Annotated in this window: 97 protein-coding genes, 2 rRNA genes, 1 pseudogene and 1 riboswitch (1 of these 101 running past the window's edge); of the genes and pseudogenes, 39 read left to right on the top strand and 61 right to left on the bottom strand. The window is 70.3% G+C overall.

Going from position 1 to position 115343, the window contains the following annotated elements:
* Positions 1 to 213, bottom strand: partial view of a nucleotide exchange factor GrpE gene (locus tag QSK17_RS07965; protein ID WP_285703868.1) — the 5' end (the start) only. Its footprint begins 432 nt before the window's first position; only the first 213 of its 645 coding nucleotides appear in the window; it begins with the start codon at positions 211 to 213; its stop codon lies beyond the left edge, outside the window.
* A gap of 2 nt (positions 214 to 215) precedes the next feature.
* Positions 216 to 2102, bottom strand: a complete 1887-nt coding sequence (gene dnaK, locus QSK17_RS07960) for a molecular chaperone DnaK (RefSeq protein WP_285703867.1) — start codon at positions 2100 to 2102, stop codon at positions 216 to 218.
* Positions 2103 to 2381: 279 nt separating this feature from the next.
* On the opposite strand from dnaK, the gene QSK17_RS07955 reads away from it, so the two are divergent.
* On the top strand, positions 2382 to 4613 hold the full coding sequence (locus QSK17_RS07955; RefSeq protein ID WP_285703866.1) for a helix-turn-helix transcriptional regulator: 2232 nt from the start codon (positions 2382 to 2384) through the stop codon (positions 4611 to 4613).
* Positions 4614 to 4686: 73 nt separating this feature from the next.
* On the opposite strand, the gene QSK17_RS07950 is transcribed toward QSK17_RS07955, so the two are convergent.
* The gene (locus QSK17_RS07950) at positions 4687 to 5433 is read right to left on the bottom strand and encodes a DUF72 domain-containing protein (RefSeq protein ID WP_285703865.1); all 747 of its coding nucleotides are present in this window, start codon (positions 5431 to 5433) and stop codon (positions 4687 to 4689) included.
* A gap of 106 nt (positions 5434 to 5539) precedes the next feature.
* Here QSK17_RS07950 and QSK17_RS07945 point away from each other — a divergent pair, with 106 nt between their 5' ends.
* Positions 5540 to 6085, top strand: a complete 546-nt coding sequence (locus QSK17_RS07945; RefSeq protein WP_285703864.1) for a type 1 glutamine amidotransferase domain-containing protein — start codon at positions 5540 to 5542, stop codon at positions 6083 to 6085.
* Positions 6086 to 6129: 44 nt separating this feature from the next.
* On the opposite strand, the gene QSK17_RS07940 is transcribed toward QSK17_RS07945, so the two are convergent.
* On the bottom strand, positions 6130 to 6396 hold the full coding sequence (locus QSK17_RS07940; RefSeq protein ID WP_285703863.1) for a MarR family winged helix-turn-helix transcriptional regulator: 267 nt from the start codon (positions 6394 to 6396) through the stop codon (positions 6130 to 6132).
* Here QSK17_RS07940 and QSK17_RS36095 point away from each other — a divergent pair.
* Positions 6386 to 6598, top strand: a pseudogene (locus tag QSK17_RS36095) (SgcJ/EcaC family oxidoreductase); the annotation flags it as partial. The gene QSK17_RS07940 and the pseudogene QSK17_RS36095 overlap by 11 nt on opposite strands.
* A 102-nt stretch (positions 6599 to 6700) precedes the next feature.
* Here QSK17_RS36095 and QSK17_RS07935 read toward each other — a convergent pair.
* Entirely contained in the window at positions 6701 to 7885 is a 1185-nt protein-coding gene (locus QSK17_RS07935; protein ID WP_285703862.1) for an RNA-guided endonuclease InsQ/TnpB family protein, read from the bottom strand.
* 261 nt (positions 7886 to 8146) lie between these two features.
* Between QSK17_RS07935 and QSK17_RS07930 the strand changes: the two genes are divergently transcribed.
* Positions 8147 to 9061 carry a sugar kinase gene (locus QSK17_RS07930; protein WP_285703861.1) on the top strand — a complete coding sequence of 305 codons (915 nt, stop codon included), beginning with the start codon at positions 8147 to 8149 and terminating at the stop codon, positions 9059 to 9061.
* Between the two features lie 30 nt (positions 9062 to 9091).
* On the opposite strand, the gene QSK17_RS07925 is transcribed toward QSK17_RS07930, so the two are convergent.
* Positions 9092 to 11668 carry a GcvT family protein gene (locus tag QSK17_RS07925; RefSeq protein WP_285703860.1) on the bottom strand — a complete coding sequence of 859 codons (2577 nt, stop codon included), beginning with the start codon at positions 11666 to 11668 and terminating at the stop codon, positions 9092 to 9094.
* A gap of 109 nt (positions 11669 to 11777) precedes the next feature.
* Between QSK17_RS07925 and QSK17_RS07920 the strand changes: the two genes are divergently transcribed.
* Positions 11778 to 12698: a phosphotransferase gene (locus tag QSK17_RS07920; RefSeq protein ID WP_285703859.1), complete on the top strand. Its 921-nt coding sequence runs from the start codon at positions 11778 to 11780 to the stop codon at positions 12696 to 12698.
* Positions 12699 to 12708: 10 nt separating this feature from the next.
* A complete protein-coding gene (locus QSK17_RS07915; RefSeq protein ID WP_285703858.1) occupies positions 12709 to 14256 on the top strand; it encodes an amino acid permease in 1548 nt (515 codons plus the stop codon).
* 199 nt (positions 14257 to 14455) lie between these two features.
* Here the strand turns inward: QSK17_RS07915 and QSK17_RS07910 are convergent, their stop codons facing one another.
* Positions 14456 to 15328, bottom strand: a complete 873-nt coding sequence (locus tag QSK17_RS07910; protein ID WP_285703857.1) for a sigma-70 family RNA polymerase sigma factor — start codon at positions 15326 to 15328, stop codon at positions 14456 to 14458.
* A 142-nt stretch (positions 15329 to 15470) separates the two neighbouring features.
* Here QSK17_RS07910 and QSK17_RS07905 point away from each other — a divergent pair, with 142 nt between their 5' ends.
* The gene (locus QSK17_RS07905) at positions 15471 to 15926 is read left to right on the top strand and encodes a carboxymuconolactone decarboxylase family protein (protein WP_285703856.1); all 456 of its coding nucleotides are present in this window, start codon (positions 15471 to 15473) and stop codon (positions 15924 to 15926) included.
* A gap of 77 nt (positions 15927 to 16003) precedes the next feature.
* Here the strand turns inward: QSK17_RS07905 and QSK17_RS07900 are convergent, their stop codons facing one another.
* Together QSK17_RS07900 and QSK17_RS07895 are read right to left on the bottom strand one after the other, a co-directional pair.
* Complete coding sequence (locus QSK17_RS07900) at positions 16004 to 16687, bottom strand: pentapeptide repeat-containing protein (RefSeq protein WP_285703855.1); 684 nt, start codon at positions 16685 to 16687, stop codon at positions 16004 to 16006.
* A gap of 55 nt (positions 16688 to 16742) precedes the next feature.
* Complete coding sequence (locus tag QSK17_RS07895) at positions 16743 to 17960, bottom strand: MFS transporter (protein ID WP_285703854.1); 1218 nt, start codon at positions 17958 to 17960, stop codon at positions 16743 to 16745.
* A 400-nt stretch (positions 17961 to 18360) separates the two neighbouring features.
* Here QSK17_RS07895 and QSK17_RS07890 point away from each other — a divergent pair, with 400 nt between their 5' ends.
* A complete protein-coding gene (locus QSK17_RS07890) occupies positions 18361 to 21678 on the top strand; it encodes an AfsR/SARP family transcriptional regulator (protein WP_285703853.1) in 3318 nt (1105 codons plus the stop codon).
* Between the two features lie 15 nt (positions 21679 to 21693).
* Here QSK17_RS07890 and QSK17_RS07885 read toward each other — a convergent pair whose 3' ends face one another.
* The 12 genes from QSK17_RS07885 to QSK17_RS07830 form a co-directional block, all read right to left on the bottom strand.
* Entirely contained in the window at positions 21694 to 21873 is a 180-nt protein-coding gene (locus QSK17_RS07885) for a hypothetical protein (RefSeq protein ID WP_285703852.1), read from the bottom strand.
* A gap of 80 nt (positions 21874 to 21953) precedes the next feature.
* Positions 21954 to 22637 carry a YoaK family protein gene (locus tag QSK17_RS07880; RefSeq protein ID WP_285703851.1) on the bottom strand — a complete coding sequence of 228 codons (684 nt, stop codon included), beginning with the start codon at positions 22635 to 22637 and terminating at the stop codon, positions 21954 to 21956.
* Between the two features lie 135 nt (positions 22638 to 22772).
* The gene (locus tag QSK17_RS07875; RefSeq protein WP_285703850.1) at positions 22773 to 23357 is read right to left on the bottom strand and encodes a GTP-binding protein; all 585 of its coding nucleotides are present in this window, start codon (positions 23355 to 23357) and stop codon (positions 22773 to 22775) included.
* Positions 23338 to 23715 (bottom strand): DUF742 domain-containing protein, encoded by a 378-nt coding sequence (locus tag QSK17_RS07870; RefSeq protein WP_285703849.1) that lies wholly within the window; start codon positions 23713 to 23715, stop codon positions 23338 to 23340. Before QSK17_RS07870 ends, QSK17_RS07875 begins: the two co-directional genes overlap by 20 nt.
* 2 nt (positions 23716 to 23717) lie before the next feature.
* Positions 23718 to 24149 carry a roadblock/LC7 domain-containing protein gene (locus tag QSK17_RS07865; protein ID WP_285703847.1) on the bottom strand — a complete coding sequence of 144 codons (432 nt, stop codon included), beginning with the start codon at positions 24147 to 24149 and terminating at the stop codon, positions 23718 to 23720.
* A gap of 49 nt (positions 24150 to 24198) precedes the next feature.
* On the bottom strand, positions 24199 to 26592 hold the full coding sequence (locus QSK17_RS07860) for a sensor histidine kinase (protein WP_285704162.1): 2394 nt from the start codon (positions 26590 to 26592) through the stop codon (positions 24199 to 24201).
* A 268-nt stretch (positions 26593 to 26860) separates the two neighbouring features.
* Positions 26861 to 28495 carry a prenyltransferase/squalene oxidase repeat-containing protein gene (locus QSK17_RS07855; protein WP_285703846.1) on the bottom strand — a complete coding sequence of 545 codons (1635 nt, stop codon included), beginning with the start codon at positions 28493 to 28495 and terminating at the stop codon, positions 26861 to 26863.
* Positions 28492 to 29427, bottom strand: coding sequence for a terpene synthase family protein (locus QSK17_RS07850; protein WP_285703845.1), 936 nt, complete (start codon positions 29425 to 29427; stop codon positions 28492 to 28494). The genes QSK17_RS07855 and QSK17_RS07850 overlap by 4 nt, the downstream gene beginning before the upstream one ends.
* 8 nt (positions 29428 to 29435) lie before the next feature.
* A complete protein-coding gene (locus tag QSK17_RS07845; protein ID WP_285703844.1) occupies positions 29436 to 30791 on the bottom strand; it encodes a cytochrome P450 in 1356 nt (451 codons plus the stop codon).
* A gap of 809 nt (positions 30792 to 31600) precedes the next feature.
* Positions 31601 to 32998 (bottom strand): RDD family protein, encoded by a 1398-nt coding sequence (locus QSK17_RS07840; RefSeq protein WP_285703843.1) that lies wholly within the window; start codon positions 32996 to 32998, stop codon positions 31601 to 31603.
* Between the two features lie 248 nt (positions 32999 to 33246).
* A complete protein-coding gene (locus QSK17_RS07835; RefSeq protein ID WP_285703842.1) occupies positions 33247 to 34719 on the bottom strand; it encodes an AAA family ATPase in 1473 nt (490 codons plus the stop codon).
* Positions 34720 to 34727: 8 nt separating this feature from the next.
* The gene (locus QSK17_RS07830; protein WP_285704161.1) at positions 34728 to 35522 is read right to left on the bottom strand and encodes a phosphotransferase; all 795 of its coding nucleotides are present in this window, start codon (positions 35520 to 35522) and stop codon (positions 34728 to 34730) included.
* An 83-nt stretch (positions 35523 to 35605) separates the two neighbouring features.
* Here QSK17_RS07830 and QSK17_RS07825 point away from each other — a divergent pair, with 83 nt between their 5' ends.
* The gene (locus QSK17_RS07825) at positions 35606 to 35821 is read left to right on the top strand and encodes an EF-hand domain-containing protein (RefSeq protein ID WP_285703841.1); all 216 of its coding nucleotides are present in this window, start codon (positions 35606 to 35608) and stop codon (positions 35819 to 35821) included.
* Positions 35822 to 35828: 7 nt separating this feature from the next.
* Here QSK17_RS07825 and QSK17_RS07820 read toward each other — a convergent pair whose 3' ends face one another.
* The gene (locus tag QSK17_RS07820; protein ID WP_285703840.1) at positions 35829 to 36995 is read right to left on the bottom strand and encodes an NAD(P)/FAD-dependent oxidoreductase; all 1167 of its coding nucleotides are present in this window, start codon (positions 36993 to 36995) and stop codon (positions 35829 to 35831) included.
* Positions 36996 to 37078: 83 nt separating this feature from the next.
* On the opposite strand from QSK17_RS07820, the gene QSK17_RS07815 reads away from it, so the two are divergent.
* The 6 genes from QSK17_RS07815 to QSK17_RS07790 all read left to right on the top strand — a co-directional run bounded on the left by QSK17_RS07815 (position 37079) and on the right by QSK17_RS07790 (position 43457).
* Positions 37079 to 37768 (top strand): helix-turn-helix domain-containing protein, encoded by a 690-nt coding sequence (locus tag QSK17_RS07815; RefSeq protein ID WP_285703839.1) that lies wholly within the window; start codon positions 37079 to 37081, stop codon positions 37766 to 37768.
* A gap of 296 nt (positions 37769 to 38064) precedes the next feature.
* Positions 38065 to 39237: a homogentisate 1,2-dioxygenase gene (locus QSK17_RS07810; protein WP_285703838.1), complete on the top strand. Its 1173-nt coding sequence runs from the start codon at positions 38065 to 38067 to the stop codon at positions 39235 to 39237.
* An 80-nt stretch (positions 39238 to 39317) separates the two neighbouring features.
* Positions 39318 to 40544, top strand: a complete 1227-nt coding sequence (gene fahA, locus QSK17_RS07805; protein ID WP_285703837.1) for a fumarylacetoacetase — start codon at positions 39318 to 39320, stop codon at positions 40542 to 40544.
* Between the two features lie 26 nt (positions 40545 to 40570).
* Positions 40571 to 41842, top strand: coding sequence for a L,D-transpeptidase (locus QSK17_RS07800; protein WP_285703836.1), 1272 nt, complete (start codon positions 40571 to 40573; stop codon positions 41840 to 41842).
* Positions 41843 to 41928: 86 nt separating this feature from the next.
* A complete protein-coding gene (locus QSK17_RS07795; RefSeq protein WP_285703834.1) occupies positions 41929 to 42360 on the top strand; it encodes an NfeD family protein in 432 nt (143 codons plus the stop codon).
* 2 nt (positions 42361 to 42362) lie between these two features.
* Entirely contained in the window at positions 42363 to 43457 is a 1095-nt protein-coding gene (locus QSK17_RS07790) for an SPFH domain-containing protein (protein WP_285703832.1), read from the top strand.
* 76 nt (positions 43458 to 43533) lie between these two features.
* Here QSK17_RS07790 and QSK17_RS07785 read toward each other — a convergent pair whose 3' ends face one another.
* The 8 genes from QSK17_RS07785 to QSK17_RS07750 form a co-directional block, all read right to left on the bottom strand.
* Positions 43534 to 45216, bottom strand: a complete 1683-nt coding sequence (locus QSK17_RS07785; protein ID WP_285703829.1) for a GTPase — start codon at positions 45214 to 45216, stop codon at positions 43534 to 43536.
* On the bottom strand, positions 45213 to 46985 hold the full coding sequence (locus QSK17_RS07780) for a GTPase family protein (RefSeq protein WP_285703828.1): 1773 nt from the start codon (positions 46983 to 46985) through the stop codon (positions 45213 to 45215). The genes QSK17_RS07785 and QSK17_RS07780 overlap by 4 nt, the downstream gene beginning before the upstream one ends.
* Positions 46986 to 47599: 614 nt before the next feature.
* Positions 47600 to 49102: a sensor histidine kinase gene (locus QSK17_RS07775; protein ID WP_285703827.1), complete on the bottom strand. Its 1503-nt coding sequence runs from the start codon at positions 49100 to 49102 to the stop codon at positions 47600 to 47602.
* Complete coding sequence (locus QSK17_RS07770; RefSeq protein WP_285703825.1) at positions 49077 to 49766, bottom strand: response regulator transcription factor; 690 nt, start codon at positions 49764 to 49766, stop codon at positions 49077 to 49079. The genes QSK17_RS07775 and QSK17_RS07770 overlap by 26 nt, the downstream gene beginning before the upstream one ends.
* 74 nt (positions 49767 to 49840) lie before the next feature.
* On the bottom strand, positions 49841 to 50500 hold the full coding sequence (locus tag QSK17_RS07765; RefSeq protein ID WP_285703823.1) for a hypothetical protein: 660 nt from the start codon (positions 50498 to 50500) through the stop codon (positions 49841 to 49843).
* 42 nt (positions 50501 to 50542) lie between these two features.
* On the bottom strand, positions 50543 to 51796 hold the full coding sequence (locus QSK17_RS07760; RefSeq protein WP_285703821.1) for an ABC transporter permease: 1254 nt from the start codon (positions 51794 to 51796) through the stop codon (positions 50543 to 50545).
* Entirely contained in the window at positions 51793 to 52575 is a 783-nt protein-coding gene (locus QSK17_RS07755) for an ABC transporter ATP-binding protein (RefSeq protein ID WP_285703819.1), read from the bottom strand. Before QSK17_RS07755 ends, QSK17_RS07760 begins: the two co-directional genes overlap by 4 nt.
* Entirely contained in the window at positions 52572 to 53780 is a 1209-nt protein-coding gene (locus tag QSK17_RS07750; RefSeq protein WP_285703818.1) for an efflux RND transporter periplasmic adaptor subunit, read from the bottom strand. Before QSK17_RS07750 ends, QSK17_RS07755 begins: the two co-directional genes overlap by 4 nt.
* A 327-nt stretch (positions 53781 to 54107) precedes the next feature.
* On the opposite strand from QSK17_RS07750, the gene QSK17_RS07745 reads away from it, so the two are divergent.
* Complete coding sequence (locus QSK17_RS07745; RefSeq protein WP_285703816.1) at positions 54108 to 56147, top strand: efflux RND transporter periplasmic adaptor subunit; 2040 nt, start codon at positions 54108 to 54110, stop codon at positions 56145 to 56147.
* Between the two features lie 12 nt (positions 56148 to 56159).
* On the opposite strand, the gene QSK17_RS07740 is transcribed toward QSK17_RS07745, so the two are convergent.
* The 3 genes from QSK17_RS07740 to lhgD form a co-directional block, all read right to left on the bottom strand.
* Positions 56160 to 57674, bottom strand: a complete 1515-nt coding sequence (locus QSK17_RS07740; protein ID WP_285703815.1) for a sensor histidine kinase — start codon at positions 57672 to 57674, stop codon at positions 56160 to 56162.
* Positions 57671 to 58384, bottom strand: coding sequence for a response regulator transcription factor (locus tag QSK17_RS07735; protein WP_285703814.1), 714 nt, complete (start codon positions 58382 to 58384; stop codon positions 57671 to 57673). Before QSK17_RS07735 ends, QSK17_RS07740 begins: the two co-directional genes overlap by 4 nt.
* A 69-nt stretch (positions 58385 to 58453) precedes the next feature.
* Entirely contained in the window at positions 58454 to 59635 is a 1182-nt protein-coding gene (gene lhgD, locus QSK17_RS07730) for an L-2-hydroxyglutarate dehydrogenase (protein ID WP_285703813.1), read from the bottom strand.
* Positions 59636 to 59730: 95 nt separating this feature from the next.
* Here lhgD and QSK17_RS07725 point away from each other — a divergent pair, with 95 nt between their 5' ends.
* Entirely contained in the window at positions 59731 to 60105 is a 375-nt protein-coding gene (locus QSK17_RS07725; RefSeq protein WP_502889171.1) for a hypothetical protein, read from the top strand.
* A 145-nt stretch (positions 60106 to 60250) separates the two neighbouring features.
* On the opposite strand, the gene QSK17_RS07720 is transcribed toward QSK17_RS07725, so the two are convergent.
* Positions 60251 to 61318 carry a hypothetical protein gene (locus tag QSK17_RS07720; RefSeq protein WP_285703808.1) on the bottom strand — a complete coding sequence of 356 codons (1068 nt, stop codon included), beginning with the start codon at positions 61316 to 61318 and terminating at the stop codon, positions 60251 to 60253.
* Between the two features lie 435 nt (positions 61319 to 61753).
* Here QSK17_RS07720 and QSK17_RS07715 point away from each other — a divergent pair, with 435 nt between their 5' ends.
* On the top strand, positions 61754 to 62722 hold the full coding sequence (locus QSK17_RS07715; protein WP_285703807.1) for an aldo/keto reductase: 969 nt from the start codon (positions 61754 to 61756) through the stop codon (positions 62720 to 62722).
* Between the two features lie 94 nt (positions 62723 to 62816).
* Here the strand turns inward: QSK17_RS07715 and QSK17_RS07710 are convergent, their stop codons facing one another.
* The 4 genes from QSK17_RS07710 to QSK17_RS07695 form a co-directional block, all read right to left on the bottom strand.
* Entirely contained in the window at positions 62817 to 63455 is a 639-nt protein-coding gene (locus QSK17_RS07710; RefSeq protein WP_285703806.1) for a 2'-5' RNA ligase family protein, read from the bottom strand.
* A 53-nt stretch (positions 63456 to 63508) separates the two neighbouring features.
* A complete protein-coding gene (locus QSK17_RS07705) occupies positions 63509 to 64780 on the bottom strand; it encodes an MFS transporter (RefSeq protein ID WP_285703805.1) in 1272 nt (423 codons plus the stop codon).
* 62 nt (positions 64781 to 64842) lie between these two features.
* The gene (locus QSK17_RS07700) at positions 64843 to 65304 is read right to left on the bottom strand and encodes a MarR family winged helix-turn-helix transcriptional regulator (protein WP_285703803.1); all 462 of its coding nucleotides are present in this window, start codon (positions 65302 to 65304) and stop codon (positions 64843 to 64845) included.
* Positions 65305 to 65453: 149 nt separating this feature from the next.
* A complete protein-coding gene (locus tag QSK17_RS07695) occupies positions 65454 to 66926 on the bottom strand; it encodes an NCS2 family permease (RefSeq protein WP_285704160.1) in 1473 nt (490 codons plus the stop codon).
* Between the two features lie 330 nt (positions 66927 to 67256).
* Between QSK17_RS07695 and QSK17_RS07690 the strand changes: the two genes are divergently transcribed.
* Positions 67257 to 67469 (top strand): DUF2530 domain-containing protein, encoded by a 213-nt coding sequence (locus tag QSK17_RS07690; protein WP_285703801.1) that lies wholly within the window; start codon positions 67257 to 67259, stop codon positions 67467 to 67469.
* A gap of 24 nt (positions 67470 to 67493) precedes the next feature.
* Here QSK17_RS07690 and QSK17_RS07685 read toward each other — a convergent pair whose 3' ends face one another.
* The gene (locus QSK17_RS07685; RefSeq protein ID WP_285703800.1) at positions 67494 to 70601 is read right to left on the bottom strand and encodes a sacsin N-terminal ATP-binding-like domain-containing protein; all 3108 of its coding nucleotides are present in this window, start codon (positions 70599 to 70601) and stop codon (positions 67494 to 67496) included.
* 217 nt (positions 70602 to 70818) lie between these two features.
* Positions 70819 to 71685, bottom strand: a complete 867-nt coding sequence (locus QSK17_RS07680; RefSeq protein WP_285703799.1) for a DUF3027 domain-containing protein — start codon at positions 71683 to 71685, stop codon at positions 70819 to 70821.
* Between the two features lie 87 nt (positions 71686 to 71772).
* On the opposite strand from QSK17_RS07680, the gene QSK17_RS07675 reads away from it, so the two are divergent.
* Positions 71773 to 73485 carry an MFS transporter gene (locus QSK17_RS07675; RefSeq protein WP_285703797.1) on the top strand — a complete coding sequence of 571 codons (1713 nt, stop codon included), beginning with the start codon at positions 71773 to 71775 and terminating at the stop codon, positions 73483 to 73485.
* A 53-nt stretch (positions 73486 to 73538) separates the two neighbouring features.
* Here the strand turns inward: QSK17_RS07675 and QSK17_RS07670 are convergent, their stop codons facing one another.
* Both QSK17_RS07670 and QSK17_RS07665 read right to left on the bottom strand, forming a co-directional pair.
* Positions 73539 to 73937: a cold-shock protein gene (locus QSK17_RS07670; RefSeq protein ID WP_285703795.1), complete on the bottom strand. Its 399-nt coding sequence runs from the start codon at positions 73935 to 73937 to the stop codon at positions 73539 to 73541.
* An 88-nt stretch (positions 73938 to 74025) separates the two neighbouring features.
* Positions 74026 to 74637: an HAD family hydrolase gene (locus QSK17_RS07665; RefSeq protein ID WP_285703793.1), complete on the bottom strand. Its 612-nt coding sequence runs from the start codon at positions 74635 to 74637 to the stop codon at positions 74026 to 74028.
* A gap of 162 nt (positions 74638 to 74799) precedes the next feature.
* Between QSK17_RS07665 and QSK17_RS07660 the strand changes: the two genes are divergently transcribed.
* The 4 genes from QSK17_RS07660 to QSK17_RS07645 all read left to right on the top strand — a co-directional run bounded on the left by QSK17_RS07660 (position 74800) and on the right by QSK17_RS07645 (position 82384).
* Positions 74800 to 77310: a helicase-associated domain-containing protein gene (locus QSK17_RS07660; protein ID WP_285703791.1), complete on the top strand. Its 2511-nt coding sequence runs from the start codon at positions 74800 to 74802 to the stop codon at positions 77308 to 77310.
* Positions 77311 to 77512: 202 nt separating this feature from the next.
* Positions 77513 to 78025: a hypothetical protein gene (locus tag QSK17_RS07655; RefSeq protein WP_285703788.1), complete on the top strand. Its 513-nt coding sequence runs from the start codon at positions 77513 to 77515 to the stop codon at positions 78023 to 78025.
* Positions 78026 to 78092: 67 nt separating this feature from the next.
* Positions 78093 to 79757 (top strand): DNA repair helicase XPB, encoded by a 1665-nt coding sequence (locus QSK17_RS07650; protein ID WP_285703786.1) that lies wholly within the window; start codon positions 78093 to 78095, stop codon positions 79755 to 79757.
* Positions 79758 to 80362: 605 nt separating this feature from the next.
* Complete coding sequence (locus tag QSK17_RS07645) at positions 80363 to 82384, top strand: HelD family protein (RefSeq protein WP_285703784.1); 2022 nt, start codon at positions 80363 to 80365, stop codon at positions 82382 to 82384.
* A 118-nt stretch (positions 82385 to 82502) separates the two neighbouring features.
* Here QSK17_RS07645 and QSK17_RS07640 read toward each other — a convergent pair whose 3' ends face one another.
* Complete coding sequence (locus tag QSK17_RS07640) at positions 82503 to 82712, bottom strand: hypothetical protein (RefSeq protein ID WP_285703782.1); 210 nt, start codon at positions 82710 to 82712, stop codon at positions 82503 to 82505.
* Between the two features lie 29 nt (positions 82713 to 82741).
* On the opposite strand from QSK17_RS07640, the gene QSK17_RS07635 reads away from it, so the two are divergent.
* Positions 82742 to 83683 carry a DUF4190 domain-containing protein gene (locus tag QSK17_RS07635; RefSeq protein WP_285703780.1) on the top strand — a complete coding sequence of 314 codons (942 nt, stop codon included), beginning with the start codon at positions 82742 to 82744 and terminating at the stop codon, positions 83681 to 83683.
* Positions 83684 to 83764: 81 nt separating this feature from the next.
* Here the strand turns inward: QSK17_RS07635 and groL are convergent, their stop codons facing one another.
* The 5 genes from groL to QSK17_RS07610 all read right to left on the bottom strand — a co-directional run bounded on the left by groL (position 83765) and on the right by QSK17_RS07610 (position 88795).
* On the bottom strand, positions 83765 to 85390 hold the full coding sequence (gene groL, locus QSK17_RS07630) for a chaperonin GroEL (protein WP_285703778.1): 1626 nt from the start codon (positions 85388 to 85390) through the stop codon (positions 83765 to 83767).
* Positions 85391 to 85793: 403 nt separating this feature from the next.
* A complete protein-coding gene (locus tag QSK17_RS07625) occupies positions 85794 to 85997 on the bottom strand; it encodes a cold-shock protein (protein ID WP_285703776.1) in 204 nt (67 codons plus the stop codon).
* Positions 85998 to 86359: 362 nt separating this feature from the next.
* Entirely contained in the window at positions 86360 to 86635 is a 276-nt protein-coding gene (locus tag QSK17_RS07620) for a MoaD/ThiS family protein (RefSeq protein WP_285703774.1), read from the bottom strand.
* Between the two features lie 38 nt (positions 86636 to 86673).
* The gene (gene thrC / locus QSK17_RS07615) at positions 86674 to 87936 is read right to left on the bottom strand and encodes a threonine synthase (protein ID WP_285703773.1); all 1263 of its coding nucleotides are present in this window, start codon (positions 87934 to 87936) and stop codon (positions 86674 to 86676) included.
* 14 nt (positions 87937 to 87950) lie between these two features.
* A riboswitch (SAM riboswitch) is annotated at positions 87951 to 88097 on the bottom strand.
* Between the two features lie 146 nt (positions 88098 to 88243).
* Positions 88244 to 88795 (bottom strand): RNA polymerase sigma factor, encoded by a 552-nt coding sequence (locus tag QSK17_RS07610; protein WP_285703771.1) that lies wholly within the window; start codon positions 88793 to 88795, stop codon positions 88244 to 88246.
* Positions 88796 to 88911: 116 nt separating this feature from the next.
* Here QSK17_RS07610 and QSK17_RS07605 point away from each other — a divergent pair, with 116 nt between their 5' ends.
* Positions 88912 to 90339, top strand: a complete 1428-nt coding sequence (locus tag QSK17_RS07605) for an alpha,alpha-trehalose-phosphate synthase (UDP-forming) (protein WP_285703768.1) — start codon at positions 88912 to 88914, stop codon at positions 90337 to 90339.
* A gap of 76 nt (positions 90340 to 90415) precedes the next feature.
* Positions 90416 to 91705, top strand: a complete 1290-nt coding sequence (locus QSK17_RS07600; protein WP_285703766.1) for an MFS transporter — start codon at positions 90416 to 90418, stop codon at positions 91703 to 91705.
* Here the strand turns inward: QSK17_RS07600 and QSK17_RS07595 are convergent.
* The 3 genes from QSK17_RS07595 to QSK17_RS07585 all read right to left on the bottom strand — a co-directional run bounded on the left by QSK17_RS07595 (position 91683) and on the right by QSK17_RS07585 (position 93615).
* Positions 91683 to 92288 carry a hypothetical protein gene (locus QSK17_RS07595; RefSeq protein WP_285703764.1) on the bottom strand — a complete coding sequence of 202 codons (606 nt, stop codon included), beginning with the start codon at positions 92286 to 92288 and terminating at the stop codon, positions 91683 to 91685. The genes QSK17_RS07600 and QSK17_RS07595 overlap by 23 nt on opposite strands.
* A 144-nt stretch (positions 92289 to 92432) precedes the next feature.
* The gene (gene otsB / locus QSK17_RS07590; protein WP_285703762.1) at positions 92433 to 93269 is read right to left on the bottom strand and encodes a trehalose-phosphatase; all 837 of its coding nucleotides are present in this window, start codon (positions 93267 to 93269) and stop codon (positions 92433 to 92435) included.
* Between the two features lie 37 nt (positions 93270 to 93306).
* Complete coding sequence (locus tag QSK17_RS07585) at positions 93307 to 93615, bottom strand: DUF3263 domain-containing protein (RefSeq protein WP_285703761.1); 309 nt, start codon at positions 93613 to 93615, stop codon at positions 93307 to 93309.
* A 94-nt stretch (positions 93616 to 93709) separates the two neighbouring features.
* On the opposite strand from QSK17_RS07585, the gene QSK17_RS07580 reads away from it, so the two are divergent.
* Positions 93710 to 94531: an SAM hydrolase/SAM-dependent halogenase family protein gene (locus QSK17_RS07580; RefSeq protein ID WP_285703760.1), complete on the top strand. Its 822-nt coding sequence runs from the start codon at positions 93710 to 93712 to the stop codon at positions 94529 to 94531.
* 110 nt (positions 94532 to 94641) lie between these two features.
* A complete protein-coding gene (locus tag QSK17_RS07575) occupies positions 94642 to 95685 on the top strand; it encodes a S8 family serine peptidase (protein WP_285703759.1) in 1044 nt (347 codons plus the stop codon).
* 17 nt (positions 95686 to 95702) lie between these two features.
* On the opposite strand, the gene QSK17_RS07570 is transcribed toward QSK17_RS07575, so the two are convergent.
* The 5 genes from QSK17_RS07570 to QSK17_RS07550 form a co-directional block, all read right to left on the bottom strand.
* Positions 95703 to 96722 (bottom strand): ABC transporter ATP-binding protein, encoded by a 1020-nt coding sequence (locus QSK17_RS07570; RefSeq protein WP_285703758.1) that lies wholly within the window; start codon positions 96720 to 96722, stop codon positions 95703 to 95705.
* Entirely contained in the window at positions 96706 to 97737 is a 1032-nt protein-coding gene (locus QSK17_RS07565; RefSeq protein WP_285703757.1) for an ABC transporter ATP-binding protein, read from the bottom strand. Before QSK17_RS07565 ends, QSK17_RS07570 begins: the two co-directional genes overlap by 17 nt.
* Before the next feature lie 12 nt (positions 97738 to 97749).
* Entirely contained in the window at positions 97750 to 98637 is an 888-nt protein-coding gene (locus QSK17_RS07560) for an ABC transporter permease (RefSeq protein ID WP_285703755.1), read from the bottom strand.
* Complete coding sequence (locus tag QSK17_RS07555; protein ID WP_285703754.1) at positions 98630 to 99556, bottom strand: ABC transporter permease; 927 nt, start codon at positions 99554 to 99556, stop codon at positions 98630 to 98632. The genes QSK17_RS07560 and QSK17_RS07555 overlap by 8 nt, the downstream gene beginning before the upstream one ends.
* A 199-nt stretch (positions 99557 to 99755) precedes the next feature.
* On the bottom strand, positions 99756 to 101444 hold the full coding sequence (locus QSK17_RS07550) for a peptide ABC transporter substrate-binding protein (RefSeq protein ID WP_285703752.1): 1689 nt from the start codon (positions 101442 to 101444) through the stop codon (positions 99756 to 99758).
* A gap of 473 nt (positions 101445 to 101917) precedes the next feature.
* Here QSK17_RS07550 and QSK17_RS07545 point away from each other — a divergent pair, with 473 nt between their 5' ends.
* The 4 genes from QSK17_RS07545 to QSK17_RS07530 all read left to right on the top strand — a co-directional run bounded on the left by QSK17_RS07545 (position 101918) and on the right by QSK17_RS07530 (position 104475).
* Positions 101918 to 102823, top strand: coding sequence for an ABC transporter permease (locus tag QSK17_RS07545; RefSeq protein WP_285703750.1), 906 nt, complete (start codon positions 101918 to 101920; stop codon positions 102821 to 102823).
* A gap of 13 nt (positions 102824 to 102836) precedes the next feature.
* Positions 102837 to 103634 (top strand): ABC transporter ATP-binding protein, encoded by a 798-nt coding sequence (locus QSK17_RS07540; RefSeq protein ID WP_285704159.1) that lies wholly within the window; start codon positions 102837 to 102839, stop codon positions 103632 to 103634.
* A gap of 78 nt (positions 103635 to 103712) precedes the next feature.
* Positions 103713 to 104249 (top strand): YbhB/YbcL family Raf kinase inhibitor-like protein, encoded by a 537-nt coding sequence (locus QSK17_RS07535; protein WP_285703748.1) that lies wholly within the window; start codon positions 103713 to 103715, stop codon positions 104247 to 104249.
* A 64-nt stretch (positions 104250 to 104313) separates the two neighbouring features.
* A complete protein-coding gene (locus tag QSK17_RS07530) occupies positions 104314 to 104475 on the top strand; it encodes a hypothetical protein (RefSeq protein ID WP_285703746.1) in 162 nt (53 codons plus the stop codon).
* Between the two features lie 157 nt (positions 104476 to 104632).
* Here QSK17_RS07530 and QSK17_RS07525 read toward each other — a convergent pair whose 3' ends face one another.
* Positions 104633 to 105673 (bottom strand): hypothetical protein, encoded by a 1041-nt coding sequence (locus tag QSK17_RS07525; RefSeq protein ID WP_285703745.1) that lies wholly within the window; start codon positions 105671 to 105673, stop codon positions 104633 to 104635.
* Between the two features lie 375 nt (positions 105674 to 106048).
* Positions 106049 to 107368 carry a KamA family radical SAM protein gene (locus QSK17_RS07520; protein ID WP_285703743.1) on the bottom strand — a complete coding sequence of 440 codons (1320 nt, stop codon included), beginning with the start codon at positions 107366 to 107368 and terminating at the stop codon, positions 106049 to 106051.
* Between the two features lie 190 nt (positions 107369 to 107558).
* Between QSK17_RS07520 and QSK17_RS07515 the strand changes: the two genes are divergently transcribed.
* The 4 genes from QSK17_RS07515 (at position 107559) to QSK17_RS07500 (ending at position 112567) form a co-directional block, all read left to right on the top strand.
* Entirely contained in the window at positions 107559 to 108149 is a 591-nt protein-coding gene (locus tag QSK17_RS07515) for a DUF1707 SHOCT-like domain-containing protein (RefSeq protein ID WP_285703741.1), read from the top strand.
* 74 nt (positions 108150 to 108223) lie between these two features.
* Positions 108224 to 109270, top strand: a complete 1047-nt coding sequence (plsX, locus tag QSK17_RS07510; RefSeq protein ID WP_285704158.1) for a phosphate acyltransferase PlsX — start codon at positions 108224 to 108226, stop codon at positions 109268 to 109270.
* A 53-nt stretch (positions 109271 to 109323) separates the two neighbouring features.
* Positions 109324 to 111045, top strand: a complete 1722-nt coding sequence (gene argS, locus QSK17_RS07505) for an arginine--tRNA ligase (protein WP_285703740.1) — start codon at positions 109324 to 109326, stop codon at positions 111043 to 111045.
* Positions 111046 to 111253: 208 nt separating this feature from the next.
* A complete protein-coding gene (locus QSK17_RS07500) occupies positions 111254 to 112567 on the top strand; it encodes a hypothetical protein (protein ID WP_285704157.1) in 1314 nt (437 codons plus the stop codon).
* Between the two features lie 126 nt (positions 112568 to 112693).
* Here the strand turns inward: QSK17_RS07500 and QSK17_RS07495 are convergent, their stop codons facing one another.
* Positions 112694 to 113074: a cell division protein SepF gene (locus QSK17_RS07495; protein ID WP_285703739.1), complete on the bottom strand. Its 381-nt coding sequence runs from the start codon at positions 113072 to 113074 to the stop codon at positions 112694 to 112696.
* Between the two features lie 166 nt (positions 113075 to 113240).
* Between QSK17_RS07495 and QSK17_RS07490 the strand changes: the two genes are divergently transcribed.
* Both QSK17_RS07490 and QSK17_RS07485 read left to right on the top strand, forming a co-directional pair.
* On the top strand, positions 113241 to 114032 hold the full coding sequence (locus QSK17_RS07490) for a PhzF family phenazine biosynthesis protein (RefSeq protein ID WP_285703738.1): 792 nt from the start codon (positions 113241 to 113243) through the stop codon (positions 114030 to 114032).
* A 155-nt stretch (positions 114033 to 114187) separates the two neighbouring features.
* Positions 114188 to 114631 carry a winged helix-turn-helix transcriptional regulator gene (locus QSK17_RS07485; RefSeq protein ID WP_285703737.1) on the top strand — a complete coding sequence of 148 codons (444 nt, stop codon included), beginning with the start codon at positions 114188 to 114190 and terminating at the stop codon, positions 114629 to 114631.
* Between the two features lie 418 nt (positions 114632 to 115049).
* Here QSK17_RS07485 and rrf read toward each other — a convergent pair.
* Positions 115050 to 115166: ribosomal RNA gene (gene rrf / locus QSK17_RS07480) — 5S ribosomal RNA — on the bottom strand.
* A 91-nt stretch (positions 115167 to 115257) separates the two neighbouring features.
* Positions 115258 to 115343 (bottom strand): 23S ribosomal RNA (locus QSK17_RS07475); the annotation flags it as partial.

The following is a 115343-nucleotide window of genomic DNA, read 5'->3' as shown; positions in this document are numbered from 1 at the left end:
GCGCTGCCGCTCCGTGTCCCTGGCCATCCGGCGGCGTACGGTGTCCAGCTCGGCGACGGCGCGCAACCACCGGCCCTCCAGCTCGGCCACCATCTCGTCGGTCTCGCTCCGGCCCCGCTCCTCGTGGCGCGCCTCGGCCCTGGCCTCGGCGGCCGGGGGCTCCCCTCGTGTCTCGTCGGGGCCGCCGGCGCGGCCCTGCTCGCGCTCGCTCATAGTCAGTCCGACGTGGTGAACTCGGCGTCGATGACGTCGTCCCCGCCTCCGCCGCCCGCACCAGGCGGAGGGCCCTCACCCTGGGCGCCCGGCCCGGCGGCGGACGCGCCGAGGCCGTGGTAGACCTGCTGCAGCTCGGCGGTGAGGGAGCGCAGCCGGTCGAGCGGCACCTCCTCCTTGATCGCCTGCCGGGCGTCCACGACCAGCGTCTCGGCCCGCGCCTTCTCGTGTACGGGCACCGCCTGGCCGAGCTCGTTCACGCGGCGCTCGACGGCGTAGGCGACGGTGTCCAGCTCGTTGCGCGCGTCGACCAGCTCGCGGAGCCTGGCGTCCTCGCCACGGTGCCGGTCGGCGTCCGCGACCATCCGGTCGACCTCGGACCTGTCCAGGTTGGAGCTCTCGCTGATCGTGATGCGCTGCTCCGCGCCGGTGTCCTTGTCCCTGGCGCCCACGTTGAGAATGCCGTTCGCGTCGATGTCGAAGGTGACCTCGATCTGCGGCGCGCCACGCTGCGCGGGCCGGATGCTCTCCAGGCGGAAGCGGCCGAGGGCGCGGTTGTCCGCGGCCCGCTCGCGCTCGCCCTGGAGCACGACCACATCCACCGCGCTCTGGTTGTCCTCCGCCGTGCTGAACGTCTCCGTCCGGCGGGCGGGGATCGTCGTGTTCCGCTCGATGACCTTGGTCATCACACCGCCGAGGGTCTCGACGCCCAGCGACAGCGGGGTGACGTCGAGCAGCAGGACGTCCTTCACCTCTCCCTTGATGATCGCCGCCTGGGTGGCCGCGCCGACGGCGACGACCTCATCCGGGTTGACGGTCATGTTGGGGTCCTTGCCCCCGGTCATCCGGCGTACCAGGTTCTGCACGGCGGGCATGCGGGTCGCGCCGCCGACGAGGATGACCTCGTCGATGTCGTCGGGGGTGAGCTTGGCGTCGGCCATCGCCTGCTCCACCGGCTTGGTGCAGCGCTCCACCAGGTCGGCCGTGATCTGCTCGAAGGTCGAGCGCATCAGCGTCGTGTTCAGGTGCTTGGGGCCGTTGGCGTCGGCGGTGATGAACGGCAGGCTCACCGTCGTCTGGGTGACCGACGACAGCTCCACCTTGGCCTTCTCCGCCGCCTCGAACAGCCGCTGAAGCGCCTGCGGGTCCCGCCTGAGGTCGATGCCCTCCTGCCGCTGGAACTCGTCGGCCAGATGGTCGACGATCCTGCGGTCGAAGTCGTCGCCGCCGAGGTGGGTGTCCCCGGAGGTGGAGCGGACCTCCAGCACGCCCTCGCCGATGTCCAGGATGCTGACGTCGAAGGTGCCGCCGCCCAGGTCGAAGACGAGGACGGTCTCGTTCTCCTTCCTGTCCAGCCCGTACGCCAGGGCGGCCGCGGTCGGCTCGTTGATGATCCGCAGTACCTCGATTCCGGCGATCTTTCCGGCGTCCTTGGTGGCCTGCCGCTGGGCGTCGTTGAAGTACGCGGGCACCGTGATGACGGCTTCGGTGATCTTCTCGCCGAGGAACCTCCCGGCATCCGCGACGAGCTTCCTGAGCACGAGAGCGGAGATCTCCTCGGGGGCGTACTGCTTGTCGCGCACCTGGAAGCGCACCGCGCCTCCGGGCCCCTCGACCACGTCGAAGGACACCGCGTGCATCTCGGTGGTGACCTCGTCGTACCGGCGCCCGATGAAGCGCTTGGAGGAGTAGATCGTTCCCTTCGGGTTCAGGATCGCCTGCCGCCGGGCGAGCTGACCGACGAGCCGTTCCCCCTGATCCGTGAACGCGACGACCGAGGGGGTCGTCCGCGATCCCTCCGCGTTGGGGATCACCGACGGCTGTCCGCCTTCCATCGCGGCGATCACGGAGTTCGTGGTGCCCAGATCGATGCCGACTGCCTTCCCCATAGGGCGCTCCCTCATCCACCTGTACGGACCGTCCGGCCGATCCGTCATGCGCGTCCGACTTCGTCCCGGCTTCATCCGGCTTTACTACCCGGCTGTACGGGGCCGCACATGCGGCATCGCGCCGGCGACGGCGGCGTCACGTGGGCGGGCCCTTCTTTTGAGGGTCGCCTGTGGCCCGCCGGGCCACACCGTCAAATCGTGTAGTCGTCCCGGATACGGGTAGCCGTCACATCAACTGACCAGGTATTTCGCGGCATGACATCTTTCGGGGGACATGCGATGCGGGCATGCGAACTGGCCGCCGTCGCCGGGCTGCTGGAAAGGGCAGGAGCCGGCGAGGGCGGCACCCTGCTGATCGACGGCGAGCCGGGGACCGGCAAGACGACACTGCTCTCCCGGGCAGCCGAGCAGGCGGCCACACAGGGATTCTCCCTGGCCGCGGGCGCCGCCGAGGAGCTCGACCGGCTCATCCCGCTGAACCCGCTCCTGACCGCGTTCGACGACCTGCCCGCCGAGAGCGACCCCGCCGCCGAGTGGCTGGAGGCGCGGCTGGAACGCCTCCGGATCCACATGGAGAAGCGGATGGTCACCGGACCGCTGCTCGTCACGCTGGACGATCTCCATTGGGCGGATCCGGCCACGCTCATGGCGGTGCGCACCCTGCACTGCCGGTTGGCGCACCGGCCGCTGGCCTGGATGCTCACCCGCTCGACCGATGGCCCGGACCACGAGACCGAGCGCCTGTTCGACGTCCTCGAACGGCAGGGCTCGGGCAGGATCGCCCTCAGCCCGCTGCCGGACGACGCCGTCGCCCGGATCGTGGCCGACCTGCTGCACGCCCGCCCGGAACCCGGCCTGCTCGCCTTCGCCTCCGGCGCGGGCGGCAACCCGTACCTGCTGGTCGAGCTCGTCAACGGGCTGCGCGACGAGGGCGTGATCGAGATCACGGGCGGAGATGCCCGGCTGCTGTCCCCCGTGCTTCCGCGACGCGTCCGGGTCCTCGTACGGCACCGCCTGGACCGGCTGGGCCGCGAGGCCCGCCACCTGGTGGAGGCGGCCGCCGTGCTCGGGCGGTCGTTCTCCCCCGACGACGTGGCCGAACTGCTCGGCGCGTCCCCCGCGACGCTGCTCCCCGCGATGGAGGAGGCGCTGGCGGCCGGCCTGCTGGTGGCGGCCGGGGACGATCTCGCCTTCCGGCACGAACTCGTCTGGCGGGCCGTCCTCGCCGGCCTGCCCCGGCCGCTGCGGCTGGCCCTCCGCCACCAGGCCGAACGTCACCAGGCTGCTCGCCTCTCACCCCTCGACCACGGGCACTTCGACCGCGGATACGTCGACCACGGGGACCTCGACGATCCGGTCTGGACGGACGCCGACCGGGTGCACGGCCAGGCCGTTCTGCGCGCCCGTGCGGCGCTCGCGTCGGGACGGCTCGACGAGGCGGGCACCCACGCGGAAGCGTCCCTTGGCGCCGATGACAGCCCGGCGCACGTGCGCGACGGCCCGGTGACCGGACTCATCGGCTCACTCGCCTCATCCGTGCTGGTCGCGGTCGCGCTGCGGCGCGGCGATCTGCGCGCGGCGCTCGCGCATGCCCCGGCCCGGCCTTCCGGCCGCCCGTCCACGCGCGCGCGTCCCGCCGCCGACCTCATCCGCGCCATGGCCGCGGGGCAGGTGATCGAGGCGGGCGAAGGGGCGGAACGCGCGATGGAACACCTGCTCCGGGATCAGGTCTACTCCGGGCTCGCGCGGCGTCCCTGGGTGCTCGCCGTGGAACCGGCCTGCGCCGCCTGGCTGGTCCGCCTGGCGCTCCGCACAGGGGACCGCGAACGGGCCGAACTCGTCGTGGCCGCGCTGGACCGGCTGTCGGAGGACCGGCCGCGCGAGGACCGGCCGTGCGAAGGCCGACCGTGCGAGGACCGACCGCGCGAGGACCCACCGACCGGAGACCGGCTGCTTGGCGAACTGCTGTGTGGAGACCCGCCGACCGCTGATCGTCCCGGCCTTTTCGTCGCCGTGTCCGCGCACGTGCGCGGGCTGCTCGACGACGATCCGCGCGCGCTCGCGCTGGCGGCGGACCGGGCGGCCGATCCCTGGTCGCGCGCGTCGGCGGAGGAGGACCTCGGCATGCTGCTCTGCCGTACCGGCGACCGGACGGCCGGGGTCGAGCGCCTGAACCGCGCCCTCGCCGGATACGAGGAGTCGGCCGCCGTGCGGGACGGCGCCCGGGTCCGCCGCCGGTTGCGCCAGGAAGGCGTTCGCCGCAGACACTGGACCTACGCCGACCGGCCGGTCGCCGGGTGGGACAGTCTCACCGACACCGAGCGCACGGTGTCCCTGCTGGTCGCCCAGGGGTGGACGAACCGCAAGGTCGCCGAGCAGATGTTCATCAGCGTGCATACGGTGGCGTTCCACCTGCGGCAGATCTTCCGGAAGCTGGACATCCGTTCCCGGGTGGAACTCACCCGGCTGACCGTGGAACACGCCGCCGGACATCCGTCCGCCTCATCCTGACCCCGCGCTGGACCCCACCGTGCTGACCCGCGTGCTGACCCCCCGTGTTGAACCACACCGGGGGCAGCTCGCCTCAGTCCGGGATGCCCGTACGGCTGACGCGGTGGCCGGCGTCGCGGGCGAGTTCGGCGAACCGCAACGCGTTGCGCACGGCGGCGCCACCGAGATCGTTGTTGAAGTAGACGTAGGCGTCCGGGACGTCCCCCAGCCGGTCGAGCCACGTGCGCAACGCCCGGTCACCGTACGAGGGAAGCGGCCGGGCCTGGCCCTCGTGGAGCCTGAGGTAGGCCCATCGGGCGGTCCGCCACAGCGGGCTCATCGGGCGGCCCCGGCTGTCGGCCCAGCAGAGGGCGGCATCGAACTCGCCCAACGTCTCGCGCACCGCCTCCGTCCACCACGAGGTGTGCCGGAACTCCACCGCCACCCGTATGGCCTTGGGAAACCGGGCCAGGCAGTGGCGGAGCCGCTCGCAGTCCACCGACATCGTGGGCGGGAGCTGCAACAGGATCGGACCGAGCTTGGAACCGAGACCGTCTGCCACGTCGAGCAACCGCTGGACCGGCTCCTCGGGGTCCTTCAGCCGCTTGATGTGGGTGAGGAAGCGGCTGGCCTTGACCGCCATGACGAAATCGCCGGGAGTGCGCTCGCGCCACGACTCGAAGGTCTCGTGTGACGGGAGCCGGTAGAAGGCGTTGTTGTTCTCCACCGTGGCGAACGCCTCGCCGTATTTTTCGAGCCAGAGCCGCTGCGGCACTCCGGAGTAGAGCTGGTCGCGCCAGTCGGCGTACTGCCAGCCGGAGGTGCCGACGAACAGGGGCATTCCGGTCCTCTACCCACGTTCTCGCATAGATCCCCGGTCGCTGGGCAGGTCGGTCGCTTATCGAGGAAGTCGCAGGTGAAACGCAGCTGAAACCCAAGGAGCGGACATGATCCAAGGAAAGACGATCGCCTTCCTCGTCGCCCCTGAGGGCGTCGAGCAGGTCGAGCTGACCGAGCCGTGGAAGGCCGTGCAGCAGGCGGGCGGCAACCCTCGGCTGATCTCCACCGATCCGGGCACGGTCCAGGCCTTCCACCACCTGGACAAGGCGGAGTCGTTCCCGGTCGATTCGACGCTCGACCAGGTCTCCGCCTCCCAGTTCGACGGGCTGATCCTGCCCGGCGGGGTCGCCAACCCCGACATCCTCCGCACCGAGCCGAAGGCCGTCCAGTTCACGAAGGCGTTCTTCGACGCGGGCAAGCCTGTGGCCGCGATCTGCCACGGGCCGTGGACGCTGATCGAGGCCGACGCGGTGCGGGGCCGTACAGTGACCTCGTGGCCCAGCCTCCAGACCGACCTGCGCAACGCGGGGGCGAACTGGGTGGACCAGGAGGTCGTGGTCGACTCCGACGGGCCGAACACGCTGGTCACCAGCCGCAAGCCGGATGATCTCAAGGCATTCTGCCAGGCCGCCGTCGACGCCTTCGCCGCCTGAACTCCACGGGCGGCTCGCCCGCGTCGACGACCCCGCGGTAACAGTCAGGCGTCGGACGCGCGGAGTGCGGCGGCCGCCTCCTGGTAGGCGACCGCCGCGCGGGCGAAGTAGTCGAAGAGCGTTTCGAGCTGGTCGGGGGAATAGCTCTGCAGGATCTCGCCGAGCTTGCGCCGGGCGGGGGCCATGACCTCGTCCAGCCCGGCGGGCTTGCCGATCAACTCGACGATCACTTTCCGGCGGTCGTCGGGTGACGGGAGCCGGCGTACGTAACCGGCTCGCTCCAGCCGGTCGATCAGGCGGGTGGACGTCACCTTCGTCGGCACCATCTACCAGGGAGCCGACGAGATCGGCGCCGCTCATCAGGTGCTGTTCGACAGCTTCCTCAAGGGCACCCGGCTGGCCATGGAGATCGTCGACATCCGCTTCTACGGCCCCGACACCGCGGTGGCGGTGACCCGCGGCGACACGTACAAGAGCAAGCCGAAGAAGCTGGGCAAGGTCCAGACCTACACGATCGTCCGCGACACCGACGGGAGGTGGCGGATCGCCGCCATCCAGAAGACCAAGCGGCAGAGCCTCGTGACTCCTCCGCTCCCTGAAGGGAGCGGCTTCTCGCTAAGCCGCTTCCGCAGCGTCGCGAAGGACAAGCCCTGCCCTGAGGATGTTGACAGCCGCGTTCACGTCGGCATGCGCGGTATGCCCACACGCCATACAGATGAACTCGGCCTGGGTGACGCGGTTCTCCTTCGCGCAGTGCCCGCAGCGGGCGCACGTGCGAGAAGTGTTGGCGGGGTTCACCGCGATCAGCTCTCGACCGGCGCTTTCAGCCTTGTGCGCGAGGACCGTCAGGAACACCCCCCAACCCGCGCCCAAGATGCTCCGGTTCAACCCGGACTTTTGTGCGACATTCCGACCAGGGGCTTGGATCGTGCCGGCGGCCGAGCGGGTCATGTTCGCGATCCGCAGATCCTCATGCACGATCACGCCGTAGTCACGGACCAACGCGAGCGCGGCCTTGTGCGCGCCATCCAGGCGCTGGCGGCGGACCTTCGCATGCACCACCGCGACACGGGCCACGGCCTTGCGCCGCCGCTTGGAGCCCCGCTTCTTGCGGGCGAGATCCCGCTGTGCCGCCGCAAGACGTCCGGCGGACGCCTGCAGGTGGCGCGGGTTGGCCAGGTGTTCCCCGTCGCTGGTCGTGACCAGCGACGCAACGCCCACATCCAGCCCGACGACCGCACCGGTCGCAGGCAGAGCTTGCGCGGGCACGTCATCGCAGGACAGGATCACGTACCAGCGGTTGCCTTCCCGCTTGATACCGATCGTCTTCACCCTGCCGAGCACAGGGCGGTGCTGATGCACACGGACATGCCCGACCCCTTGAAGGCGGACGAACGTCGCGGTGGGGTGCTCCGGTTGAGAGTCCCACCGGCAGCCGTCACCGTCCTTCGGCCACTCCACAGTGTCGAACCAGCCCCGCCCCTTGAAGCGGGGGAACCCCGGCTTCTGCCCGGCCTTGACGCGGCGGAAGAACGCGGAGAACGCCTTCTCCAACCGGCGGAGCGTGGCCTGCTGGGAGGAGAACGACCACCGGACCTGCCCGGCGGGGTCATCGGAGCGGATGTGCTTCAACTCCCCGGACTGGTCACCGTAGCGCACGGCCACCCCCGCCTTCCGGTAGGCGGAACGGCGGTGCTCCAACGCCGCGTTGTACAACACCCGGTGATCTTCCAAGCACTGCGCGAGCGTGGCGGCCTGCTTGCCGGTGGGGCGCAGCAGGAACTTGTACGACCTACGCACCCCCACCTCCCACGTTCAGTAACGAGATCACCACGCTATCGGCAGCCACCGACAAAATCCGAAGGGAGGGAGCGCGGATTCCCCCGCCGGCTGAAGCAGGCAGTCCCCTCCGCGCGGATCTGATGGAGGCGATCTCCTTCAAGTTCCAGCCCACCAGCCGGCCCAGGGCACGTTCTTGATCGGCCTGTCGCTTCCCGCGACGGAGCCGCCTCTGCCATGCTTTGCCGCATCGATCGCGATCGATCGCGGAGAAAGACACACATGACTGCTTCTTCCGGCAATCAACTGCCGGCCGCCGGATCCGAGGTCTTCACCCTCGGAGAGGTTCTGGGCGTCGTGTCGGCCGACCGGCTCCGGCACGACGGCACCGCCCGGCTCGACATGGAGGGCCCCGAGCTGACCGTTGCGGTCGGGCTGGCCAGGCTCGGGCATTCCGTCGGCTGGCTGGGCCGGGTCAGCTCCGACGAGCTGGGCGCCCGTGCCCTGACGACGCTGCGCGGGGAGGGGGTGGACGTCTCCGCCGTCCGGGTCGACGAGACGGCCGCAACCGGCCTGGTCGTACGGCAGCGCCGGATCGGGCGCTCGATGCACGCCGTCTACTACCGGGCGGGCTCGGCCGGATCGCGGCTGTCCACCGGCGACGTCCCGGCGGACGCCGTACAGTCGGCGCGGATCCTGCACGTCACCGGCATCACGCTCGCGTTGAGCGCGTCGTCCTGGAGCGCGGTCCACCACGCGGTCAAGCTGGCGAGGGACGCGGGGGTCCTGATCTCCGTGGACGTCGACCACCGGCCGCACCTCTGGGAGAGCGTGGACGAGGCGCGGCAGGGGTTGACCGAGCTGGCCGCGTCCGCCGACGTGCTGTTCGCGAACCAGGACGAGCTGGGTTTCGTCGAGTCGGTGATCGGCTCCGTCCCCGAACTGATCGTCACGCGAGGGTCCAAGGGGGCGAGCGCCACCGTGGAGGGACTCCGCTACGACACGCAGGCGGCCCCGGTCACCGCGGTGGACGCGACCGAGGTCGGCGGCGCGTTCGTGGCGGGATACCTGAGCGCGCTGCTCAACGGCCTCCATCCCGCGGATCGGCTCAAGCGCGGCATCTCCGTGGCCGCGTTCGCCGTGGCCGGGCCGAGCACCTGGCAGGGCCTGCCCACCCGCGCCGAACTGCCGCCGTGACCGCCGTGACCCCTCCTGGGCGGGGCCGCGTCAGGCGTCCTGCCAGGGGGTGGCCCGGACGCGGGCGTTGCCCGGGTCGTAGGGCGGTTCCGGGGTGATCCGGGCGCCGGTCCAGCCGCCGTTCAGGCCGACCTCGACCCGTCCCTCCGTGCCAGCCGGCAGGTACGCGTAGGCGATCGAGAGCCCGACGCGGTAGCCGTACCCGCCGCTGGTGACGCGGGAGACCGGCGCCCCGTCCACCCGGACCGGCTCGCCGCCGAGGCACACCTCGCGCGGGTCGTCGACGATCAGGCAGCGCAACGCCTGCCGGGGCTCGGGCAGTGTGGCCCGCGTCTTCTCACGTACGGCGAAGCCGAGCCCGGCCTCCAGCGGGGTCGTCTCGGGCGTGATGTCGAGGCCCCAGACCCGGTAGCCCTTCTCCAGCCGCAGCGCGTCGAGGGCGCGGTACCCCGCGGGCAGCATGCCGTGCGGCAGCCCGGCGTCCATCAGCGTGTCCCACAGGGTCAGGCCGTACTCGATCGGGCAGTAGAGCTCCCAGCCGAACTCGCCGACGAAGGTCACCCGCTGGGCCAGCACGGGAACGTGGCCGACGCTGATCTCGCGGGCCCGCAGGTAGCCGAAGGTCAGGTCGTCGTCCGTGAGCCCGCTCAGGATGTCGTACGCCTTCGGACCCCAGAGGCAGTAGCACGCGTACGCCGAGGTCACGTCCCTGATCTCGACCCCGTTTCCGGAGTGGTGGCGGCGCAGCCAGGCGGCGTCGTGGACGCCGAAGGCCGTACCGGTGACCAGGCGGAACCGGTCCCGGGTGAGCCGGGTCACGGTCACGTCGGCCTCGATGCCGCCGCGCTCGTTGAGGAGCTGGGTGTAGACCACCGTGCCGACGGGCCGGTCGATCCGCCCGGCACAGGCGCGTCCGAGCATGGCCGACGCGCTCTCGCCGGAGATTTCGAGCTTCGCGAAGGATGTCTGGTCGAAGAGTCCCGCGCTGTTCTGGGTGGCCAGGCACTCCCGTCCGATCGCGGGCGACCAGATCTTCCCGGCCCATCCGCTCGGCGGCGTCTCCACCCCGGAGCCGCCCTCGGACGCTTCGTCCGGCACACGCTCGGAGGCCGCCCCGGGCTCGCACCCACATGGTTCGTCGGCGTTCGACTCGTACCAGTTGACGCGTTCCCAGCCGGCCTTCTCGCCGAAGGACGCCTTCAGCTCGGCGTGCCGGACCCAGGCGGGCGACCTGCGCAGCGGCCGGGCGGCGGTGCGCTCCTCGCCGGGATAGACGATGTCGTAGTACTTGCTGTACGAGTCGAGCGCCTTGGCGCGCGCCCACCGCGCCGAGCGCGCGTGCCCGCCGAACCGGCGGATGTCCATCCCGAAGACGTCGTATTCCGGCGTGCCGTCGACGATCCATTCGGCCATGACCTTGCCGACGCCGCCCGCGGCGGCCAGGCCGTGCACGCAGAACCCGGCCGCGACCCAGAACCCGCGCGTGGCGGTCTCCCCCAGCAGGAACTCGCCGTCGGGGGTGAACGCCTCCGGCCCGTGCACGACCTTGCGGAACTCGCCCGGATCCGCACCCGGCCCGACGTCGCGCAGAATCGGCAGCCGCCGCACAGCCGATGCCCACGATTCCTGAAATTTCGGCATATCGGGAGCGAAGAGCGTGCGAGGTTCGGCCAGCGGCCGGGCGGTGTCCCAGATCTGCGGAGTCCTGATATATCCCCCGACGAGGATGCCGCCGTCCTCCTCCCGGAAGTACACGATGTTGTCCGGATCGCGGACGGTGGGCGTGTCCGCCGGCACGCCCTTCGGCGCGGTGACGACGTACTGATGCTTGATCGGCACGATCGGCACGTCCACGCCCGCCAGCCGGCCGACCACGCCGGCCGCCGCCCCCGCCGCGTTCACCACCGTCCTGGTCCGCACCACCCACTCGTCCCCCGGCTCGCCGCCCGGCTCCCCGCCTGCCTCGCCGCCCGGCTCGCCGCCCGTCTCGCCGTCCGTCTCGCCGCCGGAGCGGTCGCGCAGCCGTACGGCACGCACCTCGGTACCTCCGGGCCCCTCGGTCACGTCGATGCCGGTGACCTCGACCCCGGTGAGGATCCGTACGCCGAGCCTGCGCGCCCCCTCGGCCAGCGCCCGGCCCAGGCGCGCGGGGTCGAGCCAGCCGTCGCCGGGAAGCCACAGCGCGGCGCGGACGTCGGCGACCTCCAGCAGCGGAAGCCGGTCCAGCGTCCCCGCCCGGTCGAGCACCTCCATGTCGAGCCCGTACGTCTCGGCCGCCGCCGCCTGGCGCAGCAGCTCCTCGTGGCGTTCCGGCGTCGTCGCGAGGCGCAGCCCGCCCACGCCGTTCCAGCCGGGGTCGAGGCCGGTCAGCTCGCGCAGCTCGGGATAGAGCCCCGCGGAGTACATGATCATGCGCGTCTGCGTGACGGTGGACCTGAGCTGGCCGACGAACCCCGCGGAGTGCCACGTGGTGCCCTCCGTCAGGTCGTGCCGCTCGACGAGGATCACGTCCGTCCAGCCGAGCCTGGCCAGATGGTAGGCGACGCTGCACCCCGCCACACCGCCACCGATGACGACCGCCTGCGCTTCCGCTGGAATCCGCGACATCGGCACCTTTCCCGCAGACCTCAGATGTCACACGAGGCTGCTTGATTCCGTAACACCCGACCCGCAGAATCGGATCAATGGTCTGAACGTAGACCAAAAGGAGCCGCCCATGCCAGACCTCATTCGGGACGCGCTGGCGCTCGTCGCGGCCTGGGCCGGCCGGCCGGTCACATACACGACGATCAAGGGCGGGTTCAGCCACCACATCGCGCGCGTGGAGACGGAGGACGGCGACCGCTGGCTGCTGCGCGTGCTGGACCCGTTGATCGCCGAGGTCGGCCTGGGCATCCCCCTTCACCAGGAGATCGCCAACACGCTGTGCGCGGCGTCCACCGGCGTGGGCGCGCAGGTGCTCCACGTCCTGCCCGGCGCGGTCCTCCTGGAGTACATCGACGGCGTCACCCTCGACGCGGCCGCCATCCGCGCGCCCGAGTCGATCACGAAGGTCGCCGCCGCCTGCCGCCGCCTGCACGCCGGGCCGCGGTTCGGCAACACGTTCTCGATCTTCCGGAAGCTCGACGAGCTGCTCGCGGTGTGCCGTACGCACGGGCTGACGCTCCCGGACGGGTTCACGGACCGGCTGCCGGTGGTCGCCGAGATCGAGACCGCGCTCGCCGCCCGGCCACTGCCCGCGGTCCCCTGCCACAACGACCTGCTGCCGCAGAACATGATCGACGTCGGGACGGAGATCCGCATCGTCGACTACCAGCTGTCCGGCGACAACGACCCCTGTTTCGAGCTCGGCGACATCGCGGCCGAGGCGGGCTACGACCCCGACCAGGTCGAACGGCTCACCCGGGCGTACTTCGGCGACGACCGGCACGCCGCACGCGTACGCCTGAACGCGATCATGTCCAATCTCGCCTGGTCGCTGTGGTTCGTCGTGCACCACGGCCTCGTCCGCAACCGCGCGCTGTCCGGCTTCGACCTCGACGCCGAGGCCACCGGCAAGTTCGCCCGGGCCGTACGCGACCTCGACGACCCGAGCTTCGGCCGTCTCATCGACGGCCGGACACCCCCCACCAGTTAGAGGAGGCCACATGGCGCAAGCCCTCGACGACGACTCCCGTCGACTCGCCGAACTCGGCTACAAGCAGGAACTCGCGCGGACGTGGAGCGGGTTCTCCAACTTCGCCATCTCTTTCTCCATCATCTCGATCCTGGCCGGCTGCTTCACGACGTTCAGCCAGGCGTGGAACAACGGCGGGCCGCTCGCGATCTCCGTGGGCTGGCCGCTGATCTCGGCGTTCATCCTGATCATCGGGTTCTGCATGGCGGAGCTGGTCTCGGCCTACCCGACCGCCGGAGGCATCTACTGGTGGGCCGCCAAGCTGGGCAAGCCGATCCACGGCTGGTTCACCGGCTGGCTCAACCTGATCGGCCTGATCGCGGTGACGGCCAGCGTCGACTACGGCTGCGCCACCTTCCTGAACATCACCATCGGCCGTTTCAGCGACAGTTGGGCGCAGGGTGACTCGCTGCGGCAGACGTTCCTGCTGTTCGCCATCGTGTTGGTGCTGCACGCCTTGATCAACATCTTCAGCCACCGCCTGATCTCGATCCTGCAGAACGTCTCGGTGTGGTGGCACGTGTTCGGCGCGGCGGCGGTCGTGCTCATCCTGATCTTCGGGCCGTCGGAGCACCAGAGCGTGGGCTTCCTGTTCGAGCGGTTCAACCATTCGGGATTCGGCTCCGGCGACTCCGGACCCACGTTCTGGTTGTACGTCCTGCCGCTCGGCTTCCTGCTCACGCAGTACACGATCACCGGTTTCGACGCCTGCGCCCACGTCTCCGAGGAGACCCACGGCGCGGCCAGGACCGCGGCCAAGGGCCTCTGGCAGTCGATCTTCTACTCCGCGGTCGGCGGCTGGATCCTGCTGCTGTCGTTCCTGTTCGCGGCCACCGACGTGAACGCCGTGAACAAGGCGGACGGGTTCGTCGGGGCGATCTTCACCTCGTCGTTGTCGTCCACGCTCGCCACGGTGATCTTCGGCATCTCCACGATCGGACAGTTCTTCTGCGGCATGAGTTGCGTGACCTCCATGTCGCGGATGACGTACGCGTTCTCCCGCGACGGCGCCGTCCCCGGCTGGCGGCTCTGGTCGAAGGTGGACCGCAACCGGACCCCGGTCAACGCCATCCTCGGCGGCTGCGCCGTCGCGCTGCTGATCACGCTGCCCGCGCTGTACGCCCCGGAGGGGACGACCACCCCCGTCGCGTTCCTGGCCGTGGTCTCCATCGCGGTGATCGGGCTCTACCTGGCCTTCCTCATCCCGATCTGGCTGCGGCTGCGCGCTGGTGACGCCTTCCAGCCCGGACCGTGGACGCTGGGACGCAAGTACAAGGTCCTCGGCTGGATCTCGGTGATCGAGATCGCGGTGATCTCGGTGTACTTCATCCTGCCGATCACGCCCGCGGGCGTGCCGGGTGACAAGGACTTCGCCTGGACGTCCGTGAACTACGCGCCGATCGCCGTGGGCGCCGTGCTGCTGGGCATCGCCCTGTGGTGGACCCTCTCGGCGCGGAAGTGGTTCACCGGCCCCCGCCGCACCGTCGACGAGTTGGAGGAGCCCAAGCCGGTCGCCTGACCGTCCACAGGCTCCCCCGTACGGTCCACAGCCCTCCGGCGTGGGCCGTACGGGCTGTGGACAATGCGCGGCCGCCCTGTGGATATCCCTGTGGACATATACCCGAGCCCTGTGGACAACGTGGCGGCGCGGGCGTTCGGCTCTGCGCCGGCCCAGGCTCCAGGCCATCGGTCACCAGAACGCCTGCGCCTCTGCACGGTCACGCGACCCACGACGGGACGAGCTGGCCCAGCCGGGCTGGGGCGGTCAGCCCGCTGATCGCGGTGACGACACCGTCCGCGACCGTGAAGGCCAGGACCGTGACCGGTCGTCCGCCTACGGTGATGAGAACGCCCGGGACGCCGTCCACGAGCACCGGATGCGCCAGCGCCTCCGGGCGCGCGAACATCGTCGCCTGGGCGGCGACCTCGCCCGCGCCGCGGACGACGACGGTACCCCCGGGGCCCTGTGCCCGCAGCTCGACCTCGGGCGCGAGCACGGCCAGCAGTCCGGCGACGTCGCCCCTGCCGGCCGCCGCCAAGAACGCGTCGACGACGTCCCGGGCCGCGGCGTTGGCATCCACCGTGGGCGCGCCCAGCCGCAGCCGCCCCCTGGCCCGGCTGGCGAGCATCTTGGTGGCCGCGGTGCTCCGGCCGAGGATGGCCGCGATCGCGTCGAACGGGACCTCGAAGATGTCGTGGAGCACGAACGACACCCGTTCCGCCGGGGTGAGAGCGTCCATGACGACGTACAACGCGAGGCCGACGGAGTCGGCGAGCACGGCCTCCGCCTCGGGATCGGTCCGGGAATCCCCGGCCGCCTCCCGTGCGAGTGCGCCGACGTCGAGCTCGAGCGGCTGCTCGCCCCGCACTCCGCGTCTGCGGAGCGCGTCCAGGCAGATCCGGCTGGTCACCGTGGTGAGCCAGCCGCGCAGGTCCTCGATGTCACCGCGACCGGTCCGCGCAAGCCGTAGCCACGCCTCCTGGATGGCGTCGTCCGCGTCGGCGTGTGAGCCGAGTATGCGGAACGCGATCGCATGGAGATAGGGGCGCTGGTTCTCGAACTCCGCGGCGAGCTCTTCCTCTTCGGTCACGGTTCTCCTCGACGTACGACGGTGTCACTACCAGGACGCGTCACGCGCCGGTGAGGTAACTATCGGCCCGGCGTTACCTCCCGCCGCGGCCGGACGTCGTAGTGCCGTTCACCGATCCGACGACCCGGCCCCTGGAGGAAAGATGACAGCACGCATCCAGAACGCGGCAGGCCAGCCCGACATCACGGCAGGCGTCCAGCACATTTTCAAGGAGGTGTACGCCGGCGGCGTACCGCGCCAGACGCTTGAGCTGGTGCATCTGCGCGCGAGCCAGATCAACGGCTGCAGCGCCTGCGTCCACGCCGGCGCCACGGGCGCGGCCAAGGCCGGTGTCAGCTCCGAGAAGCTGCACACCCTCGCCGCCTGGTACGAGAGCCCGTTCTTCGACGACGCCGAGCGGGCCGCGCTGGCGCTGACCGAGGCCGCGACCCGGCTCTCCGACCGGCCCGGCGCGGTCACCGACGAGATCTGGGCCGAGGCCGCGAAGCACTACGACGAGCGGCAGCTCGGGGCCCTGGTGCTGATGGTGGCGATCACGAACTTCTTCAACCGCATCAACACCACCCTCCGGGTGCCCGCCGGGACCAGTTGGGACTGACGCCGAACCTACGATCTGTCACGTCGGCGGCACCGGCGATCACCCGCATACCCAGGATGCCGGGGCCGCCGACGGGTCTATTCCTCGATGGTGATGCCCATCGCTCCGGCCAGGACGTAGAGCAGGCCCTGGGCGTCCTGGCTCCTGACGATCGCCCCCTTGAGGCTGGTCACGCCGCTGATCCCCACCAGGGTGCAGTCGGTGAAGCGGGCTCCGTCCATCTGGGCCTGGGAGAACTGCGCCCTCGTCAGGTCGCAGCGCTCAAAGCGAACGCCCCGCAGGTCGGCGTTCTGGAAGTCGGCCTCCGGCATCGAGCAGTCCCGGAAGACGGTGCCGGTGAACGTCGAGAACCTGAACCCGGCCAAGTCGCCGCGGCAGGCGTCGAACAGCACGTCCCGGAACGTGCACTCCGTCCAGGCCGTTCCGGTCAAGCGGCTCGACGACACCCGGCCGCGCTGCACGGTCGACATCCTGGCCGCCATGGTCGACAGGTCGCAGCGCTCGAACTCCACATCGACGAAGCCCGCACGGTGCAGCCGGGTACCCGCGAAGCCGGTGTCGACGAGCCGGCATCCATCGAAGTCGGCGATCTCCACATCACGGCTCGACAGGTCGATGCCCGTGAACGCCATCGAGCGGTACGTACGGTCGTCTTCGAGGTCGTGTTCGGGCAACCGCGCGACGGCGAGTGATCTGGGCATCTTGGGCGCGGCCGGTTCCTTCGGCCGCTTCCGCTGAGAACGAGAGTCGGAGGGAGGCATGGGCGGAGCCTACGGCCCCGCACGCTTCGGCGTACGGAAGCGGTGCTGCGGACCGCTACCGGCTCTCTGGTTGGGGCACGGCGGCACGGTCCCGGCGCCAGGCCACCGCGAGAGGGAGGGCGACGATCGTGCCGGCCAGGCCGTACACCGCGATCGCGACCGGCGGGCTGGTGAGGTCGGCCAGGGGGCCGCTGAGCAGCACGCCGATGCCCTGCACCGCGGTGAGCGCCGAGGCGGCCACACCGACCGCCTGGCCGCGCCGTTCCGGCGGGGCGAAGCGGACGAATTCGGCATTGGCGATCACTTGGTAGGCCGACAGGACGCCGGTCAGGAACCAGGCGGCGGCGGAGACCGCTATGCCCGGTTCGAGCGCGCTGACCACGAGTGGCAGGCAGGAGATCACCGCCAGCGGCGCCAGCGCGGGCAACCCGGCCGACAGCCGGTTGACCAGGTACATCCCGACCACGCTGCCGGCGGGGATGGCGCACAGCAGGATGCCGGCCTCGACGGTCCCGCCGCCCAGGGCGGCCGCATACGGTATGGCCAGCCCCTCAGGGGCGATGGAGAAGGTGGCGAGGAGCGCGAACGCGAGCAGACCGCGCAGCCTCCGGTCCCTGACGATCAGGCCGACGCCGGTCGCCATCTCACCGAGTGAGACGACCCGGCCAGTGCGTGAGGCCGGCCGTTCCTTGACGCCCGTCGCCACCACCAGCGCGGCCAGAGCGAAGGAGAAAGCGTTCAGGCCCAGCGCCGCGTGCGGGCCGATGGCCGTGACGATCAGGCCGCCCACCCCGAACCCGACCAGTGTGGTGAGCTGCGAGGTCATCTGAGAGAGCGTGACCCCTGTGACGTACAGCCGTGCGTCGAGCACGTCGGGCGTGGTGGCGATCCGCGCGGTCTTCTCCGGCGCGTCGATCAGCTGGACCGCGAAGAGGAGCACGCACAGGACCGGAAAGGGGACCTGCGGAATGGCCATGATCCCCACCAGCAGCGCTCTGGCCACATCACAGGCGATCATCAGCCGCCGGCGCGGGAACCGGTCGGCGAGGCCGCCGAGGAGCGGTCCGCCGATCAGCGAGGGGACGAACGTCAGCGCATAGGTGAGCGTGGTCACCGTCGCGGACCCGGTCAGCCGGTAGGCGAGTACGGCGAGCGCCACCCGGGCGAGCTGGTCTCCGGCGCGGGAGATCAGGCCGGAGAGCCACAGACTCCGGTACTCCGGCACGGCGAGCACGTCGCGGAACGCCGCGGAGCGCTCCCCTGTCGCGGTCATTCGCCCGTCCTTTCCTGACGGCCGGGTGGCGCGGTGGGGGGCGCCACCCGGCCGGGACTCGAGGTCCGTCGATTCCAGCGCCACCTTGGCGCGATCACCTTTTGGGAAGGTTCACGGTTCCGCCGGCGACACGGGAGCCGAGCGACTCGTCACGCGCAGTCGGATCAAGAAGCGCCCAGTCCGGCGCTTCTACATCCAGATGTAGTCCGGGGCGTGCCAGACGAAGTCCGGGGCGCCCCAGGTGTAGTCCTTGCTCATGCTGATCACTCCTTCGCGATCTCGTTCGCTTCAGGTCACAGCATCGACCAAGGCGGTATACGCGCGGTATAGCCGATCTTGTGGATCCCACTTCGGCCGTATACGTTCGGCATCGACGGCTTCGAAGTGCAGGGAGTCCGCCGTGGAGTTCGGGGTTCTCGGCCCACTCGTCGTACGAAGCGACGGCGAGGCGATGCGCCTGACCGCCGCCAAGCAGCAGACCCTGCTCGCGGCGTTGCTCTGCCACGCCAACGCCCTGGTCTCCCTGGAGCGCCTCATGGAGGCGCTGTGGGAGGAGCCGCCGGCGTCCGCCACGGCGAACCTGCGCCTGTACGTGCACCGGCTGCGCCGCACGCTCCAAGCGCCCCAGCGCATCACCAGCCACGGCTCCGGCTACCTGCTGGCCGTCCATCCCGGCGAACTGGACGCGGACCGGTTCGGCGAGCTCGCCGCCGAGGCGGGACGGGCCCGGGAGTCCGGTGACCTGAACCGCGCGGGCGAGCTGCTCACCGAGGCACTGGCACTGTGGCGGGGGAAGGCGTACGGCGACATCGCCCAGACCCCGCTGATCCGCGAGACGGCGGCCCGCCTGGAAGAGGAACGCCTGCGCGCCGTCGAAGAGCGGGCCGACATCGACCTCGCGCTCGGCCGGCACGCCGAAGTGGTGCCGGAACTGTCGCTGCTGGTGGATGAGCATCCCTATCGGGAGGTCCTGAGCCGCCACCTGATGCTCGCGCTCTACCGGTCCGGCCGGCAGAGCGAGGCGCTGGAGGTCTTCCGCCGGACCCGCGCCCTGCTCATGGAGGAGCTGGGCATCGAACCGGGCCCCGAGCTGCGGCTGCTGCACGAGGCGATGCTGCGTGGCGACGAGGACCTCTGGTCACCGCCGCACCCGTCGCCGCCGCCCGTCCCTCGGGAGCTCCCCGTCGACGTGTACGGATTCACCGGCCGGACGGATGCGATCGGGACGCTCGACAAGGTGCTGGCCGGCGATCACGGGGGCACCGGAGCGCCGGTCGCCCTCACGGTCATCGCCGGGCCCGCCGGCGTCGGCAAGACCGCCCTCGGGGTGCACTGGGCGCAGCGGATCATGCACCGGTTTCCAGACGGGCAGATCTTTCTGAACCTGCGCGGGTATTCCGCGGAGCCGCCGTTGCGTCCGTTGGAGGCGCTCACGGCGCTGCTGCGCGCGCTGGGCACGCCCCCGCAGCGGATGCCGTCCGACACGGCGCAGGCCGCGGCCCTCTACCGTTCGCTCATGGCGGGCCGGCGCATGCTCGTGTTGCTGGACAACGCGGCGTCCGCCGCGCAGGTCCGCCCCCTGGTGCCGGGCGCCCTCGGCTGCCTCGTGGTCGTCACCAGCCGCGACCGCCTCAGTGGGCTGATCGTCCGGGAGGGCGCGCGGCGGATCACGCTCGACGTCCTCACCCCGGCGGAGGCCCGGGAACTGCTCGTCTCGTTCCTCGGTGAGCGCCGGGTCGCGGCGGAGCCGGAGGCCGTGGCGGAGGTCGCCGAGCTGTGCGGGCGGCTGCCGTTGGCGTTGCGAATCGCGGCCGCCCGCCTTGCCGATCGCCCGCTGCGGCGGATCGCCGACTACGCCGCGGAGCTCGCCGAGGGCAACCGGCTGGCCGCGCTGGAGATCGCCGGGGACAGCGGCACAGCCGTACGCGCCGCCCTGGACGAGTCGTACGAGACGCTGGCGCCGGAGGAGCGACGGTTGTTCCGCCTCCTCGGCATCGCGCCTGGCATGGACTTCACGGTGGAGGCGGCAGCCGCCGCCTCGGACCGGAGCACGGAACAGACGGTGCGGCTGCTCGATCGCCTCGCGGCCGCGCATCTCCTTGATGAGCGGGTGGCGGGTCGCTTCGCCTTCCACGACCTCGTCCGGCTGTACGCACAGGCCCAGGCCCACGCGGAGGACAGCGACGATGAGCGGGGCGAGGCCGTCCGGCGGGTGTACCGGTGGTATCTGTCCGGCGCGGACAGCGCGGCCGAGCTGCTCTACTCGCATGTGCTGCGCATGCCTCCCCTTCCAGGGCCCGCCGTACGGTTCGAGGCAGCCCCCGACGCCCGCAGATGGCTGGACGCCGAGTCGGTCAACCTGGTGGTCGCGACAGTGGACGCCGCCGAAGGCGGCGCACCGCGTGAGGCGTGGCATCTGGCCGTGGCGCTGCGCGGCTACTACTGGCTGTCCGGCGATGCGGACGCGGCCATGACCACGGCGGAGGCGGGTCTCGCCGCCGCGCGGGTGTCCCGGGACCTGCGGGGCGAGGCCGGCGCCCGGCTCACCCTCGGTCAGACCCTCATCCGGCTCGGACGGATGGAGGAGGCGTTCGGCCATCTCGATCGGGTCATCGAGCTGACGGACCGGCTCGACTGGCCGGAGTGCCGGGCGTCCGCGCTCACCCTGCTCGGCAACCTGCACCTCGATCGGGGTCGGCTTGAGCGGTCGGCCGGCTGCTACCGCCAAGCACTGAGACTGGACCTGGAACGGGGAGACTTGGCGCGACAGGCGGTGAATCTGGCGAACCTCGCCTTCGTGGCGCTGCATGCGGGAAACCTGGAGCAGGCCGTGGTGGGCTGTGAAGACGTGCTGGCGCGGTACCGCGTGGCCGGTTCGGGTGACGGGCACCCGGCCGTACTCGACACTCTCGGTCACGCCTGCCATCTTCTCGGCAGGTTCGAGGAGTCACTCGGCCATTTTGAGCACGCTCTGGAGATCTACCGAAAGGTCGGGAACACCGTTGAAGAGCCTCTCGTGCTGGCCGCCTGCGCGTCCGTGCACCGTGACGCCGGACGCCGGGAGCAGGCTCTGCGGCAGGCCGAGGCGGCCGTCCACGCCGCGAGCGGTACCGGGGAGCGGACTCAGGCCGGCGTCCTGGCCGTTCTCGGCTCGGTGCACCGGCACCTGGGGCGCCTGCCGTCCGCGCTCCGGCATCTCCAGCGGGCCCAGGCTGCGGCCGACGTCGTCGCCGACCGGTTGCTGGGCACGTGGATCCGGATCGAACTCGCCGCGACCCGCCTCGCGGCAGCCGACGCCGCCGCGGCCACGGCCGATGCGGAGCATGCTCTGGCCCTGGCGAAGGACGCGGGATACCGCGTATGGGAAGGCCGGGCGCTGCTCGCCCTCGCCGAAGCCGACCTCACTCTCGGAAGGGACGAACGCGCCGCGGAACGCGCCGCACTGGCGCTCGCCCTGCACCGCGAGACCGGCCACAGCCTGGGCCAGGGACAGGCTCTGCTGCTGCTGGCCGACGCCACCCACAGGGGCTCGGCTGATTCCTGCCGTAGCGATTCCTGCCGTACCGATTCCTGCCGTACCGATTCCTGCCGTGCCGATTCCTGCCGTGCCGAGGCGGAACGCATCCTCACCGAGATCGGATCCTTCCCGCTCGACCTCTTTGCCGCTGATCAGAGGTCGGCCGGTTCACCCGGTCGAGGTCGCGTGACGGGCCGCTGACGTCCTGCGCCTGGGTCAGGGGCTGATCGCGAGGACGAGCGACCCGAACGGCTCCCCCACCCGGTGGGCGACCACCTTCGCGTGGTGGACGGCGGACAGCACGGCCCCGGCCAGCACCAGCGCGATGGTGACCGCGACGACGGGCGGCAGGACGCGTCCCCACGCGAGCCCGAGCGCCGGAACGACACCATTCACGACGCGTAACATCCTCACCCGGATGTCCAGCCCTCCGGGCCCCGGCTCGCGGGAAGAGCACATAGACCGGACCGCCGCGATCACCCCGCCGCCGCGCCGCGCGGTCCGGTGAACCAGGCGAGTACGACGACCAGCGTGAGCGTGGTCAGGGGGATGGCCGGAAGGAACGCCGGGGCGAAGGAGACGAGCGCCGCCCCGGCGGCGGCCCCGGCGGTGAGGGCGGCCAGGATGACCATGCCGCGCACATCGAACCGCGCGCCTTCCCGGGGCGTGAGCAGGGCGGCCACCACCCCGGTCAGGGTGCCGGTGAGGTACGTCGTGGACAGGGCGGCCCGCCCGCCGAGGCCGCGCATCGCCGCGCTCTGCATGCCCATCCCGAGCGCCGCGAGCGCGAGCAGGACGTGCTCGGCGACGATCCCCGGCCGCTCCCCCGCCAGCTCCCAGCCGACGGCGAAGCATGCGATCACCCCCAGCTCGATCGCCAGGGTGACGGTGACCCGGCCCGGCCAGACCGGCTCGTCCGGCCGGGGCCGGCCCGCGACGTGCGTGCCGAGCGCGGCTCCCATGACGTATCCGACGAGCGCCACGACGGTGTGGAGCGCCGTGTCGAGGGACGCGCTGCTGACGGCGTACCCGGCGACGACCAGGTTTCCGGTCATCACGCTGCTGAAGACCCCGCCGAGCCGGATGTAGCTCGCCGCGTCCACCGCTCCCGTTCCGAAGGTGAGGATGACGGCGAACAGGGCGAGCCGCGGCGTGGTCATGCCGCGTTCCTACCGGCCCGATCCACCCATGTCACGGACGGTGACCGTGTCGGCACGGCTATCGCAGCCGGACCCGGCCCGCGGTCAGCGGGCCGACACCGACACCCGCACCCGCACCGGCACCAACGCCGACACCTACTTGACCGCCGCCGGCCGCCGGGCGTACGCGTGCTCGATCAGGGTGATCAGCACCTCCTTGCCGGACTCGCGTCTGCGCGCGTCGCAGAGCAGCACCGGGACCTCGGGGCCGAGGTTCAGCGCGAGCTTCACCTCGTCCAGCTCGTACTGCCGCGAGCCGTCGAAGCAGTTGACCGCCACGACGAACGGCGTGCCCCGGCGCTCGAAGTAGTCCACGGAGGGGAAGCAGTCCGCGAGCCTGCGGGTGTCCGCGAGCACCACCGCGCCGAGGGCGCCACGCGCGAGCTCGTCCCAGACGAACCAGAACCGCTCCTGGCCGGGCGTGCCGAACAGGTAGAGCATGAACTCGTCACCGATGGTGATGCGGCCGAAGTCCATCGCCACGGTGGTGGTGCTCTTGGCCTCCACGCCGGACAGGTCGTCCACACCCACGCTGCGGTCGGTCAGCGTCTCCTCGGTGCGCAACGGCCGGATCTCCGACACCGCGCCCACCATGGTGGTCTTGCCGACCCCGAAGCCGCCCGCGACCAGCAGCTTGATCGCCTTGGGCAGCTTCGGCTTGTCAGAGCGCCCGGAGGCCATCGAGCACCGCCCTGTAAGTTCTCTCGTCCAACACGTCCATCTCCGGTTGGGGTTGCTGGACGGCGACGAAGCCCTTTTCGAGCAGGTCGCCGAGCAGCACGCGTACGGTCCCGGCAGGCAGGTCCATGTGCGCGGCGATCTCCGCCACGGACAGGGGCCTGCGGCACAGCCTGGCGATAGTGCGGTGTTCGGGGTCGAGGCCGACCTCCGCTCCCGTAGTGGAGCGGATCGTCACCGCGATGGTCACGAGGTCGAACTTGCCCCTCGCGTCGGTGCGCCCGCGCGTCATCACATACGGGCGCACGATCGGCTCGTCGAGCAGCCACTCCTCGTTGAATTCTCCGGGGCTTCGCTCCATGTTCATCGCGTTAACTCACTCCTGGCAGCAGGTTCGGCGGTTCGCGCGGGAGAGGTCAGATACTGGCCGACCCGGACGACGAGCATGGCCATCTCGTACGCCACGAGGCCGACGTCGGCGTCCTGGGCACACAGCACGGCGAGACAGGCGCCGGGGCCGGCCACGCTGACGATGAGGTAGGCCGACTTCATCTCGATGATGGTCTGGCGCACGGTGCCGCCGCCGAACCGCTCGCTGGCGCCGCGGGCGAGACTCTGGAGGCCGGCGGCCACCGCGGACAGGTGCTCGGCGTCCTCGACACTCAGCCCCTTCGACGACGCCATCAGCAAGCCGTCCGTGGACAGGACGATGCCGTGCTCGGCTTCTCTCACCCGCCCGACCAGGTCGTCAAGCAACCAGGCCAGGTCGGCGGAAGCACTGGTCTTCTGCGTCACCGGTAGATCTCCTTTTGCCGGGGTGAACGGCGGTTGGGCGGCTGGGTCGTCACGCCGACGGCCGATCGTCGAAGGGGCCCGTGTCGTCGCCCACCAGCTTCGACGCCTCGGACCTGCCCCGCCGGGTACCGCTCTGGAACGAGCCCATGATCTTGCGGATCTCCTCGGGGGAGCGGTCGTCGTCCTCCTCCTCGAGGGCGTCGGCCGGCGTGCTGACCGGCGCGTCGTCGCGGAGCGACGGGGCGATGCTCGCCTGCGGGACGCGGAACGGCAGGCCGGACGGCGTGAATGACGGCTCGGGCGGCGATCCCTGCGGCTCGCGCGACTCCTGCGCCGACTCCGGCCGCAGGCCGGGGACGGGACCGGTGGCAGGGCCGGGGACGGGTCCGGTGACGGAATCGGTCTCAGGTCCGGTGGCCGACTCCGGAGCTGCGGACGCCGTGGAGTCAGGGATGGTGCGCACCGCCTGGACGGAGGGCTCGCGCCCGCCCACCAGGGCGATCCGCGAGACGGGGAAGGACGCGCCCCCCTGGTCGTCGCGTGCCGTGCCGAATCCGCCTTCGCCGGCCAGCTGCTCGACGGACTTGGGCTCGGACGGGCTCTGCTGGTTCATACTGTCGCCAATCAGCTCGTGCGGAAGCAGGGCGATCGCGGTCGTCCCTCCGTACGGCGAGCTCTTCAGCATCACCCGGATGTCGTGCCGTTCGGCCAGCTTGCTGACCACGTACAGGCCGAGGCGTGCCGTGCTCGACAGGTTGAACTCGGGGGGATCGGCGATCCGCTCGTTGGTCGCCGCCAGGTCCTCCTCGGTCATGCCGAGGCCGCGGTCCTCGATCTCGATGGCGTACCCGTTGGCGACGATCTGCCCGCTCACCTGGACCATCGTGTACGGCGGGGAGAACGACACGGCGTTCTCGACCAGCTCGGCGAGCAGGTGGATGACGTCGCCGACCGCGCGTCCGCTCAGCTCGACGTCTCCCATGGGGAGCACGCTGACCCGGGTGTAGTCCTCGACCTCGGCGAGCGCGCCGCGTACCACGTCGACCATCGGGACCGCGCGCCGCCAGGCGCGGGCGGGGGACGCGCCGGAGAGGACGATGAGGTTCTCCGCGTTGCGTCGCATTCGGGTGGCGAGGTGGTCGACGCGGAACAGGTCCCGCAGTTCGGCCTCGTCGTGCTCGCGCCGCTCCATGACGTCGAGCAGGGTGAGCTGCCGGTGGACGAGCGACTGCGTGCGGCGGGCCAGGCTGAGCAGGATGTCGCGAATGCTCTGCCGCAGCTCGGCCTCTTCGACCGCGGTCCGGATGGCGGTCTCCTGGACGGTGTTGAACGCCTGGCCCACCTGGCCGATGACGTCGTCGCCGAACTGGAGGGGCGGCGCCTCGACGGCGACGTCCACCTTCTCGCCGCGACCGAGCTTGTTCACGACACTGGGCAGCCGTTCGTGGGCGAGTTCGAGCGCCGCGTCGCGGAGCTTCTCCAGTTGCTGGACCAGGGCGCGGGCCGTGGTGATCGACAGGATGATCGAGGCGACGACGGCGAAGAGGCCGAGCAGTCCGGCCAGGACGAGGCGCACGACGACGCCGATCGCCATCGGCGTCGCGCGTTCGACGAGCCGGTCACCACCGTCGAGGATCACCTTCTGGAGGTTCGCGAGGGCGGGCTCGGCCACCGACCGCCACTGCGCGTCGGTGACGGTCAGCGGCCGGTCCACCTGGCGGCTCTGCATCAGCAGGTCTTCCAGGTTGCGCATGGCGGTGACCGCGCGGCTCTTGGTCCACCGCTCGTACGCGGCACGGTCCTCGCCGCTGAGGCCGCTCGCGGTGTGGTCGAGGATGTAGCGCTGCGCGCCGACGAGGGTCGCGTACCGGGCGTGGTCCGCCTCGGTGAACCGTCCCGCCGCGAAGACGCCCGCGAGGAGCGCGTCCTCGCGGGCGAGCATCTCCCGGCCCTGGTTCATCGTGCTGAGCAGGCGACCGTCCTTCGCGATGTCCTCGTCGTCGAGGGTCGCGACCGACTCGTACATCTGGGCGAAGGAGTCCGCGACGTCGTTGTACGCCGACTCGGCCCGCGCACGGGCGAGCTGCCCGCCGTCGATGGCCGAGCGCGTGGCGCTCAACCCGTCGAGCTGCAGGAAGGTGGCGCGGATGCGGTCCTGCAGTGCCTTGCTCGCGGCGAACCTGACGCTGCCGCTGTCGGCGGAGCTCTCGAACTCCGCCCGGGCCTTGTCCGTGCGGGCGCGCTGCTCCTGCAGCTCCTGGCGGGAGTACGCCGAGGAGTTGCCGAGCCGGGCGACGGTTATCCGGCGCTCGCGCTGCAACTCGAGCAGCAGGGGCTCGCTCGGCTCGGCCACGTTGCCGTCGATCGTGGTCGCGCCGAGCAGGTTCACACCCTCCCGCAGCGTCACCCAGGCCGCGAACGCCCACAGCGCGGTGAGCGACACGAGCAAGGCCGTGACCTTGGTCCTTACACGCGAATTGCGGAAGCGCATAGATACCCGTCCAGCAATGTCAGAGAATCCCGCGACATGTTTTCCGGCAATTAACGTAAATGCCACCAATTGATGCCGCAGCAGCGGAGCGGCATAATCGCCGCGCCGCACCCGGGGTACCCTAGCAAAAGGTATTAAATCCCCTCAAGGCGACCATGCATTTATAGACCTAATGTCCGAATATATTTGCATTTGTCGCCTGTTGAGCGGACTGTCAAGATCATAACTGTCCGTACCACTCCATAACAACCGGGTCGGTCTGGGCGAGGTGCAGCGCCGCCAGCACGGCCGCCCGCACGATGGCCTCCGGGAGGTAGAGGTCCTTGTCGTGCCAGAGCGGCGGGTCCTCGCCCTGCCCCCCGGCATCCAGCAGGAAGGCGTAGCCGCGCGCCGCCGCCTCGGTGACCTCCGCCGCCGAGTCCGCCGGGCCCGCCGCCTCCCCGTCGCGCCGGGTGATCAGCAGGATCTGCATGGCGTAGGCCGTCTCCTCCGCCGTGCCCTCCCATCGGCCCCAGGATCCGTCCGGCCGCTGCGTGGACAGCACCCATCGCACGGCCCGCCGTACGGCGTCCGCCGTCTCCTCGCCGCCGAAGTCGCCCAGCGCGAGCGCGCAGCTCGTCGTCGCGTAGTACGGCGAGGCGTGCCAGCGGTCGTCCCAGCTCCCGTCCGGCCGCTGGTGGTCGCGCACCAGCGCCGACAGCTTCCGCAGGTACGGCAGGTAGCGGGCCGCGTCGTCCGGACGTCCGGCCGCGTACTGCCCGAAGGCGTCGAGCACATGGGCGTTGACACTGACCGAGAACCCGTCCTCGCCCGGCCAGGTGCAGAAGTGCGTGTCCATCTCGAACGCCCACAGCCCGGCCGGCTCGCACGGCACGCCCAGCAACGCCAGCGCGTACAACGCGACGGAGGTCGAGTCGGCGTCGGGCGGCAGGCCCGGCCCCGCGGGCGTACCCGTCGGACCGATCGCCGCCCTGAGGTCCCCCAGCATCTCCGGCGGCACGTCGAGGGGGATGCCCGCGCGGGCCAGCCAGCTCAGCACCCAGCCGCGCTCGAACACGGTGATCGGCAGACTGACCGGGACCGGCCCGCCGTGCCGCCGCGCGACCGCCTCCAGGTGCCGCACCGAGCGATCCGTGGTGTCGAGCAGGCCGCGGTCGCCCAGCCACGCGGCGGTGGCGGCCGGTGAGGCGCCGACGGTCCCGATCGGGGTGGGACGGACCGCCGTCGCCCCGCTCGCCGCGTCGCCCGCGACCTCCAGGGCGTGCACCAGCTTCTCCGGCAGGTCGACACCCGAGGCGACCAGCGCCCGGACCTTCGCGAGCCGGTCCGTGCTCATTCCGGGCGGCATATCGAGCCGCCGGCTGCCGGTCTCGATCGCGGCCCCGGGGGTACGGTCCAGCGCGTCGAGGTGCTCGTTGATCGCCACGACCAGGGCCGGAATGATCATGTCCTGTGCCGGCATGTCCGGCAGCGAGTCCGCGGCGCCGAGCCCGCCGTGAAGCGCGCGCAGCCCGCGGTCCGCCGCGCCCGCCACCCCGGCGGCGGTCTCGGGACGCGAGCCCGTGTCACCGCGTAGCAGGGCGGACAGCAGCGCCTCGGTCGCGCTGAGGGTCGGGACCAGCCCATACCCGTCCGGCGCGCCCCAGGTGCCGTCCGGACGCTGTGTCCGGACGAGGAAGTCGACGCGTTCGGCGTGGCCCGCGAGCCAGGGAGCCAGCGTCACCAGACGCCCGGTCTCGTACACCGACGGGGAGGCCTGTCCCCACGGCCGGGCCATCAACCCGGCGATCAACTCGTCGGCGGCGGCGACGACAGCCTCCGCGCTTTCCGGAACAACCAGGTCGCCAATACTCACATCTCGCCCCAATAATCAGCGCCACCGTAGAACCCCGTGTTGAAGCCGACCTGGCATTCCAGGTAGGCGACCGTCCGCGGGCACGCGTCCCGCAGCGGTTCGAGCAGCTCTCCGGCACGGTCCGCGAGTTCTGCCATCCGTTCCGACACCTCGGTACGGCCGACGCCGAGCATCAGCACGTTCACGTCTCCCCAGCCGACGTCCCGCCGGTAGGTGGCGAGATCGTTGAGCAGCCGGAGGTACCGCTGAACCTCCGCGCTGATCACCATGACCTCGTCGAGATGACCCACCGTCCAGGGATCACCGGTGAAGATCCAGTGGGAGACGTTGACGAAGGAGGACCCCGTGCCGTCGGCGTTGGCCAGGTACTCCTCCAGATCCGGCAGGATCCGATCTCCCTCTCCGTCACCGCCGCCGCTCTCGCGGACGTCGTTCCAGCCCCATTCGAGGGCCATGGCGGTGAGCATCCGTTCGAGCTGCGCCCGCCAGACCGGGCCCGCGGTCTCGAAGGCGGGCACGGACGCGAGCTCGTCCCGGATGTCGACGAGGAACCGGGTGAGCGGCGTGGCCGGCTCCGCCGTACCGTCCGCGGCGGCCAGGCAGTCGCGGACGATCAGATCGACGTCCTCCGGGGTCTTCGCCGTCACGTCGATCAGCCAGTCGACGGCGAAGACCCACAACGCCGCGCGATTGACGATCCGCAGCTCGTCAGCCGTCGCCCAGGGAGACCCGAACGCGCCGACGAGGGACAGCGAACTGAAGAAGCCGGGATCGAACGGCTTCCCACCGAACAGATCCTCATAGGACTCCGCGCACTTACGGAGATCACGCCCGGCCGCCGCGGACAGGGCGACGATCCTGCCCATGTCGGCGGCGGCCGCGAACCTGCCCGCGGACACGCTCGTGTCCGCGGTCGTACGTGGGTGGTGCACGTGCATGATCAGGCGCGCTCGACCGGCACGAGGGTCATCTGGACGTTCTGGTTCGGCCGCAGCGACGAGGCCAGCCGGGGGGTGACCTGCGACGCCGAGCGCAGGACCGGCCGGTACTTGCTGAGTATCCCACCGACGAGCAGCAGCGCCTCCAGCATGAACAGGTGCTGCCCGAGGCACTGGTGCGGCCCGCCACCGAAAGGCACGTACGCCCAGCGGTTCCGCCGCTCCTCATGCTCCGGGGCGAAACGCTCCGGGTCGAACTCGAGCGGGCGGTCCCAGAACTCGGGCAGCCGGTGCGTCAGGTAAGGGCTGACCATGACCGTGGAGCCCGCCTTGATCGTCACGCCGCCGATGACGTCGTCCTTCACCGCCATGCGCGGCAGGAGCCAGCCCGCCGGATAGAGCCGGAGCAACTCGCTGAGGAACATCTTCAGGTAGCGCAGCTCGGGCAGGTGCTTCGCGCTGATCGGGTCACCCCCGACCACCCGGTCGATCTCCTCGTAGACCCGCGCCGCGAGGTCGGGGTGCTTGTCGAGGGCCACCCACACCCAGGTGAGCGCGGTCGCGGATGTCTCGGTGGAGGCGCCGTGCATGCTGACGACGTCGTCCCGGATCTTCTTGTCGCCGATCTCCCCGAGCTCCCCGCCGCGCGCGCGGCAGACGATGGAGACGACGTCACGATCATCGTTGTCCTGGTTGCGGATCTCCTTGATCCGGGCGTACGCGACCTCGTTGATCGTCTTCACGGAGCGCTCGAACGCCTTGTCTCCCGGCAGCGGGAAGCCTCCCGGGACGAACGGCAGGACCAGCCGGATCGCCTTGGCGGTGACGGCGGTGTCGTATGCGGGAACGAGCTGGGCGATGTCCTCGCGGGAGATCTTGTCACCGAAGAAGAGCCGGACGATCGTCGGGTGCACGATCTGGGAGATGGCGGTGACCAGGTCGAACGGCTCGCCAGGCCGGATCGTCTCCTCGATCTGCTCGGTGAGGATCTCCGCCATGTTCTCGGTGAGCGAGTCCACGTACTTGGCGGTGAACAGCGGCTGAAGGATCTTGCGACTTTCCTTCCAGGTGTCCCCGTCGGAGAGGATGCCGTCACCGATCAGGGGCTTCAACGGATCCCAGAACATGCCCTCGCGTACGTAGTTCGACCAGTTGGCGCGCAGGACGTGCTGGACGTGGTCGGGATGCGACACCAGGTAGGGCTTGAAGGGACCCATGTTGAGGCGGACGAGTTCGCCGTTCGCCTCTTTCCCTGCCTCCTCGAAGGCCCGGATTGGGTCGCGCGTGTACCGTGTCAGCGAACGGTAGAAGGGAAGCGTCCTGGGCTCGCGAGCCACCTCGGTCACACCGGTTGACATTTCGACTTTCTCCCAGCAGGAATTCATAAGCGCTGCATACAACGCCCACGGTCGCCTCACCGACAAGGTCGGCCCAGGCGCCCCGAGGGCATCGCGTCACGCGCCACCATTGCGCTCGACGTGGGTCGGTACTCGAATAGGCCGCTATGACGCCGCCCAGCCCCGTCCGTACCTCCGCTTTCCCTCGCCCCTCCTGCCGCGTTCCGCTGTGCGATTCCCCCTCGCATCACGGACACCTTGCGCGCAGTATCACATGATCAACTCAACCAAATCAAGGTCAATGACCATGACACTTTTGTGAACTCATGAGCGACATGCAGAGTTCACGGGGATTTGTCCGAATTGCGCCCTCAATCTGGTGGAAGGCGTGCACGGAAGGCCGCGTAGCGTGACCGGCGTGCCCAAGGACGACCAAGCGCGGCGGGCGGCACTGCGGCAGGCGGGATCGCGGCGGGGACAGCGAGGTGTCGAGCGACGTGTGGGGTGGGCACGCCTGGGCATGGGAGGTGCCCGGATACCGGAGGCGTTCAGCTCCGGGCAGCAAAAAGGCCGGACCTCGTGGCCCGGCCTCTTCGAGAGGTGTCGCTCAGTCGCTTGGAGGCGTACTGCTGGTGCTGCTGGACGCTCGGTGCGTCAGGCCGTCGTGGTGATCAGGACAGCGAGTCCCAGAAGGACGACGACGGGGATCATCCACATCACGACCTCGCCGGCGAATTCCTTGTACATCGCAAAGTTCTCCCTCTGGGATATGAAACTGACGTAGCGCCAGCATATTCGGTCGGCGGCGATGCTCGAAGGCCACGTCCCGCTCAGCCGGCGTCTCCTGCGTCCACCATGCCCGTTCCGCCTCTTCCGTACCAGTCCCCTGGTGTTCCCCGAGGTCCATGTCGTACGTCGCCTGATCGTCGTGCGCGGTGGTTCCGGAGCGGTGTGAGACGCGGTGAATGAAAGCCCCGGGTGCGTACGACAGCGGTGCCCGCCGCGAGGTCATGGAGGGCGCGGCCGTCCGAAGCGAGCAACGCCACTACGGCGTCCGCGATCAGAACGACCAACCCGGTCTCGGGCAGCAGTGCGAGGATCGGGAAGACCAGCGCGCGCAGTGCCGCCCGTCTCCCCCGCAGTCCGTGCGGACGCCGGATACCGTCCGGCCCCGCCACCGCACCCGCCCCGGTGGCGCCCGGCAGCGCAGGGCCGCCCGCCACGACCGGTGTGGTCGCTACCGGGTCGGCGCTCGGACCCGCGAGCACGTCCACGACGAGCCTTGTGATCATGGGACCTGCGGGGACGACCCGCAGGCCGAGCAGCCACTGGCCGAGCGTCCGCCCCCGCAGCACATACTGCGACCAGAAATAGAGAAAGCTCGCCAGCATGATCGCGTGCGAGCTCGGCTCGAAGTCGAGCGGCCACGAGGCCACCCGGTTGAGCACCCCGTACTCCAGGCTGGGCCCGGAGACGCCGGGGATCACGGACAGCAACCCTCCAAGAACGGCCCCCAGGATGTGGACGACGATCAGATAGTCGACCAGGAGCGCCACCGACCGCCGCCAGGCCATACCTCTGTGCTCGTACGGCACGGACGCCCCGCGGGCGGGAAGGACGGCGACGGGCGCCATGGACGCGGCGAACATCCCTGGAAAGACGGGGAACTGCGTGCCCGGTCCACTCGACATGCCCGGTCCACTCGACATGCCCGGCCCGCTCGGCGTGGTCACGACCGCGAGCGGGAGCGGCGCTCGCGGCCCGCGTGGCGTGAGCATCGACGCGAGCAACACCAGTAGCGCGGCTGCCAGCCAGGCCGTCTCCGCGCTTCCCCAGGCGTCGGCCACCTCGGCGAACCAGGCCCTGCTGAGCATGGGCACGGGGCCGCACGCTGCGCTGTCGAAATAGCTCCACGTGAGCGGCCGGAGGACCGCCATGAGGGCGAGCACGGTGGCCGCGCGCCGTCCGGGCACCAGCGGATCCCCGGAGCCGCGACCGGCGAGAAAGGCCCCGACGACCAGCAGCGCGGGAACCGCCCACATCTCGGAGGCGTCCAGGATCCTCTCGATGTCCGTCCGGGCCGGTGACAACAGCCCATCCGCCCACCCGGAACCGAACCCCCAGCCCAGGCACAGAGCGCCCGAGACGCTCTCGCCGACCTCGGATTGGAACCGCCACCACTCCCAGGTGGGGTACCCGGCGGCGGCGACCGCCCCCAACCAGGTCACAAGCGCGGCTCGCGCGGCCCATAAGGGGATCTTGACTCCCATAGGGGCGAAACCCTAATGATCACATCAAGGCGGCGGCAACGCCCACGATCATCATGACGAGCGACACGGCGGCGACCACGCTTCCGGCGATCACCGCCGTTCTGCGGCCGCGCCGTACGCCGAGCACGTACAGCACCAGATCACCATGGCCCGCCCCGCTTGTATCCCACCCGGAATCCACTGGCCCCGCGCACGAGGGCTTCGCCTCAAACCTCTCGGTAAAGATCGGCCACGTGGACGAGCCGCACCTCGTCGTCACCCAACGCGAGATCGCGAAGCTCATCAGTGAATCCCGCCGCGCTGAAGAGCATCAGCCGTGTGGCGGAGGCATCGATGTCCGCGCGGCCCTGGAGCACCTCACGGATCCGCCGTAGACGTTCCACATGGCCCAGTCCGACGCGCTCTCCCCACTTCGCCTCACCGATCGCCAGCAGTGGACGCCTGCTCCCCGTCGCGGATCCGGTCACCACCACATCCACCTCGTGGCTCGTGCGACGTGCCGCGTCATTGACGACCCCCCGACCGACATGCGACGGCGAGGCCGCGAAGGTATCGGGAGCCGCGTAGAACTGGGCCCAATCACGACACAGCGCCTCGAAGTGCGGGCCGACGACCCGCCCGCGAAATCTGTCGCCGCTCTCCTCCCACACCCGGGCCGCCTGACCGGCTCGGTCAAGCCGGGACCATTCCGGTCGCATGACCGCGTGGTAGAAGGTCACGAGCGGCTCGGCGATGCAGTACGTCGTGCGTGCCGCCCGGAAGGTGTCCTCCTCGCGTCTGACGAGTCCCGCGTCCTCGAGAACTGTCAGGGGATGTGCGAGGTCCGTCGCCTTACGTCCGATGAAGGACGCGATGCCGCTGCGCGCATTGCTGCCGGCCGCGATGGCAGAGAGCACGGAGTGGTACAAACCCTGGTCCCGAAGGTTCGGCTCCTCTGCCAGCAGGTGACGCGCCTCACGGAAGAGCGGGCTGTCCCTGTCGAGGACGTTCCGTACGATCCACGGCCCGAAATCGCTCAGGCTCTCCGGCCGATCTCCGTGCAGGAACTCAGTGCGGTAAGCAGGGGTTCCTCCCACCACCGAGTGGGTCAGCGCGGCCAGGCGTGGGTCATCGATCTCCCAGAAACGCGCGGCAAGGCGATAGTCGAGGGTGGGAACCACCATTTCCAGTCCCGCTCTGCCTCGCAACGGAGCGTTTCCGGTGAGGAGCCTGCCCATGAAGGACATCGCCGAGCCACACAGCAGCAGCCGCGTACGCGACTGGGTTCGTTCGTTCCGATTGGGCGCGTACGCGCGCTGGATGATCGAGGGCAGCGAGGGCGTCGCCTGGACCAGATACGGAAACTCATCGATGACCACCGGAGTCGGCCGGTCCCGCCCCACCGCGAGCAACCAGTCGACCGCCTGGTACCAGTCGTTGAGTCCGATGGCCGAAGGAAGCCCCAGGTAGTCGGCGAGTTCGGCGCCGAGCCTCGCCAGCGTCTCCGTCTCGGTCGCCTCCGTGGCGGCGAAGTAGAACCCGCCCGCCACCCGGCACAGAGCGTCGAGGAGAAAGGTCTTGCCCTGCCTGCGACGACCGTAGATGACCCCGATGGTCGCTCCTTGGGCAGGATTCCCCACAAAGCGGGCAAGGGAGGCCCACTCGCTGTCCCTGTCGAACATGTGGGCGGGCTTGTCCACGACTCCCCCTAATAGATAACTACAGTTATTATAACTGTAGTTATAGCTTGTGGCGTGGATGCGGGAGGACAGCGCCGGGCACGGCCGTGACAGTGTTCTGGCAGCGGGTTCTGGCAGCGGCGGCCGGATAGCGGCCGCACCAGGAGCAGACGGCGGTCTTCGCACTGGTAGTCGGCGAGGGCTTCGAACATCGCGCGTCGGCCGACGCCGGCGAGTATGGGGTTCTTGACGCGGTAGTAATGCTCGGCCATCAGCCCGAAGCACAGCGCCCAGCCGCGCCCTCGCGCCCACGTCACATCGTCGACATCGGACACCTCACGGAACAGACCGCGGGTCTCGGCCGAGAACAGGGTCCAGGCGACCATCATGTCGCATGCGGGATCGCCGACGCCCAGCCCGCCGAAATCGATGACGGAACTGAGCTTCCCCTCCCGGACCAGCAGGGTTCCCGGCAGCAGGTCACTGTGGATCCAGACGGGTTCGCCGTCCCACTGCGGGAGCCGGAGGACTTCTTCCCACGCCGCGGTCGCGGCATCTCCGTCCACCGTGCCATCCGCGCCCAGGTCGCGGATGGCGGCCCGGACGTCATCGTCACGCGTACTCACGGGCCCGCCACGAAAGGACGCCGGTCCGCCGGTGGCGTCGGCCCGCCGTAGGGCCGCCCCGAAGCGGCCCAACTCGACTGCCGCGTGGTGCCGGCAGAGCGGACCGTGAAGGCCACGGCCAGAGCCGCGTCCATCCTGTGGGCAGCGTGCACGACACCGTCGTGGGCTTCCCGCAAAACGGCACCGATAGTGACTTATCCGGCTATCGTGCTGCTCGCCAACGTGAACCGACAGCCGGGGACGCTCTCGGACGCCGACGAGCCGCCGGGCGAGGAGAAGACATGAGCGAGTACGCGGCGACGTTCGACCTCGTCGACAGCGACGATGACGGCCTGATCTCGGCCGAGGAACTGGTGCGCCTCATGGAGGTGCTCGGCGAGCGGATCACCGTCGAGGGCGCCCAGGGTGTGATCGCCAAGGTCGACACCGACGGTGACGGCCTCATCGACATCGACGAGTTCGGCGCCTGGCTCCAGGGCGGTCGCCCGCTCGCCTGACAGAGCATCACGCACCCAGCAGCGGATCGGTTCCGCCGCTGGTCCGCAGGCCCCGGGACGGCACGCGGTGGTGGAGGCCGAAGCGCGGATCCACCTCCCGCGTGCCGTCGAGGATGTCCGCCACGTACGCGGCCAGAGCCGGCGCGTGCTTGAAGCCGTGCCCGGAGTCGCCGCCGAGCAGCCACATCCCGTCGGACACCTCGGCGATGATCCACTCGGCGTCGCGGGTGAGCGTGTACTGGCAGACCTGGCTGTACAGCACCGGCGCTCCGTATAAGGAGGGGAACCTGCGCCGCAGATAGTCGCGGGCCAGCTCCTCGCTCCCGGGTAGGACACAGCGACTGCCCTCCTGGGGGTCGAACGGCTCCCCCTCGACGTCGCTGGTGACCTTCATCCCGAGCCCGTCGACGTCCCCGTGGCCGTACGCCGATCCCTCGTAGTCGCAGAACGCGGGCAACGGCGGCGTGGACCACGCCGGTGGCACGTCGAAGTGCAGCGTGTCCTGCCGGGTCACCTCCACCTCGACGTCGAACAGCCTGGGCAGCCACCCGCCGCAGGCCCACACGACCCGGTCCGCCCGCGACACCTCGCCGTCGACGACGATCGCCGGCCGCCCGGACCCTCCAGCGTCGCCGTCCGGATCACCTTCCGGGCCGCCGTACGGCAGGGCCCTGGCCCGGACGAGAGTGACCCCGGCCGCGACGGCGAGCCGGGCCATGACCTGGGTGGCGCGGCGAGCCCGGATCAGCCCGGCCTCCGGCTCGTACAGCACGAACGCCAGGTCGTCCCCCTTGAAGTCAGGAAACCGACGTCCCGCTTCGGCCGGGTCGAGGAACTCATGCGGGATGTCGAGATTTTTCATCACCTGGGCGCTGGCGCTCTCCCAGCCGTTCTCCCGCCGGGCGAACCACATGAGCCCGGCCTCCAGGTACAGCTCCTCGCCGGTCCGCTCGCCGAGTTCTCGCCAGGCGTCCCTGGCCTGCCTGGCCATCCGCGCGTACCACTCGTCGGAACCGTGCGCGGCCCGCAGCAGCCGCGTCTCCCCCGCGCTGGCCTGCCGGACATGTCCCGGGACGTACTGCTCGACCAGCGTCACCCGCCAGCCCGCCTCCGCCAGGCGCAGCGCCAGCGACGTCCCCCAGATGCCCGCTCCGACCACGATCGCCGTCTTCACCCGTCCCACGGTGGGCGATTTCCGCCCGGCTCACAAGAGCGGGCCGAACCCGGCGTCCGACCAGAAGTGGTGATAATGCCAGCATGATGGCGGCGGAATCGGCACAGACGCTGGAGCGGGGGCTGCGGCTGCTGCGGCTGCTGGCCGACGGGAACCGGGGGCGCACGCCCACCGAGCTGGCCCAGGAGCTCGGGCTGAGCCGCCCGGTCGTCTACCGGTTGATCACGACACTGCAGAACGAGGGCTTCGCCCGGCGTGACGCGGACGGACGGGTCCATCTGGGCTTCGGAGTGCTCGTGATGGCGCAGGCCGTACAGCCCCTGCTGCGCGCGGCCGCGTTGCCCGCGCTGCGCGCGCTCGCCGAGCAGGTGGGGGCCACGGCGCATCTCACCGTGGCGGAAGGCGACGACGGAGTGGCCGTCGCCGTGGTCGAACCGTCATGGACCGACATGCACCTCGCCTATCGCGAAGGCTCCCGGCACCCGCTCACCCGCGGAGCGGCCGGGCTCGCCATCCTCGCCCTCCGCGAGGAGGCGGCAGGCGCCGTGCGTCCGAGCGATGAGGCGGGGCCGGAGGGGACGGCGCTCCCGCCGTTCCTGGTGACGGAAGGCCAGTTGCAGGAGGGCGCGCGGGGGATCGCCGCGCCGGTCCGGGGGCTTCCGTGGCTGGAGGCGTCGGTGGGGGTCGTCACCTTCGGCCTGCTCGACATCGAGACGGTCGGCCCCCGGGTCGTCGAGGCGGCGCGCGAGCTGGCCCGGGCCCTCGCCCATTGATCGCGCTCCCGTCCTGAAGGCCGGGGTCTCGCCCGTGCCGTTCGCGGGGCGCCCCTCCGCCCGTGCCGTTCGCGGGGCACCTCTCGCCCGTGCCGTTCGCGCGACACCTCGACGGTTTTCCCATTCGCCCGGTCGTGCGCCGGGGGTGCGCTGGCTCCCTCGGCTTCCGGGCCCTGCCCGCAATGACCAGATAAGTCGTCTCTTTGTGCTTCAAAGGGTTTGACATCTACGCGGCAATGGCGGATCGTCGTACGTATAGAGGACACCGACGTCCGCATTCCGTACGCGGAGGGCCAATGCCGTACTACCGTGTCGTGGGCGATGTGCCACGCAAGCGCCATGTCCAGTTCCGTCGTCCGGACGGCGGGCTCTATGCGGAGGAGCTCATGGGCGAGGAGGGCTTCTCGTCCGATTCCTCGCTCCTCTACCACCGTCACCTGCCGACCGCGATCGTGAAGGCGGAGGCCGTCGATCTCGCCGCCCCCGGCCTCACCCCGAACCTGCCCCTCTCCCCCCGGCACTTCCGCACCCCGGATCTCGCCTCCCGCGGTGATCTGGTGACCGGACGGCAGGTGCTCGCGGGCAACTCCGACGTCCGCATCTCGTACGTCGCGACCGACACCGCCAGCGACCTCTACCGCAACTCGATGGGCGACGAGTGCGTCTACATCGCGAGCGGCCGGGCCCGCTTCGAGTCGACATACGGCGTGCTGGAGGCGGCCGAGGGCGACTACGTCGTGATCCCCACGGGCACGATCCACCGCTGGGTGCCGGCGGGCCCGCTCACCGCGCTGGTCGTCGAGGCGGCCGGGCACATCCGCCCGCCCCGGCGCTACCTGTCCGCGTACGGCCAGTTCCTGGAGCACGCGCCGTACTGCGAGCGCGACCTGCGCGCGCCCTCCGAGCCGCTGCTCGTGGACGGCGACGAGGTGCAGGTGCTGGTCCGGACCCGTGGCGGGCTGACCCGGCTGACCTACGCCCACCACCCCTTCGACGTGGTCGGCTGGGACGGCTGCCTCTACCCGTACGCGTTCAACATCCACGACTTCGAGCCCATCGTTAAGCGGACGCACGCGCCGCCGCCGGTGCACCAGACGTTCGAGGGGCCGGGCTTCGTGATCTGCTCGTTCTGCCCCCGGCCGCTGGACTTCCACCCGGACGCGGTGCCGATCCCGTACAACCACCACAACGTGGACTCCGACGAGCTGATGTTCTACGTCGGCGGCGACTACACGGCGCGCCGGGGCTCCGGCATCGACATCGGCTCGATCTCGCTGCACCCGGCCGGGTTCACGCACGGGCCGCAGCCGGGCGCGGTCGAGGCCATCGTCGAGGCCGTACGACAGGGCCACTCGGAGACGAGCGAGATGGCCGTGATGATCGACACGTTCCGCCCGCTGGACCTGGGTTCGGCCGCCCTCGCGTGCGAGGATCCGGCATACGCCTGGACCTGGGCCACCACACGCTGAACGACCTGACAGGGCCACTGACAGGGCCACTGACAGGGCCACTGATAGAGCCACTGATAGGGCCGACGGAGAGGACGACGGTGACGCGAAGCTGGGTGCCGGGAGCGGACGAGTCGCTCTTCGGCCTGGACAACCTGCCCTACGGCGTTTTCTCGCGCCCCGGAGAGGCGCCGCGGGTGGGCGTGCGCGTGGGTGACCACGTGCTCGACCTCGCGCCCGTGCTACACGACGAGGTGTTCGCCGCGCCCAGTCTCAACCCCTTCCTCGCCCGAGGCCGTACGGCATGGCGGGAGACGCGCGCACGTCTGCGGACCCTCCTCGCCGACGAGAACGGACACGCGGGCGCGCGCGGGAGCGCCGCCTCGACCGGCGGGAACCGGGCCGTCGCCGAGCCGCGTCTGATCCCGCTCGACCAGGTCACGATGCACCTGCCGGTCGAGGTGGCCGACTATGTCGACTTCTACGCCTCCCTGGAACACGCGTCCAACCTCGGGCGGATCTTCCGCCCGGACGATGAGCCGTTGAAGCCCAACTGGCGGCATCTGCCGGTCGGCTACCACGGGCGGGCCGGAACGGTCGTCGTCTCGGGGACCCCGATCAGGCGGCCGTGCGGGCAGCGCATGCCGGGGCCGTCGTTCGGCCCTTCGGTCCGGCTCGACATCGAGGCCGAACTGGGCTTCGTGGTCGGCACGCCGACCCGGCTGGGCGAGCGGGCCGGGGCGTTCGAGGACCACGTCTTCGGGGTCACCCTGCTCAACGACTGGAGCGCCCGGGACATCCAGGCATGGGAGTACGTGCCGCTCGGCCCGTTCCTCGGCAAGTCCTTCGCCACCTCGATCTCACCGTGGATCACGCCCCTGGAGGCCCTCGAGGCGGCGCGCGTCCCGGGCCGCGAGCAGGATCCGGCCCCGCTGGACTACCTGCGCAGGAACGCCCCGTGGGGACTCGACCTCACGCTGCGCGTCGACCTGAACGGCGAGACGATCTCGACGCCGTCGTACCGGGACATGTACTGGACCCCCGACCAGATGCTGGCCCACATGACTGCGAACGGCGCGTCGCTCCGCACCGGCGACCTCTTCGCCAGCGGGACGGTCTCCAGCGAAGGCGCCTTCGGCTCGCTCATCGAGATGACCTGGAACGGCGCCGAACCGATCAAGCTGGCCGACGGCACGACGCACGCCTTCCTGGAGGACGGCGACACGGTGACGATCGCCGCGACCGCCCCGGGCGGGATCGGGCTCGGCGAGGTCACCGGGAGGATCATTTCCGCCACGGACAGTACCTATACTGCTACGGAGTGCTAGATCGGCACCGAGGAGGCAGGCAGCGGATGCGCTTCGTGGCGTGGGCGACGACCGTTCTGCTCCTCCTCACCGGCTGCTCCGCCGTGACCGCGCCCGTCGAGGAGCCGACGCGCGTCATGCCCCGCATCACGATGTCCCCGGTCGCCGGCGCGGCCGCGGCCCGGCCGGACAAGGGGCTCGTGGTCAAGGCGCACGACGGCACGCTGACCGCCCTGGCGGCCTACGCGGGTGGCACGGCCGTGCCAGGCACGTTCAACGCCTCCCGCACCGTCTGGCGGTCCGACTGGACGCTGGCCCCCGACACCGAATACGTCGTGAACGCCATAGCGAGCGCCACCGTGGGGGGCGCCCCCGGCGGCGGCACGGCCCAGCTGATGGGCCGGTTCCGCACCCTGCGCCCGCAGCGCCCGATCGACGTCCTCTCCATCACGCCGAACGAGCACGAGACCGTCGGCGTGGGGATGCCGATCATCGTGATGTTCACCCAGCCCGTCCAGGACCGCCGGGCCGTGGAGCGGGCTCTGGAGGTCCGCGCGACGCCGATCGCCACCCCCGCCGCGTACGGCCAGCACGACACCAAGGCGTACACGAAGGCCTACACCGGCCCGGTGGACGGCGCGTGGCACTGGTTCAGCGACAGCCAGGTCGTCTTCCGCACCAGGAAGCTCTGGCCGGCCCGGCAGAACGTCGTCCTCACCGCCCACCTGTCGGGTGTGCGCTCCGCCCCTGGCACGTACGGCACGGCCGACCGCACGGTCTCGTTCGCCGTCGGCCGGCGCATGGTCAGCACGGTCGACACGCGCACCCACCAGATGGTGGTGCGCAGGGACGGCGAGGTCGCGCAACGCATGGCCATCAGCGCCGGCATGGCCACGACCAGGGAGTACACCACGACCAGCGGCGTCCACCTGACGATGGAGAAGGGCGACCCGGTCCGCATGATCTCGCCCGGCCGGCACAAGGGTGATCCCGGATACTACAACGTCATGATCGGGCACGCCGTGCGGATTTCCAACAGCGGCGAATACGTCCACGCCAAGAACAACGTGTGGGCCCAGGGGCGGGCCAACGTGAGCCACGGCTGCGTGAACGCCCGCCCCGACCAGGCGGCCTGGTTTTACGACAGCGCGCTGCGCGGCGATCCGGTCGTCGTCACGGGGACCGACCGCGCGTTGGAGTGGAACAACGGCTGGGGCTACTGGCAGCTTCCCTGGGACGCCTGGATCAAGGGCAGCGCCCTGCGCGCCCCGGAACCGGTCCGGGCCTTCGTCAGCTTGATCCCCACCCTTAAATCCTGAAATATCACGTGTAGCCAATACAGAGTTAATGTAAAAGAAGGAACCCCTACGAAACGGGATCCGTTTATCGCTATGGAGGCGAGGAAATGGACTCGTGGATCATCTGGCTGGTCCTGGCCGCGGGGCTGGGAGTCGCTGAGATCTTCACGCTGACCGCCGCTCTCGGGCTGATCTCCGTCGCGGCGCTGCTCACCGCGGGGGTCGCGGCCATCGGGTTCCCCATCGGCATACAGCTCGTCGTCTTCATCGCCGCCTCGGTCGCCGGGGTCGCCGGAGTCAGGCCGATCGCCCGCCGCCACCTGACCCAGGCGCCTGCCCGGCAGTTCGGCGTGCCCGCGCTCGTCGGGCGGCCCGCGTACGTGACCCAGGAAGTCACCGGGCGGGACGGCCGAGTGCGCATCGGCGGCGAGGAGTGGTCGGCCCGCGCCTATGACGAGACCCTCGTCATCCCCGCGGGTGCCACGGTGGACGTCATCGAGATCGAGGGGGCGACCGCCCTCGTCTATCCACGGGAGTGAGCATGGACCCATCCGTCATCGCGGGAATCATCGTCGCCCTGCTGGTGGTGTTCGTCGTACTGCGATCCGTCCGGATCGTCCCGCAGGCCCGCGCGGGCAACGTGGAGCGGCTCGGCCGGTACAACCGCACGCTCGGGCCCGGCCTGAACTTCGTGATCCCCTTCGTGGACCGGGTACGGCCGCTGATCGACCTGCGTGAGCAGGTGGTCTCGTTCAAGCCGCAGCCGGTGATCACGGAGGACAACCTGGTCGTCGACATCGACACCGTGCTCTACTTCCAGGTCACCGACCCGCGCGCGGCGGCGTACGAGATCGCGAACTTCATCCAGGGCGTGGAGCAGCTCACCGTCACGACGCTGCGCAACGTCGTCGGCGGCATGGACCTGGAGAAGACGCTGACCTCGCGCGACACCATCAACAGCCAGTTGCGCGGCGTGCTCGACGAGGCCACCGGCAAGTGGGGCATCCGGGTGAACCGCGTCGAGATCAAGGCGATCGACCCGCCGAGGACCATCAAGGAGGCGATGGAGAAGCAGATGCGCGCCGAGCGGGACAAGCGCGCCGCCATCCTCACCGCAGAGGGTCTCCGGCAGTCGCAGATCCTCACCGCCGAGGGCGAGAAGCAGAGCGCGATCCTGCGGGCCGAGGGCGAGCGCACGTCCCAGATCCTCAAGGCCGAGGGGCAGGCGCAGGCGATCGACAACGTGTTCCAGGCGGTGCACCGCAACGATCCAGATCCCAAGCTGCTCGCCTACCAGTACCTCCAGGTCCTCCCGCAGCTCGCCAACGGCCAGGGCAACACGTTCTGGGTGATCCCGAGCGAGGTCACCTCGGCGCTGCAGGGCGTCTCCAAGGCGTTCACCGAGGCGCTGCCCCGCTCGGCGGCGACCCGCGACCGCGAGGAGCGGGCGCAGGAACTCGTGGCGGGGACCGAGGCCGTCGCGGAGGCCGAACGCGCCGCCGCAGAGGCGAAGGCCGCGGCCGAGGACAGCGAGATCACCGTCGGTCTTCCCCATCAGATCGAGACGGCCCGGAACCCGCTGCCCGACCCGCTGGACGCCGCCCGCAGGCAGGCCGACCGCGCCACCGACACCTGAGCCGTGCCGGTCGGACCGGCCGTGCCGGCCGGTCCAACCGCGGGCGGCGTTCAGCGTGATGGTTCAGCGTGATGGTTCAGCGTGATCTGGCCAGGGTGACCCGCTCGACGAAACGGCGGTAGCGGTCCAGCTCCCCGCTCACCGGGGCCAGCACCAGCCGCCCGGCCACGTCGACGATGCTCGCGCGCAGGGCGTCGGCGGCTCTGCGCGCCCTGCGCCGCCCGCCCAGCCAGGCGAACACGCGGCACGCGAGCGCGACGGCCAGTCCCGCGGCCGCCCCTCCCAGCAGCAGCACGGTCGGCCACGGCACCTCGCCCACCGACGGCGTGGGCGGTTCAGGCAGCATGAGCGCGGCGACGGCGAGCAGGCTGAGCAGCCAGGCCGCCCCGGCCATCAGCGCGGCGAAGATCAGCCACTGCACCGCTCCCATGGCTCGCCACCAGCGCGGCCGTCGCGACACGCCCAGCGAGGTCCGGGCCACCGCCATGTCGAGGGCGTCCCCCAGTTCGCCCACATGCGAGCGGGCCGCGTGCCGGACGGCCGCCGCCCACGGCTCGGGCACCCCCTGGGCGGCCTCGGCGCCGACCTCACGGATCGCCGTGTCCACCTGCGAACGCTGTACGGCGGTCGCCGCCGGCACCGAGGTCCGTCCCGGCGTCCCGACCACGCCTTCGATGTGGAGCCGGCGGAGCGGGTCGGGGCGCAGCTTCCGCAGCCAGCGCGTCACCGGCCATCCCGTCGCGGCGACCGCCCGGTGCCGGTGCGCCTTCGCCACCGCCTCGACGACCAGCGGCACGGCCGCCGCCACCTCCAGGGCGCCGACCAGCGGCCCGATCAACGACCCGGCCAGCGCCTCCCCCGATCCGACCGGCTCCCGGGGTCCCGGCACGATCCACCCGGCACGGGTTCCGGTTCCGGCGCCGGAACCGATGCCGGTTCCGATGCCGGCGGTGTCGTCACCGCCTCCCGCCAGGGCACCCGCGGCCGCGGCGGCGTCGGCCTCCAGCCGCGACGCCCACGCCGTACGACGGGATACCTGGGCGGACAGCGCCGCACGCAACTCCGGCAGGCCCTCTCCGGTCACCGCGGACACCCCCACCACCCGGACCCTGGACAGGCCGTCGACGGCGAGGAGCGAGCGCAGATCCGTCAGGCACCGGTCGACCGCGCGACGCGGCAACCGGTCGATCTGGTTGAGCACGATCAGCATGACGTCCCGGTGCCGGGCCAGTGGCCGGAGATAGCGCTCGTGGACGGCGGCGTCCGCGTACTTCTGCGGGTCGAGCACCCACACCAGCAGATCCACCACCGCGACCAGGCGATCGACCTCGAGGCGGTGGGTCAGCTCGATCGAGTCGTGGTCCGGCAGGTCGAGCAGGATGAGCCCGGAAAGGCCGCCGCCGTCCACCGAGTGCCGCCGGGGGACGTCGAGCCAGTCGAGGAGCGGCCCCGCCCCGGTGGCGTCCCAGAGCGCGGCCTGGGCCTGCGCGGTCGTGGGCCGGGTCACCCCCACGTCGGCGAGCGACGTCCCCGACAGGACGTTGAACAGCGACGACTTGCCGCTTCCCGTCGCTCCGGCGAGGGCGACGGCGGTGTGGTCGACCGAGAGACCGCTCCGCGTGCCCGCCCGAGCCACCACGCCTCTGGCCTGCTCGATCACCGCCGAGCCGAGCCGTCCCTCGGCCAGGTCCGCCGCCTCGGCGAGGGCGGCGAGCCGGTCGTCCAGCGAGACGCCGGCCCTGCCCAGCCTCAGCTTCACCGCGGATCACCGGAAGGTCCGCTCTCCCCGCGGTCCGGGGTCGGCGCGACCGGGAGCTCCCCCTTCCGCTCCGCTATGGCCCTCGCGGCGACCCGCAGGTTGGCCGAGGTCTCCTCGGCGGGACCGATGCCGTCGAGCAGCGCGGCGAAGCGGGCCAGTTCGTCGTCGAGTACGGCCCGGACGCGCCTGTGCAGATCCGCGCGGGCCTGGTGGGTCAGCGTACGGACCGCCTGGTCGCCGAAGATGGCCTCCAGCAGCTTCTGGCTCACCAGGCTGCTGCCTCCCGCGATGCCGATCTCGATGCCGGTGATGCCCCCGGTTGAGGCGAAGGCGACGAACATCAGCATCAGGCTGAGGGCGTTCACGCCGAAGGAGGCGGTCCTGGCGGCGAAGCGCTTGTTCGCGCCCTCGGTGCGTACGAGTTCGAGCACCTCTCCCTGCCAGGCGCGCACCGCTTCACCGGCCGTGACGCGCAGCTCGGGCGACGCGCGGCCGAGCCGCCCCGCGGCGGCGACGCCCGCGCGTTCGAGCAGGTCGCGCCCGGCGGGCATGGCCAGCCAGGACTCCACCGCACGCTCGGCCGCCCCTTCCGCCGACGAGCGGATCAGCGACTCGACGCCGGTCTCGAGCGCCACCCGGAGCTCCCGATCCGGGGCCGGCCGCCCCCGGACGAACGCGACGATCCGGTCGCGGACGCGGCCGACGCGGGACTCCAGGGCGCGCATCAGGTCGCCGGTGCCGATGAAGTCCTGCCACCGGGCCAGCACCTCCCCTCTGAGCAGCGACCCGTCCCGCATCCCCTCGTCGAAGGCCGACATCGCCGAGTCGTACGACTTCTCGGCGACATCGCGCAGGACCGCGATGCCCTCCCGCTGCCGGTCGGCGTGCTCGGCGAGCACGGGCACCCGGGTGACGAGGCTGTCCAGGGCGCCGGACAGCGTCCGACGTACCACTTCGGCGCGGGACCGCGCGTCGGCGGACAGGGCGGCCAGCCAGTCAGTGATCGGTTGTACGGCCTCAGCGGGCAACCGCGCCTTCTCCGAGGGGAGGACCAGCTCGGGAACGCCGAAGAGGGGCGTCCCGGCCAGCCCGTTCTCCCGGAGCAGGCGTTCCAGGTCCGCGGTGACGGGGGCCATGGCCTCGGTCGGCACCCGTTGCAGGACGATCGCCAGGGCCGTGCTGCGCTCGCGGGCGCTGCGCAGGAAGCTCCACGGGACCTCGTCGGCGTAACGGGCCGCGGTGGTGACGAACAGCCACAGGTCGGCGGCGGCGAGGAGTTGCGCGGCGAGCTCGCGGTTGGCCGTGACGACCGAGTCGATGTCGGGGGCGTCGAGCAGCGCCAGTCCCGGCGAGAGGGCGTCCACCACGGCCACCTTCAGCGTCCCCGGCTCGCCGGGTCCGGGGCCGGTGACCCTGGGGAGACCGGGGAGGACCCGGGCGGACATGAACCACTCCGCGTCCTCGGGCCCGGCCACGAGGGTGGGCGCGAGGGTGGTCGGCCGGAGCACGCCGGGCTCGGTGACGTCAACCTGGGTGATGGAGTTGACCAGGGTCGACTTGCCCGCGCCGGTGGAGCCGCCGACGACCGCCAGCAGGGGCGCGTCGATGGCCGCCATCCGGGGCAGCAGGTAGTCGTCGAGCTGCCCGGTCAGCTCCTTGAGCGCGCGACGATCAGCCGCGACGTCCCCGATCTCCAGAGGGAACAGGTCGTGATCGAGCTGATGTCGCAGCGTCCCGAGGGCTTCAAGCAGCCCGGCACCGCCCGCCATACCCTCGGATCTTCCCGCAGCGACCCCTGCTAAATGCCGAAATACGGGAACTTTCTTACACAAAGCCGTACAAAAGATGATGCATTAGGATTTTACGGTCATTCGCGAACGAGCGTTCCCGCCTGCGGGATCAGCGACCAAGGCCAACTCGCTCTTCACGCCCTGGACCTGCTCCGCGACAACGGTCTTCACAGCCGCAAGTCCGCCATCCACGCCGTCGTGGCCCCCACCGCCCTTCGCTCAACCCGACCGGTCATGGTCCGCATCTCTGCTGAGGACGACCACGTCGCCGGCGATACGGCCACGGCTGAAACCTGCGCCCTTCGGGAACCGCGTGCGGAGCCCCTTGATCCCTCGCCGACGTCCCGTGCACTGCACTGGTTGGGGCCGCAGCGTCCGAGGCAACGCCTGCCCAGGGACGTTGGGCAACAAGGTCATGCTCCTGGCACCACTCGCAAGGAAAGACATTAAAAGGCCGGATTTGATAAGTACAATTAGCTCTTCGAGAGACGTATCAAGTTGCGACTCGCCCGTGCACACAGGAGGTTCGGTGGCAGGTAGGGGCCGCCCAAGCAGCTGATACCTGATCCAGGTGTGGGATACCGCACTTCGGCTCAGCAGGCCGGGAGGCGGACCTGGAAGACCGCCCCGCGGCCGGGCGGGGAGTCGGCGGTGATGGTGCCGCCGTGCGCGTACACGAGAGCGGCGGCGATGGACAGGCCGAGCCCGGTCCCGCCCGTGTCGGCCCGGCTGCGCGCCGGATCCGCCCGGTGGAACCGTTCGAAGACCCGCTCGACGACCTCCTCGCGCAGGCCGGGCCCCTCGTCGGCCACCTCGATCACGACCGTCTCGCCGTTCCCGGAGCCGTCGCCGGGCAGCGTCCCCACCCCGACCTGGAAGGCCGTGCCGGGCGGGGTGTGCCGGAGTGCGTTCTGCACCAGGTTGCCGATCACCTGGCGGATCCGGTGCTCGTCTCCGAGCGCCTTCACCGGCCCGTCGGAGCCGTCCAGCCGGACGAGGTCGATCTCGCGATCCGGGGCCAGCGTCTGCGCGTCCAGCACGGCGCCCGCCGCCAGGCTGAGCACGTCGACTGCCCGCCGCTCCAGCGGGCGCTGCTGGTCCAGCCGGGCGAGCAGCAACAGGTCGTCCACAAGCAGACCCATCCGGGCCGCCTCGTCCTCGATGCGGCGCAGCACCACCGCCGGGTCCTGGGAGCGCTCCTGCCGGTACAGCTCGGCGAACCCGCGGATCGACGTCAGCGGCGTGCGCAGCTCGTGCGACGCGTCGGCCACGAACCGGCGCATCCGCTCCTCGGACCGCCGCGCGTCGTACGCGGACTGGCGCGCCATCGCCTCCGACTTCTCGCGGTCGCGGAACGCCGCCTCGATCTGGGCCAGCATGCCGTTGATCGCCCGGCCCAGCCGTCCGATCTCCGTACGGCGGTGCCGCAGCGGGAGCCGCCGGGACAGGTCGCCGCCCGCGATCGCTTGCGCGGTGCGCTCGATCTCGCCGAGGGGGCGCAGGCTGCGCCGTACAAGCCAGTAGCAGGCCAGGCCGAGCGCGACGATCACGCCGAAGCCGACCCCGGCCACGATGACGATGAGCTGGGAGACGGTCCCGTCGATGTCGGCGAGACTGACCGCGACGACGCGGGTCATGCCGCCCGGCTCGCCGATGGCGACCACGCGCCACTGCCCTCCGGAGCGCGAGGCGGCGGTGAAGAGCGTGCGGCGCATCCGCTCGGTGGCATCGGACGTGATCCGGGGCAGGACGGGCGGATCGACGTTCGGGGGCTCCTGCACGGTCCGTACGGCGTTGCCCTGCGCGTCCAGCAGGACGATGTAGTAGAAACCTGGCTGCCGCTGGGGCCGGGTCCCGCTGGGGGCGGGCGGGATCCGGCCCTGCTCGCCCTGCGGATCGATCCGGGGCCGGGTGAACATCGTCAACTGCCGGTCCACCCGGTCGATCAGGTAGCCGCGCAGCAGTTGCACGGCGAAGCCGCCGGTGAGCGCGATCGCGAGCGTCACCAGCAGCAGCGTGGTTCCCACGAGGCGGAGCCAGAGAGGGGTGCGGGCGAGCCGCCGCTTGACCTCAGCGACGCGGAGCACGGAGGACATAGCCCACGCCGCGAAGCGTGTGGATGAGCTTCGGATCCACCGTGTCGATCTTCCGCCGCAGGTAGGAGACGTAGGACTCCACCACGTTGCGGTCACCGCCGAAGTCGTAGTGCCACACGTGGTCCAGGATCTGGGCCTTCGACAGTACCCGGCCCTGGTTGATCATGAAATAGTGCAGCAGCTTGAACTCGGTGGGCGAGAGCCGTACCTTCCGGCCGCCCCGCCACACCTGGTGCGCCTCCTCGTCCATCTCCAGGTCGGCGACCCGGAGCCGCGCGGAGGGGACGTCGTCGCAACGGGTACGGCGCAGCACGGCGCGGATCCGGGCGAGCATCTCCTCCAGGCTGAACGGCTTGGTCACGTAGTCGTCGCCCAGGGACAGCCCGGCGACCTTGTCCCCGGTCCCGTCCCGCGCGGTCAGGAAGACCACGGGGATCCGCCGCCCCGCCGCCCTCAGCCGGGCGCTGACCGCGAAGCCGTCCATGTCGGGCAGCATCACGTCCAGCACCATCAGGTCCGGCCGTACGCGCTCGGCGAGCTGGACGGCCTCCCGCCCGTCCGAGGCGGTCACCACCTCGAAACCGGCGTATCTCAGGCTCGCGGAGAGCAGTTCCCTGATGTTGGGCTCGTCGTCCACGACGAGCAGGCGTGCCTCCGGTTTCATTTGGTGTTCTCCCTTCGGGGGTCGGTCCGCGTCCCTGCCGCCCTGGTCGGCGGGGGCGCACGGGCCGGCTCTCGTTAGCGGTTCCTGGCGCTCTGGACGAGCGAGGTGGCGTCCACCGCGCCTTCCTCGTCGGTGGGGCCGGTGACGACGACCTGGCCGCCGACCTTGAGATCGGCGAGCTTTCCGGCCTTGGTGACCTGCACCTTCGTGTCGCCGCTGGTCCTCACCGTGACGATGGTGCCGCCCGCGGTCTGGACGTAGACCTTGGCGCCGTCCACGAGCTTGACCGTGCCGACGGTCATGCCGCCGGTCATGCCGCCGGACGCTCCGGCTCTGCCGGGCTGGTCCTGGCCGCCCTGCCCCTGCGGGCCCTGGCCCCGCTGGGAGCCCTGGCCGCCCCCGGGGAAGCCGCCGGGCATGCCGCCGCCGAAGCCGCGGCCCGTGCCGCCGCCGAAGCCCCCGGCGAGTCCGCGCGCGGCGCCGTTCCCCGCCATGGACGCGGCGCCGGACGGGGACGCCGTCCCCCACGCCTTCTGGGCCTGGATGCCGATGAGCACGCCCGCCATGAGCACCACGCCGGCGCCGAGCGCGAGGGTGACCTTCGACATCCCCCGCCTGGCCGGCCGCGCCTCCGGCTCCGCCTCGGGCTCGTCGCCGAACGGCGAGGTGTCCAGCAGCTCCGCCGCCGGCATCTCGGCCTCGGGCTCGTGCGCCCCGGCCTTCGCTCTGCTCATTTCATCTCCTGGTCTGGTGCTCGTCTCGGTCACCGCGCGGGGTCACTCGAAGCGCAGTGCCTCGATCGGGCGCAGCTTCGCGGCGCGGTTGGCGGGATAGCTGCCGAAGAACAGGCCGATGGCGATCGAGACTCCGAGAGCCAGCACGATCGACTGCGGCACGAGAACCGGCTGCACCCCGGCGATCGTGAACTGACTGCCCGCGACGGCCACACCGACCCCGAGCAGGCCGCCGACCAGGCTGAGCAGGGTCGCCTCGATGAGGAACTGGCCGAGGATCGCGCCCCGGGGAGCGCCGATCGCCTTGCGGATGCCGATCTCGCGGGTCCGTTCCGTGACGGTCACGAGCATGATGTTCGTGATGCCGATGCCGCCGACGAGCAGGCTGATCGCCGCCACCGCCGCGAGCAGCACGGTGAACGTTCCGGTCGCCTCGGTCACCGTCTCCTGCAGGCTGGCCTGGTTGAGGATCCGGTAGTCCGCGGTCGCGTTCCCCGTGATGTCGTGCCGCTCGTTGAGGACCGCGGTGATCTCCGCCTCGGCCGCGTCCGTCGCCTCGGCGCTCGTGGCCTGCACGACGATGCTGCCCAGCGAGCCGTACCCGGTCAGGCTCTGCTGTACGGCGGGCAGCGGGGCGACGGCGATGTCGTCGGCGTCCTGGCCGCCGGTCGAGCCCGACTCCTTGAGCACCCCGACGACCGTGAACGCGGCGCCCTGGATGTTGACCTTCTTGCCCACCGGATCGACCTGGCCGAACAGTTCGTCGGCGACCGTCTTCCCGATGACCACGACCTTGCGGACCGCCGTGACGTCCTGGTTCGTGAAGTACGCCCCCGAGGTCACCGGCTTGTTGGTCGCCTCGAAATAGCTCGGATATGTACCGACGACCTGGGAAATGCTGTGGCTCGCCCCTTCGTACGTCGTCGTGGCGGACGAGGAGGTCACGACCGGCGAGACGCTCTTGACGGAGGGCGCGTCACCGGAGGCGGCGATGGCGCGGGCGTCCTCAAGCGTGAGGCCGCGCGCCTGCGTACGCGGGCCGGCCGCGCCGCCGCCGCCACCGCGACCTCCCGCCGGGCCGCCGAACCCGCCCGAGAACGACGCGGAGACGGTGAGCGTGTTCGCGCCCAGGCTCTGGATGCGCTGCTTGATCGCGTCCGACGAACCCTGGCCGACCGCGACGAGCAGGATCACCGCCGCAACCCCGATGAGGATGCCGAGCATCGTCAGGACGCTCCGCATCTTGTTCGCGGTCAGGCCGCGTACGGCGAACCGGCTGATCTCCAGGACGTTCATCGCTCGCTCATCGCTCCCGTCGAGGATCGGTCGTCGATCAGCGGCGGCGGCCCGTCCACCGGCGCCTGCCTGCGGTCGTCGACGATCCGGCCGTCCATCAGCCGGACGACCCGCTTGGCATGCGCGGCCACGTCGTCCTCGTGGGTGATCACGACGATCGTCCTTCCGCTCAGGCTCAGCCGATCGAAGATCGCCAGGATGTCTTTCGTGGACGTGCTGTCCAGAGCGCCGGTCGGCTCGTCGGCCAGCAGCAGCGTCGGTGAGGTGACGAGCGCGCGGGCGACCGCGACGCGCTGCTGCTGGCCGCCGGACAGCTCGTTCGGCTGGTGTCGCACCCGGTCGGACAACCCGACCAGGCCCAGCGCCGCCAGCGCCCGCCTGCGCCGCTCGGCCGCCCGCACGCCGCCGTAGGCGAGCGGAAGCTCGACGTTCGCCAGCGCGCTCATCCGGGGGATCAGGTTGAACGACTGGAAGATGAACCCGATCCGCCGGTTGCGTACGCGAGCCAGCCTGACCTCGTCGAGGGCGCCCACGTCCACGCCACCGAGCAGGTACGTCCCGGCGGTCGGTACGTCCAGGCAGCCGATGATGTTCATCAGAGTGGACTTGCCGGAGCCGGACGCACCCATGATCGCCACATAGTCGCCGGGCTCGACGGTCAGCGAGACGCCGCGCAGGGCGCGCACGGCCGCCTCTCCCTCGCCGTAGACCTTCGTGACGTCGCGGATGAGAAGGACCGGGTCGGCCGCGGTCGCCGTGCCCTCGGCGGTTTCGCTCATCTGCCGGCACCCGATCCGCCGCCGCGCCCGGTCATGCCACCGGGCATCCCACCGCCACCGGGCATTCCACCGCCGCCGGGGAAGCCTCCCTGCATGCGGACCCCGCCTCCGGTGGATCCGCCGGTCCCGCCCGGCGTGACGGCTGGACGGACCACCTGGTCGCCCTCCTCTACGCCGGACTTGATCTCCGTGACGCCGTCGCCCGCGACGCCCACCTCCACGGGCTGGGCGGCCTGCCGCCCATCCCGCAGCACGGTGACGCTCGTACGGCCTCCGGCGGTGGTGATCACCGAGGTCGGCACGGTCAGGACGTTCTCCGCCTTGCCGACCACCACCTGGACCGTGGCCGTCTGGCCCAGCCGTACGCCGTCGGGGATCTCGGTGAGGGTGACGGTCACCGGATACTGCACGACGTTGTTGCTCGTGGCGGCGACCGGGTTGATGATGCTGACCCTGCCCTGGGTGGTCACCCCCGCCAGGGCGTCGAAGGAGATCGTGGCCGCCTGGCCGACCTTCAGCTTGGTGACGTCGGACTCGGTGAAGTTACCGACGATCTGCATCTTCGAAATGTCGATCAGCTCGATCAGTCCAGAGGAGCCCGACGAGCTCCCACCCGACGCGCCGCTCCCGCCGCCGCCCGATGACGCCCCTCCGCCGGAGGGGGCCCCGCCGCCTCCCGACGAGGATCCGGCGCTGTCTCCGACCACACCGTTGATCGCGGTGACCGTGGCGCTGAACGGCGCCGTGAGGACGGTCTCCGCCAGGGCCCGCTTGGCGCTCTTGTAGGAGTTGAGCGCCTTCACGTACTGCGAATAGCTGGAGGCGGTCGCCTGGCTCTCGTTCTGCTCCTTGGCCACGCTGAGGCTCGCGGACGTGGCGGCGAGGTCGTCGCGCTGCGAGGAGCCGTCCAACCGCGCCAGCGCCTGCCCCTTTTTGACCTTCTGGCCCTCTTTGACGCTGATCGAGGAGATGGTCCCGCTGGTACGGAAGTTGAGGGACCCGCTCCGGGCGCTCTCCAGGGAGCCGGAGGCCGAGACCGAGTCGAGGACCGTTCCCCGTCCCACGGTCACGGTCGAGGCACCGGACGCGCTCGCCGGGCCGGTGGGGCCCGCGAGGGAGAGGTAGGCGGCGACCGCGCCACCCGCCACCAGCACCCCGAGGGTGCCGTTCACGATGAGCGCCCTGCGCCTGGTCGACAGCTTCACGGGCCTTCACCTTGCCGGGCCGGGCTTGGGCCAACTTCGGACGAGCCTGAAGCTTTGCTGATAACTCCGCTCATGCGCGCCCGACGTCCGGCGACACGGGTTCCACAGGACAAAATGGGGGATTCCGCTGCGCCGCCCGGAAGCTCCGGTCCTTGCGAAGCCGCTCCGCCGGGCCTTCGCCGCAGTCCTCACTCCCGCCCGCTCCGCTCTTCTGTGGCGATTTGGGCGGATTTCGAGCTCGGGAAACGTCCGGCGCCGAGGCCGTACACAGACAACTCTCAGGCATGACTGAGCCTGGTCCGACCTGGCGCCGACACCATTTTGCGCATGACTGTTCCGCCCAAGGTCCTTCGCACAGGAGGTCTGGTTCTCGCCTGCGCCGTACTCGCCTGCGGCGGCGTCTACCTCCTCGGCGGCGGCGACGACGCCGCCCCCACCGCGAGGATCGAGCTGGTGGCCGCCAGACGCGGCGACGTCACCTCCGTCGTCTCCGCGAGCGGCAACACGGTGGACGCGCACAGCCGCGACCTGTCCTTCGGCGCCTCGGGCATGGTGCGGAAGGTGTACGTGAAGCCCGGCCAGAAGGTACGGACGGGACAGGCCCTCGCCCGGGTGGACGCGACCGAGGCCAAGGAGAACTACCTCGCGGCCCGCGCCGCGCTGTCGGCCGCGTACGAGGCGCTCGACAACGCGGAAAAGGCGGAGAGCTCCTCCACAGACTCCGCCACCTCCACGCCGAATCGGACGGTGCCCCAGCGGTCCACCACTCCCTCCACCGGCCCCACCCCCTCGGCCGCGGCCTCATGCCCGCCCGGGAAGGGCACGTCGGCCTCGCCCCGGCCCTCCGCGGCCGCGCCCTCGGCCTCGGCCTCGGCGGCCGACCCGATCGTGGTGACCCCCGTTCCCGTGGTGACGACGGCGCCGGTGCCGATCTCGACGACCACCTCGCGTCCGACGCCCATCTCCACGACGACGTCGAAGCCGTCGCCGATCGCCACGACCACGATCACCACCACGTCCGAGCCCGTACGCGACGCCGTACGGCGCTCCGCCGAAAGAGGCGGGACGTCCGCGTCCCGAAGCGGGGACGGATCGGCCAAGGCAGCGACGTCCGAGGCCGAATCGGCCAAGACCGGCACGTCCGGGCGCTCCGAAGCACGGCGGCCCGCACGGGGGACGCATCCGGAGCCGACGGCCTCAGGGTCCGAGCCCACCCCCAAACCGTCCCAGGCGCCTCAGCCTGAGCCGAGCCAGGCACCCGAGCCGGTCCCCACGGTTACCGTCACCCAGACGGTCGTCGTCACCGAGCGGGTGACCGTCAGGGAAACGGTGACGATCACCCAGGGCATCATCGAGACCATCGTCAAGATGCTCACCGTCGGCGGGAACCCGGCCGGCGACACTTCGGGCGGCATCCTGGGCGGCGGCTCCGCGGCGGCGACCGACGCCGGGAACTCGTCCGCGACGGCGGGCCCGGCCGCGAACTGCGCGACCGGCACCGGGACGTCCACCACCGGCACGAAGTCCACCGCCGGCCGCGCCACCGCCTCGAACGACTCCGGCGGCGGCACCTCCAAGGGCGGCGGCTCGGCCAAGGGCGGCTCCGGAGGCGCGTCCTCGGGCGGCGCGGGTGGCTCCGTCGGCGAGGGTCGCAACGGAGGCGGTCCCTCCGGCGGCACGGCTGTGTCGGTGGAGCAGGCCGAGGCCGACGTCGCCACCGCCAAGCGCGAACTGTCGGGCGCCAAGGAGGCGCTGGCCGGAGTGACCATCAAGGCCCCGTCCAGGGGAACGGTCATGAGCGTCGGCGGAAAGGCCGGGGACACGGCGAACGCGGGCGCCGCGTTCATCACCCTCGGCAACCTCGACGAGCTCCAGGTGAACGCGCTGTTCACCGAGTCCGACGTCGGCAAGCTCAAGGTCGGCCAGCGAGCCACGGTGACCATGGACACCCACGCCGGGCAGGAGTTCGCCGGGACCATCACCCACATCGACATCACCGCGACGACGGCCAACCAGCTCGTCCGGTACGGCGTACGCGTCGCCCTGTCCAGCGCACCGAAGAACCTGCTCGCCGGCCAGACGGCGTACGTTTCGGTAACGACCGGCGCGGCCGAGAACGCGGTCTACGTCCCCGCACGTGCGGTGGAGACCGGACCGGGCGGGACGGCGACGGTGACCGTACGGGTCGGCGACGAGGACGTCCGCCGCCAGGTGCGTACCGGTGTCGAAGGGGACCAGTACGTCCAGATCGTCGAGGGTCTCGGCGAGGGCGACGAGGTGGTCGTACCGGACGGCACGGCGGGCGCGGGCACCTTCCCCGACGGAAGCTTCCCCGGTCTGTCCCCCACGCCGCCCCCCTCCCCCTGACCGCCAGGCCTTTTACTCGGTGCGGGTCGCCTGAGAAGCGGGTGAGATCTCCTCGGCCGGGTCCGGTTCCTCCTCCCGGGCGTCCTCGGGGGTGAGGACCTCGGGGGTGAGCGGGAGCACGACGCGGAAGGCCGCGCCCGCACCGGGCGCCGTCTCCACGGTCACGCCGCCGCCGTGCGCGCGGACGATCGCCGAGACGATGGACAGCCCGAGGCCGCTCCCCCCGGCCGCCCGCATGGCCGCGTCGTCCTTGCGCGCCCGGGACAGGTCGGCCCGATAGAAGCGCTCGAAGACGCGTTCCGCCTGCTCGGCCGTCATGCCGGGGCCTTTGTCCGCGATCTCGACGACGGCACGCTCGCCGGCCGTCCCGACGCGTACGGTCACCGGCGTGCCCGGGGGCGTGTGGGTCATGGCGTTGGTCATCAGGTTGCCGACGACCTGGCGCAGCCGTACCTCGTCACCTTCGACGATCAGGGCGATGTCGGACTCGACCAGGAGGGAGACGTCCCGGTCCGGCGCCAGGATCCGCGCGTCGTAGACGGCGTCGGCGGCGATGGCGAGCAGGTCCACCGGGTGCTCCTGGAGCGGGCGCTGCTGGTCCAGCCGGGCGAGGAGCAGCAGATCGTCCACGAGCAGGCCCATCCGGGCGGCCTCGTCCTCGATCCGGCGCATCAGGCGGCCGGCGTCGTTGCCCGGCACCCTCCGATGGAACTCGGCGAACCCCCGGATCGAGGTGAGGGGCGTGCGCAGTTCGTGGGACGCGTCCGCCACGAACCGGCGCATCCGCTCCTCCGACTCGCGCGCGGCGGCCTCCGACGACGCCTTCGCCTGGAACGCCGCCTCGATCTGGGACAGCATGCCGTTGAGCGAGCGGGACAGCCGCCCCACCTCGGTACGCGGATGGCGGTCGGGCACGCGGCTGCTGAGGTCACCGTCGGCGATGGCCTCCGCGGTCCGCTCGATCTCGGCCAGCGGGCGCAGGCTCCGCCGTACGGTGACGACGCCGACCACGGCGAGCACGGCCATGACGAGGCCGCTTCCGAGCAGCTCTATGAGCGCGAGCCGGGTGGTGATCTGCCGGACCGAGGCGAGGTCGACGGCGACGAGCGCGCTGCCGGCGTCCTCTTCCCGTACGACACGCACCCGCCACATGCCGTCCCCCGACTTGGCCGGGACGGTCTGCGGCGACTCGATGTCGTGCGAGGGCGAGCGCGGCTCGGGGGCGTTCTCGACGGACATCCCGGCCTGCGTGGTGATCAGGACGCCGTCCAGGTCGTAGACCGCGACATAGCCGTCGGGCGGGGGGCGCAGCCTGATGTATTCCAGGGGCCTGCGCTTCAGCTGCCTGTCGACGTCCTGCGCGACCGTGTCGATCTGCGTGTCGACCCTGTCGACGAGGTAGCCGTTGAGCATCGAGACGCTGCCCACGCCGATGACGGCGAGGGCGACGGCGACCAGCGCCAGCATCGCGGCGATCAGCTTGATCCGCAGCGGTGTGCGGTCCGACCGCCTCCCCGCCCCGGTCACACGGCGCCGGACGGGGGCGTCCGCATGACGTATCCGACGCCCCTGAGCGTGTGGATGAGCCGGGGATGGGAGTTGTCGACCTTGCGGCGGAGCACCGACACGTACGACTCGACGATGCCCGCGTCACCGCGGAAGTCGTAGTCCCACACGTGGTCGAGGATCTGCGCCTTGGACAGCACCCGCCCGGCGTTCGCCATGAAATACCGCAGCAGCTTGAACTCGGTCGGGGACAGCGGGATCGCCGAACCGCCGCGCCACACCTCGTGGGTCTCCTCGTCCAACTCGATGTCGGCGAAGGTGAGCCGGGGCGGCGGCGCCATCGGGTCGCCCGTCGTACGGCGGAGCACGGCGCGGATGCGGGCGATGACCTCTTCGAGGCTGAACGGCTTGGTCACGTAGTCGTCACCGCCCAGGGTGAGTCCACGGATCTTGTCCTCGGTGGCGTCCCGAGCGGTGAGGAAGACGACAGGCGTGTGCGCCCCGCCACTTCGCAAGCGGCGGACGATGTCGAATCCATCCATGTCGGGCAACATCACGTCAAGGACGATCAGGTCGGGCCGATGGCGCTGGGCCGCCGCGACCGCCTCGCCGCCGCTGGAGGCGGTGGTGACCTCGAATCCCGCGAACCGCAGGCTGGCCGCCAGCAGCTCCAGGATGTTGGGCTCGTCCTCAACGATCAGCAACCGGGCTTCTGGGAATTCGCTCACCATGACATATTGGCCGAATTTGACCGAATTTCCTTAAGGCAACGTGAAGATGACGTTCGGACTATATGAGGTTCAGCTTAAAGGCACCGTTAAGACGACATGTCGGGCGATGGCGAGGCTCGCCGTCGCCGCGGGTGACGGCGCGTTCCTGACCAGCACGATCCGCCCGCGGACGTCGATCGCGAAGTCGTCGAGCAACCGCCCGTCCCGGCCGACCGCCTGGGCCCGCACGCCTCCCTCGGCCGGCTCCAGGTCACCCGGGCCGAGCGAGGGGACATAGCGCCTGGCGGCGGCCAGGAACGCGTCCGCGGCCAGCGAGCCGTACACCTCGTGCACGCCGGTGCGCCAGTTCCGCCCGGCCATCCGCCAGGTGCCCGGCCAGCCGAGGATCTCCCGCAGATCGGCCGGGGACACGTCCCGCCACCGGTAGCCCTCGAACGCGAGGGCCATGACCGCGTTGGGGCCGACCAGGACCTCGCCGTCGACGCGCCTGGTCAGGTGGACGCCGAGGAACGGATAACGCGGGTCGGGCACCGGATAGATCAGCCCGCGCACCCGGTTCCGCGCCGCGGCGGCCAGCCGTCGGTACTCGCCCCGGAACGGCACGATCCGCACCTCTCCCGGAGCCCCTGCCAGCGCGGCGATCCGGTCCGTGCCCAGCCCCGCGCAGGAGACCACCGCGTCGAACGCGAACCGGGAGCGTCCCGCGATCACCTCGACGCCGCTCGCGGTCTCGCGCAGCCGCTCGACCGGGTGCGAGAGCCGTACCGACCCGCCTGCGGCGATGACGTCCTCGGCGAGGCGGCGGGCCACGGCCGGGAAGTCCGTGATCGCGGTGGTGGGCGAGTGCACCGCCCCCGCGCCCACCGCGAACGGCTCGATCTCGCGTAGGCCGAGCGCGTCCAGCTCGGCGATGCCGGGCACCCCGTTCTCGCGCGCCCGGGCCGCGAGGCGGCGCAGCCCCGGCAGCTCCGCCCGAGTCGAGGCGATGACCAGCTTGCCCACCTCGTCGTACGGCAGGCGGTGCTCGGCGCAGTATTCCCGGAGCATGGCGACGCCGTCCCGGCACAATCGCGCCTTGAGCGATCCGGGGGCGTAGTAGATGCCGGCGTGCACGACCCCGCTGTTGTGCCCGGTCTGGTGCGCCGCGACCCGGCTCTCCTTGTCGAGCACGGTCACCTCGGCGCCGGAGCCCGCCAGCTCCCGCGCGACGGCCAGCCCGAGGATGCCGGCGCCGATGACCCCGATCTTCATGGCCGCACGGCTTTCGCCCCCTGAACGCGCATCATCGCAAGTTAGCGCAGACGACACCATGAGGGACAGACCCCGTGATCGAACTCTTGTTCGGTATGCTGGTTCGCGTGTATCTGCCTCCCGGATGGCCGTCCGAGGTGCGCGCCCCGGACACCCCCGATTGGGAGGAGTCGGCGGCGGCGTGGCTACTCGACGCCGTCCCTCCGGACTACCGCGCGTACGGCGTGCTCAGACGGCACCCGCTCGCGCTCGCCCGGATGGCCCGCCACCACGTCCAGGCGGAGATCGAGGCCGCCAGGACCGGCTACCGGGGCGCCGCGGTCGACCTGAAGGGCCATCTGCCGCCGCACGCCGTGGAGGCCGTGCTCGACGCCTACCGCCGCGAGGGCACCCGCCTCGTGCGGTTGGCCCGGTCGGTCGAGCTGGTCGAGCACGCGCTGCATGGCGAGCCGTTCGTCGCCAAAATGTGAGCCGCCGCGCCGGAGACCCGAGGGGCGCGGCGGTGAAGTAACCGAGGAACGCCCGGAGTGACGAAGGAGTGAGGACGTGACGAGGGCACGAGCCGACTTCAGGCGCCCCGAGCCGCCGAGCGAGCGAGGCAATTGAGCACAGCGGTCAGCGGGCGGTGCGGTAGGCGATCACCGTGATGATGCCGATCGCGCCGACGGCCGTTCCCAGCCAGAGCGCGACCATCGAAAACGGGATCCCGCCACCCTCCTCCTTGCCCGGCTGCTTCCCCGACGCCGTGACCGTGCCCGTGTCGCCGGACCGCGCCGTACCGGCCGGGGCGTCCACGGCCTCCACCGGCGTCGCGGAGGCCGAGGCCGACACCGAGGTCGCACGGGCCGGGAGAGGCACGAGATAGACCGGGCTGTGCACGCCCTCGGAGCCGGTCAGCAGCGCCTTGCCGTCCCGCGTGTACGCGATGGACTCGGCCTGCTTGAGCGGCGGCATGGTGAGGTGGGCGATGAGGTCGCCGGGCGCGCGGTAGAGCGAGGCGGAGAAGTAGGTGCGGATCACGAAGCTCGACCCGTCCGGCGCGTACGCGGCGTCCGTCGCCATGATCGGCGCCGGGCCGACGCGGCGGAGCAGGTTGATCCGGTCGGTGCGCAGTTCCTTGGGCGCCGCGTAGATGGAGCCGGAGAACTCCTTGCTCACGATGTACAGCCGGCCGGTCTTGGGGTGGATCATCATGCCCTCGGCGTTCCTGGCGCCGCCCTCGTAGCGGAAGCGGTACCGCGTGGCCTGGAGCGTCGCCGACCGCATCGTGTCGGGCTCGTCGACCTTGTAGACCGAGACGTCCGGCCAGGCGCCGTCGAGGTTGTCGCCGATGTCGGCGAACCACAGGACGCCCTTTCCGGTCGCGGGGTCAACGGACGCCGCCATGGCCTCCCAGTCCCGCGCGTTCACCCCGGCCAGGCGGAACGTCGCCCGGGTCCGCCCGTCCATGCCGACGGCGAAGAACCGCGCGCTGTCGCCGCTGTCGTTGTGGGTGTAGACGATGCCGTCATGGGTCGGTGAGACCGCGAGCCCGCTGGACTCGTCGATCCGCGGGTCGCGGAAGGTGAAGAGCTGCCGCCCGTCGTCCGCCGCGCGCGCCGGAAGGGGGCTCGCTTCCGCCGTCCCGGCCGCGACCGTCAACCCGAGCAGGGGCGACACGAACATCAGCATCACGAACAGCACCGCGCGAACCAGCCGCCCCGGATGAAGCCCTCGGTGGAGCAACCACTCCCGGTGAAGCTCTCGGTGAGGCGACCGTTCTCGGTGAAGCTCCTGGTGAAGCGACCGTTCCCGGTGAAGCTCCTGGTGAGGCACCCGCTTCGGGCCGCCCTCGGCCGCGAAGGCGGCGCGCGACCACCTGTCCCGTCCTCGCGAACGCTTCAGGCGGTTCGCCCCTTGTGATGTCGATGTCCCCGGCCTGCTCCCCATGTGGCAATCATTCCCGATGGGCACCTCCGGACTCCGCCGACACGAGTCGCGGGCGGCCGCCGACAGGGTGATCAACCGGACGCCGGTCCGCCGCCGACGGTGTGCTGCCGTTGTGCTCGCGGACCGGATTCCGATTCCGTACGGCGCGTACTCGACTGGAGTCCACTCCAGGTTCCTAGGGTGGGCTCCATGGATTACCGACAGCTTGGCCGCACAGGTCTCCGCGTCAGCAGGCTCTGCCTCGGCACGATGAACTTCGGCCCCCTGACCTCGGAGGACGACTCCTTCGCCATCATGGATCGGGCCCACGAGCTGGGGATCAACTTCTTCGACTCCGCCAACGTGTACGGCTGGAAGCTCGGGGAGGGCATCACCGAGAACATCATCGGGCGCTGGTTCGCCCAGGGCGGAGGCCGCCGCGAGAGGACGGTCATCGCCACCAAGCTCTACGGCGACATGGGCGGGTGGCCCAACGAGGGCCGCCTGTCGGCGCTCAACATCCGCCGGGCCTGCGACGCGTCGCTGAAGCGCATGCAGACCGACTACATCGACCTCTACCAGGCCCACCACGTCGACCGGAACACCCCGTTCGAGGAGTTCTGGGAGGCCATGGACATCCTGAAGCAGCAGGGCAAGATCCTGTACGTCGGGTCGTCCAACTTCGCAGGGTGGCACATCGCCAAGGCGCAGGAGTCGGCCCGCCGCCGCAGCTCGCTGGGCCTGGTCTCGGAGCAGTCGCACTACAACCTGATCGTCCGGGCGGCCGAACTGGAGGTCATCCCGGCGTGCGAGGACTACGGGCTCGGCCTGATCCCGTGGAGCCCGCTCGCGGGCGGCCTGCTCGGAGGCATCCTCCGCAAGATCGACAAGGGCCGCTCCGCCTCCGACACCATCGCCAAGGAGCTGGAGAAGCACCGCGACAAGATCGAGCGTTATGAGGCGTTCTGCGACGAGCTCGGCGAGGACCCGGCGAACGTCGGCCTGGCCTGGCTGCTTCACCAGAAGGCCGTCACCGCGCCGATCATCGGGCCGCGTACGGTGGACCAGCTCGACGGGACGACGAAGGCCCTGGAGATCACTCTCGACGAGAAGGCGCTCGCCCGCATCGACGAGATCTTCCCCGGCTTCAAGACCTCTCCCGAGGAGTACGCCTGGTAGCTATCGGAGCAACGTTCCGAGCACCACGATGAGCACGAGCAGCGCGAGCACCGTGGGCAGCAACCAGCGACGAGGACGATCCACGCATTGGAGCCTAATCGCGTCCGCCGAGTGGGTAGACCGCTACCCGCTCATAGCGAACATGTGATCCCAGATGGCTGCACACCAGTTGGACCGACTCCGCCTCCCACTCGCGCCCGCGGAACGCGCTCATCGAGGCGACGAGCGTCCGCAGATCGTCGCCGTGCCGTGAGCGGGCCAGGGTCAGATGGGGGTGGAACCGCTTCCGGTCCACCTCCTCGGCCCCGGCCCGCCGGGCGCCGGCGGCGAGCGACGCCGCCAGCCGCACCAGCGGCTCCGCGAACGGCCCGGGGCGCCCGTGCGCCCCCTCGGAGCTCCCGGCGCCCTGGGAGCCAGCGGGCTCGGCAGGCTCGACGAGAACGGTGTTGAGGCCGATCCAGAGGGTCTTGGCCCGGCCCGGCGAGGGGAACGCCCCCGCGGCGCCGAACCACAGCCTCATGGGCGCGTAGCGCGCGGCCGCGCGCGCCAACCGTACGTCGAGCTCGGGCCGCACGGGGTCCGGCACCTCACCGAGGAACGCGAGTGTGACATGCCACAGCGCGTCGTCCACCCAGCGCAGGCCCGGCCACTCCGCCCGCCTCGGGCTCACCTCGGCGGCGATCTCGGCCAGCACCCCAACAGGCGGCGACAGCGCGACGAACAACCTGCTCATTCAGCGATTCTCGCCCATCGGCGAACAAGACGGGCCGGGGGCCCGGCGAGCCGTCAGGTGGCCCGCCGCAGGCTCCATCGCGGCGGCACGGCCTTGCGTGCCCGCTCCGCGTCCGGCGCCTTCCGCGACCGCATCCGCGCGGCCACGATCCTGGTCACCAGAACGGCGAGACCGACGCCGAGGACGCTGAGGATGCCCGCCACGACGACCGACGCCCGCGGACCGGCCACCTCGGCCAGCCAGCCCACCAGCGGCGAACCGATGGGAGCGCCGCCGGTGAAGACCAGGATGTAGATCCCCATCACGCGTCCGCGCATCTCGGGCGACGCGCCCATCTGGACGGTGGCGTTGGCGGTGGTGTTCACCGTGACCATGGCCATGCCCGCCGGGATCAGGAACGCCAGGAACGCCGGGTAGCTCGGCGCGAGCCCCGCGACGACCTGGAACACGCCGAAGCAGATCGCTCCGATTATCAGGAACCGGCGGCTCGGCCTGACCCGCTTGGCGGCCAGCAGCGCACCACCGAGGGCGCCGACGGCGAACGCGCTGGAGGCGACGCCGAACGAGGACGCGCCCGCGCCGAACACCTGGGTGGCCATGAGCGCGATGCTGGTCGAGAAGCTCTGCGTGAATATCGCCATCGAGCCCACGAGCAGTATCGGCAGCAGCAGGTCGGGGCGCCGCCCGACGTACCGGAGCCCCTCGCGGAGCTGGCCCTTGGCCCTCGGCACCGGCTCGGGGGTGCGCAGCTCCGACTTGCGCATCAGCGCGAGCCCGGCGATCACCGCGGCGAACGACACGGCGTTCAACAGGAAGATCGGACCGGTGCCCATCCAGGAGATGAGCACGCCCGCCAGGGCCGGGCCGAACACCCGGGCCAGGTTGAACGTCGAACTGTTCAGCGCGATCGCGTTCGACAGGTCGTCACGACCGACCATCTCCACGACGAACGACTGCCGAGTGGGGACCTCGACGCACGAGATGACGCCGAGGACGAACGCCATCACGTACACGTGCCAGACCTGGGCGGAACCGCTGAGGGTGAGCACACCCATGGTGACGGCGAGCACGCCCATGAGCGACTGGGCGACGATGAGCACCGGGCGCTTCGGGTAGCGGTCGGCGAGCATCCCGCCCCACAGCCCGAACAGGAGCACCGGCAGGAACTGCAGCGCCACCGTCACGCCGAGCGCCACGCCGCTGCCGCCGCTCAGCTGGAGCACCAGCAAGTCCTGGGCGGTCCGCTGCATCCAGGTGCCGACGTTGGACACGATGCCGCCGGCCGCGAACAGCCGGTAGTTGTAGTTGCGCAGCGACCGGAACATGCCGCCGCGCGGGGGTGCGGGATCGGCCTTACCGCTTTCCCCGGCGGCTTCCCCGGCTCCGGTCAGGTCTTGGAGAGTTTCTCCAGGATCGGCGCCGCCGCCCTCAGCGTCGCCCTCTCCTCGGCCGTCAGCCCCTTCAGCTGCCGGGCCAGCCATGCCTCCTTGGTCCGCCGCTCCTCCTTGAGGAGCGTCGCTCCCTCGGCCGTCACACTCAGGGTGACCTGCCGCCGGTCCTTGGGGTGGGGGCTGCGTGCCAGCAGGCCGCGCTCCTCCAGTTTTGCGATGACGCGAGTCATCGAGGGTGGTTGCACCTTCTCGTGCTCCGCCAGCTCGCCGGGCGTCATCGCGGTGTGCCGCTCGACGGCGGCCAGCGTCGCGAGCTGGGTGGGGGTCAAGGAGTGCTGCGCGGCCTGCTTGCGCAGCCGTCGATTCAGCCGTGCCAGGGACACGCGCAGCGCGGACGCCAGCCCTGCGTCGGTGCGTAGGTTCGCGATCGGTTCTGTCTTGGGTTCGTTCGTTAGCATGCGTCATTACCTTTGCTAACTATACCGGCGTCGCCGGTATTCCGGGGGTCAGGGTTCCGTCAAGAAACGCAAAACGCGACCCTCGCGGAAGGACCGCGGGGGTCGCGCGCGTGTGCGTACGGCGTCAGCGTACGACGAGGTGGGGCCGGTCAGAGACCGAGGAGGGACCTGATCGGCTCCACGGTGAAGTAGACGAGGAAGAGCGCCGCGACGACCCAGAGCAGCGGGTGGATCTGCCGCGCGTGGCCCTTCATCGTCTTGATGAACACGTAGGTGATGAACCCGGCGCCGATGCCCGCCGTGATCGAGTACGTGAACGGGATCAGCACGATCGTGAGGAAGGCCGGGATCGCGATCTCGTAGTCGCTGAAGTCGATCTCCCTGATCTGCGTCATCATCAGGAAGCCGACGATGACCAGCGCCGGAGTCGCCGCCTCGGACGGCACGACCTTCGTCAGCGGCGCGAAGAACATCGCGAGGAGGAACAGGAGGCCGGTGACCACGCTGGCCAGACCGGTCCTGGCGCCCTCACCGACACCGGCGGCGGACTCGACGTAGGTGGTGTTCGACGAGATGCCGGCCGCGCCACCGCCGGCCGCCGCGAGGGAGTCGACCATCAGGATCGCCCGGGTCCGCTCCATCGTGCCATCGGGCGCGACCAGGCCGGCCTGCTGGCCGACGCCGACGATGGTGCCCATGGTGTCGAAGAAGTCGGCGAGCAGCAGGGTGAAGACGAGCAGGATCGCCGCGACGCCGCCGATCTTCGCGAAGCCGCCGAACAGGTTGAAGTGGCCGAGCAGCGACAGGTCCGGGAACTCCAGCACGGTCGAGGGCCACTGCGGCACGTTCAGCGCCCAGCCACTGGGGTTGACCGGCTGACCCTGCGCCATCTGCGGACCGATCTTGCCGATGGCCTCCACGACGATCGACAGGATCGTGGTGCCGACGATGCCCATCAGGATGGCGCCCTTGACCCTGCGCGCGATCAGGAACGCGGTCACGATCAGGCCGACGACGAAGACCAGCGTGGGCCAACCGGTGAGCGAGCCGTTACCGAGAGCGCCCAACTTCACGGGGACGGTGGTGTTCGCGGCGTCGGGGATGCGGCGGACGAAGCCCGCGTCGACGAACCCGATCAGCGCGATGAACAAGCCGATGCCCACGCTGATCGCGGTCTTCAACTGGGCCGGGATGGCGTTGAACACGGCGACCCGGAACCCGGTGAGCACAAGGATCGCGATCACGAGGCCTTCGAGCACCACGAGGCCCATGGCGTCCGCCCAGGTCATCTGGGTGGCGATGCCGAAGGCCACGAACGCGTTCAGGCCGAGGCCCGTCGCCAGAGCCAGCGGCACGCGGCCGAACACGCCCATCGCGATCGTCAGGATTCCGGCCGCGAAGGCGGTGGCCGCCGCGATCATCGGGAAGTTGGGGTCGGTGCCGCCCCCGAGGACGCTGTTGGTCTTGTCGGTGACCGTGCCGATGATGATGGGGTTGAGAACGACGATGTACGCCATCGTGAAGAAGGTGGCGAACCCGCCGCGTACCTCCTGGCCGATGGTCGAGCCACGCTCTGAGATAAAGAAGAAACGATCAAGAAAGCCAGTGGCTCGAGGATTCATGCTGTTACTCACGCGCGAAGAGTGGCAGGCGGGATGACCTGCGAGAAGAGTTTGGTGATCAGTGTGACGGTTCCGTGACCGATTTGTGCATATTTTACGGCCTAGGGCGAGATGCCCCGTTCTCCCGGAATCGTACGATCATAAACGATCTTCACGCGGCCCCCGCTCCCCGGCGCCCCCTACCGCAGCTCGTGCTCGAGCAAGCCCATCATGATGTAGTCGTACCTGCAGATCACCCGTACGGCCGGCGCACCACGCTCGGCGGGCCGGACGCCCTCGCCCCGGTTGCTCCGCGCCCCTCGGTTTGCGGGGGCTTTAAGCTTGGGTCCCGTGAGCCAGCAGCCCCGGCCGGACCTCCAGCCGATCAAGACCAACGACACCGCCACCGTCCTCACCGGGACGGCGTTGTGGCTGGTCGCGCTGGTCGCGCTGCTCATCGTGCGTCCGGAGGAGACCCGGTGGCTGTGGACCTGCGCGGCGGGGGTCGGACTCGGCGTGTTCGGCCTCGCCTACCTCCGCCGCCGCGACCGCCGCCGGCACTAGACGGGGATCCACCACCCGCGGTTCTCAGGAGTCCAGATCCGCCTCGGCGAGCAGCAGCGGGACCCGCGCCGGATCGCGTAGGAGCGCCGCGACGGCGAGCCGGTCGCCCCACTGCCCGGACGCCCACGCGAGCCCCCGGGCCAGGCCCTCGACCCCCGACGCGTGGACCTTCCCCTCGAAGAAACGCCACGGCACCGGCCTGCCGTCCACCAGCAGCTCGCCGTGCTCGACGTAGCTCAGCGGAGCCGACGGCAGCAGCGAGCGCACCTCCGCGGGCACCGGCCGCTCCTGGCCCGACGACGTGACCACGCCGTTCGCCAGCTCACCCGCGAGCGGCAGGTCGAGCACCTCCGACAGCACCTCGGCCAGGTCGAAGGGCGCGAGCACCAGCGGCCGCTCCGCCACCAGGGCGAGCAGGTCCGGCGCCTCCACCACCACCGGCTCGCCCGGCCCCTCTTCCGGTTCCTCCGAGTTCGGCCCGTCGAGGACGCGCCCGTCCTCGACGTCCGCCACCACGATGGCCCCGTCCAGTACGGCACGCACCGCCGACGGCGGACGCACCCGTGCCGGATCGACCGCCGCCAGGGCGATCCACAGGGCGCGGAGCTGCGCCCGGTCCACCTCGATCGAGGGATCGGCCATCAGGTCGAGCAGCTGGTCCGGGCCGCCGTGGGACGCCAGCAACTCGGCCAGGGACGACCGGACCCCGATCATCGTCAACGCGACCTCGTCCACCCCGGCGGGCGCGTCGCCGTACAGGCCGAACAGGAGCGGGTCGCCGCCGGGAAGCCGCAGGGACGTCGGCCGCCTGCCGTCGAGCACCGGATGGCTGGACAGCCACCACGCGGTGTACGACGGCACCTCGACGACCTCACCCGCGACCAGCACGCGAAGCGGCTGCAGGGCGGCGCGCAGCGGCGGCCGGGACAGGAGCGCGAGCGCCGCCGGCCAGTCGGCGACGTACTCCAGATCGCGGACGGCGGTGAACTCCCGGGCGACGGGAGGGACGTCGAGCTCCGGCAGCAGGTCGAGCACCGCCTCCAGCCACTCGTCCTCCCGGTCAAGATCGTGGTCGCACTCCTCGGGGTCGAGCAGCACATCGGCGTCGTTCACCACGGCGAAGCCGTCAAGGACGCCGGCCGCCGCGAGAACGTGCGTGCCGTACCGCTCCACCAGGTCGGGCGCCGCGACGCCGAACGGCACGTCCTGGTCGATCAGCGAGACCAGGGACCCCTCGGCCAGCAGCAGGTCACCCGCGGGATACAGCTCGCCGTCCGCGCCGCGCAGCGCCAGGTCGGCCAGCCACGGAGCCTCTCCCGCCGACAGCCCGGCCGCCTCGACGAGGGCGAGCACGGCCTGCGCCACCGGCTCGGGATCGGCGCTGTCCAGCGACTCGGTCACCGCGGCATGGGTGAGCGGGTCCTCCAGGACGGTGCGGGGCGTCGCCTCGGCCGCCCCCAGCCGCAGCAGCAGCGGGTGCATGGCGTCAGGATGCACGACGCGCAGGCCCAGCGGCGCGAGGACGGACGGGTCGAGCGGGCCCTCGCCCTCGCCTGAGCCGTTCGTCAGGGCGAGCGTGCCGCGGGGCCCGCGCACCAGCCGGCCGTCGGCCAGCGGCACGGGAACCGCGCCGACCGCTTCCGGATCGTCCGCGGGCAGCACCTCGTAGAGCGACCGCCACCACGCGGGCTCCCTGTCCTTCACCGCGTCACCGGAAAGCATGTCGATCACGTCGGCCAGCTCGACCCGCCGTACGCCGAGGGCGGTCAGGGCCGGATGGCGGACCGGCCAGCCCGCGGGCAGCAGCCCGGGCACCATGTCGGCGATCTTCTCCAGGAACTCCGCCGGTCCGGCCACGGCCCTGGCCTCGCGACCGGCCACCAGCCAACCCGATCCGCCGTCCACGAGCTCGGCCCGTGGCGCGGGCGCCGCATCGGCCGTCCCTGCCGTCCCGGGCGTGCCGTCCTGCCCCTCCTCGGGCGCGGAGACGGCCGGCAGCAGGGGGACGTCCGGCAGGCGGCGCAGGATCGCGCGGCGGATCCGCGCGTCCAGCTCGCCCTTGCCGATGAGTCCCGGCACCAGGTCGAGCAGTCGCGGCGTGCGCGGCAGCGACGCCAGCAGTTCGACGTACGCGTCCGCCGCCCCCTCGACCAGGAAGTCCGCCAGCGGGCCGGGAGCGGCGTGCCGCCGGTCGGTGGCCATCGGCAGGGTGGCGATCAGCAGCGCGGGCAGGTCGAGCGGCTCGTCGCTCGGCGTCGGCGCGTGCACGACGGGCGGCACGTCGTCCGGCAGCGGGCGCGGCTCGCCAGACGCCGTCGCCGGGACCGCCCAGCGGACCTGCCAGTACGGCCGGGCACGCTCCTCGGTGGGACGGTCGGCGAACAGCTCGGCCACCTGCTTCGGGGTGAACGACCCGGAGGCGGTGACGCAGTGCCAGCCGTCGGCGGAGATCGTGCGGGTCTCGCCGTCGAGCTCGATCTCGATGGTGGCCAGCGCCGGCATGGCCAGCGGCAGCGCCGGGCCCGCCTCCCGCAGCATCCGGCGCACCGCCCGCTCCGCCGCCTCATCCCGGAGCGGGAGCCGTACGAGCGTGTCGAAACCGTCCGGCACGTCGGCGGGCTCGCCGGGGAAGGGCAGCCGGAGCAGGGGCACGTGCCCCTCGCGCCCGGTCAGCTCGGCGGCCAGCGCGGGCCTTTCGGCCACCAGCGCGGCGGTCTCCTCCCGGGACCAGCGCACGCCGCCCGTCTCGCGGGACGTGATCGACGGGGAGTCGCACACCGAGACCACGGCGGCGAAGCCGACCCCGAACCGGCCGACGGCGCCGGTCTCGTCCTTCTTGCCGGACACCCGGAGCGTGGACAGGCCCTCCACGCCCTCGGCGTCCAGCGGGGCTCCGGTGTTGGCGGCGAAGAGGACGCCGTCACGCAGGGTCAGCCGCAGGTGACCGGGCGACCCGGCGCGCAGCGCGGCGTCCGCCGCGTTCTGCGCCAGCTCGACGACCAGCCGGTCCCGGTAGCCGCCGAGCGCGAAATCCTCCTCCGCGTTGGCGTCCTCGCGGAACCGGGCGGGAGACGCCGTCCACGCCGCGAGAACGGTGTCGCGCATCCGCGCGGTGCCGAAGGAGTCGTTCATCTCTAGAGCCCCCAAGGTCCCAGATCTCGCCGCCACGTCCGGACGTACCTTAGTGCCCCGCCCGTCAGTCTTTGCCCCGTCGCGTCGCCCAGGGTGGCACCTCGCCGCGTTGTCGCCCCACCCACGAAAACTCCTCGCAGGCTCGGACCTTCCGCGGGGCCCGGGAATGTCGGCCGTAGGCCCCGGGACGCGGCCCGGCCCGCCGGCGGAGCGTCGATCAGGAGTGGCCGAGCGGTTCCGAGTCGGACTCGTCCACGGAGCCGGCGGACTCGGCGGGGCCGCCATTGGGCACGACGCCCTCGGCCCCGGCCGCCCCCTCCTCCTCCGCCTCGGCGGGAAGCAGGTCGTATCCCAGGTCGTCGAGGATCGGCGGCGGCTGATCGACGATCATCGAGGGCACGGTGGTGGCCTCGGAGTGGGCCCCGCATCCGTGGTCGGCCGCGACCACGCGGCCGTCGTCCGGGGCGTACTCGTTCGTGCAGACGCCGAACCCGAGCCGCAGCGCGCCCGCGAGCGGCCAGAAGAACCCGCACGTGGAGCACTGGGCCGGAGCCGCGTGCGCGATGGGGCTGTGCGGGCCGGCGTCGCCGGAGTACCAACGGCGCACCGCGAGATCGCGGCCGAGCGGCGAGAGCACCCGAGCCCTGCCCAGGCCGTACTCGAAGATCATCTGACGGTCGGAGTCGTCGTCCGTGGCGGTGAAGCCGGGGGCCAGCCGGTCGTCGTCGGCCTCGGCCGGCAGCAGGTCGCCCACGCCGAGGTCTCCGGGGAGGAGCCGCTGGTTCCACGGCACCCAGCTCGGCGCGAGCAGCGCGCCCGATCCGGGTAGCAGCACGGTCTCGCTCACCGTCACAACACGCGCCCGCGCCGCGCGGACGACGGTGACGGCCCAGCGCCAGCCCTTGTACGCTCGATCAAGACAATCGAAGAAGTGCGTGACGATGCGGTCACCCTCGCTGTCGAAGCCGAGGTGCTCGCCCACCTCCGCGGGCCGGGCGACCTCCTCGACGGCCCGGCGAGCCAGGTCGACGGCCGCAACACATGCCTGGTCCGCTGCGGTGCTTCGGGTTCGGATGCGACTCACACTCCATTTTCACCCACTCCGCGAGCAGACGGCACCCTGATCTGTGGGTAGAACTGGAATTCCCCAGTTGGGAAGGGAGTCGTCTTCGTGGGGAATGCCTGGAACCGAGTACGGCGCGCGAGCCAGACCACCGCGGGAGCGTCCCGCCGGGCGGGCCGGTCCGTCGCGTACGCCGGCCGGCGGATCGGGCAGGGAACCCGGAGTCTCGGGCAGGCGACGCGGCGGCTCACCCACGCCCAGGGGGCGGGGCGCACCGGGCTCGGCCGCCTGATCGAGCTCACCTCAGCGCACTCGGCGGGCGACGCGCTCGTCACCGTGGCGCTGGCGGGGGCGCTGTTCTTCAAGCTGCCGGTCGGTCAGGCGCGCGGCCAGGTCGCGCTGTACCTCCTGATCACGATGGTCCCGTTCACGGTGGTCGCGCCCTTCGTGGGCCCGGTGCTCGACCGCTTCCGCTCCGGCCGCCGTTATGTCATGGCGGGAACGCTGTTCGCGCGCGGGCTCCTGTGCTGGGGCATGGCGGCGGCGATCCGGCCGTCCGACGCGCTCACGCTCTTTCCCGCGGCCCTCGCCGTACTGGTTCTGTCGAAGGCCTACAACGTGTCCCGGGCCGCGATCATGCCGAGCGTGCTGCCCGCCGACATCACCCTGGTCGCGGCGAATGCCCGGGTGGCGTTGTTCGCGCTGGTCTCCGCGGGCGCCGCGGCGGGCGTCGCCACCGGGCTGACCGCCTGGTTGGGGGCCGACTGGGTCCTGCGCGCCACCACGGCGCTCTTCCTCGTCGCGGGCGTCGCCGCCGTACGGCTGCCGCGGCACGTCGACTCCCCCGATCTCGAAAGCGACCTCGCCCCCGATCCCGAGCCCGGCGCAGACGCGGAGCCCTCTCCGCACACCGCCCCGGCCACCGGCACGCCGGGCGGCCCCCACCCCGGCCCGACCGGCGGCGACCGTGGGATCGATCAGGGGACCGGCCAAGGAATCAGCCAGGGTGACAAGGTCCGGTCGCGAACCCGCTGGCGCGAGCTGGTCCAGGTCGGGCCGATCGTCGGCGAGGCCATGCGGGCGAACGCCGCGATCCGCGTACAGGCCGGATTCCTCGTCTTCTTCCTGCTCTTCCTCGTGCAGGACGGCAACATCCCCGGCCTGGCCCCGCACATCACGCTCGGCCTGCTCGCCGTCGCCGCCGGAGGAGGCGGCTTTCTCGGAGCGGCCGTCGCCTCGTGGACGCGGTCGCGCTCTCCCCAGATCATCGTGCTGGGCACGCTCGCCCTGGCCACCGTCGCGACGATCGTCACGACGGTCTACTTCACGTTGTGGACGGCGGTCGTCGTGGCACTGGTGGCGGCCTTCGCCCAGGGGCTCGGCAAGCTCGCGCTGGACGCGATCGTGCAGCGGGAGATCGCCGAGGAGGTGCGGTCCTCGACGTTCGGCGTCACCGAGGCGCTGCTCCAGATCGCCTGGGTGTTCGGCGGCCTGGTCGGCCTCGTGATGTCGCTGTCCGCGCACGGCCCGGCCGGGCTCGCGGTGGTCTCCGCCGGGCTCGCCGTCACCTTCGTCTGGCTCCTCATCCGGCGGCGGACCCGGCTCGCCGCCGCGGCGCGGCGAGCCCCCGAGGGCGGCGGTACGCCACCGGACGCACCAGACGACGAGACGGCGCCGTCGCAGGGCACGGCGTGGACCCCGCACGTGGACTCCGACGTCACCCCCGCCGACTCCGCCGACCCCGACGTCACCCCCGTCGTCCCGCACGAGCCGCTACGGCCGCGGCGGGACGACACCAAACCGCTGACGAACCCCTATTAGGCGTGGCCCTCCCCGTCCCGGAAACGTCGATCGACGGGCCGGCAGCCGAGGGATCAGCCGTCGATGTCGTCCGCGACGGCGCGGAGCACGCTCGCGACCTTCTTGGCGTGCGCGGAGTCCGGCTGCTTGCCCTTCTGGTAGGACGTCGAGATGTCGTCGAGCAGCTTGATCAGATCCTCGACGATGACGACCATCTCGTCCGGCTTCTTACGCTTGCCCTTCACCCGCGCGGTCCTGGCGAGGGTGGGCGGCTGTTCGAGAACCCGGACCGACAGAGCCTGCTGACCGCGACGGCCCTCGGCCACTCCGAACTCGACCTTCTGCCCGGGCTTCAGGACGTCCACGCCCTTGGGCAGCGCCGATGAATGCACGAAAACCTCACCGCCGTCGTCGCGCGTGAGGAAGCCGAATCCCTTGTCGGCGTCGTACCACTTGACCTTGCCACTCGGCACAGGGGTGACCTCGTTCAGACTGTCGTGAAAGGAATGGATGTAGGTTATGCCCGCGAAGGGCGCCTGTGGACCGCCTGACGGCCGTGTTTTACGCGGATGCGGCGGTCCATGAGTCGAACCACGCGACGAACTGCGTGAGGTCTTCCAGCACCACGTCAGCTCCATGATCGACTAGTTGGTCCGCCGTGAACGATCCGGTGGCCACCGCGACGCTCGTGGCACCACCGGCACGCGCCGCCTCGATGTCGGCCACGTGATCTCCAACATATGCTCCGGCGCCGAAACTCGCGAGGGCCCTGCCCTTGTCCGCCCCGAAAAGGGACCCCACGACCTCGTCCACCTCGAACCCCAGCGCGTCCACGGTGCGCCGGGCGTCCAGCACGTTCTTCCCCGTCACGACGATGATCCGGCCGCCGGCCCCGCGGACCGCCGCGAGCGCCTCCTGCGCGCCGGGCATGAGCCCTGTCGCCGGCAGCGCGATCTGCGGGTAGAGCTCCCGGTACAGCGCCGCCGCGGCGGGGATCTCCTCCTCCGGCATCCAGTAGGCCAGCTCCTCCTCCAAGGGAGGCCCGAGCCGGGAGACCACCACGTCCACGTCGATGGGGTAGGCCAGCCGCGGCACCATCGCCTCGTACACGGCGGCGATGGCGGCGCGCGTGTCGGCAAGGGTCAGGTCAAGGTCGAATCCCACCGAGTTCACCTGATAAAGGATGCCAAAGCGCGACAGCGTCGCGCACCGGCATATGGCCCGCCTCGCCTGCCCGGGCCCCGGAACGGACCTGTCGCGACCCCGATCTCGCTCCTCGACGACAGCCCGCCTTCCAGGAGAATCACCCGTACCCGTGCTCCTACGATGAGAGGGATGAGTGAGGGGATGGGCGGTGACTTCACCGCGTGGCTGCGCGGCCGCGCGGACGAGCAGCTTCGTGCCCTCGTGGCAGCGCGCCCGGAGCTCATCATGCCCGTCCCGCCGCACGTGGAGGGGTTGGCGGCGCGCGCGGGCACCCCGTCGGCCGTCGGGCGGGCGCTCGACCGGCTCGACCGCTTCACCCTGTCCGTCGCCGAGACGCTGACCCTCCAGCCCGGCCCGCTGGCGTACGGGGAGCTGCGCTCGCTCATCGCCCGCGCGCTTCCCCACGGGAGCCGCGCGGACAACAGGCGGCGCGCCGCCGAGCTGGACATCGCGCTCCGGGAGGCCGTCGAGCGGCTGAGGACTGCGTGCCTGATCTTCGGGCCCGATGACGCGCTGCTGCCGGCACCGGGAGTCAGAGGCGCCCTCGACCCTCCGGCGGGTCTCGGGCCGCCGGCCGCGGACGTTTTCCGGCACCACTCGCCCGAGTCCCTCACGGTCCTGCTCGCCGACATCGCCCCGGCGGGAACGGACGCGGCGGAGGGCCCGGCGGACGCGGCGGATCCGACGGCGCCTCCGGGGCGGCGGCTGGCGGCGCTGCTCGCCGCCCCCGGCACCGTCGAACGGCTGATCGCCGAGGTGTCCCCGCAGGCCCGCGCGGCGCTGGACGAGCTGGCCTGGGGCCCGCCGAGCGGCCGGGTGGCGGACGCAAGGCGCGAGGTCCGCACCGCCACCGCGCAGTCGCCGATCGAGCAGCTGCTCGCGCGTGGCCTCCTGGGGGCGACCGGCGAGGAGACCGTGACGCTGCCTCGCGAGGTGGCGCTGTTCCTGCGTGGGGGCCGGATCCACCAGGACCTGTCCCCCAGTCCGCCCGAGCTCGACGGCGTGGCCCGCGACCAGGCGCTGGCCGACCGGACCGCCGCCGGTCAGGCGTTCACCTTCGTCCGGACGGTCGAGGAGCTCTGCGAGCTCTGGAGCCACGATCCTCCTGGCGTCCTGCGCGCGGGCGGCCTCGCCGTACGGGATCTCAAGCGGACGGCGCAGCTCCTCGACCTTCCCGAATGGGCGGCGGGGCTCGTGGTGGAGGTCACGCACGCGGCCGGGCTGATCGCGTCCGGCGGATCGGTCGACGGGGAGTGGCTGCCCACCTCCGCGTACGACGTCTGGCGGGTCAAGGCGACCGAGGACCGGTGGGCCGTGCTCGCCACCGCCTGGGCGGGCATGGACCGCGCCCCCGGTCTGATCGGCGAGCGCGACGAGCGCGACCGGCCGATCAACGCCCTGCACCCGGACCTCCGCCGGTCGGCCGCCGCCGAGGTGCGGCTGCGCACACTGTCCGTGCTCGCCGCCGTCGGCCCCGGCATCGCGCCCACACCCGCGTCGGTGATCGATCGCCTCGCCTGGGAGCAGCCGCGCCGCCGGATCGCGCACCGCGACCGGCTGGCCGAGTTCGCGCTGCGCGAGGCCGAGCACATCGGTGTCACCGGACTCGGCGTCCTGTCCGGCCACGGCCGGGCGCTGCTGCGGGCCTTCCCTCGATACGGCTCCTCCCACGGCCGCTCTTACGGCCACTCGTCCGGCGAGGGGAGCGGCGCCGAGGCCGGCGCCGAAGGCGCGCCCGCGGAGCTGCTGGCGCCGCTGCTGCCCAAACCAGTGGACCGCGTGCTGCTGCAGGCGGACCTGACCGCCGTGGCGCCGGGGCCGCTCGTCAGCGACCTCGGCCGCTGGCTCGCGCTGGCGGCGGACGTGGAGTCCAAGGGCGGCGCGACCGTCTACCGCTTCGGCGAGGGGTCGATCCGCCGAGCGCTCGACGCCGGCCAGTCGGCGGGCGAACTGCTCGCGATGCTGGAGCGGCACTCCGCCACGCCGGTCCCGCAGCCGCTGCGCTACCTGATCACCGACGTGGCCCGCAGGCACGGCCGCATCCGAGTCGGTACGGCCTCGGCCTACATCCGCTGCGACGACCCCGCCGTCCTGGACGAGGTGGTGGCCGACCGGCGGGCGGCCGCGCTGCGCCTGCGGCGGCTCGCGCCCACCGTGCTCGCGTCCAAGACGTCCCGGGCGTCCCTGGTCGACGCGCTGCGCGCGATGGGCTATGCCCCCATGGCGGAGTCCCTGGAAGGGGACATGCTGGTGGCACGCGCGGACGCCAGGCGGACCGAGGGCCAGCCGCTCACCCGCGCCGCGACCGCGACCGGACCGGACCCCGACATTGTGGCGGCGGCCGTACGCGCGATCAGGGCCGGGGACGACGCTCACCTCGCGCGGCGCGGCCCGTCGGACGCGCCCCGCGGACAGGTCCCGCGCTCGCCCTCGACCGCGACGATCAGCGCCCTCAAGGAGGCGATCCGCCAGGGGGCGCGGGTGTGGATCGGTTACCTCGACTCCCAGGGGCACGCCACCAGCCGCATTTTGGAGCCGGCCCGGATGGAGGGCGGCTACCTGACCGCCTACGACGAGACCCGCGCGGCCGTCCACCGGTTCGCGCTGCACCGCATCACGGGCATCGCCGACGTCAATTAGGCCGATTAAATCCGTTGCCCTTCGGTGCCCGATCTGGCGATGATCCGGCTGACCGGTAGGGGCTGGATTGGCGACTGGCCCCTCGCGGTCGCCGCGCTCCCCGTTTCGATGCGGTCCTCAGCACCGGAGCGGGGAGCGCCATACCGTGATATTTCTGGACTTCCCTAATCTGGACCCCGACCCGACGAAGGATCGACCGACGGTGACGACCCCAGACCAGCCGGGCCAGAATCCCCAGGATTGGCAGAGCCCGCACAACCCGTACGGGACGGACCCCCAGGCCGGGCCCTCCCACGGCGATCCGCAATTCGGTCAGCAATACGGTCAGCAGTACGGGCCCCAGTACGGCCAGCAGCCGCCCTATGGGCAGCCGTACGGCCAGCAGGCGTTCGGGCAGCCGTACGGCTCCCCCTACGGCCAGCCGCCGTACGGCTACCCACCCCGGCAGGAGGGCCCGCGCACCCACGCGATCGTGGCCCTGGTCATCAGCATCGTGATGGGGATGACCTGCTACATAACACTGGGCGGCATCGCGGGGGCCATCCTGTCCGGCATCGCGCTCAGCAAGGTCGACACCGAGCCGGACACGGCCAGGCGCCTGCTGAAATGGACGTGGATCTCCATCGGCATCAATGTGGTGCTGATCATCATCGGCATCGGGGCATTCATCTGGGCCGGTGTGAACGGCTATTTCGACGCCACCACCACCGAATGAGCCAACCCGGGAGTGATTCGGCTCGATCCCTTGTTTGATAGGCGGTAGCCGGACAAGGGAGCAGGCATTGAATGACGGGCCGCTGATCGTTCAGTCGGACAAGACGCTGCTGCTCGAGGTCGATCACGAACGGGCCAACGCGTGCCGTAAGGCGATCGCGCCGTTCGCCGAGCTGGAGCGGGCCCCCGAGCACGTCCACACCTACCGGGTGACCCCGCTCGCGCTGTGGAACGCGCGCGCGGCCGGGCACGACGCCGAGCAGGTCGTGGACACGCTGATCGGCTTCAGCCGCTATCCGGTGCCGCACGCGCTCCTGGTGGACGTGGTCGAGACGATGGCCCGCTACGGGCGGCTCCGGCTGGAGAAGCACCCAAGCCACGGCCTGGTGCTGACCAGCACCGACCGGGCGGTCCTGGAGGAGGTGCTGCGCTCCAAGAAGGTCCAGCCCCTGACCGGCGAGCGGCTCGACGCCGAGACGGTCATCGTGCATCCCTCGGAGCGCGGCAACATCAAGCAGGTGCTTCTCAAGCTCGGCTGGCCGGCCGACGACCTCGCCGGCTACGTCGACGGCGAGCACCACGCCATCGCGCTCGCCGAGGACGGCTGGACGCTCCGGCCGTACCAGCAGGAGGCGGCGGACGCCTTCTGGCACGGCGGCTCCGGCGTCGTCGTGCTGCCCTGCGGCGCCGGCAAGACGATCGTCGGCGCGGCGGCGATGGCGCACGCCCAGGCGACCACGCTCATCCTGGTCACCAACACGGTCTCCGCGCACCAGTGGAAGCAGGAGCTGATCAAGCGGACGTCGCTGACCGCCGACGAGATCGGCGAGTACACCGGCACCAAGAAGGAGATCCGGCCGGTCACCATCGCGACGTACCAGGTCATGACGACCAAGCGCCAGGGCGTGTACCGCCACCTGGAGCTGTTCGACGCCCGCGACTGGGGCCTGGTCGTGTACGACGAGGTCCACCTGCTGCCCGCGCCGATCTTCCGGATGACGGCCGACCTCCAGGCCCGCCGCCGGATCGGGCTGACCGCCACGCTGGTCCGCGAGGACGGCCGCGAGGGCGACGTGTTCTCGCTGATCGGCCCCAAGCGGTACGACGCCCCCTGGAAGGAGATGGAGAACCAGGGCTGGATCGCCCCGGCCGACTGCGTCGAGGTCCGGGTGACGCTGAGCGACGAGGAGCGGCTCGCCTACGCGATGTCGGAGGCCGAGGAGCGCTACCGGTTCTGCGCCACGACCCCGTCCAAGAACCGGGTCGCCGAGGCCCTCGTACGGCGGCACGCGGGCGAGCAGGTCCTCGTCATCGGGCAGTACATCGACCAGCTCGACGAGCTGGGCGAGCACCTGGACGCGCCGGTGATCAAGGGCGAGACGCGGGTCCGCGAGCGCGAGCGCCTGTTCCAGGCGTTCCGCGACAAGGAGATCCAGGTGCTCGTGGTGTCGAAGGTCGCCAACTTCTCCATCGACCTGCCCGAGGCGTCCGTCGCCATCCAGGTGTCCGGCACGTTCGGGTCGCGGCAGGAGGAGGCGCAGCGGCTCGGCCGCGTGCTCCGGCCGAAGGCCGACGGCGGCGGCGCCCGGTTCTACTCCGTGGTCAGCCGCGACACCGTCGACCAGGACTTCGCCGCCCACCGGCAGCGCTTCCTCGCAGAACAGGGATACTCGTACCAGATCATCGACGCCGATGAGGTCCTGGCCGAGGGTGAGGAGGACCCGGCGAGGTGATCTTCGCCGGGTGTTTCCTCAGCACGGGACGGCTGCCGCCGTCCCGTGCGTCCATGACCTGGGGTCAGGCAAGACCTGCAGATAAGACCTGCAGACAAGACCTGGGGAATTTCTGACAAATGCCGCCCGTAGCGAGGATCGGCCAGATGGATGCCGCGCAAGGCGGAGGAGGAGGTCGGAGCGGAGCCTCCGGCCGACTCCGACAACGAAGCGAGGCGCCATCTGGGCGACCGCAGTAGGCCAAAAAGATCCACGAAACACGACCTAGGTCCAGGAAATTCCGTCGGTTCGAGACAATCGCATCACCCCCTCGTACGCCAGCCGAGTACCCATCACGATCGGTCGCGGCATACCCCATCGTTAGGGCAAATCACGTAATCTGCGCGGATTTTTCAGCATTGAAGCCATGCCGATTTGTTCTATTTCGCACAGTGTTGGGGTGACTACCGGGAGGTCATGACGAACCCGGTCGACGGCCCCCGACACGACGCCCGGCGGAATGGGAAACCGGTTGGGGAGCGCATTCCCGCACGAGTAGACTTCTGCGTTTCGCTACCCGCCGTGACCACGCGGCGAACCACCACCGACCCGCGAGGAGTCTTCGCATGCCCGGACACCAGCTGGCCCCCGACATACCCGCGCCGGATGACGTGCTCGAAGCGGAGCGCGCCCATCTGGCCACCTCCCGCGCCGCGCTGAAGGACATGCGGGACCACGCGGCGTCCCTCTCCGCCGACGCGGCGGGCGACTGGGTCTCCCAGCAGGTGCTGCAGGGGCTGCTCAACCAGCGGGTCGCCGCGCTCGCCGACCACCCCGACACCCCGCTCTTCTTCGGCCGACTCAACAGGTCGGCGGACGACGACCTCCCGGACACGATCTACGTCGGCCGCAGGCACGTCCACGACGACAACAGCCGCGCCCTCGTGCTCGACTGGCGGGCGCCGGTCTCCCGCGCGTTCTACCAGGCCAGCCCGGCCGATCCGATGGGCGTGGCGCTACGCCGCCGCTTCGGCTACCAGGGCGGCTCGCTCACCGCGTACGAGGACGAGCCCCTCGACGGCCGCGAACTCGGACAGAGCAGGCTGCTCACCGAGGAGATCGAACGCCCCCGCACCGGCCCCATGCGCGACATCGTCGCCACCATCCAGCCCGACCAGGACGAGATCGTCCGTTCCGACCTCGGTGTGACCGTCTGCGTGCAGGGCGCGCCCGGCACCGGGAAGACCGCCGTCGGTCTGCACCGGGCGGCCTACCTGCTGTTCACGCACCGGGAGCGGCTGTCCAGGTCCGGCGTGATGATCGTCGGCCCGAACCGCGCCTTCCTCTCCTACATCTCCTCCGTGCTGCCCGCACTGGGCGAGGTGAAGGTCGACCAGTCGACCGTGACGGGTGTCCTCGGCGACCACGACCATCCCGAGGACCCGTCGGTGGCCGCGGTCAAGGGCGACGCGCGGATGGCCGCGGTGCTCAAGCGCGCCCTCTGGCTGCACGTCGCCAAACCCGAGGAGGGCGTGCTCTTCACCAAGGGCGTCAACCGCTACCGCGTGGCCGACTACGAGGTCCGCGAGATCGTCGCCTCGCTGCGGGGCACGACCCGCTACGGCCCGGGCCGTACGGCTCTCGCCCAGCGGCTGGCCAACGCCGTGCTCGTCCAGATGGAGCGCCGCGGTGAGTCACCGGACGACCGGGTCCAGGACGCCGTGGCCAGATCCCGGCCGGTGAAGCAGGTTCTGGACGCGGTGTGGCCGAAGCTCGTACCCGAACAGATCCTGTTCCGGCTGCTGTCCGACGCGGAGTTCCTCACCCGGGCCGCCAAAACCGACTTGTCACCCGACGAGCAGGAAATCCTGATCTGGCGGAAGCCGTACCGGTCGTACAAGTCGGCGCGATGGACGGCGGCGGACGCGGCCCTCCTCGACGAGCTGGGTGACCTCGTCGAACGCACGGCCTCTCACGGGCACATGGTGGTCGACGAGGCCCAGGACCTCTCCGCCATGCAGCTGCGCGCCCTCGGGCGGCGCTGCCGCAACGGCTCGGCGACCATCCTCGGCGACATCGCCCAGGGCACCACCCCCTGGTCCGCCCGCTCGTGGAAGGACGTGCTCGATCACCTGGGCCAGCCGTCAGGCGAGATCACCGAGCTGACGCTGGGCTTCCGCGTGCCGCGCGAGATCCTCGACTACGCCGCCCGGCTGCTCCCCTCCGTGGCCCCCGAGCTCGCCGTCCCGCGCTCACTCCGCCCCGGCGCCGGCTCCCTGTCCGTACGGCCGGCATCCGACGTGGTCACGGAGATCGTCCAGGCCGTGCGACCGGCGCTCGCGCAACCCGGCTCCATCGGCGTGATCGTGGCGGACGCCGGCGTTGCCGAGGTGGCGGCGGCCCTGGCGGAGGACGGCGTCGAGCACGGGGTCCTGGGGCCCGACTCGACCGGCGACCATCGCCTGCTGGTCATCCCGGCGAGCCTCGCGAAGGGCCTGGAGTACGACCACGTGGTCGTCGCGGAGCCCGCCGACATCGTCGCGGCGGAGGAACGCGGCCTCGCCCGGCTCTACGTGGTCCTCACCCGGGCCGTCACCTCGCTGACCGTCGTCCACGGGAAGGACCTCCCCGCCGAACTGGCCGGATAGCCCCCGTACGGATGACCGAAAAGCCCCCCGAACCCACGTTCGGGGGGCTTGTTTCGTCCACGAAACACGACCTAACCGCGCCAGCTCCCGATTCGGCGAGATGAGGGGAGCGGTTCGCTCAGTCGCGGACCGTGTAGCCGCCCTTGTCGAGGCGCAGCATCGGCGCCGTGCCCATGCACTTCGGCACCTCCTGATCGAAGCCGAGGACGGCCCAGCTCCAGCCGATCCGGTCACCCGAAGCCGGTGCTGAACCGGGCGTGAGACTCGGCGCGTGGCGCAGGTCGCAGCGCGGCTTGACCGCCCGCCTGACATGTACGACTTGCCGCAAATAAGGACCACAAGCCACTATGTGGTCGCGTGAACGAATTTCCCCCAGGTTCGCCCACTGCCTCGGGTTCCGCCTATCCTCCGCCTCCGGACTCGGGTCTCCCATATCCGCCAAGCTCGGGAGGATCCGGTTACGGGCCGACCCCCAATCCGTACGGCCCGCCGTCCCCGGACCCCAACAGCCCGTACGGCGCGTACAACCCGGACCCCAACAGCCCATACGGCACGTACAACCCGGACCCCAACAGCCCATACGGCACGTACAACCCGGACCCCAACGGCCCGTACGGCGCGTACGGCCCGAACCCCAATGGCCCGTACGGTCCGGGCTCCTATCCACCCCAGCCCTATCCGCCCTATGAGGCTCGTCCGCGGAGCACCAACAGCTTCGCCGTGGTGTCGCTCGTCTTCGGAATCCTCGGCGGCCTGCTGTTCTCCGTCATCTTCGGAATCGTCGCGCTGGCCCAGATCAGGAAGCGGGGCGACAAGGGCCGCGGCCTCGCCATAGCGGGGCTCATCCTCTCCGGCGTGTGGGTGCTGGTGATCGTCGCCGCCATCGCCATCACCTCCTTGAGCTCGGCGAAGCGGGACGGCTCCGGCGCGATCACGGAAAGCGGCTCCCTGAGCGTCATGGATCTACGGATCGGCGACTGCCTCAACGGTGTCGCCGACGGCAAGGTGTCGTACACCATCAGCGCCAAGTCGTGCTCGGAGCCGCACGACGCCGAAGTGATCACCAAGTTCGACCTGTCCATCGGTGCGTGGCCCGGCAGGGACGCCGTGAGCGACAAGGCCACGTCCGGGTGCGAGAAGCGGCTTGCGCGCATGCTGTCCGACAGCCCGATGGTCGACCGGCTCTCCGGTTTCATCCTCTACCCGCCCGACGCCGCGTCGTGGAGGAAAGACCGGTCCGTCAAGTGCCTGGTGGTCGACGCGAACGGCGGCAAGCTGACCGAAAAGGTCAAGCGGTAACGCCGACTCCGCGGATCACCCCGACAGAGAAGGGCGGCTCCCCCCGCGAGGGGAACCGCCCTTCTCTGTTGACGAGCAGACTCAGAAGTCCATGTCGCCGCCGCCGGGCATGGCGGGAGCGGCCGGGGTCTTCTCGGGCTTCTCGGCGATGACGGCCTCGGTGGTGAGGAACAGGGCCGCGATGGAGGCGGCGTTCTGCAGCGCGGAGCGCGTCACCTTGGCCGGGTCGATGATGCCCGACTCGAACATGTTGACGTACTCGCCGGAGGCGGCGTTGAGGCCCTCACCCGGGGTGAGGTTGCGCACCTTCTCCACCACGACGCCGCCCTCAAGGCCGGCGTTGACGGCGATCTGCTTCAGCGGCTCCTCGAGCGCCTTGCGAACGATCGCGGCACCTGTGGCCTCGTCGCCGTTGAGCTCGAGCTTGTCGAACGCCTTGGCGCCGGCCTGCAGCAGGGCCACGCCACCACCGGGGACGATGCCCTCCTCGACGGCCGCCTTCGCGTTGCGGACGGCGTCCTCGATGCGGTGCTTGCGCTCCTTGAGCTCGACCTCGGTCGCCGCGCCGGCCTTGATGACGGCGACGCCGCCGGCCAGCTTGGCGAGACGCTCCTGGAGCTTCTCGCGGTCGTAGTCGGAGTCGGTGTTGTCGATCTCGGCGCGGATCTGGTTCACCCGGCCGGCGATCTGCTCGGCGTCACCGGCGCCGTCCACGATCGTGGTCTCGTCCTTGGTGATGACCACCTTGCGGGCCTTGCCCAGCAGGTCGAGGGTGGCGTTCTCGAGCTTGAGACCGACCTCCTCGCTGATGACCTGGCCACCGGTGAGGATGGCGATGTCGCCCAGCATGGCCTTGCGGCGGTCACCGAAGCCGGGAGCCTTGACGGCCACGGACTTGAACAGGCCGCGGATCTTGTTCACGACCAGGGTGGCCAGGGCCTCGCCCTCGACGTCCTCGGCGATGATGACCAGCGGCTTGCCCGCCTGCACGACCTTGTCGAGCAGCGGCAGCATGTCCTTGTTGGCCGAGACCTTGGAGTTGACGATGAGGATGTAGGGGTCCTCGAAGACCGCCTCCATGCGCTCCGGGTCGGTGACGAAGTAACCCGAGATGTAGCCCTTGTCGAAGCGCATACCCTCGGTGAGCTCGAGCTCGAGGCCGAAGGCGTTGCTCTCCTCGACGGTGATGACGCCTTCCTTGCCGACCTTGTCCATGGCCTCGGCGATCATCTCACCGATCTGGGCGTCGCCGGCGGAGATGGTGGCCGTGGAGGCGATCTGCTCCTTGGTCTCCACGTCCTTGGCCAGCTTGGAGAGCTCCTCGCTGACGCGCTCGACGGCGGCCTCGATGCCCTTCTTCAGGGACATCGGGTTGGCGCCGGCGGCGACGTTGCGCAGGCCCTCGCGCACCAGAGCCTGGGCGAGCACGGTGGCGGTGGTGGTGCCGTCACCCGCGACGTCGTCGGTCTTCTTGGCGACTTCCTTGACGAGCTCGGCCCCGATCTTCTCCCACGGGTCCTCGAGCTCGATCTCCTTGGCGATGGAGACACCGTCGTTGGTGATCGTGGGGGCGCCCCACTTCTTCTCCAGGACGACGTTGCGGCCCTTGGGGCCGAGAGTCACCTTCACGGCGTCAGCGAGCTGGTTCATACCGCGCTCGAGACCGCGCCGGGCGTCCTCGTCAAACGCGATCATTTTGGCTGCCATAAGGCTAGACCTCCCAGTTGCAGGGTGGCTTGCGAGGACCGAGCCGACGCCCGCGACGGCATCGGGCCCGCATTCCCTTCGCAGACCCCATCGCCTCGATCCCGGTGTTGCTGTCACTCTCGACATCAGAGTGCCAACGAACTGTTTAGCACTCTACCCAGGCGAGTGCAAGCCGCAACGGGTCTGAGCTGGCAGCATCGCTCTTTTCGCACGTCCCGCATCATGGATCTACCCCGGCTGTACCGCAGGCCGCACACCAGGCCGCACACCAGATCGCGCATCAGGTCGCACGCCGGACAGCGCGCTGGAGAGCGCGCTCCCGCAAGGCGAAGGCCCGGCTCGCCCCACGCGAACCGGGCCTGCGGCGGCGCTCCGCCGAAGCACCGCCAAACGCCGCCTCAGATCAGACGACGGCCCGCACACCTTCCGCCTGCGGCCCCTTCTGACCCTGCGTGACGTCGAACTCCACCCGTTGCCCCTGCTCCAGGGCCTTGTAACCGTCCATCATGATTGCCGAGTAATGGACGAACACGTCCTTACCACCGTCTACCGCGATGAAGCCATAGCCCTTGTCCGCGTTGAACCACTTGACGGTGCCCTGCGCCACTTTCCGACTCCTCTTGCTGGGCTGAAGATCACGCCCATTCCCGCGCGATCCGTAACAGCTGGTCTCAATGCAGACGCCCGAGACCAGTGCTGACCGCCGACACCGAAGAGGCCCCCGGTTACGTCGATCGTTCTCGACCATACCCGTGTCAAGCCATAGGGCAACAGAGTCAATCCCCAAACTACTTCTTGGCGTTCGCTCAAAGCGGGATCAGGACAATATGCGGTTAACGATTAGCTAGTTGAGAATTGCACCATTCGCCGCGATGGCCACATAAAGGGTCATTAGCCAGAACCGCACGTCAAGCTGCAAACACCCACGCGCCCGGCATGGGCGCGTGGGTGCCGAGGGGGCGGGACGGGTCAGCCGCCGGCCACGGCGGGGATCACCGAGATCTGGACGCCCTCGGGAGTCGCGGTGTCCAGCCCCTCGGCGAATCGGACATCCTCTTCTCCGACATAGACGTTGACGAAACGCCGAATCTTGCCCGTTTCATCGAGGATCCGGGCGCCGATTCCGGGATAGTCGGCGTCGAGCTTCTGCAGGACCTCGCGCAGCGTTCCGCCCTCACCGGAGACCTCTGCGACTCCCCCCGTGTATGTGCGAAGAATCGTCGGAATCCGCACAGAAACGCTCATTTTTCGCTCACTTTCGTTGCTTCGTAGGTAAAACGCGGTCAGTTGGCGAAAGCCGTACGGAATGCCGCGAGGGAGGGGCGGATGACCGCGGCGGGCCGGGCCTCGGCCGCGACGGCGTCCAGGGTCTTCAGGCCGTCGCCGGTGTTGAGCAAGACGGTCTCCGCCTCGGGGTCGAGCGTGCCGCTCTCGGTGAGCTTGCGCAGCACCCCGACGGTCACCCCGCCCGCCGTCTCGGCGAAGATGCCCTCGGTGCGGGCCAGCAGCCGGATCGCGTCGACGACCTCGCGGTCGTTCACGTCCTCGACCCCGCCGCCGGTACGCCGCGCGATGTCCAGCACGTACGGCCCGTCGGCCGGGTTGCCGATCGCCAGCGACTTGGCGATCGTGTCCGGCTTGACCGGCTGGACCACGTCGTGCCCGGCCTTGTACGCGGTGGAGACCGGCGAGCAGCCCTCGGCCTGCGCGCCGAAGACGCGGTAGGGCTTGTCCTCGACGAGCCCCAGCTTGATCAGCTCACGGAAGCCCTTGTCGATCTTCGTGAGCTGGGATCCGGAGGCCACCGGGATGACGATCTGGTCGGGGATCCGCCAGCCGAGCTGCTCGGCGATCTCGTAGGCCAGCGTCTTGGAGCCCTCCGCGTAGTACGGGCGGAGGTTGACGTTGACGAAGCCCCACTTCTCGCCCAGCTCGTCGCCGATGAGCTCGGAGCAGAAGCGGTTGACCTCGTCGTAGGTGCCCTCGATGGCGACCAGGCGGCCGCCGTACACCGAGGCCATGGTGATCTTGGCCGCTTCGAGGTCGGAGGGGATGAACACGCACGAGTCGAGCCCCGCGCGGGCGGCGGCCGCGCCGACGGCTCCGGCGAGGTTGCCCGTGGAGGAGCAGGACAGCGTGTGGAAGCCGAAGTTCCGCGCGGCCTCCAGGGCGATCGCCACCACGCGGTCCTTGAAGGAGTGGGTGGGGTTGCCCGAGTCGTCCTTGATGTACAGCGAGCGGAGGCCCAGCTCTGTCGCAAGGGTGTCGGCCTTGACCAGCTTGGTCCAGCCCGGCTGCAGGTTGGGGCGGGTCTCGACGTTTCCTGGGACGGGGAGGAGCTTGCTGTATCGCCAGATGTTGGTCGGTCCGGCCGCGATCTCCTCGCGGGTCACCGGGCCGAAGTCGTACGCCACCTCGAGCGGCCCGAAACACTCGGCACACGCGAAGATCGGGCCGAGGTCGTAGCGGGTGCCGCACTCACGACAGGACAGAGCGGAGGCGGGGCCGAAGTCGAGAGAGGTGTTTGCAGTGCTTGCGAGCGCCATGAAGCGAGGCCTTCCCCTCATCTTCGCTCGTGGCCACCCTGGTCACGAGCCGGAATTGGCACCTGTCCCGGCCGGCCTCGTGCGTCACGAGCACGGGCACGGGCACCGGGGAGGTTGCCGGGGCTTCGCAGGGCCGGTCCCTCCACCCCTCTGGATGAGCAATATTCAGTTGTGCCCTGTCGGGCGTGCCGCAGGGCATGTCCCGAAGATCATCTCGGGACACTTCCTAGCACTGTACCTTGCCGTCCCCGGTGTCCGATCCGACGTCTCAATATTCGAGACGGAATCGCATTATCAAGTAAGACGATCAGCCGTATGCCTCGCCCAGGGCCGTCTGCACATATTTGCGCGCCTGGTGGATGCGCGACTTGGCGGTGCCGAGCGGGATGCGGAGCTGTTCGGCGACCTCGGCGTAGTCGAGCTGGCAGATGTCGCGCAGCACCAGCGCCTGGGCGAGGTCGGGCTTCTCCGCTTCCAGCGCCTCCATCGCGTCCAGCAGGTCGAGCCGCGATCCGGCGATCACGCTGACCCGGCGCGGGTCGGGGCGCTGCTCCGGCAGCTCCTCCGCCTGCTCGGACGCGCGGCGCTTCAGCGACCGGTATGTGGTGCGGGCGCAGTTCGCGGTCACGATGTGCAACCAGGTGCTGAACTTGGCCCGGCCCTCGAACCTGCCGATGTTGCGAGCGACCGCGAGCAGGGTGTCCTGCGACGCCTCCTCGGCGTCCTGACGGTAGGGCAGCAGCCGCTCGCAGTGCCGCAGCACGTCGGGCTCGATCCTGCGCAGCAGCTCACCGAGCGAGCGGTGATCGCCCTGGGCGGCCGATCGGGCCAGTTCCTCGGTCGTCTCGTCCAGTGCCATCTCTGTTCTCATCCCGCCTCGCCGGGGCACCCGCGGTTCCCTGACATCCTATTGGCGACGGTCAGGATTTATTACTCTTCCGAAATACGCGCCCTCACAGTAACGGGAGCCGGGCCATGAGCAGCGACGTGCTGATCGCCTCCAACCGGGGGCCGGTCTCGTTCAGCCTGTCCGACGACGGCACGCTCACCATGCGGCGCGGCGGCGGTGGTCTCGTGTCCGGGCTGTCCGAGGCGTTGAAGGGCTCGGACCTGCTCTGGGTCTGCGCGGCGCTCTCCGACGGCGACCGTGGCGCCGTACGGCTCGCGCCGGGCGGGCGGCTGGACCAGGCGGGGCACGACGCGGGGCGGCTGCGGATGCTCGACATCCCCCCGGCGACCTTCCACCGGGCCTACAACGCGGTCGCGAACTCGACCCTGTGGTTCGTCAACCACCTGCTCTACAACACCCCGACCGCGCCGCGATTCGACGCGCGCTTCCGTCGTGAGTGGGCGTCCTACCAGGAGTACAACGGCGCGTTCGCGCTCGCGCTCGCCGAGGAGGCCGCACATGGCGCCAAGGTGATGATCCAGGACTACCACCTCACCCTGGCTCCGGCCATGCTGCGGGCCGTGCGGCCGGACGTGCGGATCTCGCACTTCTCGCACACGCCCTGGGCCCCGCCCGAGTACTTCTCGCTCCTGCCCGACGACGTCGCCGCCGAGGTGCTGTCGGGCATCCTCGGCGCCGATCACGCCGGGTTCCTCACGTACCGCTGGGCCGACGCGTTCATGGACTGCTGCGCGGCCATCCTGGGCGCGCGGGTCGACCGGGCCGCCCGTACGGTCACCCACAGGGGCAGGACCACCCGCGTCGGCGTGCACGGGCTCGGGGTGGACGGCGACGCGCTGCGGGCCAGGGCGTCCGAGCCGGACGTCGAGGCACGCATCACCGCGCTCAAGCAGCAGGTGGGCGACCGGCGGTTGATCGTCCGCGTCGACCGGACCGAACTGTCCAAGAACATCGTCCGCGGTCTGATGGCCTATCGCGAGTTCCTGGCGGAGCACCCCGAGTGGCACGGCAAGGTGGTCCACCTCGCCTTCGCCTACCCCTCGCGACACGACCTGCCCGAATACCGCGAGTACACCGCCGCGGTGCAGCGGTGCGCCAAGGAGATCGAGGACACCTACGCCACCGAGGAGTGGGACCCGCTCATCCTCAGCGTGTACGACGACTACCCCCGGTCCCTCGCGGCGTACCGGCTGGCCGACGTGCTGCTGGTCAACCCGATCCGGGACGGCATGAACCTCGTCGCCAAGGAGGGCCCGATCCTGTCGTCCCGGTGCGCCCTCGTGCTCTCCCGCGAGGCGGGCGCCGCCGCCGAGCTGGGGGCGGACGCGCTGCTGGTCAACCCCTTCGATATCTCGGGAACGGCGGCCGCCCTGCACGAGGCGCTGGTCATGCCCGAGGACGAGCGGGCGGAGCGGTGCGCGCGACTGCGCATCGCGGCCGCCGCTCTCCCTCCACGGCAATGGCTCGCGGAGCAGATCGCCGCTCTGTCCTGACTATCCGCTGCTGTCCGCCGGTGATCGCGGGTGATACGGTCCCCCTGCGTTCGGCATGAAAGCAGGGGGACAGGGCGTGACCACCGCCGTGGCGACGAGGCTCGCCAGAGACCGGCCCACATGGCTGATCTACCTCCAACTCGCCACCTTCGCGACGTACCTCTACGGACTGGCCGCGGCGTTACCCACGCTCAGGGCCGAACTCGGCGTCTCCCAGGCCGCCGCCGGGCTGCACGGCACCGCCATGGCGCTCGGCGGCATCGTCGCCGGGCTGACTCTGTCCGCGATGACGAAGCGGTTCGGGCGGCGGGCCGTCACCTGGGCCGGGCTCGCGGGCATGAACATCGGCATGATCATCGTGGCACTCGGCCACGTGCTCCCCGTGACGCTGCTGGGCTACCTCGTGGCCGGCGGCTCGGCCTCGCTGGCTCTCTACGTCACCATGGCGACGCTCAGCGACCATCACGGGCTGGCCGGACCCGCCGCGATCAGCGAGGCCAACGCCGTCGGCGTCACGGCCGGCATCGCCGTCTCGTACGTGTTCAGCATGGCTGCCGGGTCCGCGTTGGGGTGGCGCTCCGCGCTCTACATCCCGGTCGTCGCGACCGTGCTGCTCGCGCTGACCATGGGCCGGGTCTGGGTGCCCGCTCCCCCGCCGGTGACGGCCCCGCTCTCGGAGCCGGTCTCAGAGCCGGTCTCAGAGCCGGTCTCAGGGCCGATCTCAGAGCCGGTCTCAGAGCCGATCTCAGAGCCGGTCTCAGAGCCGATCTCAGAGCCGGTCTCAGGGCCGCGAGCGCGGGCCGGAGCACCGCGCACGTCGTACGGCTGGCGGTTCCACCTCGCGGGCGCGGTGCTGCTGTGCTGCGTGGCCCTGGAGTTCACCTTCAACCTGTGGGCCGCCGAGCTGTTCTCCCAGCGGACCGGCCTCACGGCGGCCGAGGCGGCCACCGGGCTGACCGCCATGCTGGCCGGGGTCGCCACCGGCCGGTTCGGGGGCGCCCGCCTCGCGTTGCGCTACCCGTCGTGGGCGGTGCTGCTGGGTGCCCTCGCCGTGACCCTGGCGGGATGGGCGATCTTCTGGACGAGCGCGGCGGCGCCCCTGGGCTACGCCGGGCTGGCGCTCAGCGGCCTCGGCATCTCGGTCCACTTCCCGCTGGCCCTGTTCAGGGTCATCGACGCGTCGGGCGGCCGCCCGGACAAGGCGTCCGGGGTCGCGTCGATCTGGGCCGGCGTCGGCTCCGGCGGAGGGCCGTTCGTCCTCGGCGCCCTGGGCGACGGGTTCGGCACCCACAAGGCATTCCTGCTCGTCCCCGCGCTGATCCTCCTGGCCTGCGGGGGGATCCTCAGTTCCAGGTCGCGTTCTTGAGGATCGCCGGCAGGCCGGGGGTGTTCCACTGGTCGATGACCAGGATCTTCGACTTCGGCAGGAACCACTCGCGCTGCGTGAAGTGGCCCGTGACCTTGTGCGTCTTCGGAGAGACACACTCGGCGGACCAGGCGCGGTAGTACGCCTTGTGCCCGGGGCCGACCTGGCGCAGGCCCTTGCCCGCGAGAGTCATCGGGCCGAGCCACAGCTTCTTGTCGTAGACGCAGGGGCCGACGTCGCTGGCCGGATAGAAGGGGCCGTCGGGCGTGTAGGGGTCGAAGTGCTCGTGACCGACCTTGATCGCGGCCGGGCCCATCACCCAGAAACTATGGCATCCGGAGTCCCGGAAGCCGAACGACCTAGTGCCCGCGGTGGGGCACGACCCCGTCACCACGCGGGTCCAGTCCTTGGCGACCTTGTAGACCTTCCAGGAGCTGGGGATGCTCAGCGTGAGGCCCTTGCGGAGCGCGAGGGTCTTGGTTCCGTAATCCGCGCCGGAAGCGAACGCGGCAGGGGACACGGCGGCGGAGACCGCGAGCGCGGCGAGACCGGCGAACGCGGTGGCGATCGTCTTTTTGACCATGACCGAATCGTAAGCTTGCCCGATTGCAACTGGCTTAGCGTTGATTTGCGGCTCTTTGGTAGCCCGCCGGCAACCTCGGCCAGGAGGTTGACGGACCCCTGCCGGAAGCCCTGAGAACGTTCGCAGGCGCCCACTGACCGCAGATCACACCGCCCTGTCCGGCGAGATCAACCGGACGAGTGACCCGAGAAACCGGACGACGCCCTCGGGGCCGTCCACGACAGCGTCGGCGTGCTCGACCAGCCGGGTGACCTCGGCCGAGCCGCTGCACACCCGTACCCCCGGCAGGCCGCAGGTCGCCACCGCGTCGAAAGCCGCGATGTCGCCGAGGTCGTCCCCGAAGAACATGACGGACCGAGCCGACCGCTCGGTGAGGAACGCGCGCAGGGCCTGCCCCTTGTCCATGCCGGGCGGCCGCAGCTCCAGGACCAGCCGTCCCGGCTCGACGATCAGCCCGGAGGCCGCGGCCAGCTTCGCCACCGGCTCATTGAGCGCGAGCAGCGCTCCCTCGGGGTCGGCCGCCGTCCGGGTGTGCACGGCCACCGCCCGGCCCTTGTCCTCGATCAGGACGCCGTCGAAGGCCCGCGTGATGGAGGGCAGCTCGGCGCGTACGCGGTCGAGACCGGGCGGCGGAGGCGGCGCGGTGACGTCCCCGCCCTCCCACCGCTCCATGCCGTAGTGGCCGAGGACGACCAGCCCCGGCACGTCGGCGAGGGACGGGCCGTCGGACGCCTCACCGAGGGCGAGCGCCTGGAGGGCCGGGCGGCCGGTCACGATGACGACCGAGCGCACCAGCTCGCCGAGCCGTACGAGCACGGCGGGGGCGTCGGGGTGGATCCGGGCGGACGCGGGGTCGGACACGATGGGCGACAGCGTTCCGTCGTAGTCGAGGCCGATCACCGCCCCGGAGGGATCATCCCGCACCGCCGCCAGTCCGGCGCGTCCCGCCTCGGTCCTGATCAGCGCCTCGACGGGCGTCATCTGGTCTCCCATAGCGGGCTACATACCCCCAAAACAGTCACGAGTGCGGACCAAAACGGCGCCCGGCACGATCACGCCGGCGCGTGGCCCTCATCCGTCGCAGGCGCTTGACCAGCATCGGGTCGTGCTCCATGGCCTCGACCCGGTCGATCAGCTCCCCGAGGATCTGGTAGTAACGGGTCGCGGAGATGTCGAAGGTCTCCCTGATGGCTTGTTCCTTGGCTCCCGCGTAGCGCCACCACTGACGCTCGAACGCGAGCACCTGGCGATCGCGATCCGAGAGTGCCTGAGGCCGGGGGGCGTTCTCGGGAGCGGGACCTTCGCCGCCTGCCGGCGCAGTATCCATGCTCTCCTCCTCAGCGGGCTTGTCGCCCGCCCACATGGTAGTAGTGGAACGCCGGGGTGTTCAGAGCGGAAAGCCGGACGTAATGTCACCAGGTGTGACCTCAGTTATCACGCTCCTCACCGACTACGGGCTGGAAGACGGGTTCGTCGCCGCGTGCCACGGAGTGATCATCGGAATAGCGCCGGAGGCCCGGATCATCGACGTCGCGCACCTCGTGCCCGAGGGGGACGTACGACGCGGCGCGGCGATCCTGGCGCAGACCCTGCCCTACCTGCCTCCGGGGGTGCACGTCGCGGTCATCGATCCCGCCATGGGGGGCAACCGCCGCCTGGTCGCCGTCGAGGCGGGCGGACGGGTGTTCCTCGGCCCGGACAACGGTGTGCTGTCCTGGGCGCTCCACGCCGCGGGCGGTGCCGAGGCGGCCTACGAGATCGCCAACGAGGACCTGTTCCTGAAGCCGGTCTCGCCGACCTTTCCCGGACGGGACATCTTCGCGCCGGTGGCGGCGCACCTCTGCGCCGGGCGCCGGCCGGGCGACGTGGGCCCGCGGATCGACGTCCTCGGCCTGGTCTCGCTGCCCGCCCCCACGTCCCGGGTGCGGGACGGCGCGGTCGAGGGCGAGGTGCTCTCGGTGGACCGCCACGGCAACGTCCAGCTCTCCATCACCGGCGCGGACCTGGCCGTCCTGGGCGTGCACCCGGGAGACACCCTGGGTGTGTGGCTCGGCAGGCGGCAACTCGCCGTGCCGTACCGGGAGACGTTCGCGGCGGTGCCGCCCGGCGACCTGGTCGTTTTCACGGACTCCGCCGGGCTCATCGCGCTCGCGGTGAACTCCGGAGACGCCTCCGAGCGGCTCGGGCTCCCTCCCGGCGCCCACGTACGGCTGTCGCTCCAATCACAGAAGGGGCAGCCGTAACATAACGGACAGCAAGGGGTCGTTCACCGAAACATCAACTCGGGTCAACGGTCCCGTGAAAGAATTGGCCCTCCCTGGCCCGCCGTCCCGGGGAGGAGGCTCGTCGCGGCATGAGGTCGGCGCTGCTCTTCTGCGTCGTACCGCTCCTGCTCGCCGCCTGCCTGCTCACCGGCGCGACGGCCGGCCCCTCTGGGGACGTGGGCGCGACGATGCGCGCGCGCCAGTGGCCGCTGCAGGCCATGGAGGTCAGGGAGGCGTGGCGGATCACCCGCGGCTCCGGAGTCACCGTCGCCGTGCTCGACACGGGCGTGGACGACCGGCACCCTGACCTCAAGGGAGCGATCGTCCGGGGCCCGGATCTCACCGGAACCGCGACGGGGAGGAAGCGGGGATCCTGCGGCGCGGGGCCGGACGCGGTCCGGCAGACGCCGCACGTGTCCTCCGGCGAGCACGGCACCGCGATGGCCGCCCTGATCGCGGGACGCGGGCACGGCCCGAGCGACACGCACGGCATCCTCGGCGTGGCCCCCGAGGTACGGATCCTCTCGATCAAGGTCACTCTGGACGACGATGCGCCGCGGACCGGCGGCACGCGCGACGTCTGCCACGACGCGGTCGCCCGCGGCATCAGGTACGCCGTGGACCACGGCGCGCAGGTGATCAGCATGTCGCTCGGCGGCGGCAGGGGCTCCTATCGGGGATCGGCCGTCGAGGAGAGGGCCGTGCGCTACGCCCTGTCCCACCAGGTCGTGCTGATCGCGTCCTCCGGCAACGACGGCGCGGGAGCGAACCAGAGAAACTTCCCCGCCGCCTATCCGGGCGTGATCGCGGTGGGCGCGGTGGACCGCGCGGGGCGTCCCGCCTCGTTCTCCAACCGTCAGGACTACCTGTCCCTCGTCGCCCCGGGCACGGAAATCGTCAGCGCGCAGGGACGCGGCTCCTACGTGATGGCTGACGGGACGAGCTCGGCCGCCGCCCTCGTCGCGGGTGTCGCCGCGCTGATCCGCTCCCGCTACCCCGACCTGTCGGCCCAGCAGGTGCGCCGGGCGCTCCAGCGGGGCGCGGTCGAACGCCCGCGCGGCGGGCACGACGACGTGTACGGCGCCGGAATGGCGAACGCCCGGCGCGCCCTTGAGGCGGCCGGGCGTTTGTGACCCGTCGACCGGTGGCGTCAGTTCACGTGAACGACGTCCTCGGACTCGGCGAAGTGGCAGGCGCTCGGGTGGTCGCCCGCGTTCGCGCGGATCTCCAGCAGCGGCTCCTGCTCGGCGCAGATGTCCTGCGCCTTCCAGCAGCGCGTACGGAACCGGCAGCCCGACGGCGGGTTCGCCGGCGAGGGCGGGTCACCCTGCAGGATGATCCGCTCACGCTGCTCGCGCCCCTCGGGGTCGGGCACCGGGACGGCCGAGAGCAGCGCCTGGGTGTACGGGTGGCTCGGCTGGTCGTAGATCTCGGTGTCCTTGCCCAGCTCGACCATCTTGCCCAGGTACATCACGCCGACGCGGTCGGAGATGTGGCGCACCACCGACAGGTCGTGGGCGATGAAGATGTACGCGAGGTTGAACTCCTTCTGGAGCCCGTCCAGCAGGTTCATCACCTGGGCCTGGATCGACACGTCGAGCGCGGAGACCGGCTCGTCGCAGATGATGATCTCAGGCTGGAGCGCGAGCCCCCGGGCGATGCCGATGCGCTGGCGCTGGCCGCCGGAGAACTGGTGCGGGTACCGGTTGATGTGGTCGGGGTTGAGGCCCACGACCTCCAGCAGTTCCTGCACCCGCTTGCGGCGGTCGCCCTTCGGCACGACCTCCGAGTGGATCTCGAACGGCTCGCCGACGATGTCGCCGACGGTCATCCGCGGGTTCAGCGAGGTGTACGGGTCCTGCATCACCATCTGGATGTTGCGCCGCATGTGCTTGAGCTCGGACCCCCGGGCGGCGGCGATGTCCTTGCCCTGGACGAGGACCTTGCCCGAGGTGGGCCGTTCGAGCGCCATGAGGAGCTTGGCCAGGGTGGACTTGCCACAGCCCGACTCCCCCACGATGCCCAGCGTCTCGCCGCGATGGAGGTCGAAGGAGATGCCGTCGACCGCCTTGATCGCGCCGATCTGCCGCTTGTAGAGGATGCCCTGGGTCAGCGGGAAGTGCTTGACCAGGTCGCGGACTTCGAGCACGACCTCACTGGGCGTCGCCATCGAGAACCTCCCTCCAGAAGTGGCAGGCGCTGCTGCGCGTGCCGCTGATCGTGTGCAGCGGGGGAACCTCGCTCACGCACTTCTCCTGCTTGTACGGGCAGCGGGGGTGGAACGCGCAGCCCGTCGGCATCTGGAGCAGGTTGGGCGGCATGCCCTTGATCGCGTACAGCTCCTGGCCCTTGAGGTCGACCCGGGGGATCGACTCCAGCAGGCCCTTGGTGTACGGGTGCGTGGGGTTCCGGTAGAGCTCGTGGACCGGCGCGTTCTCCACGATCCGCCCGCCGTACATGACGGCGATCTTGTCCGCGACGTCGGCGACCACGCCGAGGTCGTGGGTGATCAGGATCAGCCCCATGTTGCTGTCCCGCTGGAGCTCCGCCAGCAGCTCCATGATCTGGGCCTGCACCGTCACGTCGAGCGCGGTGGTCGGCTCGTCGGCGATCAGGACCTCGGGGTCCAGCGCGATCGACATCGCGATCATGATGCGCTGGCGCATACCGCCGGAGAACTGGTGCGGGAAGTCGTTCACCCGGTCCTTGGCGGCGGGGATGCGCACGCGGTCCATGAGCTCGATCGCCTTCTTCTTGGCGTCGGCCCGGGACATGCCCCGGTGGATGCGGAACATCTCGGCGATCTGCCAGCCCACCGGGAACACCGGGTTCAGCGCCGACAGCGCGTCCTGGAAGATCATGGCGATGCCCTCGCCGCGGATCTTCCTGCGCTCGTCCTCGGGCAGCTTCAGCAGGTCGACCCCGCGGAAGCGGATCGCCCCGCCGGCGATCTTGCCGGGCGGGATGTCGAGGATGCCCATGATCGTCTGGGCGGTGACGCTCTTGCCGGAGCCCGACTCGCCGAGCACGGCGAGCGTCTCCCCCGCGTCCACGCTGTAGGTGACGCCGTTCACCGCCTTGGCCACGCCGGTCCGGGTGTGGAATTCGACGTGGAGGTTCTCCACCTCCAGCAGAGCTCCACTGCCCGTGCCGCTGCCCGCGGACTCGGGAAGCACTTCGATCATTGCTCGTGCCTCCTAGCGAAGCTTGGGGTCGAGTGCGTCGCGTACGGCCTCGCCAAGCATGACGAAGGTGAGCACGCAGAGGGACAGGAACGCGGCCGGGAACAGCATCGCGTGCGCGCCGGTCCGGATGTACCGGGTGTGGTCGGCGATCGCGATGCCCCAGGAGATGACCGGCGAGCGCAGGCCGATGCCGAGGAGCGACAGGGTCGCCTCGGCGCCGATGTAGCTGCCGATGGTGATCGTGGAGTAGACCAGGATGGGCGCCAGCGAGTTGGGCAGCAGGTGCTTGAAGATGATCCGGAACGGACCCGCGCCCAGCGCGCGGGCGGCCTGCACATAGTCCTGGTGCTTGGCCTGGATGACGGCGGACCTGGCGATGCGCATGAGCACCGGCCAGCCGAGCACGGCCAGCACGATGATCACAACGCCCATGATCATCGTCTTGGTGGGGTTGGACTGGACCGGGGCCACCGTGCCGAGGATGATGATCGCGCCGAGCACGTACGGCACGCCGAGGAACATCTCACCGACGCGGGACAGGAGCGAGTCGATCCACCTGCCGCGGTATGCCGCGATCACACCGGCGACGCCACCGAGCAGCACCGTGCCCAGCGTGGCGAGCGTGCCCACGATGATCGAGGTCCGGGCCCCGTAGATCGTACGCGCGTACACGTCCCGACCCTGGAGGTCGAACCCGAACCAGGCGTCCTTGCTCGGCGGCTCCATGCTTCGCGCGAGTTCGGCGAACTCGGGGTCCTTGTGCGTGAACAGCGTCGGGAACGCCGCCATCACCAGGAACAGCACGAGCAGCACCAAGGAGATCCAGAAGATCTTCCTCCGCTTCAGGATGTCCCAGGTGTCGTGCCACAGGCTGCGCGTCTTCTCGTTTGCTTCACTCATAGCGGATCCTCGGGTCGAGCACGCCGTAGAGGAGGTCGACGAGCAGGTTGGTCACAAGGTAGATCAACACCAGCAGGGAGGTGACGGGCACCACGATCGTGAAGTCCTGGTTGTTGATCGCGCTGAAGAGCAGGCCGCCGATGCCGTGAATATTGAAAATACCCTCAGTGACGATGGCACCGGACATGAGCGATCCCACCTCGGTGCCGAGGAAGGTCAGCGCGGGGATCAGCGAGTTGCGCAGGAGGTGCACCGCCACCACGCGCTTGTTCGTCATCCCCTTCGCGATCGCGGTACGGACGTAGTCGGAACGCCGGTTCTCGACGATGCTCGTACGGGTCAACCGGGCGGTGAACGCGAGGTTGAGACTGGCCAGCACGAAGGCCGGGATGACCAGCTCGGAGAGGGGAGCCTCCGGAGAGACCGTCGGGTTGATCCACTGGAGCTGCACGCCGAGCAGCCACTGCAGGATGAAGCCGGTGACGAAGACCGGGAGCGACAGCATGAGCAACGTGGAAATCGTGATCACGTTGTCGAGGAAGCCGCCGCGCTTCAGGCCGGAGAGCACGCCGGCGGCGATGCCGACGATCGCCTCGAACGCGACCGCCATCAGGGCGAGCCGGATGGTGATGGGCCAGGCGTCGGCGAGCTGCGTCGCCACGGAGACCTGGTTGAAGTTCACCCCCAGGTCGCCGGAGAGCAGGTTCTTCAGGAAGTGCCAATACTGCACGAGGATCGGCTGGTCCAGGGCGAACTGCTCGCGCATGGCGCTGATGTAGGAGTCGGGGCATGCCCGCTGGCCGCAGCGCGCGGCGAACGGGTCACCGGGCAGCTGCCACACCATGAAGTTGATGAGAAATGTCGTGCCCAAAAGCACGGGGATGAGTTGCAGCAGGCGCCGGATCGCGTATCGGCCCATGCGCACCTCCACTCTGACGCTAAAGGTCGTACATGCATCCTTTCCGGTCCACAATGCCGCAGGTGGGTGAGTGCGGGGACCGAAAAGAAGGGCTGGACAGTGGCGGAAGCCGTGACTTTACGTATCCGCCGTCAGACAGCCAGCGAGGCCGGCCCCGGTCTGGAACCGGCCTCGTGGCGCATGCGAGGCGAGCCTACGCTTACTTGATCGCGATGGACAGCGGGTCGAGCTCGCCGAACGGCGTGACCTTAACCCCGGTCACCCACTTCGAGGTGCCCGCCTGCAGACCGAACGACCAGAGCGGGATGACCGGCATCTCCTTGACCATCATGGCCTCCGCGGCCTGGTAGGCCGCGATGGACTGCGCCGGGTCGGCGTTGGTGTCGCCCTCACGCAGCTTGGCGTCGAGCTCCTTGTCGCTGAACAGACCGTCGTTCGAGGAGGAGCCGGTCTTGTACAGCGGGTTCAGGAAGTTCTCGATGTGCGGGTAGTCCATCTGCCAGCCGGTGCGGAGCATGCCCGTCACCTTGTGCGTGGTCGCCATGTCGCGCAGCTCGGCGAAGGTCGGCGTGGCCTTGCCCACGACCTTGAAGCCGGAGTCGGCGCCCAGGGCCTGGTTGATGCTGTTGGCCGTGGCGTCCACCCACTCCTTGTGCGCGGAGTCGCCGTTGTACCAGAGGGGGTACTCGGCCGGCGGCGTGTAACCCGCGGCCTTGGCCTTGGCGAGGTACTCCTTGGCCTTGGCCGGGTCGAAGGTGCAGAGCTCGCCGCAGGCGCCCGGCGACTTGTAGCCGTCGACCAGCGGGGAGATCCAGCCGTCGAGCGGGACGCGACCCTTGTTGAAGATCTTGTCGGTGATGGTCTTCCGGTCGATCGCCATGGAGAGCGCCTTGCGGAAGTCGGCGTTGCCGCCGTACTTCTTGTCGTACAGCGCGACGGTGAGCGTCTGGATGACGCCCTGCTGGCCCTCGATGGCGCGGTCACCGAGGTCGCTCTTCCACTTGTCGCCGGCCAGGGCCGACGGCGGGACGAGCTCGGTGAAGTCGAGGTTGTTGGAGACCAGGTCCGCGTAGGCCGCGTCGTCGTCCTTGTACATCTTGTAGACGATCTTCTTGACCTTGGGCTTCTCGGCACCCGGGTAGTCGGGGTTGGCCTCGACCACGATCTGGGAGTTGTGGTCCCACTTCACGAACTTGAAGGGGCCGTTCGTGACGGGGTTGTCCTTGAAGGCCGTGGGGTCCTTGAAGAAGGCCTCGGGCAGCGCGGCGAAGGTCGTGTAGCCGAGCTTGGTGCGGAACACCGCCTCGGGGGCCTTCAGCGTGACCTTGAAGGTGAGGTCGTCGATGACCTCGAGGCCGGACATCGTGTCCTTCTTCGGCTCGGGAGCCTTCTTCGGCCCGTCGGGGCCGTCCGGGTCCTGCGTCGCGACGTCGTCGTAGCCCTCGACGCCCTCGAACCACGAGGTGCCGATCTGCGCGTTGGGGCTGTAGGCGGTGTAGTTCCAGGCGTCGACGTAGTTCTTGGCGGTGACCGGCGAGCCGTCACTCCACTTCAGCCCCGGCTTGAGCTTGATCGTCCAGACCTTGTTGTCCGACGTCTCGATCGACTCGGCCTGGTTCAGCTCGGGGGCGGCGGTGTCGCTGTTGTACTTGACGAGGCGGTCGTACACGAACCCGTTGATCGTGCCGCCGCACGTCTCGTTGATGTTGCCCGGGACGAAGCCGGTCTGGGGCTCACATCCCCTGATGTACACCGTGCTCTCGGCCGCGCGGGGGTTGGTACCGCCGTCGCTGCCGCCGGAACCGCTGCCGCCGCCGCCGCAGGCTGCGACACCAAGCGCAAGCAGCGCGGTGCCCGCGGCGATCTGTGCGCCCTTAGCTACGCGCATAGTGGATTGATCCTCCCTCTAAGGATGGGCGTTGGCTGGCATGTCCCGTTTCCACGCGCGGGTTCCTCTCATGGTGGTGAGGTCCCCTCGTTTGCAAACATGGTCAAGCCTGCCGACGCCCTGCCAGTCGTCGCGAGCATCCCTCACTCCGCGCACCAGACGAGTCTCTTGTGCGTTGCAGTTCGGTCACACGTGCGTCGGTGGGGCGTCATACGCATACCAACAAGGCCGGGCTAAATGCCGATGCGAAGCCCAAACCACCCAACAAGGTACACATAGGATGCGATTGGTCAGGCATCGGAGTCTTCATGACATCTGACCTCGCGCCTTGTCCCCATACCATGAGCCACTGGGCTACCTTTGACCAAGCCGCCGGCCCCGCTCCCCGTGACGGTCACGGCCGACGTCCACGAGAGGCCAACGGATCACCATCACCGGTCTCTTACTCATCGCCATCCAATAGAGTCCATCCCATGAGCCAGCCGGATTCCGCGGTCGCGGACGCCCAGGCGGGCGGCGGGGCGCCGGAATCACTGGCCGCGCTCGCCGAGCGTCACGGGTTGCGACGCGCCATCGCGCGCCCCACCCTGCCCGCGTACCTGCGCCAATTGTGGACGCGGAGGCACTTCATCCTGACGTACGCCACGTCCAGGAACGTCTCGAAGTACTCCGAGTCGGCGCTCGGCCAGCTCTGGCAGGTGCTCACCCCGCTGCTCAACGCCGCTGTCTACTGGCTGATGTTCGGGGTCATCCTCGGCCAGAGCAAGAACATCCCCAACTACCCCGCGTTCCTCATCACCGGGGTCATGGTCTTCACCTTCACCCAGCGGACGGTGACCGGCGGCGCGAAGTCCATCTCCTCGAACCTGTCGCTCATCAGGGCCCTGCACTTCCCCCGCGCCTCGCTTCCTCTGGCGTACGCGGTGCAGGAGCTGCAGCAGCTCGCCTGGTCGATGGGCGTGCTCATCCTGCTCGTCCTCGCCATGGGGATGCCGATCACCTGGCTGTGGCTGCTCATCCCCGTCTCACTGGTCCTGCAGCTCGTCTTCAACATGGGCGTCAGCCTGTTCATGGCCCGCGTCGGCGCGTTCGTCCGCGACATGAACCAGCTCCTGCCGTTCATCACCCGCACCTGGCTGTACGCCTCCGGCGTCTTCTACAGCATCACCGAGCGCACGGGGAAGCTGCCGGATGCGCTCCGGTGGGTCCTGGAGTTCAACCCGGCCGCCGCCTACATCGAGTTCATGCGCGATCTGCTGATCTACCAAAGGTTCCCGGAACGCTGGGCCTGGATAACGTGCGTATTCTGGGCGGTATTCGCGCTGATCGTCGGCTTCTGGTACTTCTGGCGGGCCGAGGAGAGGTACGGACGTGGCTGAGCTGACCAAGGAGCTGTCCCACGTGCCCCAGGAAGAATCGCAGGCGCCCACGCCCCCTCAGGAGCTCGGGACGCCCACGGTGATCGTGGACAACCTCCACATCGTCTACAAGGTCTACGGCGCCGCCTCCGACGCGCAGAAGGGCAACGCCGCCAACGCGCTCATGCGCATCGTCCGGCGCCAGGGCCGTCCCCAGATGAAGGAGGTCCACGCCGTCAAGGGCGTCTCCTTCGTCGCCCGCCACGGAGAGGCGATCGGCATCGTCGGCCGCAACGGCTCCGGCAAGTCGACGCTGCTGCGAGCGATCGCCGGACTGCTTCCGCCGCACAAGGGCGCCGTCTACACCGACGGCCAGCCGTCCCTGCTCGGCGTCAACGCGGCCCTGATGAAGGAGCTCACCGGCGAGCGCAACATCGTCCTCGGCTGCTACGCCATGGGCATGTCCCCGAGCGAGTTGCAGGAGAAGTACGACGAGATCGTCGACTTCTCCGGCATCGGCGAGTTCGTGCAGTTCCCGATGTCCACCTACTCCTCCGGTATGGGCGCGCGGCTGCGCTTCGCCATCTCCTCCGCCAAGACGCACGACGTCCTCCTCATCGACGAGGCGCTGGCCACCGGCGACCGCGAGTTCAAGAAGAGGAGCCAGCAGCGCATCAAGGAGATGCGCGAGTCCGCCGGCACCGTCTTCCTGGTGGCCCACAACCTCGACGTCATCGAGGACACCTGCAGCCGCGTCATCTGGCTGCACAAGGGCAAGATCAAGATGGATGGCGACCCGACGAAGGTCCTCGCCGCGTACAACAAGGCCTGAGCGCGGCCAGTGGCGACCACGCGGCGGCCGTACCAGGATGGGACGCGACCATGACGTCGAACCATCGGAGGACGGACCGTGCCGACGCAGCCGCCGATTCCCTATGACCATCTGCCCCAGGTGCCCGGCCTGACGGTCGAGAGCGACGACGCGCGGGACGGCGAACGCCTGTCCGACGCCCACGTCTTCAACGACTGGGGCATGACCGGGCAGAACCTGTCGCCGAACCTGCGCTGGTCGGGAGCGCCCGAGGGCACGAAAAGCTATGCGGTGACCTGCTTCGACCCGGACGCGCCCACCGGCAGCGGATTCTGGCACTGGCTCCTGTACGACATCCCGGCGGACGTCACCGAGCTGCCGACGGGCGCGGGGACGGCCCCCGATTTCGCCGGCCTTCCCGAGGGCGCCGTGCACGGCCGCAACGACTACAGCCAGCGGGCGTACGGCGGCGCCGCTCCGCCGCCGGGGTGGCCGCACCGTTACGTCTTCGCCGTGCACGCGCTGAAGGTCGAGAAGCTCGGGGTGGGCGACGACGCGCCGCCCGCCGTGGTGGGCTTCAACATCACGGCGAGCACCCTGGCCCGCGGATACATCGCGCCGACCTACGAAACCTGATGCGCCCGTCCCGGTGTTCCATTATGATTCGAACGTAGATTCGACCTGGACATCGGAGGGTGGGATGGGTGACCTCGCGACGGCGATCGACCGTTTGGCCGCCGAAGATCCCTCGGAGCTTCCGTTCAATTTGATCGCCGAGCAGCTGATCGATCTGCACTGGCAGATGGCCCGGCTCCAGGCCGAGATCGGGCGGCGCACCTGCGTGCGCGGCGCCTACAACTGATCCCGCGCCGGGCGCCCGCACGCCGGGAAAGCGGTTCCGCGCGGGGACGGCGCAGGCGGGAGCGAGCAGACGACACGAAAAGAGCCGGCCGGCGCCTGGAGGGCGCCGACCGGCTCTCATCCTTTCAGTGCTTCGTCAGCACGCGATCACCGTTCGCCTAGCGGGCGAGGCGGGCGTAGCCCGGGGCGCCCGAGGTGCCCGGAGTGTTGGTGGTCGTCGTGGTGGTCGACGTCCCCGGCGTGGTGCCGGTGGTGGTGCCGGTGGTGCCGGTGCTGTTGGTCGTGGTGCTGGTGTTCTTGATCACCGTCACCGTGTTCCACGGCACAATGGACGTGGTCACCGTCTTCGTCCAACCGTTCGCACGTGTGGTCGTGGTCGAGGAGGTGGACTTCACCGTGTTGATGGTGGAGGTGGCAACCCCGGGCACGAGCACCCTGATGCCGGCCAGCGCGTTGACGCCGACGTTGACGTTGAGCAGGGCGGTCAGGTTCGCCACGAGACCGACGTTGATGGCGGCGTTCACGTTCGCGGCGAGCACGGCCGAGGCGTTGGCCAGGGCATGGACGTTGCCCACCAGGACGACGACGGGGATCCTGATGCCGGCGAGGACGCACACGCCGGCGCCCAGACGCGCGTCGGCGACGGCCGTGAGGGTGGCGGCGGCGTTCGCGGCGGCACTGGCGGCGACGGCGAGCTGGGCCGCGACGACGGCGTTCGCGTTCACCGCGACCGTGGCCGCGGCGTTCACGTTGGCGGTGAGGGCGGCGGCGACGTTCGCGGTCAGGTTCGCGGCGGCGGTGAGCTGCGCCTGGACGTTCGCGTTCACGTTCGCAGCGAGCGCGGCGGTGACACCCGCGGTCAGGTCCGCGGCGGCCGCGAGCTGCGCCTCGGTGGTGGCCCTGACGTCGACGACCGCGCCGAGGGCGACGTTGGCCGTCGCGGTGAGCTGGGCCGCCACCGTCGCGTTGACGGTCGCGTCCGCGTGAGCTGCCAGGTTCGCCACGGTGGCGAGCTGGCCCTGCAGGGAGCCGGTCGCGCCGGCGACCACATCGGCGCGGACGTCGGAGAGCGCCCTGGTGACGGCCGCGAGCTGTGCGTCGGCGCCGGTGTCAGCGGCCGAGGCCTGGGCCGGCACGGCGGACATGCCCGCGATACCGGCGGTGACGAGGACCGCGGCGGCCTTAATGATTCGATTCATAATTCCCCCGGTTCATATCCCTTTTCACGAGAGCGGGAATTTACCTCTCGTGCGCCGACGTACGTCGTCGGCCAGGACTCAGCTACGGACGGCATTTCTATCACCCTTCTCGAAGGTCGGGCTGTCCTGCGCGTCCACGCCGCTACCAGGGATGATGACCGGAATGTCCAGAAATTCGGGGACTAGCGATCACCTTCCAGTCATCCCCAAGAATCCGGTTTCATCGGGATTTCACATGAAGCGATCCCCGGCCTGGGAAAAAGGCTCGGTAAACATGCCTCCCAGGCCGGAGGAGCAGATTTTCCTCTCGCTTGAGAATTCAGCCCGTTACGGAGCCGCGCGACAGACCGTTTTCGGGGCTGATTCCGCCTCGGGTCAGGCGCTGAGCCGGTTGGGAGCCTCGGTGAACTCGAAGGGGAAACGGTCCGCGAACGCCGGTCTCAGATCGTCGAGCCAGACCGCGTGGGGGTCGTAGTGGGCGAAGAAGGGGCGCCCGACCAGTTCGGGATCGCGTGCCTGGATGAAATGGAGGACGAAGACGCGCTGCCCGGCGACCTCGGTGACGCCGTCGACGCAGACCTTGCCGGGGGTGGCCGACATGGACGGCCCCCTGACCGTACGGCACAGCCCGGAAACCTGGGCGTACGCGTCGCGGAAGATCCGGTGCGCCTCGGCGAGGGTGACCGCGAAGTAGTCCTGCGGGCCGGTGTCGCGCTCGACGAACATGTAGTAGGGGATCATGCCCATGGCGGTCTGCCGCCGCCACATGTGGGACCAGGTGTCGGGGCGGTCGTTGATGGAGCGGATGAGCGGCGCCTGGGTCCGGATCGTCGCACCGCTCTCCAGGATCCGCCCGACCGCCGTCTGGACGATGTCGGGTTCGAGCTCCCGGGGGTGGGTGAAGTGCGCCATGAAGGCGAGACTCTTGCCCGACTCGACCACTTCGGTGAAGAGCTTGAGCGTCGCGCCCGCGTCCGGGTCGCCGACGAACCGGTCCGGCCAGTACGCCAGGGACTTGGTGCCGATGCGGATCGACTCGATCTGCTCCAGCCCGAGCAGCGGCTCGACGTAGCGGCGGAGCACCGCCTCGCTCATGATCATCGGGTCGCCGCCGGTGAAGAGGATGCTCGTCACCTCGGGATGCGCCTTGACGTACTCGACGAGGTTGCCGATGTCGTCGGAGGCCATCTTGAGGTCGGGCTCACCGATGAACTGGGCCCAGCGGAAACAGTAGGTGCAGTACGCGTGGCAGGTCTGACCCTGCTTCGGGAAGAACAGCACGGTCTCGGAGTACTTGTGCTGCAGCCCCGGAACAGGTTCGCCGTCCACGCGGGGCACGTTGAGTTCGAGCTGCCCGGCCGGATGCGGGTTGAGCCGCATCCGGATCTCGCGGGCCGCCTCCTGGACCCGCGCCGCCGGCGCGGCGTCGCGCAGTAGGCCTGCCAGCCGCGAGACGTCCGCCTCGGGCAACATGTCCTCCTGCGGGAAGACGAGCCGGTAGATCGGGTCGTCGGGGACGGCCGACCAGTCGATCAGTTCGTCGACGACGTAGGCGTTCGTGCGGAACGGCAGGACCGTCGCCACGGCGCGCACCCGCAGCCGGGCCTGCTCGTCCAGGCCGCCGCGGCCAAGAAGTTCGTCGAGATGTTTGGTGGTGTAGGCCCGGAAGCCGCGTGCGCCTTTGCTAAAGATCACTCGGCCTTCCTTTCTCAGTAGGTTTTGGGAACTGTGTAAACCAACTACCCCTGTCGCGCGTCTGAGGTTCTCATATAACCCGAGCGACCACCTCAACCACAGGTTCCACAGCCAGGAAGCTTTCTTGTGAGGTTCTGCCGCATCGCTCCAGATCTCGCGACATATCGCGAAAAGAGGTATCGTGCGGCTTGTGACTTCCTTGACCCCATACGGCGATGGAGACGCAGGCCAGCGGGCCTCGGACGCCGACCGGGACAGGGTCGCGGCCGTCCTCGGCGAGGGCCTGGCCACGGGCCGTCTCACCTCCACGGAGCACGCGGACCGGCTCGCCGCGGCCTACACCGCGGTGACGATCGGTGACCTCGTCCCCCTGACCCGCGACCTTCCCGGCCTCCCCGGCACCTCCGGCACGACGGTGACGGCCGAAAGACAGGAGGTGACCGCCGTCTTCAGCAAGGTCATCCGGGGTGGGCGCTGGGTGGCCGGCCGGCACACCGAGCTCCGCGCGACCTTCGGGGCGCTGATCGTCGACCTGCGCGACGCGGTGCTGCCCGGCCGGGAGATCACCCTCGAGCTCAACTCGTTCTGCGGCAAGCTGATCGTCCGCGTTCCGGAGAACGCCCGGATCATGGATGAGGGCAGCGCCCTGTTCTCCAAGCGCCACGTCTCCGGCGGCCACGAGGGTGACGGGCCGCTCATCAGGGTGACGGGGAAGGCCAGGTTCGGAAAAATCATCCTTTCCAGGGGCGCCGCCGACTGGCATTCCCCCTGGCACGACTGACGGCTCCGCCCGCACGCACGGTCTACGCTCGCGCCAACGATCCGCGCAGGTGGCAGACTCGTGAGGTGAACCGATTGGACCGTGTTGCGCCCGACCTGGGACCAGTCGGTGCGCTGCCGGTGGCCCTCGACGCCATGGGCGGGGACAACGCTCCCCGGGAGATCGTGGCGGGAGCCGTACAGGCGGTCAGGGAACGCGGAGTCCCCGTGGTCCTCGTCGGCCAGCCGCGACTGCTCTACGACGCGCTCGCCGCGCACGACGCCACCTCGGAGATCCCCATCGTCCGCGCCGAGGAGGCCCTCGCCATGGACGAGGGCGCGCTCGCCAGCCTGCGCCGCCCACGTTCCAGCATCGCGGTCGCCTGTCACCTGCTGCGGCGTGGCGACGCGTCGGCCGTCGTGTCCGCCGGATCCACCGCCGGGGTGGTCGCCACCGGAAAGCTCCGGTTGCGCGGGCAGCAGGGCGTCGGGCGGCCCGCCATCGCGGTCACCCTGCCTACCCTGCCGACGCCCACCGTGCTCCTCGACGCGGGCGCCAACGCCGACGCCAAGCCCGAGATGCTGGTCCAGTTCGCACATCTCGGCGTGGCCTTCGCCCAGATCGCGCTCGATCTCCCCCGGCCCCGGGTCGGGCTGCTCACGATCGGCTCGGAGGCCGAGAAGGGCAACAAGCTCGTCAAGCGCGCGCACGAACTGCTCTCCGGCACGCCCGGAATCGACTTCGCCGGAAACGTCGAGGGCCACGATCTGCTCACCGGCCGGGTCGACATCGTCGTGGCCGACGGCTTCACCGGGAACGTCGCGCTGAAGACCCTCGAAGGCAGCATCAAGTACGCCTTCGCGCAGTTCCGGGAAGCGATCGACGAGAGCGCCGTCGCCCGGCTCGGCGGCATGCTCCAGCGCCCCCGGCTGCGCCGGCTCTACCGCCGGCTCGACCCCGAGGCCCACGGCGGGGCCGTACTGCTCGGCCTGAACGGAACCGTCGTCATCGCGCACGGTTCGTCCCGGGCCGGGGGCGTCGCCGCCGCGTGCGAGCTCGCCGCCCGCCTGGCCGCCGGAGAGATCGTCACCCGCATCGGCGAACGGATCGCCTCCATCCCGAGATCGCATCGGCTCTGGTGAAACGGGCTTCCGAGCTGGAAAATCGATGGACGGCCGTCGATAAACTTGAACGCATGACCGACCCGCAACTCGTGCTCGCCGAGCGGGTCCAGCAGGCGCTGGGCACCGCGTTCGGCCAGGAGTACTCAGGCGAAGATCCGCTGATCAGGCCCTCACAGTTCGCCGACTACCAGGCGAACGTCGCGCTCAGCCTGGCCAAGCGGCTCCGACGTACGCCGCGGGAGGTCGCCCAGGCCCTGGTGAACGCGCTCGACACCAGCGACATCACCGTCGAGATCAGCGGCCCGGGATTCCTCAACCTCACGCTCGCCGACGGCTGGATCGCCGCGCAGGCCGCGCGGCTGCTGAAGGACGGGCGGATCGGCGTGCCGCAGCCCGCGCCCAAGACCGTCGTGATCGACTACTCCGCGCCCAACGCCGCCAAGGAGATGCACGTCGGGCACCTGCGCACCACGATCGTGGGCGACACCCTGGCGCGCACGCACGAGCACCTCGGCGACCACGTCATCCGGCAGAACCACCTCGGCGACTGGGGCACCCCGTTCGGCATGCTCATCGAGCACCTGCTCGATATCGGCGAGGAGGAGTCGCTCGCCCGGCTCGCCGCCGGTGACGGGAACGCCTTCTACCAGGAGGCCCGCCGCAAGTTCGACGGCGACCCCGACTTCGAGGCGCGGGCCCGCCGCCGGGTGCCGCTGTTGCAGGGCGGCGACGCCGACACCCTCCGCCTGTGGCGCGAGTTCATCGAGTACACCCAGCGCTACTTCAACCGCGTCTACCAGCAGCTGGGCGTCACCCTCACCGACGACGACATCGCCGGCGAGAGCATGTACAACCCGATGCTGGCCGACGCCTGCGACGAGCTGGAGCACTCCGGCGTCGCCGTCATCAGCGAGGGCGCGCTGTGCGTCTTCCCGCCCGGCTTCACCGGGCGCGACGACCAGCCGCTCCCGCTGATCATCCGCAAGAGCGACGGAGGGTACGGCTACGCCACCACCGACCTCGCCGCCATCCGGTACCGCGTGCGCGACCTGAAGGCCGACCGCATCCTCTACGTCGTGGGCGCCACCCAGTCGCTGCACTTCCAGATGGTGTTCGCCTCCGCGCGGCTCGCCGGCTGGCTGACCGACGACGCCAGCGCCGAGCACGTCCAGATCGGCAGCGTGCTGGGCAGTGACGGCAAGATGTTCAAGACCCGCAGCGGCGAGTCGGTCAAACTGACCGAGCTGCTGGAGGAGGCGGTCATCCGGGCCGAGGCCGTCATCGCCGACCGCGGCTACGACCCCTCCGTCCGCCGCGCGATCGCCCGCCAGGTCGGCATGGGCGCGGTGAAGTACGCCGACCTGTCGGTCAGCCACGACAGCGAGTACGTCTTCGACTTCGACCGGATGCTGGCCTTGACCGGCAACACCGGGCCGTACCTCCAGTACGCCACCGCCCGCATCCGCTCGATCTTCCGTAACGGCTCGATCGACCCGGCCACCGTGAGCGGGCCGATCGTTCTCGGCGAGCCCGCGGAGCGGGCACTCGCGTTGCAGCTCCTCGGCTTCGGCACGGTCGTCGAGAGCGTCGCCGAGCTGTCCGAACCGCACCGGCTGTGCAACTACCTGTTCGACGTGGCCCAGGCGTTCACGTCGTTCTACGAGGGCTGCCCGGTGCTCAAGGCCGAAGACGACGCCACGCGGCAGTCCCGGCTGGCGCTCTCCGCGCTGACCCTCCGGGTCCTCCTCCAGGGTCTCGACCTGCTCGGCATCGAGGTGCCCGAGCGGATGTGACGACTCTCCCCGCCCGGAGCGACCTGCTCCGGGCGGGGTAGTCACCGTTCGCCATCCGGCGCGTCTCGTCCAGATATGCCGGCGCGACGGTCTAGCCTTGACCCGGTCAAGGGAATGCCCGCCGATCCCGCAGCGCGCGGCCACCGCCAGGGGCGGTCTTCAGTCGGCGGCATTTCGTCACCTTCTCGGGGAGCGTTCTGCGTTGAGCATGGACCTGAGCAAGAGCCCCGACACCGCGGGTCTCGCCGACACCACCGAGCTGCATCGGTACGCTGAGGCGCTCCTGGTCCACCTCACCGCCGGCGGCGGCGCGCCCAGCCTGCCGCCAGACATCGGGGACATATCGGACTACTGGCTCGCCCCCGCCCTCCAAGCCCTGGTCCGCACCCTGGCCGGCGAGGACGCGATGGAGCCGCTCTCCCGCGCCGCCCGGCTCGACGAGGGCCGCACCGCGCTTTTCCTCTGCCTCGCCCTCGCCGTCGCCGGCCACGGCGACCGCATCCACGCCTCCTGGCTCGGCACGGCCTTCGGTGACCTCAGCGACGACCGCCCGGTCACCTCAGGCCAGCGGGCGGTGTGGCTCGCCGCCGCTCGCGGCGCGTACGGACCGGTCGGGAAGATCTTCGTGCTGCGTAAGCTCGACGCGGTCGCCGTTCCCACCGAGGACGAGCTCTGGCTGGAGGCGCTCGTCCCCGACGAGCCCGCGATCGTCGTACCGCGCTCGCTCGCCGACTTCCCCCAGCTGGCCGAGATCCCCGAGATCTCAGGTCCGGCCCAGGCCGCCGACCGGCTCACCCGCCTGCGCGAGCGCTGTGCCGAGATCACCGCGTCCCGGGAGCCCGCAACGGTGTCGAAGGTCACGGCCGGATCCGCATGGCCCGACGCCGAGCCCCTCGCCGTGCTCCGTACGCTGATCGGACAGGGCGGCCACGAGGGGCCGCTCAGCTCACTACAGGGGCATTTGCTCCAGGATGTCCAGCCCGGCGCGGAATCGCACCTGGCGGCGCTCGCCCTCCATGTCGCCGCTCCCGCAGTGAAAGCCGCGGCGGAGTCGCTCTTGCAGGCCGCGCAGGAGCCGCCTCCCGAGGCGGTGACCGTCCCGGTGCTCGGGCATCCCGTGATCCTGCGCCCGGAAGGCCCCGATCGGGATTCGCTGTACGCGGCCGAGCACGGCATCGTCACCGAATCCGTGCCGAACCGCCGGGGAAACTGGCTGGGATACGTGCTCATCGGCATCGGCGTCGTCCTGCTCGGCACCGGCTTCGCGGTCTCGCTGGCGACCGCGCTCGCCGGGATCGCCGTCGCCGGATGGGGTGGCTTCCTCCTGTGGAGGCGCCGGGTCCAGGAGCAGGCCGATCTTGATTACGTTCAGGCTCGACTCGCCGAACTGAACGAGACCGCCGAAGGCGCCGTATGGGCGCTGCACGAACACGCGAGAGAGTCAACCAAACGCGCCGACGCGGCCGCCGAGGATTTCACCGAGCTCACCCGGCTGCTCCGCCGCGGACCTCGCGCCGCCTGATCTCGGGCCGGATCGGTCGCCGGTCATCGCTTATTACGTAGGGGCCGGATCGGTCGCCGACCATCGTTCACGGACGGGCCGAGCCGGGACGGGCGGAATCAGGGGCCCGAAAAACCCGGCTCGGCGTCACACCATGGAGACTTCGACGTTGGCAGGGGTCAGCAGGAAGACCTTCTCAGCGATGCGCTCGATCCTGCCCTCACAGCCGTACGCCAGTCCGGCCGCGAAGTCGACCATCCTTGTGGCCTCAGCCATCGACATGCCGACCACATCCATGACCACCGTGTGGCCCTCGCGAAAGTGCCGCCCGATCGTCAACGCGTCGTCATACTTCTGCGGACGCACCATCACGATCCGCGCGGGCTGTTCCGCGGACTGCCAGCGCCTGGCCGCCCGCTCGGACGCCGGCATCCAGTCATCCTCGTATTCTTCGTCACCATAGGGCTCGTCGTACTGCTCAACCCCACCCAGGCCAAGATAGCTCGCCATCTTGCGCACTGCCCCCATCGGCACATCCTTTCCCCGAGATCCGGCCGCCTTGGGCTACCCCGATAGAAAGGACGGTAACCAACTATTCGGCCCCAGCCGGGCGACACGCCCGACTTGTATTTCTTTTTGTCCGGCGTGCGCCCCCGCGCCAGGCCGCATTCACAGCGTCGATAGCATCACTCGTATGCGCATCTTCACCGTGGATTCGTTCACCGACCAACCCTTCAAGGGTAACCCCGCGGGCGTCTGTTTGCTGGAAGCCTCGGCCGCCGATTCCTGGATGCAGTCCGTCGCCGCCGAAATGCGTCACTCGGAAACCGCGTTCGTGCTCGGTCCCGATGCCACCGGACGCCGGTCGTTGCGCTGGTTCACTCCCACCGTCGAGGTCGCGTTGTGCGGGCACGCCACCCTCGCGGCGGCGCATGTGCTCTATTCGACGGGCCTCGCCGAAGGCAAGATCGAATTCTCGACACAGAGTGGAATTCTCGCTGTCGACCAGTCAGAAGGCGGCTCGATAGTGATGGATTTCCCGGCGCATTCTCCGTCGGAAATCACCCCGCCGGACAGTTTGGCCGAGGCCCTCGGAGTGCCCGTACGGTGGACCGGAATGGGCCATACCGATCTCCTCGCCGAGGTCGAGTCGTCACAAGTGGTACGCGATCTGACCCCTGACATCGACGCGCTGTCCGCGTTCGACGTCCGAGCCGTCATCGTCACCGCTCCCGCCGGCCCCGCCGACGAGGCTGATTACGTCTCCCGATTCTTCGCCCCTCGGGTCGGCGTCCCGGAGGACCCGGTGACGGGTTCGGCCCACTGCGTCCTGGCGCCGTACTGGTCGGCGAAGCTGGGACGGGAGAGCCTCCTCGCCAAGCAGCTCTCGCCGCGCACCGGCACGATGCGCACGACCGTCAAGGGGGACCGGGTCGAGCTCGTCGGCCAGGCCCTCACGATCTGGTCCGGCGAACTTCACGTCTAGGGCGGTGACCGGCAAGGTTTGCCCGGAAGGAGCGGTCCCCAAGATCCCGATTCGCATCGGTCTCGCCTCTCCCAAGCAGAGATCGTTGGGGCCACGGTAGTAAGCCCGTTACGCACCGATCAGTACATGACGAACGCACCACAATAGAAGGCAGGATGAGCGATCGCGGAGCACACTGCGACGAACTGGTCGCCGATTGCCGCCTGTGCGCGGCCATCGATCTCTTCGCCCACACATGGGATCCCGTCGGGCTCGCGGCCTTACGTTCGCGTCCGCATCGACGCCGCGAGCTACGCACCGCGATCGGCGGCATCAGCGACAAGGTGCTGACCGAGGCGTTGCACCGCCTGCTCGCCAACGGCCTGGTCGACCGACGGGCCTACGCCGCGGCCCCGCCTCGCGTCGACTACAGCCTGACCGACCTGGGCGAGAGCCTGGTTGATGGGCCGATGGAGGCTCTTGGACGCTGGATTCTCGAGCACGGTGACGGGCTTCTCGATGTCGCAAGAACGCGCCGCGCAGACGCAGTCGACGGGCGGCAGCTGGACCACACAACGCTGGAGGCATTGCGGATGCCTGCGGTGCGGGCATCCGCATGATGCTGTCGGCGGATCCTGAAAACTGACCCCCTGGGGTACCCCGGGGAACCGCAGGGGGTCACTATCGGGAGTCCGTTGACAGATGCCTATCACTGGGGTGCGGCGGGAGAGGGTGGCGCGGAGGCGGGGGTTGCGGAGGCCGGCGTAGGACCGTGCCAGCAACCACCGCGCCCGCGACGGCCGCGAAAGCGGCATCACCAGAACGCAACTATCACGGCCGGCCGGAGCAGCCCCCGCCGCAGCGCCTACGGACCTTAGCCGCCGCAGCGTCCACCAACACCACAACCTTACACCCGGAAAGCCCCTACAAAACGGGACACACCCCGGCCGCGGGCAACAAAAAGGGGGCCCGGCACCCGGACCCCCCACAAACAGAGAAAGGGCCACCCACAACAGGTGACCCTCCCCCACAAAAATTGTCCGGCGGCGTCCTACTCTCCCACACCGTCCCCAGTGCAGTACCATCGGCGCTGGAAGGCTTAACTTCCGGGTTCGGAATGTAACCGGGTGTTTCCCTACCGCTATAACCGCCGTAACCCTATGAAACACACAACCAGACCACCCACACAATCAGCGCAGGCAGGGCTGTTTGCAGTCTCTGAATTGCATAGCCGACGCGAACATCTATGGACAAGTCCTCGGCCTATTAGTACCGGTCAGCTCCACACGTTACCGCGCTTCCACTTCCGGCCTATCAACCCGGTCGTCTACC

The organism is Microtetraspora sp. NBRC 16547 (genome assembly GCF_030268965.1).
Lineage (GTDB): Bacteria > Actinomycetota > Actinomycetes > Streptosporangiales > Streptosporangiaceae > Microtetraspora.
Note: the sequence above shows the minus strand (reverse complement) of the source record. Positions and strands in the feature narration are given on the sequence as shown.

Coding starts and splice junctions, on each gene's coding strand:
- QSK17_RS07810 (WP_285703838.1), top strand. CDS start 38,065: ATGCCGTACTACCGTGTCGTGGGCGATGTGCCACGCAAGCGCCATGTC.
- QSK17_RS07495 (WP_285703739.1), bottom strand. CDS start 113,074: ATGGGGGCAGTGCGCAAGATGGCGAGCTATCTTGGCCTGGGTGGGGTT.
- QSK17_RS07490 (WP_285703738.1), top strand. CDS start 113,241: ATGCGCATCTTCACCGTGGATTCGTTCACCGACCAACCCTTCAAGGGT.
- QSK17_RS07780 (WP_285703828.1), bottom strand. CDS start 46,985: ATGGCGGGCGGTGCCGGGCTGCTTGAAGCCCTCGGGACGCTGCGACAT.
- groL (WP_285703778.1), bottom strand. CDS start 85,390: ATGGCAGCCAAAATGATCGCGTTTGACGAGGACGCCCGGCGCGGTCTC.
- QSK17_RS07950 (WP_285703865.1), bottom strand. CDS start 5,433: ATGCCCCTGTTCGTCGGCACCTCCGGCTGGCAGTACGCCGACTGGCGC.
- QSK17_RS07845 (WP_285703844.1), bottom strand. CDS start 30,791: ATGTCAACCGGTGTGACCGAGGTGGCTCGCGAGCCCAGGACGCTTCCC.
- QSK17_RS07945 (WP_285703864.1), top strand. CDS start 5,540: ATGATCCAAGGAAAGACGATCGCCTTCCTCGTCGCCCCTGAGGGCGTC.
- QSK17_RS07745 (WP_285703816.1), top strand. CDS start 54,108: ATGACTGTTCCGCCCAAGGTCCTTCGCACAGGAGGTCTGGTTCTCGCC.
- QSK17_RS07790 (WP_285703832.1), top strand. CDS start 42,363: ATGGACCCATCCGTCATCGCGGGAATCATCGTCGCCCTGCTGGTGGTG.
- QSK17_RS07570 (WP_285703758.1), bottom strand. CDS start 96,722: ATGGCGACGCCCAGTGAGGTCGTGCTCGAAGTCCGCGACCTGGTCAAG.
- QSK17_RS07645 (WP_285703784.1), top strand. CDS start 80,363: ATGCCCGGACACCAGCTGGCCCCCGACATACCCGCGCCGGATGACGTG.
- QSK17_RS07620 (WP_285703774.1), bottom strand. CDS start 86,635: ATGAGCGTTTCTGTGCGGATTCCGACGATTCTTCGCACATACACGGGG.
- QSK17_RS07770 (WP_285703825.1), bottom strand. CDS start 49,766: ATGAAACCGGAGGCACGCCTGCTCGTCGTGGACGACGAGCCCAACATC.
- QSK17_RS07565 (WP_285703757.1), bottom strand. CDS start 97,737: ATGATCGAAGTGCTTCCCGAGTCCGCGGGCAGCGGCACGGGCAGTGGA.
- QSK17_RS07905 (WP_285703856.1), top strand. CDS start 15,471: ATGACAGCACGCATCCAGAACGCGGCAGGCCAGCCCGACATCACGGCA.
- QSK17_RS07585 (WP_285703761.1), bottom strand. CDS start 93,615: ATGGATACTGCGCCGGCAGGCGGCGAAGGTCCCGCTCCCGAGAACGCC.
- lhgD (WP_285703813.1), bottom strand. CDS start 59,635: ATGAAGATCGGGGTCATCGGCGCCGGCATCCTCGGGCTGGCCGTCGCG.
- QSK17_RS07500 (WP_285704157.1), top strand. CDS start 111,254: ATGGACCTGAGCAAGAGCCCCGACACCGCGGGTCTCGCCGACACCACC.
- QSK17_RS07710 (WP_285703806.1), bottom strand. CDS start 63,455: ATGAGCAGGTTGTTCGTCGCGCTGTCGCCGCCTGTTGGGGTGCTGGCC.
- QSK17_RS07560 (WP_285703755.1), bottom strand. CDS start 98,637: ATGAGTGAAGCAAACGAGAAGACGCGCAGCCTGTGGCACGACACCTGG.
- QSK17_RS07815 (WP_285703839.1), top strand. CDS start 37,079: ATGATGGCGGCGGAATCGGCACAGACGCTGGAGCGGGGGCTGCGGCTG.
- QSK17_RS07550 (WP_285703752.1), bottom strand. CDS start 101,444: ATGCGCGTAGCTAAGGGCGCACAGATCGCCGCGGGCACCGCGCTGCTT.
- QSK17_RS07875 (WP_285703850.1), bottom strand. CDS start 23,357: ATGGCCTCCGGGCGCTCTGACAAGCCGAAGCTGCCCAAGGCGATCAAG.
- QSK17_RS07530 (WP_285703746.1), top strand. CDS start 104,314: ATGGGTGACCTCGCGACGGCGATCGACCGTTTGGCCGCCGAAGATCCC.
- QSK17_RS07795 (WP_285703834.1), top strand. CDS start 41,929: ATGGACTCGTGGATCATCTGGCTGGTCCTGGCCGCGGGGCTGGGAGTC.
- thrC (WP_285703773.1), bottom strand. CDS start 87,936: ATGGCGCTCGCAAGCACTGCAAACACCTCTCTCGACTTCGGCCCCGCC.
- argS (WP_285703740.1), top strand. CDS start 109,324: ATGACCGACCCGCAACTCGTGCTCGCCGAGCGGGTCCAGCAGGCGCTG.
- dnaK (WP_285703867.1), bottom strand. CDS start 2,102: ATGGGGAAGGCAGTCGGCATCGATCTGGGCACCACGAACTCCGTGATC.
- QSK17_RS07925 (WP_285703860.1), bottom strand. CDS start 11,668: ATGTCGCGGATTCCAGCGGAAGCGCAGGCGGTCGTCATCGGTGGCGGT.
- QSK17_RS07920 (WP_285703859.1), top strand. CDS start 11,778: ATGCCAGACCTCATTCGGGACGCGCTGGCGCTCGTCGCGGCCTGGGCC.
- QSK17_RS07660 (WP_285703791.1), top strand. CDS start 74,800: ATGAGTGAGGGGATGGGCGGTGACTTCACCGCGTGGCTGCGCGGCCGC.
- QSK17_RS07715 (WP_285703807.1), top strand. CDS start 61,754: ATGGATTACCGACAGCTTGGCCGCACAGGTCTCCGCGTCAGCAGGCTC.
- QSK17_RS07545 (WP_285703750.1), top strand. CDS start 101,918: ATGAGCCAGCCGGATTCCGCGGTCGCGGACGCCCAGGCGGGCGGCGGG.
- QSK17_RS07700 (WP_285703803.1), bottom strand. CDS start 65,304: ATGCTAACGAACGAACCCAAGACAGAACCGATCGCGAACCTACGCACC.
- QSK17_RS07605 (WP_285703768.1), top strand. CDS start 88,912: ATGAGCAGCGACGTGCTGATCGCCTCCAACCGGGGGCCGGTCTCGTTC.
- QSK17_RS07895 (WP_285703854.1), bottom strand. CDS start 17,960: ATGACCGCGACAGGGGAGCGCTCCGCGGCGTTCCGCGACGTGCTCGCC.
- QSK17_RS07595 (WP_285703764.1), bottom strand. CDS start 92,288: ATGGTCAAAAAGACGATCGCCACCGCGTTCGCCGGTCTCGCCGCGCTC.
- QSK17_RS07800 (WP_285703836.1), top strand. CDS start 40,571: ATGCGCTTCGTGGCGTGGGCGACGACCGTTCTGCTCCTCCTCACCGGC.
- QSK17_RS07735 (WP_285703814.1), bottom strand. CDS start 58,384: ATGGTGAGCGAATTCCCAGAAGCCCGGTTGCTGATCGTTGAGGACGAG.
- QSK17_RS07610 (WP_285703771.1), bottom strand. CDS start 88,795: ATGGCACTGGACGAGACGACCGAGGAACTGGCCCGATCGGCCGCCCAG.
- QSK17_RS07485 (WP_285703737.1), top strand. CDS start 114,188: ATGAGCGATCGCGGAGCACACTGCGACGAACTGGTCGCCGATTGCCGC.
- QSK17_RS07955 (WP_285703866.1), top strand. CDS start 2,382: ATGCGGGCATGCGAACTGGCCGCCGTCGCCGGGCTGCTGGAAAGGGCA.
- QSK17_RS07775 (WP_285703827.1), bottom strand. CDS start 49,102: ATGTCCTCCGTGCTCCGCGTCGCTGAGGTCAAGCGGCGGCTCGCCCGC.
- QSK17_RS07705 (WP_285703805.1), bottom strand. CDS start 64,780: ATGTTCCGGTCGCTGCGCAACTACAACTACCGGCTGTTCGCGGCCGGC.
- QSK17_RS07765 (WP_285703823.1), bottom strand. CDS start 50,500: ATGAGCAGAGCGAAGGCCGGGGCGCACGAGCCCGAGGCCGAGATGCCG.
- QSK17_RS07555 (WP_285703754.1), bottom strand. CDS start 99,556: ATGGGCCGATACGCGATCCGGCGCCTGCTGCAACTCATCCCCGTGCTT.
- QSK17_RS07725 (WP_502889171.1), top strand. CDS start 59,731: ATGCTGGTTCGCGTGTATCTGCCTCCCGGATGGCCGTCCGAGGTGCGC.
- QSK17_RS07760 (WP_285703821.1), bottom strand. CDS start 51,796: ATGAACGTCCTGGAGATCAGCCGGTTCGCCGTACGCGGCCTGACCGCG.
- QSK17_RS07755 (WP_285703819.1), bottom strand. CDS start 52,575: ATGAGCGAAACCGCCGAGGGCACGGCGACCGCGGCCGACCCGGTCCTT.
- QSK17_RS07915 (WP_285703858.1), top strand. CDS start 12,709: ATGGCGCAAGCCCTCGACGACGACTCCCGTCGACTCGCCGAACTCGGC.
- QSK17_RS07575 (WP_285703759.1), top strand. CDS start 94,642: ATGAGGTCGGCGCTGCTCTTCTGCGTCGTACCGCTCCTGCTCGCCGCC.
- otsB (WP_285703762.1), bottom strand. CDS start 93,269: ATGACGCCCGTCGAGGCGCTGATCAGGACCGAGGCGGGACGCGCCGGA.
- QSK17_RS07900 (WP_285703855.1), bottom strand. CDS start 16,687: ATGCCTCCCTCCGACTCTCGTTCTCAGCGGAAGCGGCCGAAGGAACCG.
- QSK17_RS07880 (WP_285703851.1), bottom strand. CDS start 22,637: ATGACCACGCCGCGGCTCGCCCTGTTCGCCGTCATCCTCACCTTCGGA.
- QSK17_RS07870 (WP_285703849.1), bottom strand. CDS start 23,715: ATGGAGCGAAGCCCCGGAGAATTCAACGAGGAGTGGCTGCTCGACGAG.
- QSK17_RS07685 (WP_285703800.1), bottom strand. CDS start 70,601: ATGAACGACTCCTTCGGCACCGCGCGGATGCGCGACACCGTTCTCGCG.
- QSK17_RS07825 (WP_285703841.1), top strand. CDS start 35,606: ATGAGCGAGTACGCGGCGACGTTCGACCTCGTCGACAGCGACGATGAC.
- QSK17_RS07695 (WP_285704160.1), bottom strand. CDS start 66,926: ATGAATCCTCGAGCCACTGGCTTTCTTGATCGTTTCTTCTTTATCTCA.
- QSK17_RS07930 (WP_285703861.1), top strand. CDS start 8,147: ATGACTGCTTCTTCCGGCAATCAACTGCCGGCCGCCGGATCCGAGGTC.
- QSK17_RS07525 (WP_285703745.1), bottom strand. CDS start 105,673: ATGAATCGAATCATTAAGGCCGCCGCGGTCCTCGTCACCGCCGGTATC.